This window comes from Pseudomonas sp. TE6288 (assembly GCF_054062095.1).
Genome location: NZ_JBSSEW010000024.1, coordinates 1 through 84,141 on the forward strand (window position 1 = coordinate 1; position 84,141 = coordinate 84,141).

The window sequence follows — 84,141 nt, forward strand, 5'->3', positions numbered from 1 at the left end:
GGGGCCCGTTATCTAGTGTCTTGTGTGATGTTTTTTGGGGGTTGGGGCCCCCCCCCTCGCGGGCAAGCCGGCTCCCACAGGGTTTGGTGTTATCCCTGTGGGAGCCGGCTTGCCGGCAATGGGCCGCGCAGCGGCCCCGGCTATTGAAGAGGTAACACCGTGCACTCCACCGACGTGATCATCCTCGGCGCCGGCGCCGCCGGCCTGATGTGCGCCCTGCTCAGCGCCCAGCGCGGGCGCCGGGTGCTGGTGCTCGACCACGCCAACAAACCGGGCAAGAAGATCCTCATGTCCGGCGGCGGGCGCTGCAACTTCACCAACATGTACACCGAGCCGGCCAACTTCCTCTCGCACAACCCGCACTTCTGCAAGTCGGCATTGGCCCGCTACACCCAGTGGGACTTCATCGAGCTGGTGTGCAAGCACGGCGTGCCGTACCACGAGAAGAAACTCGGCCAGCTGTTCTGCGACAACAAGTCCAGCGACATCCTCGACATGCTCCTGGCCGAGTGCGACCAGGCCGGCGCCGAGCTGCGCATGAACACCAGCATCGACAAGATCGAAAAGACCGAGGCCGGCTACACCCTGCAGACCAGCGCCGGCCCATTCGCCTGCCAGTCGCTGGTGATCGCCACCGGTGGCCTGTCGATCCCGACGCTCGGCGCCAGCGGTTTCGGCTATCAGGTCGCCCGCCAGTTCGGCCACGAACTGCTGCCGACCCGAGCCGGCCTGGTACCGTTCACCATCACCGAGCCCCAGCTCAAGGCACTGTGCACCGAGCTGTCCGGCACCTCGCTGGACTGCATCGCCAGCTGCAATGGCACCAGCTTTCGCGAGAACCTGCTGTTTACCCACCGTGGCCTGAGCGGGCCGGCGATCCTGCAGATCTCATCGTTCTGGGAAGCCGGCGACACCGTCGAAATCAACCTGCTACCTGATCGCGACGCCCTGGAATGGCTGCAAGGCCAACAAGCCGAGCGTCCCAATAGCGAGCTGAAGACCGTGCTGGGCGAGGTGTTCACTCGCAAGCTGGCCAACTTGCTGGCCGAGCAGTGGTTCGAGTCCAAGCCACTGAAGCAATACACCCCTGCGCAGCTGGCGCAAGTCGCCGAAAAATTGGCGGCCTGGCAGGTGGCTCCGGCGGGGACCGAAGGCTATCGCACCGCGGAAGTGACCCTGGGCGGGGTGGATACCCGCGAAGTGTCTTCGAAAACCATGGAATCGCTGAAGAGCCCTGGGCTGTACTTCATCGGCGAAGTGCTGGATGTCAGCGGGCACCTCGGTGGTTTCAACTTCCAGTGGGCCTGGGCTTCGGCCAACGCGGCGGCGCAGTTCGTGTAGAGTAGAATCCATTCAGCAGCACGGAACGCTTCTTGCTGGTTTGTGCTGTGAAGGGTGCGAAACCATCGCGGGGCAAGCCCGCTCTCACGTCAGAACGGTGGGGGCGGGCTTGCCCTGCGATGAGGCCCCAGAGATTCTTTTTCGAATACTGCCCAGCAGGCCATCATGTCATCGAGCTCGTTCCGCCATTCATTGCGTCGCCTGTGGGGCCAAGACAAGTTCAGCTATGCCATCCGCGTGACCATCGCCCTCACCGGCAGCATGGCCTGGTGCTGGTACCAGAACGAGATGAGCCTGCTCATCCCGCTGTTCCTCGGCATCATCGCCAGCGCCCTGGCCGAGACCGACGATGGCTGGCAGGGCCGCCTCAGTGCCCTGCTGGTCACCCTGGGCTGTTTCGCCATTGCCGCGCTGTCGGTCGAGCTGTTGTTCCCCTACCCCTGGGTCTTTGCAATCGCCCTGGCCCTGGCGGCGTTCTCCCTGACCATGCTCGGGGCCCTGGGCGAACGCTATGGGGCGATCGCCTCGGCCACGCTGATCCTGTCGGTCTACACCATGATCGGTGTCGACCAGCGCGGCGGAGAGGTCAGCGATTTCTGGCACGAGCCGTTGCTGCTGGTGACGGGGGCGGCCTGGTACGGACTGCTGTCGGTGTTGTGGCAGGCGCTGTTTTCCAACCAGCCGGTGCAACAGAGCCTGGCCAGGCTGTTCTACGAGCTGGGCAGCTACCTCAAGCTCAAGGCCAGCCTGTTCGAGCCGGTCCGCACCCTCGATGTCGAGGCCACGCGCCTGGAGCTGGCCAAGCAGAATGGCAAGGTAGTGGCCGCACTCAACGCCGCCAAGGAGATCATCCTGCACCGGGTCGGCAACAGCCAGCCCAACTCCAAGGTCAGCCGCTACCTCAAGCTGTACTTCCTGGCCCAGGACATCCATGAGCGGGTCAGCGCCTCGCACTATCCGTACAACGGCCTGACCGAGGCGTTCTTCCACAGCGACGTGATGTTCCGCTGCCAGCGCCTGCTGCGCAAGCAGGGCTCGTCCTGCCAGGAGCTGGCGCGCTCGATCCGCCTGCGCCAGCCGTTCGTGCTGGCCAGCGGCTACCCCGAGGCACTGGAAGACCTCAATGCCTCGCTGGAGCACCTGCGCACCCAGAACAACCCGGCCTGGCGCAGCCTGCTGCGCTCGCTGCGGGCGCTGGCCGCCAACCTGGCCACGCTGGACCGGCTGCTCAGCGCCGCCAGCAACCCGGACAGCCTGGCCGATGCCAGCGACAGCAGCCTGCTCGACCGCTCGCCACGCAACTTCAAGGATGTGTGGAAACGCCTGCGCACCCAGCTGACACCCACCTCGTTGCTGTTCCGCCACGCCCTGCGCCTGTCGCTGGCGTTGTCGGTGGGCTATGGCATGGTTCACCTGATCCACCCGACCCAGGGCTATTGGATCATCCTCACCACGTTGTTCGTCTGCCAGCCCAACTATGGCGCGACCCGGCGCAAACTGGTGCAACGGATCATCGGCACCGCCATCGGCCTGACCGTGGGCTGGGCGCTGTTCGACCTGTTCCCCAACCCGATCGTCCAATCGCTGTTCGCGGTGGTCGCAGGGGTGGTGTTCTTCGTCAACCGCACCACCCGCTACACCCTGGCCACGGCGGCGATCACCCTGATGGTGCTGTTCTGCTTCAACCAGATCGGCGATGGCTACGGGCTGTTCCTGCCACGCCTGTTCGATACCCTGGTCGGCAGCCTGATCGCCATCCTCGCGGTGTTCCTGTTCCTGCCCGACTGGCAGGGACGGCGCTTGAACAAGGTGCTGGCCAACACCCTCGCCTGCGCCAGCGAATACCTGCGCCAGATCATGCAGCAATACGCCCATGGCAAACGTGACGACCTGGCCTACCGCCTGGCCCGGCGCAATGCGCACAATGCCGACGCGGCGCTGTCGACCACCCTGGCCAACATGCTCATGGAGCCAGGACATTTCCGTAAGGAGGCCGACGTCGGCTTCCGCTTCCTGGTGTTGTCACATACCTTGCTGAGCTACCTCTCGGGGCTGGGCGCGCACCGCGACACTGCGCTGCCGGCCGAAGTCCACGAGCAGTTGATCGATGGTGCCGGGCGGAGCCTGGCCAGCAGCCTGGACGAGATCGCCAATGGCCTGGCGGCACGCTTGCCGGTGGCGATCCACAGCGACGCCGAGGAGGCGCTGGCCAACGCGCTGGAGCAGATGCCCGAGGAGCTGGACGAGCATCAGCGCCTGGTGCAGACGCAATTGGCGCTGATCTGCCGGCAGTTGGGGCCGTTGCGGACCTTGGCCGGGCATCTGATCAAGGAAGGTCAACCCGCCTGATTGCCCGCTCCCACACCAAGAGCGGGCTCAGAAACCATGCTGGCGCATCAGGCGGGCGTAACTGCCGTCGGCCTTCATGGTGGCGATGGCCTTTTCGAAACGCGCCACGATCTTCTTGTGCTCCGGGTGCTTGAGGCTTACCAGGATGTGCAGGCTGTTCTCACCCAGCGGCGGGTCGACGAAGGCCACGCCCTCGCGCACCGGCTGCGGCTCGCGCTGCAGGTTGTAGCGCGCCACGTATTCATCCTCCACCGCCAGGTTCACCCGCCCGGCCGCCAGCATGCGCACCGCCGATGAAAAGTTGCGCACCAGCACCTTGTTCAGGCGTTCGTCGCTGTCGAATTCGGGGGAATAGGCGTAGTCGCGCACCACGGCAATGGTGTAAGGGTACAGGTCAGCCTGGCGGGCATAGGCAAAAGCCTCGCCTTCACGCTTGAGCAGGCGGATACGGTTGACCAGGTAGGTCGCGGAGAACTGGCCGATCAGGGTGCGCTCCTGGTTGTACCAGGCATTGATCAGTACATCGTAGCGTCCCTCGCCCACGCCCATCAGCGCCCTGGCCCAGGGCACCTCCTCGAACTCGGTGGCGTAGCCGGCACGGGTCAGCGCCGTGGTGACGATACTGGTGGCCAGGCCGCCACCGGGCATGCTGGTGTCGGTAAAGGGCGGCCAGCTGTCGGCCACCAGCCGCAGCTTGCCATGGGCCAGGGCAGGCCCCGCACACAACAGCCCGAGTAAACCAAGAACGCAAAGCAGTGGCCGCATGCTCAAGTCCTTTCGCAATTGGTAACCCACGCGGAAACGGCGATCTTAACTACTACTGCCCTGGCAGCCTACACAAGGCTGATCGTTGTGGCACGCGACAATACTGTCAAATTGCCTCTATTTTGGCCGGTCTGTGGACAATTTCATCGTTCAGCCGCGCAGGCGTTCGAAGACCCACTGGGCAATCTGCGCATCCTGAACCGCGACACCGGTCAGGTCGGCGAGGGTGACCTCGTGCTGATCCTGACGCCCCGCTTCCTGACCAGCCAGCACCGCGCCCAGCTCCAGCAAGCGGGAAGGTTCGAGCGACCCCGCCTTGAGCGCGTGGGAAACCTCGCCATAGGCTCCGCACTGAGCCTGCGAATCGACGATGATTCGCGACATCGAGGCGACCAGCGCCGCATCCAGCTCCTGCTTGCCGACGCAGTCCGCGCCGACCGCCGTGATATGGGTTCCGGGACGAACCCACTCGCGCCTGAGCAACGGCTCACGCGACGGCGTGGTGGTGACGATCAGGTTGGCCGCCTGCGCGACAGCCTGCGGCTGCTGGACCGTCTGCACGCTGAAGCCCAACGCCCGGGCACGCTCACGGTAGTCCGACAAGCCTTGCTCACTGCGACCCCAGACAACCACCTGGCGACAGCCCGTCAACGCCATCAGGCATTCAAGTTGCAGACGGGCCTGCAGTCCGGTGCCAAGCACGCCGATGGCCTCCACCTCGCGAGGCGCCAGCAGGCGGGCGACAATGCGCCCGGCCAGGGCGGTGCGCACGGCAGTCAGCCATCCCTGGTCGGCCAGCCAGGCCAGCGGTTCACCGGTACGGGCCGACAACACCAGCATCAAGCCGTCATTGCTGGGCAGGCCCTTGCCCGGATTGTCGTAGAAACCACTGGAGACCTTAACCACGAAGGTTTCGCCGCCTTCGAGATAAGCCGACTTGATACAGCAATCGCCATTGGCCTGGCGGAACTGGAAGTTCTGCACCGGTGGAGCCTGCACCTGACCCGCACTGTAGGCCCTGAAACCGTCCACCAGCCGCCGCTCGATCGCGTCGAGGTCGAGGCAGGCCTTGATCGCCTGCAGGTCGTGGATCTTCATGCGAGGGCCTCCAGGTATTTCTCCAGCTGGATGTTGCGCCCACACAACACCACCGCCACTTTCTTGCCCTGGTATTGCCCGGCCAGCTGCTTCATGCCGGCCAGCGCGACGGCGGCGGCGCCTTCGATGATCCAGTGCTCGCAGGCGGCAGCGTCGCGCATGGCTTGCCTGATCTCGTCCTCGCTGACCAGCACGGTTCGCGTCAGCAGGCGCTGGCAGAGGGGCAAGGTGACCGTGTCCGCCTCCACGCCGCCGGCAGTGCCGTCGGACAGGGTGGGTAACTCGTCCATCTCTATGACCTGGCCTTGTTCGATGGAGCGTTGCAAGGTCGGCGCATTGACCGGCCAGCAGCCGATGATTTCCACCGATGGCGCCAGCTTGTACAGTGCGGTGGCGATCCCGGACACCATCCCGCCGCCGCCCACGGCGACGAACACCGCATCCAGGTCCGGCGCCTGCTCGAGCAGTTCCATGCCGATGGTCCCCTGCCCGGCGATGACCTCCAGGTCGTTGTAGGGCGAGACGAACGGCTTGTGTTGGCGCAACGCCGCCTCGCGGGCCAGTTGCTCCGCCCCCAGCGAATCGACCTCCAGAACCTGCACCTGCGCCCTCAGCAGACGCATCGCCTCGATCTTGGCAGGCGAGGCCTCAGCGCTGATATACACTGTCACCGGCACGTTCAGCAGCTGACCGGCTAGGGCAAGCCCTTGCCCATGATTGCCCGAGGAAGCAGCGATAACCCCCCTGCTCCGTTGCGCCTTATCCAGCAGGCGCAGCTTGTTGCTGGCACCGCGGAACTTGAACGATCCGGTCAGCTGGAGGTGTTCGCACTTGAGATGGACGTCGCAGCCAGTCATGGCCGAGAGCGCCAGGCTGCGCGCCAGTGGGGTCACCGGTACCAGCGGGCGCAGGGCCTGATGAGCCTGGAGAATGGATTGGTACAGCTGCTCGAGCGCCAGATCGTCGATAGGCATGGGGCGGAATCTCCTCGGGAAGCGACAGGCAGGCGCCGACGCACAATGGAATAAAAATCCACCGTAGAATATTTTTCCACCAAGTACAAGCCTGGAAACTATGCTTCCCGCGCGAGTTTCACATACTTGTAGACCGTAGCCCTGCCCATGCCGAGGATATTGGCCACGTAGTCGTACGTACTGCCGCCGCGGAAGGCGCCTTCTCCGTGCAGGGCCTCGACCAACTCGCGTTTCTGCTCCCGACTGAGCCCGTCGAGGCTCAAGCCATGCTGCCTGAGCCAGGCATGCAGGAAGGTGTTGATGCGCTCCTGCCAGTCATCACGGAACAGCACATCTGGCTGAGGCAGCAAGCGGCTGGCCTGGAAGAACAGGTCAAGTGCCTGCTTGGCCTGCTCCAGCACCGAGATGTTGAAGTTGATGCACAGCAGCGCCTCGGGTGCCCCGGCCTCATCGACCATGACACTGCTGATCGAACGCACTTTCTGACCGTTCCAGTTGAGTTTCTCGTAGGGCCCCAGCGGCGTCGTGGCGCCGAGCTCGCCCGGCAGGTCCTCCAGCGCCGAGTCGTCGCCCAACTGCCGCCTGGAAATATTGTTGGCGATATGCACGACTGTCTGGTTGCGTAGATCGTGGACCACCACTTCGGCATGGGGGAACAACAGGGTCGCGACACCATCGGCCATGGCGGCGTAATTGCTGAAACGAGCGTCGATGGCCTTGGAAGACATACGGAACATCCTGAAAGAAAGGTGTGGCGTAGAGAGAGGGGTCAAGCTCAGGGATACCCCAGCACATCGCGAATCTGGCGCAGGTGCTGGATGATCCACTGCTTGTCGATCGCCCCCCAGTCACGGATACGGTAATGCCCGGCATGGTTGCGCGCACCGGCCTGCTGCTCGAACTCGCAGATGATGTCCAGGTCGGCCAGGGCGGCGATGGTGTCCTGGGCGGTACGCCGGGGCATGCCGGTGGCCTCAATCAACGCCGGCACACTGGTGGCGGTCTGGCTGTCGATCAGCCAGGCCACGTAAAGGCGGCGGTAGAAGCTGCTGCGGGTCTTGCTCACGTCCGTGGTCATGGGGTGCTTGTCCCTCAGGTGTTGCCCGGCAGTTCCCGATAGGTCAGGTAGACGCGCAGGTCGAATTCAAGTTGATGGTAATCCGGCTCCATGTGCTGACAGAGCTGGTAGAACGCCTTGTTGTGATCGCGCTCCCTCAGGTGCGCCAGCTCATGCACCACGATCATGCGCAGGAACTGCGGCGCTGCCTCGCGGAACAACGAGGCGACGCGGATCTCCTTCTTCGCCTTGAGCTTGCCGCCCTGCACCCGCGATACCGCCGTGTTCAGGCCCAATGCACGGTGGGTGAGGTCCAGGCGGTTGTCGAACAGGACCTTGTCCAGCGGCGGCGCGCTGCGCAGGTACTGCTGCTTGATCTCCTGGGCATAGCCGTACAGGGCCTTGTCGCTCTGCACGTCATGGCGTTCGGGGTAGCGCTGGCGCAGGTAGTCGCCCAGACGATCGCTGGCGATCATCTGGCGCACCTGTTCCTGCAGGTGCGGCGGGTAGGCTTGCAGGTAACGTAGGGCGGTCATGGCAGACGTTCGGAACGAGAAGACGCGAGTTTAGCCAATCACGACGCCCATGGGAAAAACGCTGGGAAATCGCCAGCGGCGTCGGCGGTGAGCGGCCGGGCCACCAGGAACCCCTGCACGTAGGCGCAACCGGCGCCCTTGAGCCATTCGGCCTGGGCCCGGGTCTCGACGCCCTCGGCGATTACCGTGATGTCATAGGCCGCGCACAGGTCGATGACGCTGCGCACCAAGGCGATATCCACCGCCGAGTCCGGCAACCGCGCGACCAGGTGGCGGTCGAGCTTGAGCGTGTCGATAGGCAGGTCGCGCAGCATGCGCAGCGAGCAGTCGCCAGCGCCGAAATCGTCGAGCGCCACGCGAATGCCCAGCTCCCGCAGGCGGTGCACCTGCTTCACCGCCGCGTCGATGTTGTACATCAGCGAGGTTTCGGCAACCTCCACCTCCAATTGGGCGGGTTGCAGTTGATGCTTGTCGATCACCTGGGCCAGTTCATCGACCAACCCGGGCATGGTGAACTGGGCGCGGCTCAGGCTGATGCCCAGCACCAACTGCGAACCAAAGCGATCGCTCCAGGCATTGCGTTGCGCGGCGCCCTTGCGATAGATCCAGCTGGCCAGGCGGTTGATCAGGCGAGCTTCTTCCAGCAACGGAATGAACAGCCCCGGCGGCACGTCGCCGACGCTCGGGTGCTGCCAGCGCAACAACGCCTCGAAGCCGCGCAGCCGGCCATCGGCGAATGCCACCTGGGGTTGGTAGACCAAGCTGAAATCATTTTGCTCGATGGCCGTGCGCACGCTGTCCTCAAGCATCAGCCGTGAGCGAGCGCGGCCATTGAGTTCCTGGTCGTAGAAGCGGTATTGCTGGCGACCAGCCTGCTTGGCCGCGTACATCGCCGCATCGGCCGCGCGCAACAGGCCCTCCACGTTGGCGCCGCAGTCGGGGTAGGTGGCGATGCCGATGCTCACCCCCAGGTTGACCTCGAGCCCATCCACCTGCTGGAAGCTCGACATGCGCTCCAACAGCTTTTCAGCATAGCGGCCGGCCTGTTCGGGATACGGCAGGCCGTCGAACAGCGCGGTGAACTCGTCGCCGCCCATACGCGCCAGCAGCGCCTCGCTGCCCAGGCACTCTTTGAGCTGGTCGGCCACCCAGCGCAGGACCTTGTCGCCGGCCTCATGGCCGAGCAGGTCGTTGATCCGCTTGAAGCCGTCCAGGTCCATGTACATCAGGGCCTTGGCCTTGTCCGAACGCTCGTTGCGCAGCAACGCGCTTTCGGCGGTCTGGTAGAAGCCACGACGGTTGAGCAGCCCGGTCAGCGGGTCGGTCACCGCCTGGTACTCCAATTGCTGGTGCAGGCTGCGCACCACCGACATGTCCAGCACCGTCACCACCATGGCCTTCTGTTCGGCGGGCAGCGGCGCGCATGACAATGCCACCGGCACCAGCTGGCCACCGAGGGTGCGCAGCTGGGCATCATGCACACGGAAGATCTGCCGCCGCAGATAGGCCTGGTAGAAGTCCGACTCGTGCCACAGGTTGGCGCAGGGGAGCTGGATCAGGTCCAGCATGTGCGCGCCTTGCAGTTTGTCCACCGGCGCATCGAGCAGGCGTGAGATGGCCGGGTTGGCGAAGCCGATGCAACCCGTTTCGTCCACCACCAGGATGCCCTCTGCGGCATTTTCCAGGATCGAGGCGTTGAATGCCCGCGCTGACTCCAGTTCACGGGTCAGCCGCTGCAGCATGCGCCTGTTGCGCTGCTGCTCCAGCAGGGCCTGGACCTTGGGCTTGAGGATCTGCGGGTCGAACGGTTTGAACAGGTAGTCCACAGCGCCACTGGCATAACCCTTGAGTACGGCGGCGTCGGACTGCTCGTTGGCGGTCAGGAAAATGATCGGGGTCAAACGCGTGCGTTGGCTGCCGCGCATCAGGCGGGCAACCTCGAAACCGTCCATTTCAGGCATCTGCACGTCGAGCAGGACCAGATCGACCTCGTGCTCGAGCAAGGTGCTCAGGGCTTCCATCCCTGAACTGGCGGTCAATACCTGCCAATCCTGGCGGGACAGCAAGGCCCGCATGCTGATGAGGTTCTCCGGATAGTCGTCTACGACCAACAGAACCGAACTGCTTTCCGGTGTTTGAGAATAAGCGCCATCCATGTTGCTTCTCTTGGTAAGTCCAACTGCGACTTGTTATTGGATCCGATTGTTACTCTAGTCTCGGCCTCCGAAGACGCAATGCAGGTGGATGGCTATAAGCCACTGGAGTTGATGTTAGCCGACTAACGGTATCAGTGCCGGACAGGCGACGCGCGGCCCAGGCCTGAGCGCTCCGCACCAAGCCGCAGGCACAAAAAAGCCCGCATCGCTGCGGGCTCTTTCGTTGAACGGTGCCGGATCAGTTGATCTTGGCCGCCAGTTCACCTTTGGCATAGCGCTGGAACATGCCTTCCAGGGAGATCGGCTTGATCTTCGAGGCGTTGCCGGCGGTGCCGAAGGCTTCGTAACGGGCGATGCACACGTCACGCATGGCCTTGACGGTTTCACCGAAGAACTTGCGCGGGTCGAACTCGCTCGGGTTCTGCGCCATCAGGCGGCGCATGGCGCCAGTGGAGGCCAGGCGCAGGTCGGTGTCGATGTTGACCTTGCGGACACCGTACTTGATGCCTTCGACGATCTCTTCGACCGGCACGCCGTAGGTTTCCTTGATGTCGCCACCGTACTGGTTGATGATCGCCAGCCACTCTTGCGGCACCGAGGACGAGCCGTGCATCACCAGGTGGGTGTTGGGGATGCGCTTGTGGATTTCCTTGATACGGTCGATCGCCAGCACGTCGCCGGTAGGTGGCTTGGTGAACTTGTAGGCGCCGTGGCTGGTACCGATGGCGATGGCCAGGGCGTCCACCTGGGTCTTCTTGACGAAGTCGGCCGCTTCTTCCGGGTCGGTCAGCATCTGGCTGTGATCCAGCACGCCTTCGGCGCCGATACCATCCTCTTCACCGGCCATCCCGGTTTCCAGCGAACCCAGGCAGCCTAGCTCGCCTTCCACCGAAACACCACAGGCGTGCGCCATGGCGACGGTCTGCTGGGTGACACGGACGTTGTACTCGTAGTCAGTCGGGGTCTTGCCGTCTTCACCCAGCGAGCCGTCCATCATCACCGAGCTGAAGCCCAGCTGGATGGAGCGCTGGCACACGTCGGGGCTGGTGCCGTGGTCCTGGTGCATGCACACCGGAATGTGCGGGAACTCTTCGATGGCCGCCAGGATCAGGTGGCGCAGGAACGGCGCACCGGCATATTTGCGAGCGCCAGCGGAAGCCTGGACGATGACCGGAGAGTCGGTCTTGTCGGCGGCTTCCATGATCGCGCGCATCTGCTCGAGGTTGTTGACGTTGAAAGCCGGAACGCCGTAGCCGAACTCGGCGGCGTGGTCCAGCATCTGGCGCATGCTAATGAGTGCCATTGTGTATCTCTCTCCCGACAAGCGTCGTTTGTTTCGTGCAAGCCTGCCGCAGGGGCGGTTGCTGTTCAAGTAGTGTGGGCCACCTGCGCGGCCCGGCCAGTCACGGTGCCTTGCAGCCCCGCCCAATCAGATCGTTGGTCGCCACCCAGTACACCAGGCCTTCTTCACCTTTGGTGTGGAAGGCCAGCATGCCATCGCTGTACAGCGCACCGGAGGCGCCAGGCTCGGCCTTGAGCCGGTAGACCTGGTCGCCGCCACCCAGGCGCACATCGACCGCGTCCTGTTGTGCATCGGCGAAGCGCCACAGCACCTCGGCCTGGCTGTCGCAGACCCAGCGGGTCCAGTTGTCCGCCGGGGCGGGTTGAGCGGGTTGCAGCAACGAACAGCCTGCCAGGGTCGCCAGGGCCAACATGGCCAGAAGCGCTTTCATTCAATTACTCCGCCAGGGGCCGCAATGCGGCCCCAATGTCCAAGACCACGAAAACCGCCCCAGGTTGCCTGCCATCCGATCAAGGGCAGCCCGGCGCCTTGCGCTGGTGTTCGTCGTCGTATTTTTCCAGGCCGTCCGGGCCCAGGCGCTTGTTGATCACCGGTGCCGTCTCGGCCTGCCACTGGGACTGGTAGCAACCGCCCTTGGGCGGCTGCGCCGGGTCGGCCTCGCTGCCCGAGTTGCTGGAGCAGGCGCCCAGCAACACGGCCACGATCATCACAGGCAATTGCTTGACCATCAGGTCGCTCCCTTTGCCAGGCGCCTTCAAAATCAGGCCTTGGCCCGTTCTTCCAGGATTGCCACGGCAGGCAGGACCTTGCCCTCTACGAACTCGAGGAACGCGCCGCCACCGGTAGAAATGTAGGAGATATCGGCGCCAACGCCATATTTGTCGATGGCTGCCAGGGTGTCACCGCCACCGGCGATGGAGAATGCGGCGCTGTCGGCGATGGCCTTGGCCAGCACCTTGGTGCCGTTGCCGAACTGGTCGAACTCGAATACACCGACCGGGCCGTTCCACAGAATGGTCTGCGACGACTTCAGCAACTCGGCGAAGTTGGCAGCGGTCTGCGGACCGATGTCGAGGATCATGTCGTCAGCCGCCACGTCGGCGATCGCTTTAACGGTAGCTTCGGCGCTTTCAGCGAATTCCTTGGCAACCACGACGTCGACCGGCAGCGGTACATTGACCTTGGCGGCAATGGCCTTGGCGGTGTCGACCAGGTCAGCCTCGTACAGCGACTTGCCGACCGGGTGACCGGCTGCGGCGAGGAAGGTGTTGGCGATGCCGCCGCCGACGATCAGCAGGTCGCAGACGCTGCTCAAGCTGTTCAGCACATCCAGTTTGGTGGAAACCTTGGAGCCGGCAACAATGGCCGCCATCGGCTTGGCCGGGGCCTTCAGGGCCTTGCCCAGGGCGTCCAGCTCGGCCGCCAGCAGCGGGCCGGCAGCGGCGACCTTGGCGAACTTGGCAACCCCATGGGTGGAGCCTTCGGCGCGGTGCGCGGTGCCGAACGCGTCCATGACGAACACGTCGCACAGGGCGGCGTACATTTGCGCCAGCTCGTCCGCGTTCTTCTTCTCGCCCTTGTTGAAGCGCACGTTTTCGAATAGCACCAGGTCACCGGCCTGCACCTGAACGCCGTCGAGGTAATCGGCGACCAGCGGTACGTCGCGGCCCAGGGCCTTGCCCAGGTAGTCGGCAACCGGCTTGAGGCTGTTCTCGGCGGAGAACTCGCCTTCGGTCGGGCGCCCCAGGTGCGAGCAGACCATTACCGCCGCGCCCTTCTCCAGGGCCAGCTTGATGGTCGGCAGCGCTGCCAGGATACGCGCATCACTGGCGACCACGCCGTCCTTCACGGGAACGTTGAGGTCTTCGCGGATCAGCACGCGCTTACCTTGCAGGTCGAGGTCGGTCATCTTCAACACGGTCATGAATGCAGTCCTTCAGGGCTGTTTGCTGCGGGTTGGGTGGACGACGTGCAGATAGTGTTCGGCAACGTCGAGCATACGGTTGGCGAACCCCCATTCGTTGTCGAACCAGGCCAGCAGGTTCACCAGGCGAGGGCCTGAGACACGGGTCTGGCTGGCATCGACGATGGCCGAATGCGGGTCATGGTTGAAATCACAGCTGGCGTGGGGCAGCTCGGTGTAGGCCAGCAAGCCTTTGAGCGGGCCATCCAGGGCGGCCTCGCGCAACACCCGGTTGACCTCGGCCGCGCTGGTGTCGCGGGCGGTCTGCAGGGTGATGTCCAGGCACGACACGTTGACGGTCGGCACACGTACCGCTTTGGCCTGGATTCGCCCGGCAAGTTCCGGTAGCAGGCGCTCGATACCGCGCGCCAGGCCAGTAGACACCGGGATCACCGACTGGAACGCCGAGCGCGTGCGGCGCAGGTCTTCGTGGTGATAGGCGTCGATCACCGGCTGGTCGTTCATTGCCGAGTGAATGGTGGTGATCTGTACGTACTCGATGCCAAAGGCCTGGTCCAGCACCCGCAACAGGGGCACGCCGCAGTTGGTGGTGCAGGACGCGTTCGATACCAGCAGTTCGTTGCCCGTCAGACAATCCTGGTTGATGCCGTAGACCACCGTGGCATCGACGTCGACTTCACTGGCCATCGGCTGCGAAAACAGTACCCGCGGCGCACCGGCATCGAGAAAGCGCTGGCCGTCGGCGCGGGTGTTGTAGGCGCCAGAGCACTCCAGCACCAGGTCGACATCCAGGGCCGCCCAGTCGATGCCTTCGGGGGTGGCACTGCGCAGCACTTTCACGCAGTCGCCGTTGATATGCAGACAGTCGCCGTCGACTTTCACCTCACCGGGGAAACGCCCGTGGGTGGAGTCGAAGCGCGTCAGGTATTCCAGGCTGGCCTGGTCGGCCAGGTCGTTCAGCGCGACGATCTCGAAACCGGCCTTTGCCCCTCGCTCGAACAGTGCGCGCAGGACACAGCGGCCGATGCGGCCGTAACCGTTGAGTGCAACTTTGTAGGGACGCGGGTGGGGCATTCGATACTCACGTGCAGGTGCGTTGAACGACCATCGCGGGGCAAGCCCGCTCCCACAAGGCACCGGGATGCCTTGTGGGAGCGGGCTTGCCCCGCGATCAGACGGGAGGCATGGAGCCTCCCGGGTGCATCAGTCTTCCAGCAGCTCTTCAGCGGTGCCCAGGATGTTGTCCAGGGTGAAGCCGAACTCCTCGAACAACGCGGAGGCCGGCGCCGACTCGCCGTAGGTGGTCATGCCGATGACGCGACCTTCGAGGCCGACGTACTTGTACCAGAAGTCGGCATGGGCAGCTTCGATGGCGATGCGCGCGCTGACTTCCAGTGGCAGGACCGACTGCTTGTAGGCTGCGTCCTGGGCATCGAACACGCTGGTGCTCGGCATCGACACGACGCGGACCTTGCGGCCCTCGGCGCTCAGCTTGTCGAACGCCTGGACGGCCAGGCCCACTTCGGAACCGGTGGCGATCAGGATCAGTTCAGGCTCGCCGGCGCAGTCCTTGAGCACGTAACCGCCACGGGCGATATCGGCGATCTGCTGAGCATTGCGATCCTGATGTTGCAGGTTCTGGCGCGAGAAGATCAGCGCCGAAGGGCCGTCCTTGCGCTCCAGGGCGGCTTTCCAGGACACGGCGGACTCGACCGCATCGGCCGGGCGCCAGGTGTCCAGGTTCGGCGTGCTACGCAGGCTGGTCAGTTGCTCGATCGGCTGGTGGGTCGGGCCGTCTTCGCCCAGGCCGATGGAGTCGTGGGTGTAGACGTGGATCACACGCTGCTTCATCAGCGCCGACATGCGCACGGCGTTGCGGGCATATTCCATGAACATCAGGAAGGTCGCGCCATAAGGCACCAGGCCGCCGTGCAGGGCGACGCCGTTCATGATGGCGGTCATGCCGAATTCGCGCACGCCGTAGAACACATAGTTGCCGCTGGCGTCATTGGCCTCGACACCCTTGCAACCTTTCCACAGGGTCAGATTGGAGCCGGCCAGGTCCGCCGAACCACCGAGGAACTCCGGCAGCAGAGGGCCGAAGGCGTTGAGGGTGTTCTGGCTGGCCTTGCGGCTGGCGATGGTTTCGCCCTTGGCGGCGACTTCGTTGATGTAGGCCTGGGCCTTCTCGGAGAAGTCGGCCGGCAGCTCACCTGCGTCACGGCGCTTGAACTCGGCAGCCAGTTCCGGGTAAGCCTTGGCGTAGGCGTCGAAACGCTCGTTCCAGGCAGCTTCGGCCTTGGCGCCAGCGGCTTTGGCGTCCCACTCGGCATAGATGTCGGCCGGGATCTCGAACGGACCGTGGTTCCAGTTCAGTTCCTTGCGGGCCAGGGCGATTTCGTCGTTGCCCAGCGGTGCGCCGTGGCAGTCTTCCTTGCCCTGCTTGTTCGGCGAGCCGAAGCCGATGATGGTCTTGCAGCAGATCAGGGTCGGACGGTCACTCTTGCGAGCGGTGTCGATGGCCATCTTGATCTCGTCGGCGTCGTGACCGTTGACGTTGCGGATCACCTGCCAGTTGTAGGCTTCGAAGCGCGCCGGGGTGTTGTCGGTGAACCAGCCGTGCACTTCGCCGTCGATGGAAATGCCGTTGTCGTCGTAGAAGGCGATCAGTTTGTTCAGGCCCAGGGTGCCGGCCAGCGAGGCGACTTCATGGGAAATGCCTTCCATCATGCAGCCGTCGCCGAGGAACACGTAGGTGTTGTGGTCGACGATGTTGTGGCCTTCACGGTTGAACTGGGCGCCCAGCACCTTTTCCGCCAGGGCGAAGCCCACGGCGTTGGCCAGACCCTGGCCCAGAGGGCCGGTGGTGGTCTCCACGCCAGGGGTGTAGCCGTACTCCGGGTGGCCCGGGGTGCGGCTGTGCAGCTGACGGAAGGCCTTGAGGTCGTCGATGGTGACGTCGTAGCCGGTCAGGTGCAGCAGCGAATAGATGAGCATCGAACCATGACCGTTGGACAGCACGAAGCGGTCACGGTCGGCGAAGCTGGGGTTGCTCGGGTTGTGCTTCAGGTAGTCGCGCCAAAGCACTTCGGCGATATCCGCCATACCCATGGGGGCACCTGGGTGGCCGCTGTTGGCCTTTTGCACGGCATCCATGCTGAGGGCACGAATGGCGTTGGCACGTTCACGACGGCTGGGCATCGCTGAGTCTCCTGGGGCTTGAAAGGGTGGTGAAGCGAAAAAAGACGACCATTTTCGCCCACAGGGGGGGCCGGGGGCAATGACGTATGGTCGCAGTCGGGCTTTTTTCCTGTGTTTGGCCTGCTTTTCAAGAGAAATGCGCCTGCGCAACCACCACCCATCCAGCAATATCAAAACTTTTTGATATTGCTATTGCGACCACAGCCTCCCCTGACTAGACTCCCGCCCCATGAACCTCAATGCGCCCATCACCCCGCAACACAGCGACGAGCTGGCCGCCCTGTGCAAGGCCGGCGGCGACCCGCTGCGCCTGAACGTGCTGCGCGCATTGGCCAACGACTCGTTCGGCGTGCTGGAGCTGGCGCAGATCTTCGACATCGGCCAGTCGGGCATGAGCCACCACCTCAAGGTACTGGCCCAGGCCGACCTGGTGGCGACCCGTCGCGAAGGCAATGCGATCTTCTACCGCCGTGCCCTGCCCGACAGTCAGCGCCTGGGTGGCCGCCTGCATACGGCACTGCTCGAGGAAGCCGACGACCTCGCGCTGCCCGTGGACGTACAGGCGCGTATCGCCCTGGTGCAACAGCGCCGCGCCGCCACCAGCCAGGACTTTTTCCAGCGCGTCGAAGAGAAGTTCCGCGCCCAGCAGGACCTGATCGCCGGCTTGCCGCAGTACCGCGAAAGCCTGCTGGCGCTGCTCGACAAGCTCAGCTTCGGCGTCGGCGCCAGCGCCCTGGAAGTGGGGCCTGGCGACGGCGGATTCCTGCCCGACCTGGCTCGCCGCTTCGACCAGGTCACGGCCATGGACAACAGCCCGACCATGCTCGAACTGGCGCGCCAGGTCTGCGAGCGCAATGCACTGAATAACGTAAACCTGCAGTTGGCCGATGCACTGGGTGCAACGGATGTGGAAGCCGACTGCGTTGTGCTGAACATGGTCCTGCACCATTTCAGCGACCCGGCCCAGGCCTTGCGCCTGCTGGCCAAACGGGTGAAGGCGGGCGGCAGCCTGCTGGTCACCGAGCTGTGCAGCCATGACCAGGGGTGGGCGCGCGAAGCTTGCGGCGACCTGTGGCTTGGCTTCGAGCAGGACGACCTGGCCCGTTGGGCCGACGCGGCAGGGCTGGCCCCCGGGGACAGCCTCTACGTGGGCTTGCGTAACGGTTTTCAGATCCAGGTCCGGCATTTCCAGCGGGCCACTGGCGACATACAACATCGGTAAATTTCAGGAACCCATCGAGATGAGCGAATACTCCCTTTTCACCTCCGAGTCCGTGTCCGAAGGGCATCCGGACAAGATCGCCGACCAGATCTCCGACGCGGTGCTGGACGCCATCATCGCCCAGGACAAGTACGCCCGCGTAGCCTGCGAGACCCTGGTCAAGACCGGTGTCGCCATCATCGCCGGCGAAGTCACCACTTCGGCCTGGGTCGATCTGGAAGACCTGGTGCGTAACGTGATCATCGACATCGGCTACAACAGCTCCGACGTCGGCTTCGACGGCGCCACCTGCGCCGTGATGAACATCATCGGCAAGCAGTCGGTGGACATCGCCCAGGGCGTCGACCGCTCCCGCCCGGAAGACCAGGGCGCCGGCGACCAGGGCCTGATGTTCGGCTACGCCAGCAACGAGACCGACGTGCTGATGCCGGCCCCGATCTGCTTCTCGCACCGCCTGGTCGAGCGCCAGGCCGAGGCGCGCAAGTCCAAGCTGCTGCCTTGGCTGCGCCCGGACGCCAAGTCCCAGGTCACCTGCCGCTATGAAAACGGCAAGGTCGTCGGCATCGACGCGGTCGTGCTGTCGACCCAGCACAACCCCGAGGTCTCGCAGAAAGACCTGCAGGAAGCGGTGATGGAGTTGATCGTCAAGCACACCCTGCCTGCCGAGTTGCTGCACAAGGGTACCCAGTACCACATCAACCCGACCGGCAACTTCATCATCGGTGGCCCGGTGGGCGACTGCGGCCTGACCGGCCGCAAGATCATCGTCGACTCCTACGGTGGCATGGCTCGCCACGGTGGTGGCGCGTTCTCCGGCAAGGACCCGTCCAAGGTCGACCGTTCCGCTGCCTACGCCGGCCGCTACGTGGCCAAGAACATCGTCGCCGCGGGCCTGGCCGAGCGTTGCGAGATCCAGGTGTCCTACGCCATCGGCGTGGCCCAGCCGACCTCCATCTCGATCAACACCTTCGGCACCGGCAAGGTCTCGGACGAGAAGATCGTGCAGCTGGTGCGCGAGTGCTTCGACCTGCGTCCGTACGCCATCACCACCATGCTCGACCTGCTGCACCCGATGTACCAGGAAACCGCTGCCTACGGTCACTTCGGCCGTACCCCGCAGCAGAAGACCGTGGGTGATGACACCTTCACCACCTTCACCTGGGAGCGCACCGACCGCGCCGCCGCCCTGCGCGACGCCGCTGGCCTGTAAGCCTCCTACAGCAGTAAAAGAAAGCCCCTGCCGAGCGATCGGCAGGGGCTTTTTCGTGACATATCGCCTGACAATGCGGCACGTCGCACCAAGCAACTGGCACCTAGGCTGAGGACTCCTTACCGCCTCGCAAGGATGCCGGCCATGCCGCTACTGCCGATACTCATGCTCCTGTCGACTCTCTTCACCAGCGCACAGGCCGGCCAGTGTCCGGATTGGGGCCCATCACAGGCGAATGCCGAAATGGTCCGACTGGGCGAGACCCTGGCCCGCTGGGACGATCACTACCATCGTCAAGGCAAGTCATTGGTGGCGGACGAACTCTATGACCAGAGCCGCCAGCGCCTGCTGCGACTGCAGCGGTGCTTCAACCTGCCAGACGCGGCGCCCGACCCGCTGGCCGGCGCACGTGGCCCTATGCCCCACCCGGTCGCGCACACCGGCGTCGACAAGCTGCCCGACGAACAGGCCATGCGCCGCTGGCTGGCGGGCAAGCGCGATGTCTGGATACAGCCCAAGGTCGATGGCGTCGCGGTTTCCCTGATCTACCAGCAGGGCCGGCTGGTCCGGCTGCTCAGCCGCGGCGATGGCGTCCAGGGCCATGACTGGAGCCGGCATATTCCTTCGCTCGGCGCCTTCACCCGACAGCTGCCGCAACCTGTGGACCTGGTGCTGCAAGGGGAACTTTACAAACGCCTGGAGGGCCATGTGCAGGCTCAGGCAGGCAGCCTTAACGCTCGCGGCAGCGTGGCCGGGCTAATGGCACGCAAGCAGCTGGACACCGCCCTCGGCGCGAGCATCGGCCTGTTCGTCTGGGACTGGCCACACGGGCCGCAAACCCAGGCGGAGCGCCTCGAGCTACTGGCCGCCATGGGCTTTGCCGACAGCCAACGCTACAGCATCCCCATCGCCAGCCCGGAGCAGGCCGCCGAGATGCGCCTGCACTGGTATCGCGCCGCCCTGCCCTTCGCCACCGATGGCGTGATCCTGCGCCAGGGCAGCCGCCCGCCCGCCGAGCGCTGGCAGGCCAAGGCCCCTTACTGGATTGCAGCCTGGAAATACCCCTTCTCCCAAGCCCTGGCCGAAGTGCGCGAAGTGCGCTTTCGCATTGGCCGCACCGGCAAGGTAACCCCCATCCTGCACCTGGCGCCTGTCGAACTGGACGACCGTCGGGTTTCGCAGGTCAGCCTTGGGTCCCTGGCACGCTGGCAGAAACTCGATATACGCCCGGGCGACCAGGTGGCTATCAGCCTTGCCGGCCTCACCATTCCGCGGTTTGACGACGTGGTACATCGCACGGTCGTGCGACAGCCCGTCACCTCACCGACTGCCGGGCAGTATGACGCCCACACCTGCTGGCAGGCTGGTGCTGGCTGCGAAGAGCAATTCATCGCCCGATTGACCTGGTTGAGCGGCAAGCAGGGGCTGGCCCTGCCAGGGATCGGGCCGGGCACCTGGCGCCGACTGGTGGATGTCGGCCTTGTGACCACCCTCGTGGATTGGCTGGAGCTCGATACCCAAGTCCTGGCGGCCGTGCCGGGTCTCGGCGATGCCAGGGCCCGACAGCTTCATGACAGTTTTAGCGCGGCGCGCTTGCGCCCCTTCCTCCAATGGTTGAACGCGCTAGGCGCGCCCTTGCCTCAGGGGATGCCCCTGGAGGCCGACTGGTCGACGCTCGCAACGCGATCGGCTGACGCATGGCAAGCCTTGCCGGGCGTCGGTGGCGCAAGATCGAAACAACTCGAGGTATTTTTTGCAACAGAAGATGTTCAAGCCCTTGCCGAGCAACTGGGCGGGTATCGTATCGCCGGTTTCCAGCTCGCGAACGACTCCGCCGAACAATGACGAGTGTAGGTCAACTCCGAGTTTGCCGTTTAAAGACCCACCAAGGGTTCCTAAATCCGGCAAACCAAGGCAGGATTCCACCAACTTTTGCTGCTCCGCCCCGCTCAGGAGGCTTTTCATGACACGTTTCACCGCTCTTTTCCTGCTGGCAACCCTTGGCCTGGCAACCGGCGCCGCGCAAGCCGCCCAGCCGGATGCAGGCCTGACCGGCTGCGCCGCCAAGCGCAGCGCCATCGAGAACCAGCTGAAGATTGCCCGTGACCATGGCAACAGCAACCAGGCTGCCGGGCTCGAAGAGGCGCTGCGTGGCGTGGACAACTGCACCGAAGCCGGGCTGCGCAAAGAGCGCGAGCAGAAAGTGCTCGATGCCCGCCACGAAGTGAACCAGCGCACCAAGGACCTGGACAAAGCCATGAAGAAAGGTGACGCGGAAAAGATCAACAAGCGCAAGGACAAGCTGGCCGAGGCGAAGAAAGAGCTGCAGGAAGCCGTGGACGAGCTTGAGCGCTGACTTTTTAACAGCCCTTGATGTGGGAACGAACCCGCTCCCACAACAGCCTCCCACGGCTCAGTGATTACGAAACTCGCTATGACAGGCCTTGCACGCCGCCTCGACCCTGTCCATCGGGGCCTTCATCTGCGCTGCGTCCAGCGGCGGGTTGCGGGTCACCGTCACCAGGTCGCCGGTAACGCCCTCCAACTGCCGGGCCAGGTCCTGGAACCGCGCCTGGCGCTCCCAGACATCCGCCCGTGCGCTGCTGTCACCCTCGTCGCGCACCTGCGGGAAGTGCTGCCACGGCTCATGGGCCAAGGTATCCAGCTTCACCGCGCCCTCGGCGAACTTCACGTCATCGAAGGGCAACCGCCCGCGCAGCATGCCACCCATGTCTTCACTGGTCTTGAGCATCTGCTTGAAGATTGCCTTGCGCTGGCCCAGCGGCGAGTTGGGGTCGACGCCGTCACAGGCGGTCAGGGCGAGGGCGGCGAGCAGTACTACGGTCAATCGCTTGAACATCACGGTCTCTTTGGCCAGGCAAACGGGTCGCCAGTATCGCCGCCTGCCGGGCAAAGACCAATAGCCACACAGAAAACAAGGGCGAATGTTCATGTTTCGCCCAGCACAGGACCCACCCGATGAAATCTGCATTGCGCCATCTCGCCTGGGCCCTGCCCGCCCTGGCGCTCCTGGCCGGCTGCAACGGCGGCGAAAGCGCCAAGCCCGCGCCTCATGCCATCGCCACTTATGTACCAGCCACCTGGAAGGACCTGCCCCAGGTCAGCGACGACGACCTGCTGGCCGGCTTCTATGCCTGGCGCAACGGTTGCGAGAAACTCAAGCGCGATCCGGTGTGGGCCGCTACCTGCGAGGCAGCCGGTTCAGCCACGGCGAGCGCTGACCAGGTACGCACCTTCCTCGAGCAGAATCTCCAGGTGTATGGGCTGCGCTCGGCGCAGAACAGCGCCAATGGCCTGATAACCGGGTACTACGAGCCGGTCTACCCCGGCAGCCTGGAACGCACCGAAGCCGCGCATGTACCGGTGTACGGCGTACCCGAGGACATGATCGTGGTCGATCTGGCCAGTGTGTATCCCGAACTCAAGGGCAAGCGCCTGCGCGGGCGCCTCGATGGCCGCGTGCTCAAGCCCTATGACACTGCCGAAGTGATCAACCGCGACGGTGCCAAGGCGCCGGTACTGGCCTGGCTGACCGACCCGATGGACTTGCAGTTCCTGCAGATCCAGGGTTCCGGTCGCATCCAGCTGGAAGGTGGCCGCCAGCTGCGCCTGGGGTATGCCGACCAGAACGGCCACCCCTATCGGCCGATTGGCCGCTGGCTGGTGGACCAGGGCCAACTGCCCAAGGAACAGGTGACCATGGGCAGCATCCACGCCTGGGCCCAGGCCAACCCGCAGCGGGTCCCCGAGTTGCTGGCCAGCAACCCGAGCTACGTGTTCTTCAGCACCCGGCCGGATAGCAACGAAGGTCCGCGCGGCTCGCTCAACGTGCCGCTGACCGCTGGCTACAGCGTGGCCATCGACCGCAAGGTGATCCCGCTGGGCAGCCTGCTGTGGCTGTCCACCACCCGCCCCGACGGCAGCCCGGTGGTGCGCCCCGTGGGAGCTCAAGACACGGGTGGGGCGATTACCGGTGAAGTGCGTGCGGACCTGTTCTGGGGCACCGGTCCTGAGGCCGGTGAACTGGCAGGCAACATGAAACAACAGGGGCAGATATGGATGTTGTGGCCTAAGGGTCAGCCTTTGCCCGAAGTACCGAAGGTCCCCTGAAGGGCGCTATCGCGGGGCATACCCGCTCCCACTGCGGGGGCGAGCTTGCCCCGCGATGCAGTCAGATCGAAACGACAAAGAACGACACGATCAGCGCCATCCCGACGAACCATACCAGCGAACGCAACACTGCCCAGTCCGCCAGGTAGCAAATGATGTAGAGCAACCGGCTGGTGATGTACATCACCCCCAGCACATCTTGGGTCACTTGTTCGGCATTGCCGACGATATCGGCCACCAGCACCGCCGCGGCAAACGCGGGAAACGCCTCGTAGCCGTTCAACTGGGCGGCATGGGCTCGCCGTGGCAGCCCTTCGAGCTTGTCCAGGAACGCACGAGGATCGTGATTGGCACGCAGGCCGAAATACCCGCTGCTGAGTTTGGCGATCAGTGCACACAGCGGCGGCAGGACCAGCGCGACGAGAATGCACCACAGGGCTACGGTCATCTACAGGACTCCTTGTTCATAGAGGTTCGCTTCAGAGCTTCATCACCAGCATGCCGGCCAGTACCAGCCCGCAAGCTAGGAGTCTTGGCCCGCCAAAAGGTTCTTTGAGGTAGCGCATGCCCAACAGCACCACGAGGATCACGCTCAACTCGCGCAACGCTGCCGCTTCGGCCACCGAGCCCAGGTGCATGGCCCAGAGCACCAGAGCGTAGCTGAACAATACGCAGAACCCGACCGCCAGGCCCAGCTTCCATTGGGTGCGCCAGAACAGCATGAACGGCCCTCGTCGGGCCACCATGGCCAGCAACGGGAACGGCCAGGCACTGAGCAAGGTCAGCCATACCAGGTAGTCCCAGGGCTTGCCCCACAGGCGTACGGCCTGACCGTCGAACCAGGTGTAGCAGCCGATGCACAGGCCTATCAGTGCCACCACCGGCAGCATCGACCAGGGCAGGCGGTCGCCGCCGCCACCCTGCCAAAGCAAGCACGCCATGCCACAGGGGATCAGCAAGATGCCGATGATCTGCTGCTGGCTCAACGATTCGCCGGCAAAGGCCAGGGTCAGGCCCAGCACCACCAATGGCGACAGGCCACGCATCAACGGATAGACCAGCCCCAGGTCACCGACCCGATAGGCCTGGATCAGCAGAAAGCGGTACAGCTGCTCGGCCAGCGCCGAGGCCAGCAGCCAGGGCCAGATCTCGGCGGGCGGGAAATCTACGAAGGCTACCGCCAGTATGGCGAAACTCAGTGCCACCACGTCCATGCTGGCGATCACCAGCAGCCGCTCGGCGCTGAACTTGATCAGGGTGTTCCAGGTGGCATGGAGCAGGGCTGCGACCAGTACGAGGGAAGTTGCCAGCACGCCTTGGAATCCTTGTCGTCGTTTGGTGGGGACCACTATATAGCGCCTGGCTAGTTATGGCCTCATCGCAGGGCAAGCCCGCTCCCGCGCCTTCGCCTGACAGGAACCAACTGGAGAAATCCGGTCATAAGGTGTGTCCCGAACGCCGCGCCAGGTCATCAAAGAACTGCCCGAGCCATTCGGGTAATGACTTGGAAGCCACTTACACAGGATTCGGGATGCTTGAATTAGTTGCCGCGTTTATCTGCCTCACCACCCTCCTCACTTATGTGAACTACCGCTTCATCGGCCTGCCGCCGGCCATCGGCGTGATGGTCACCGCATTGCTGTTCTCCCTGATGCTGCAGGGCCTGAGCCTGATCGGCTTCCCTGGCCTGGAAGAACGCGTCGAAGGCCTGATGAACCAGATCGACTTCAACGACCTGCTGATGCACTGGATGCTGTCGTTCCTGCTGTTCGCTGGCGCCTTGCACGTCAACCTCGCCGACCTGCGCAGCTACCGCTGGCCGATCGGCCTGCTGGCCACCCTTGGCGTACTCATCGCCACCGTGGTGATCGGTTACCTGGCGCACTGGGTGTTCGCCCTGTTTGGCTGGAACGTGCCGTTGATCTACTGCCTGCTGTTCGGCGCGCTGATCTCGCCGACCGACCCAATCGCCGTGCTCGGCGCACTGCGTACCGCCAACGCCTCCAAACCGCTGAAGACCACCATCGTCGGTGAGTCGCTGTTCAATGACGGCACGGCGGTCGTGGTGTTCACCGTGCTGCTGGGCATCATCCAGCTGGGCGAGACGCCGAGCGTCGCCGACACCGCCATCCTGTTCGCCCGCGAGGCCCTGGGTGGCATAGCCTTCGGCGGCCTGATCGGCTATGCCACCTACCGCATGATCAAGAGCGTCGAACAATACCAGGTGGAAGTGATGCTGACCCTGGCGCTGGTGATCGGCGGCTCGGCCATGTGCTACGAGCTGCACGTGTCGGCGCCGATCGCCATGGTGGTAGCCGGACTGATCATCGGCAACCTGGGACGCAACCTGGCGATGAACGACATGACCCGCCGCTACATGGACGGCTTCTGGGAACTGATCGACGACATGCTCAATGCCTTGCTGTTCGCGCTGATTGGCCTGGAGCTGTTGCTGCTGCCGTTCAACTGGCTGCACCTGGCGGCCGGTGGCGTGCTGGCGGTGGCGGTGCTGGCTTCGCGGCTGCTGACCGTGGCGCCGGCGATCGTGCTGTTGCGCCGCTGGCGCAGCGTGCCGCAGGGCACCATCCGCGTGCTGACCTGGGGCGGCCTGCGCGGTGGCGTGTCGGTCGCCCTGGCGCTGTCGCTGCCGCAGGGCGCCGAGCGTGACCTGCTGCTGTCGATCACTTACATCGTGGTGCTGTCGTCGATCCTGATTCAGGGCCTGACGGTCGGCAAGGTGGTGCGCAAGGTCAGCACACAACCCGAGTAACAACGTAGAGGCGGACTAGCCCCGCGATATCGTCTGCACAGGCATAGATGTTGATCCTGCCGGCGCCATTGCGGGGCAAGCCCGCTCCCACGCTTGAGCAAACGGGTCTATTCCACCGCGCTGTCCGGGAACTGGTCCTGGATGTACTTGATCTCGGTGCGCCCGTGGGCGGCCGGCAGGCCATCCTCACCCAGGTTGACGAACACCATCTTGTCGACGGTCAGGATCGCCTTGCGGGTGATCTTGTTGCGTACTTCGCACTTGAGGGTGATCGAGGTGCGGCCGAATTCGGTGGCGGTGATGCCCAGCTCGATGATGTCGCCCTGACGCGAGGCACTGACGAAGTTGATCTCGGAAATGTACTTGGTCACCACGCGCTGGTTACCCAGCTGGACGATGGCGTAGATCGCCGCCTCCTCGTCGATCCAGCGCAGCAGGCTGCCGCCGAACAGGGTGCCGTTGGGATTGAGGTCTTCGGGTTTTACCCATTTGCGGGTGTGAAAGTTCATCTGTACTCCTGACCTGCTTGCTGACATGCGCTAATGATGGCAGACCGCTCGGTCACGCTCCATTGAACATCGACTATCGTCTCGATTAATCGACAGAAAGTCTTGGGTGTGTAACACGCCCGCGGCTATAATCTTGCCGTTTCACATGGCCCCCCACAGTGGTGGCCATCCCGCCACCCATCCGAGGGGCGCTGCAGCAGGCTTGGCCTGTCAGGCTCGGTTGGGGCGTTGTCCGCGCAAGCGGACGCTCAACGCACAACGGCGCCCATTCGCACACTACGAATGGAGGCTCTCAATGAGCGCTGTAAACACGCCTGCAGGTTTTTCCGACTTCAAGGTCGCCGACATCTCCCTGGCCGACTGGGGCCGCAAGGAAGTCATCATCGCCGAATCGGAAATGCCCGCGCTGATGGGCCTGCGCCGCAAGTATCAAGCCGAGCAACCGCTCAAGGGCGCGAAGATCATCGGCTGCATCCACATGACCATCCAGACTGCCGTGCTGATCGAGACCCTGGTCGCCCTGGGTGCCGAAGTGCGCTGGTCGTCGTGCAACATCTTCTCCACCCAGGACCAGGCCGCCGCCGCCATCGCTGCCGCCGGCATCCCGGTGTTCGCCTGGAAAGGCGAGACCGAGCAAGAGTACGAGTGGTGCATCGAGCAGACCATCCTCAAGGATGGCCAGCCATGGGACGCCAACATGGTGCTGGACGACGGCGGTGACCTGACCGAGATCCTGCACAAGAAATACCCGGCCATGCTGGACAAGATCCACGGCGTGACCGAAGAGACCACCACCGGCGTGCACCGCCTGCTGGACATGCTGGCCAAAGGCGAGCTGAAAGTCCCGGCGATCAACGTCAACGACTCGGTCACCAAGAGCAAGAACGACAACAAATACGGCTGCCGCCACAGCCTCAACGACGCCATCAAGCGCGGCACCGACCACCTGCTGTCGGGCAAGCAGGCCCTGGTGATCGGCTACGGCGACGTGGGCAAGGGCTCGGCCCAGTCCCTGCGCCAGGAAGGCATGATCGTCAAGGTCACCGAAGTCGACCCGATCTGCGCCATGCAAGCCTGCATGGACGGCTTCGAAGTCGTCTCGCCGTTCAAGGACGGCATCAACACCGGTACCGAAGCCGGCATCAACAAGGACCTGCTCGGCCGCATCGACCTGATCGTCACCACCACCGGTAACGTCAACGTCTGCGACGCCAACATGCTCAAGGCCCTGAAAAAGCGCGCCGTGGTCTGCAACATCGGCCACTTCGACAACGAGATCGACACCGCCTTCATGCGCAAGAACTGGGCATGGGAAGAGGTCAAGCCACAGGTGCACAAGATCCACCGCACCGGCGCCGGCGTGTTCGACCCGCAGAACGACGACTACCTGATCCTGCTGGCCGAAGGCCGCCTGGTAAACCTGGGCAACGCCACCGGCCACCCGAGCCGCATCATGGACGGTTCGTTCGCCAACCAGGTCCTGGCGCAGATCTTCCTGTTCGAGCAGAAGTTCGCCGCGCTGCCTGCCGCGAAGAAGGCCGAGCGCCTGACCGTGGAAGTGCTGCCGAAGAAACTCGACGAAGAAGTGGCCCTGGAAATGGTCCGCGGCTTCGGCGGCGTGGTCACCCAGCTGACCCCGCAGCAGGCCGAATACATCGGTGTGACCGTCGAAGGCCCGTTCAAGCCGGACGCTTACCGCTACTAAGCGGCTGGTTGCCAGTGCCAGGTATCCTTGCCCGGCACTGGCAGGCAACGTTTCGAACCGATGTCCGAGCCAGGCCGGCCCCCACCGTCCTGGCTTTTATTTGCAGGCAGCAGCCCAGGCTCACTGCCGAAGGAACCAGAGATGTCACAAGAACGCCGCTACAGTTTCGAGTTCTTCCCCACCAAGACCGATGCCGGTCACGAAAAGCTGATGGGCGTTGCCCGCCAGCTGGCCAGCTACAACCCGGACTTCTTCTCCTGCACCTATGGTGCCGGTGGCTCGACCCGCGACCGCACGCTCAACACCGTGCTGCAGCTGGAAAATGAGGTGAAAGTCCCCGCCGCCCCGCACCTGTCCTGCGTGGGCGACAGCAAGGACGACCTGCGCGCCCTGCTGGCCGAGTACCAGGCCGCCGGCATCAAGCGCATCGTCGCCCTGCGTGGCGACCTGCCGTCGGGCATGGGCATGGCCAGCGGCGAACTGCGCTACGCCAGCGACCTGGTCGAATTCATCCGCCAGGAAACCGGCAACCACTTCCACCTGGAAGTGGCCGCCTACCCGGAGATGCACCCGCAGGCGCGCAATTTCGAGAGCGACCTGGCCAACTTCGTGCACAAGGTCAAGGCCGGTGCCGACAGCGCCATCACCCAGTATTTCTTCAACGCCGACAGCTACTTTTATTTCGTCGAGCGCGCGCAGAAGCTGGGCGTCGAGATCCCGGTGGTGCCCGGCATCATGCCGATCACCAACTACAGCAAGCTGGCGCGTTTCTCCGACGCCTGCGGCGCCGAGATCCCACGCTGGATCCGCAAGCAGCTGGAAGCCTATGCCGACGACACCGCCAGCATCCAGGCATTCGGCGAGGAAGTGATCACCCGCATGTGCGAACAACTGCTGCAAGGCGGCGCACCGGGCCTGCACTTCTATACCCTCAACCAGGCCGAGCCGAGCCTGGCGATCTGGAACAACCTGAAGCTGCCACGCTGATGGTCGCGAACAAGGCTTTGGCGCAGGTCAAAGCTTTGTTCGTTCGCGCTCGCGCCGCACGCGCCTGCGGCCAGCGTTCACTGGTCTTGCCCGGGCTTGCAGCGTACTCTCACGCCATGCGCACGCTCATCCTCCCTCTCCTGCTGTTGCTGCTCGCCGGCCTGAGCCCGATGGCCCATGCCGAAAGCCTGCGCATCGTCAGCGACGACTGGGCCCCCTACCTCTATCAGGAGAACGGCCAGGCCAAAGGCATCGACTACGAGATCACCAACGAGGTGTTCAAACGCCTCGGTGTCCAGGTGCAGTGGCAGTTCCTGCCCTGGAAGCGCTGCCTGGCCATGGTCGAGCAGGGCCTGGCGGACGCCGTGATGGATATTTTCCAGGTCGACTCGCGCCAGGGCTACCTGGTCTACCCGGACGAACCGATGTCCGAGGTCGAGTTCGTCCTCTACCAAGCGCGTTCACGCCCACACCCGGTCGAGCGCGTCGAGGACCTGGCCGGGCTGACCATCGGCACCTCGCCGGGCTATGTCTACGATGGCACCTTCGCCGAGTCACCGCTGTTCCGCCGCGAGCCCGCGCCCAGCCACGAGGCCAATTTCGGCAAGCTGGCGCTAGGGCGCATCGACCTGCTGGTGACCGACCGCCAAGTCGGCCGCTATGTGAGCCATCGGCTGGGCCTGGAGCAGACCGTTGAAGAGCTGCCCCTGGTGGTCAGCAGCCGCCCGCAGTACCTGGGGCTGGCCCGCAAGCCCGGCCGCGAGGCGTTGGCGCAGGCCTTCAGCGACGAGTTGCGGCGCTTCAAACAGGAGCCCGCCTATGCGGCGATCAGTGCCCGCTACCTCGGCAATAAGGATTTTCCTTTCGCCGTTGAGCAGCAGGAACGCGGCACACGCTGATTGCTCTGTTATACTCGGGCCTTCCCGCCCGGCTCACGCCCGGACGCTCGGCCTCGCAACAGGCATCTCGACCCGCAGCCGCGCACCTTTGGTGCCCGCCCGCCGGCATTCAGGATGCGCAGTGAACGCCCAGCTGGACCGGACGCGATCGCATCCCTCCGATGCCCGTCGCGCCAGGCAGAACACCCCATCGGGCCTAGCCCCCACGAGAACAGGATTGCCCATGTCCTTTGCTTCCCTCGGTCTCTCCGAGGCTCTTGTCCGCGCTATCGAGGCAGCGGGCTATACCCAGCCCACTCCGGTGCAACAGCGGGCCATTCCCGCCGTGTTGCAAGGTCGCGACCTGATGGTCGCCGCCCAGACAGGTACTGGTAAAACCGGCGGCTTCGCGCTCCCTATTCTTGAGCGCCTGTTCCCGGGTGGCCACCCCGACAAATCGCAACGCCATGGCCCGCGCCAACCGCGCGTGCTGGTGCTGACCCCCACCCGCGAGCTGGCAGCGCAGGTGCATGACAGCTTCAAGGTCTACGCCCGCGACCTCAACTTCATCAGCGCCTGCATCTTCGGTGGCGTCGGCATGAACCCGCAGGTCCAGGCCATGGCCAAGGGCGTCGACGTCCTGGTCGCCTGCCCGGGCCGCCTGCTCGACCTGGCCGGCCAAGGCAGCGTCGACCTCTCGCGTGTCGAGATCCTGGTGCTGGACGAAGCCGACCGCATGCTCGACATGGGCTTCATCCACGACGTCAAGAAAGTGCTGGCGCGCCTGCCGGCCAAGCGCCAGAACCTGCTGTTCTCGGCGACCTTCTCCAAGGACATCACCGACCTCGCCGACAAGCTGCTGCACAACCCCGAGCGCATCGAGGTCACGCCGCCGAACACCACCGTCGAGCGTATCGAGCAGCGGGTCTACCGCCTGCCGGCCAGCCACAAGCGCGCCCTGCTGGCGCACCTGATCACCCTGGGCGCCTGGGAACAGGTGCTGGTGTTCACCCGCACCAAGCACGGCGCCAACCGCCTGGCCGAGTACCTCGAGAAGCACGGCCTGACCGCCGCGGCGATCCACGGCAACAAGAGCCAGAACGCCCGCACCAAGGCGCTGGCCGACTTCAAGGCCAACACCGTGCGCGTGCTGGTCGCCACCGACATCGCCGCCCGCGGCCTGGACATCGACCAGTTGCCCCACGTGGTCAACTTCGAGCTGCCCAATGTCGAGGAAGACTACGTTCACCGCATCGGCCGTACGGGCCGTGCCGGTCGCTCCGGTGAAGCCATTTCGATGGTCGCGCCGGATGAAGAAAAGCTGCTCAAGAGCATCGAGCGCGTCACCCGCCAGAAAATTCCGGATGGCGACCTGATGGGCTTTGACGCATCGCAGGTCGAGGCCGAGAAGCCGGAAGTGCGCGAGCGCCAGCCGAACAATGGCCGCGGTGGCCGCAACCAGCAACCTCGCGGCGAAGGCGGCAAGGAAGGCAGTGGCGGGCGCAAGGACAAAGGCAAGGACAAAGGCCGCAACAAGCCTTCGTCCGAGAAGTCCGCGGAAAAGGACAAGTCCGGCGAGAAACAGCAGCAGGGCCAGCAGCGCAAGCCGCGTGACCAGAAGCCACGCCAGCAGCAGAACAACGGCCAGAAAGCCGTGCCTGTCGCCGCCCCCAATCGCGACCCTGAAGAGTTCCTCGACGACGACGTCGACAACTTTGGCAACCGCGCCGACTACGTAAGCCCTTACCAGAACGCCAAGAACCAGGGGCGCAATCGTCGCCCGGGCGGCAACGGGGGCCAAGCCCAAGGGCAAGGCCAGCGCAGTGGTGGCGGCCAGGGGCAAGGCCAGGGCCGTGGCAATGGCCAGCAGCGCCAGGGCCAGGGCTCCGGTGAAAAGCGCCCGCGCAACGGCGGCGGTAGCAATGGTGGCGCCCGACGCGACAACAACGGTGGCCGTGCTCGCCGTGAAGATTCGTCCCGCCAGGAACCGGCCGTGCGCAACCCGCGCGAGTCGCAGAGCGCGCCAGTGATCATCCGCAAGGAATCCAAACTCGACCGTTACCCGACGCCCGAGCAACTGGACGACCTGCCAAGCCGCCCACGCGGTGAGCGCCCGGCGCTGCTGACCCGCAAGGGCTGAGCCCGCAATCGCGGGGCCTGCCCCGCGATGAGGCCATGCAAAGCCAACGAAAACGCCGCCCATTGGGCGGCGTTTTCGTTGCTGGCGAAGCGAATTACTTCTGCTTCACGCCTTCGACGCTGATATCCAGGTCCAGGGTCTGCGAAGTCGGACCTGGGCCCTTGATGCCGAAGTCGTTCAGGTTCAGCGTGGTGGTGGCGTTGAAGCCAGCGCGCTCGCCGCCCCACGGGTCCTTGCCCTCGCCATTGAACACGGCCTTGAAGGTGACGGGCTTGGTCACGCCGTGCAGGGTCAGGTCGCCGGTCACATCGGCAGTCTTGTCACCGGTCGACTTGACGCTGGTGGAGACGAACTTGGCTTCCGGATATTTTTTGACATCCAGGAAGTCCTTGCTGGCGATGTGCTTGTCACGCTCGGCGTGGTTCGACCACAGGCTGGCAGTCTTCAGGTCTACGCTGATCTTGCTGGCCTCGGGCTTCGCACTGTCCCAGGTGAAGTTGCCGTCGAAGTCCTTGAAGGTGCCGTGGATGAAGCTGTAGCCCAGGTGGCTGATCTTCCAGTCGACGAACGCGTGCTGGCCTTCCTTGTCGATCTTGTACTCGGCGGCCATGGCCTGGCCGGCGGAGATCAGGGCGGTACCGAGCGCCAGAGCGGCAAAAGTCTTTTTCAACATCCTTACTTCCTTCCTTTGCAATTGAGGTTGAGAGTCAAGCTTTGCGGCCCAGCATGCGGGTCAGGGTCGCGTCACGGTCGATGAAATGATGTTTCAATGCCGCCAATGCGTGCAGTACGGCAAAAATCACCAGGCCCCAGGCCAGCCAGAGGTGGATCACCCCCGCCAAGTCAGCCTGGTCAGGCAGGTCGCTGACCAGCGCGGGAACGTCGAACAAGCCGAACACCGGAATACCCACGCCGTCGGCGGTGGAAATCAGATAGCCCGCTATCATCACTGCGAACAGGCCCAGGTACAGCGCCAGATGGCCCAGCTTGGCGGCCAGCCGGGTGACCTTGCCATGGTTGGCCGGTGCCGGTGGCGGCGGGCTGACGAAACGCCAGACTACCCGCAACAGCATCAGTGCCAGCAACACCAGGCCGATGCTCTTGTGCAGGTCCGGACCGGACTTGCGCCATGGGTCGTAGTAATCAAGGCCGACCATCCACAAGCCCAGGCCAAACAGCCCGAAGACCGCCAGCGCCACCCCCCAGTGCAGGACGATGCTGATCAGGCCATAGCGATAAGATGAATTGCGCAGTTGCATGTTGGCGTATTTCCCCGTGAAAGCTGTGCACAAGACTAACGCGTAATGCATCGAATAAAAGCGTAAAAAGCAGCTTCTGATTATCGAAAAACCAGATATTAATTCTGAAAGCTTCCTATTAAGGAAACATTAACGATAGACGTTTGGAAGATCCGACGCCATCGCGGGGCAAGCCCGCTCACACAGGGCTCCGCGATGGCGGCTATACCGAGATCAGCCGGCCTTGGCCTGGCTGTTGACCACCGGCTTCTTGGCCGGTTCCGACTTGGCGGTGGCCTTCTTCACCGGCGCCGGTTTGGCTGCAGGCTTGTGGGCCTGCTTGGCCGCAGGCTTGGCGGGGGCCTGCTTGGTGGCCGCCGGCTTCACTGGCTCTTCCTTAGCAACGGGTGTCGGCGCAACCGGCGCGGCTGCCGGTGCAGGCGCAACCTCCTCGGCCTTGGCGATCGGCGCGGCCTTGGCCTCTGGCTTGTCAGAACCGCCAAACAGACGCGAGAAGAAGCCCGGCTTGGCCTGCTCGGCCTTCACGGGCTCCGCCTTGGCCGGAGCCTTGTCGGAAGCGCCGCCGAACAGGTTGGAGAAGAAGCCGCCCTTGTCCTTCGCGGCCGCGACGCCGGCCGCTCCAGTAGCCGCTGCGGCGGCTACCGACGCAGCCTTGGCCGGGTCGAAGGACTTGCCCGCCGCCAGGTCCTGGACCTGCCCCGCGGCACGCTGGCCGCTACGCAGGGCCCCTTCGAGGGTACCTGGGTAAAGCGCATCGGTGTGTTCGCCGGCAAAGGCGATCCGTTGTACCGGGCGCTCCCACAGGCGCCAGTATTTGCTGATCTGCCCCGGGCCGTAGGCCAGGTACGCACCGCCCATGCCGGCGTCGGTGCTGTAGCGACGGATTTCATAACCGGTGAAGGCGCCGCGTGCCTGCGGGTAGAAGGCGTGCAGGCGGATCAGTACCTGGTCGACCATCTGCTTGTCACCAAAAGCCTGGAGCAAGCGGGCGTTATCCCCGGACAGGTTGATCACCACGTTGGCGCCGCCCTTGAGCGCCGGCTCGATCCACAGCATGCCAAGGCCAGTGTTGCTGAAGATTTCCCCGGACATGCGTGCACGGCTTTCCCACACCGGATTCTTGAACTTGAGCATCAGTTGGTCGCGCCAGCCATAGTTGGTGCCCTTCAAGGCGGCCAGGTGCTGCCCGTCCAGGCCCGGTGTCATCTGGATCTTGGCCAGTGCACGCAGCGGTACGGCCATGACCAGATAGTCAGCCTGGTAGCCGACGCCGCCGACCTTGACGGTCACACCGTCTTTGTCCTGAACGATGGCGGTAACCGGCGAACTGGTCTTGATGGTCTTCAGCTGCTTGACGAAGGCCTGGGCCAACACCGGGCTGCCACCGGGCAGGCGCGCGGCGCGCAGGTCACGGTCGCTGACATTGCGGTAGACCCGGCCTTGCTGGGCGAAGTACAGCAGCGACAGGCGCGACGGCTCGTCATAGCGGGTGCGGATCTGCTGGTTGACCAGCTGACGGGCGGTGGCTGGCAGCTGCAGCTTGTCGAGCCAGGTGGACACGTTCATCTGGTCGAGGGCGAACAGGGTGCTGTTTGCCGCGGGATTGAGCGGGTCTTCGATGGAACGGGCCAGGTCGTCGAGGGTTTTCTCGAAGCGTTTGAGCGCCTCGGCAGTGGCTGGCTGCTTGGTCGCCAGATCGGTGGCGCTGAAATATTCACCGTCGATCAGGTAGCCGGGGTTGCGCACGAACTCCGGGGCCGGCAGGGTGGCGACCTTGAACTGCTCCAGATACTGGTTGAGCACCGGCTGGGTCTTGCTGTTGCCGACCCATTCGCTGGTGGCCAGGCCCGAACGCCCGCCCATGCCCGACTTGGCTTCCAGCAGGGTCACCTGCCAGCCCTTGCTCTGCAGCTCGTAGGCCGCGGTCAGGCCCGCCAGGCCACCACCGACGACGATCGCCGTCTTGTCCTTGGCCAGCGCGACGCCGCTGGTCACCCCGATCAATACCAACGCGCACAGGCGCACCCAAGCAGCAGCCATGATGGCGAACTCCGGTTAGAGAAGCGATAGAAGGGACGGGGAGCAATGCCCCGGGAGAGATGCGTTAAGAATACGTCACCTCTGCCCACCCTGCCACCGCAGTGACATCAAGTGCCTTTGGCAACTGGTAATTTTGTCAGTGGCGTTGGGTCGCCGGGGCGTGCAGCCTTGGCTGGCACTCAAGCATCGAGCCGGGGAAGAACAGTGATCTACACCGAAGATTTTGCCAGGTGGACGCCTTCCGCGCCCCTACCCGAGTGCTCCTGGCGCACGCCCACCGGCCTGAACATCGTGTCCAATGGCATTGTCTACAGCGCGCGTTACCAGACCGACGAGGGGCGGATCGGCACGGAATTGATCATCCATGGCCAGTGCGATATCGAGTTCATCTTCGGCCAGACGGTCGATTGCCTGCTGCTTGAAGTGGATGTCACCACGCTCGGCACGGCCGTCTCGACCGCCTACTGGTTGACCCTGCGCGACCTGGACTACACCGAGTTCACGCCCGGGCCCGGCACCCACGGCACCTCCTGGCACGACGTGCCCGGCCCGCTCGACCGCCTGACCCTGTCCACCCTGCCGCAGTGCACCGTGCATATCCGCCAGCTGGAATGGCGCCCGGCCTGGCGACATTGAGCGGTTGTCCTGCCCCCCGGCATTGCTTAGGCTTACGCGGTCAAACCGAGCCGTAACGCCAGGAGAAGTGCCCATGGGCCTCAACGATCAGTGGATGCAGCGCGACCTGAAGGTCCTTTGGCACCCCTGCACCCAGATGAAAGACCACGAACAGCTGCCGCTGATCCCGATCAAGCGCGGCGAGGGCGTGTGGCTGGAGGACTTCGAGGGCAAACGCTACCTGGACGCCGTCAGCTCATGGTGGGTCAACGCTTTTGGCCATGCCAACCCGCGCATCAACCAGCGCATCAAGGACCAGGTCGACCAGCTCGAACATGTGATCCTCGCCGGTTTCAGCCACCAGCCGGTGATCGAGCTGTCCGAACGCCTGGTAGCGATCACCCCCGCCGGCCTGGACCGGGTGTTCTATGGCGACAATGGCTCATCGTGCATCGAAGTGGCGCTGAAGATGAGCTTCCACTACTGGCAGAACACCGGCAAAGCGCAGAAGAAGCGCTTCGTCACCCTGACCAACAGCTATCATGGCGAGACCATCGCCGCGATGTCGGTGGGCGACGTGCCGCTGTTCACCGAAACCTACAAGGCGCTGCTGCTGGACACCATCAAGGTGCCGAGCCCGGACTGCTACCTGCGTCCGGAAGGCATGGGCTGGGAAGAGCACTCGCGGAACATGTTCGCGGCCATGGAGCAGACCCTGGCCGAACACCACGCCAGCATCGCTGCGGTGATCGTCGAACCGCTGATCCAGGGCGCCGGCGGCATGCGCATGTATCACCCGGTGTACCTCAAGCTGCTGCGCGAGGCCTGCGACCGTTACGACGTGCACCTGATCCACGATGAGATCGCCGTCGGCTTCGGCCGCACCGGCACGATGTTCGCCTGCGAGCAGGCCGGCATCACCCCGGACTTCCTGTGCCTGTCCAAGGCCCTGACCGGCGGCTACCTGCCGCTGGCCGCCTGCCTGACCACCGACAAGGTCTACCAGGCGTTCTACGACGACTACCCGACCCTGCGCGCCTTCCTGCACTCGCACAGCTACACCGGCAATCCGCTGGCCTGCGCCGCGGCCCTGGCCACTTTGGACATCTTCGAGCAGGACAACGTGATCGAGGCCAACAAGGCCTTGTCGGCGCGCATGGCCAGCGCCACCGCGCACCTGGCCGACCATGCTCACGTCGCCGAGATCCGCCAGACCGGCATGGTTCTGGCCATCGAGATGGTCCAGGACAAGGCCACCAAGGCTGCCTACCCCTGGCAGGAGCGCCGCGGCCTGAAAGTCTTCGAGCACGCCCTGAGCCGTGGCGCACTGTTGCGCCCGCTGGGCAGCGTGGTGTATTTCCTGCCGCCTTACGTGATTACACCCGAACAGATCGACTTCCTGGCCGAGGTGGCCAGCGAAGGGATCGATATCGCCACCCGCGACAAGGTGAGCGTTGCCGTGCCGGCCGACTTCCATCCGGATTTCCGCGATCCGGGCTAGCCCCAGACCAACCCGAAACCTGTAGGAGCCGGCTCGTCCGCTCCTACAGGATCTGCGTCAGCCTTTTTCCAGAGCAAGCCCATGAGACTCTCCCGCTTCTTCATCGACGCCCCACTGGGCCTTGGCGAGCACGAGCTCCCCGAAGCCCAGGCCCACTACATTGGCCGCGTGCTGCGCATGGCCCCTGGCGACGCCGTGCAGCTGTTCGACGGCAGCGGCCAGGAATACCTCGGCCAACTGCTCGAAGTCGGCAAGAAAACCGTGCGCGTCAGCCTCGACCAGGCACTTCCCGGCCAGGCCGATTCGCCTTTGCATATCCACCTCGGCCAGGGCCTGTCCCGTGGCGAGCGCATGGACTGGGCGATCCAGAAAGCCACCGAGCTAGGGGCCAACGAAATCACCCCGATCGTCAGCGAACGCTGCGAAGTACGCCTGAAGGACGAACGCGCCGACAAGCGCCTGGCCCACTGGCGCCAGGTGGCTGTCAGTGCCTGCGAGCAGTGCGGGCGCTCGACCTTGCCGGTGATCCACCCGCCCGTGACCCTGGCCGAGTGGCTGAAAAGCACCGAAGCCGACCTCAAGCTGGTGCTGCACCCGGTGGCCGAGCCACTGACCAGCCATGCCAAACCGGCCAGGCTGGCCTTCCTGATCGGCCCCGAGGGCGGCCTGAGCGAAGCGGAAGTCGAGCAGGCCAAGGCTGCCGGCTGCCACGCCGCCCGCCTCGGCCCTCGCGTGCTGCGCACCGAAACCGCGCCTGTGGTGGCCCTGTCGGTGGCACAGCAACTGTGGGGCGATTTCTAACGCACGTAGAAAAACACCGCGACGAAGTGCATCAGGCTGCCGGCAATCACGAACAGGTGCCAGATGCCGTGCCAGTGGCGGAATCGGCTGTCAAAAGCGAAGAAGATGATGCCGACGGTGTAGAACACACCGCCGGCCGCCAGCCAGGCGAAACCCGCGGCACCCAGGCTGTGCAGCAGCGGTTTCACCGCCACCAGCACGATCCAGCCCATCAACGCATAGATGACGATCGACAGGATCCGTGCCTCGGAGCGCGGCTTGATCTCCTGCAACATGCCGACCAGCGCCAGCCCCCAGACCACCCCGAACAGGCTCCAGCCCCAGGGGCCGCGCAGGCTGACCAGGCAGAACGGCGTGTAGCTGCCGGCAATCAACAGGTAGATCGACAGGTGGTCGAGCTTGCGCATGACCCGCTTCGCCCGCCCGCGGGTGCTGTGGTAGAGGGTGGAGATGCTGTAGAGCAACAGCAGGGTGAAGCCGTAGATGGAGAAACTGACGATCTTCCAGGGATCGCCCTGCAGGCCCGCCACGACGATCAGCCAGCTCGCGCCGATGCAGGCCAGTACCGCGCCGACCAGGTGGGTCCAGGCGTTGAAGCGTTCACCGTAATACATGCAAGCACAGACCTCCCGCAGCAGTCAGGGTTCCTGAGCCCCGCGACAGGGCCCGCTCAACCATCATCCTAGCCAGCTGCAGATTGCAGATCAGCGTCACGTACCAATCTTTCCAGCCCGGCCAGGTCCGGCACCCGCGCCACCTGCTCGCCCACCTGCACTGCCGCCAGCTCCAGCGCGGCCAGCGGCACGTCAACATAGTTCAACTGGCTGTCGAGCTTGCACGAGCGCGGAATACCCTGCAGCAGCAACGCCAGGAAGCGCAGGCCGGTATCTCCCAATGCGTTGAGCACCACCACCCGTGCCCGCTCGCCGCAAGTGGTCTGCCCGCCACAGGCCGCCTCGAAACCGATCAACGGCAAGCGCTGCTGGCGCCAGTCCACCCAGCCCAGGTGCCAGGCCGGCTCTCCTGGCTCGCAGGCGATGGCACGATGACCAATCAATTCGGCCACCGCCACGTTGGGCAGTACCAGGGTGCGGTCGCCCAGGGGCAACAGCAGGCCGGTGAGGCTGCTGCGCTGGCCGGCGATATGTTCAAGCATGGGGCTGGCTCCAGTGGGCGATGCTCTGCAACAGGACCGACTCCTGGTAGGGCTTGCCGAGGTAATCGTTGACGCCGATGGCCATGGCCCGGTCGCGGTGCTTCTGCCCGGTACGCGAGGTGATCATGATGATCGGCAACTGTGCCAGGCGTTCGTCGCGGCGGATGCGCGTTGCCACCTCGAAGCCGTCCATGCGCGGCATCTCGATGTCCAGCAGCAACACGTCCGGGCGGTGCTCCTCGAGCAGCGCCATGGCATCCACCCCGTCCTTGGCGGTCAGCACGCTCATGCCGTGGCGTTCGAGCAGGCGGCTGGTGACCTTGCGCACGGTCACCGAGTCGTCCACCACCATCACCAGCAATGGCCGCCTGGGCACCGGGCCGGTCAGCAGATGCTGCCCCTGCGCCGCGCCCGGCAGGCGCGCCAGGCGTCGCTGCTGGCCACGCAACTGGCCGAGCAGGTCGAGAATCAGCACCACCCGCCCGTCACCAAGCAGGGTGGCACCGGACAGCCCCGGCACCGCCGCGAACTGCGGGCCCAGGCTCTTGACCACGATCTCGCGGCTGGGCGACAGGCTGTCGACCTGGATCGCGAACGATTGCTCGTGGGAATGGGTGAGCAGCACCGGCAGCGGCACGCTCTGGCCCAGCAGGTTGGGTTGCGTACCCTCCTGCAGCAGCTCGCCGAGGTAACGCAGCGCGTAGTCATGGCCGGCATAGCTGTAGCGTGGCGGGTCGAGTCGGTAGCAGGCCTCGAGCTCCGATGGCGGCACGCGCACGATGCCCTCGATGGTGTTCAGCCCAATAGCGTACTGCTCATCCTCCACGTGCACCATCAGCGCCCGGTTCACCGACACGGTGAACGGCAAGCGGATCAGGAAGCGCGCGCCCTTGCCGGGGCTGGACTCGATGCTCATCGAACCGCCCAGCTGCTTGACCTCTTCATGGACCACGTCCATGCCCAGGCCGCGCCCGGAGATCTGGGTGATCTTCTCGGCAGTGGAAAACCCCGGGCGCAGGATGAACTGCAGGATCTCGTGGTCGCTCAAGCGTGCCTGCGGATCGAGCAGGCCGCGTTTGATCGCCTTGTTGCGCACCGCCTCCAGCGGCACCCCGGCACCGTCGTCGCTCATCTCGATGACGATGTCGGCGCCTTCGTGCAGCAGGTTCAGGTGGATGGTGCCCTGCTCCGGCTTATCGGCCGCCAGGCGCGCCTCGCGGGCTTCCAGGCCATGGTCGACGGCATTGCGCAGCATGTGTTCCAGCGGCGCGACCATGCGCTCGAGCACACTGCGGTCCAGCTCGCCCTCGGCATTGCCGACCACCAGTTCGACCTGTTTGCCCAGTTCGCTCGCCACCTGCCGCACCACCCGTTGCAAACGCGGCACCAGGCGTTCGAACGGTACCATCAAGGTGGCGGTCAGCCCCTCTTGCAACTGGCTGTTGACCCGCGCCTGCTGCTGCAACAGGCTGTGCGCTTCCTGGGCCCGCTGCAGCAGGGTCTCCTTGAGGTCGAGCAGGTCCGAGGTGGACTCGAACAGCGCCCGCGACAATTGCTGCAACTGCGAATGACGGTCCATCTCCAGGGGGTCGAAGTCGTCATAGGCGTCACCCTCGAACTGGTGCCGGCTCGAGATCCGCCCCTGGGTCTCGATATCCAGGCGCAGCAGCTGGTCGCGCATGCGCTCCAGCGTGGTCTCCATCTCGTTGAGAGCGAACTGCGCATCGTTGACCTGCTGCTCGATGCGCCCACGGATCACCGAATGCTCGCCGGCCAGGTTGCCCAGGTCGTCAAGCAGTTCGGCATCGACCTTGACCATGTCCCCGGCCCGCTCGGGCGCGACAGCCGGGGCTTCGGCCGGGGCGGGCTCGGCCTGGGGCTGCCCGGCGGCGCTGTCGGTCAGCGCGGCGCTGGAGAAGTTGCGGATATAGTCGATCAGCGCCGTCGCCGCGTGCAGCGGCTCACCCAGGCGCGCCGCGTCGAGCATGTGCGCCAGGCGGTCATGGCAGTTCTGCAGCAGGCTGAACAAGGCCGGCGTCGACGGCAGCCGCGCGGCCGCCAGCAGCTCGTACAGGAATTCCAGCTCATGGGCCAGGTCGCCGATGGCGGCGATCTCGACCATGCGCGCCCCACCCTTTAGGGTGTGCAGGTCGCGCAACAGGTTCTCCACCTCGACCGTGTTGCGCGGGTCGGCCTGCCAACGCGCCAGGGACTGGGCCGCGCTTTCGAGGATATCGGAGCTCTCTTCGAGGAAAACCTCCAGTAGTTCCTTGTCGCCTTCGCTTTCCTGCGTGTCGTCCTGCGCCTCGGTCGGGCCAGGTGGCGGAGCGTTATGGCGGAAATCGCGCAGCTCGCCCAGCAACGCCACCGCCGACAGCGGTGACTGGCCCTCGCGCAAGCTGCGCAGCATCTCAGCCAGGGCGTCATGGCTGCGTGCGAGCATCTCGAACAGCCCTGGGCTTGCCCCGATCCGCCGGTCCACCAGCCCTTCGTAGAGCAGCGCGAGCTCCTGGGCAAGCACTTCGATGGCGCCAATCGCGGCCATCTGCGCACCGCCCTTGAGGGTCAGAACATCATGTTGCAACGCAGACAGCGGTGACAGGCTTTCGGGATCGTCCTTCCATTGCCGCAGTGCCTGGTCGGCGCCCTCGAGAATATCCGCGGCCTCCTCGAGAAACAGCTCGACGACAGCGGGGTCCGGCAGCTGGCCAGGTTGGGGCAGCACTGTCGCGCCAGCTGCGCCGACCAACCCCAGGGCCGCCGGGTCGAGGGCATCGTCAAGCAAGCCATGCAAGGCGGCCAGGCAATCGGGGCGGGCGGTCGGATCCTGCCCGGCGGCTATTTCGTCGAACAGGTCGAGCAGCGCTTCGTGGGCCTGACGGGCGATGGCAAAGAAACGCGGTGTCACCGCAAGGCTGCCCTCTTCGACCGCGCCATAGAGGTCGAGCAGCCCTTCGCAGACTTCATCCACCTGCCACAGCTCAGCCTGGTGCGCACCATGGCTGAGGGTGGTCATTTCCTCGAGCAGCAGGTGCAGCTCATGATGCTGCGTGGGGTCGGCCTGCCAGTTGGCCAGCCGCGCCTCGGCGTCAAGCAGGATATCCATGCCCAGGGTCAGGAAGGTGGCCGTCAGTTGCGGGTCACGTCTGGCCCGGCGCGACGGGTGCGGCTCGGCCTGGTGCCGGGCGAGCCTGGCATCGACCGTTTGCCCGACCTGCTCGATCAACGCCGCAGCCCCCGGGATGGCAGCCAATGGTGAGCTATCCAACTGGGCCAGCCCCAGGTGGAACAGCGCACGCGCAGCCTCCAGCAGCTCGATCTCGGCCTGCTGTAAAGGCAGGTGGTGACCTTTGTACTCGCGCACCAGGCGGTCGAGCGCGGTGGCCAGTTCCGCCACCGGCATCACGCCGGCCATGGCGGCGCTGCCCTTGAGGGTGTGCAAGGCGCGTTGCAGGCTGTCGCTGACCACTGTGCCTTGGGCACCAGCCACCTGCAGGAAAACATCGAGCCCGGCCAGGTGCCCCTGGGCCTCGTTACGGAAAATCTCCAGCAGCTGCGGATCGAGCCCGTCGATGCTGGCGCTGGCCGGCGTGTCATTGAGCGCCAGTGCGTGCAGATGCCCGGCCAGTTGCTCTATCTCCGCAGTGGGCGGCAATTGGCTGGCGGCGAAGTCGGCGAGCAGGTCGGGCAGGCGCACGAACACTTGCTGCAAGGCCACCAGGCCTTCGGCGCTCAGTGTGATGCGCCCCTCCAGCACCCGGTTGAGCAGGTGCTCGGCGCCCCAGGCGAGTTCTGCCACGGCCTCTGCGTGAACCATCCGCCCGCTGCCCTTGAGCGTATGCAGCGCGCGGCGTACCTCGATCAGTGCCTCGCGCAGGCCGTTGTCGGCACGCCAACGCAGCCACTGGCGCTCGAGTTCAGGCAACAGTTCGCCGGCCTCTTCGAGAAAAACCTCGCGCAACTCGTCATCGACACCGTCCGCCATGCCGGAGCCAGCCAAGGGCCGCTCGAGGCGCGGGCATTGCACGCCCAGGGCGGTCAGGCTGGCGTGGGCCATGTCGATGAAACGCTGGGCATCGGCCAGCGGATCGGCCACCCGCCACTGCAACCAGGCCTCCCCGGCGCACAGGGCATCGGCCAGGTGGGCCAGCTCATCGGGCAGCGGCTCGTCCTCCACATGGACCAACCAGCCCTGCACATACCCCGCGCACCCACCGAACACCTCGGCGGCGGCCGGCAGCATCAGCATCGCCAACGCCCCGCGCACCTGCTGCAGCAAACCGGGCAAGGCCTGCAGGCGCTGACGCGACCAGTCCGACTCCAGGCAGTCGCCGATCAGGTCCTTGGCCTGCTGCAGCACATTGAGCGACTCGTTAAGTACCAGTTGGCGAATCTCGGCAAGGTCAGAACCAGGCAGGTTGCCTGGCGAGGTCTCCTCCAGCGGGCCGACCATGCCGTTGAGGGTCGCCTCGACGTACAACAGCGCCCCGGCGACATCCATCAACAGCGCCTCGTCCACCGCGCCGTCCTTCTCGACCTGCGCCTGCAGCGCCAGCACCTGGTCGATGATTACTCGTCGTGGCTGCTGGAAACCCAGCACTGCCAGGGTATCTGCGACATGGCGCAAGGGTGGCAGCAAGGTTTCCAACGACTCGCGGGGCGGATGCTCGCCACTGACAAAGGGGTCGAGACGGTCCTTGATGCGCATCAGGTCATCGCACAGGGCCATCACCACCGAACGCAGCGCGTCCCGCCCAGGGCCGGCCTGCATGTGCTCACGCCAGCTCCCCAGGGAAAGGTCGAGGTTGGCGAGGTCCGCGGCGCCCGCCAGGCGCTGCCCGAGTTCGCCCAGCAGGCTGCCCTGGGCCAGGGGCTCGGCACCCCGGCAGACCCGCAGCTGGTTGAGCAACGGCATGACCACCAGCGGCAAGTCGTGACGCGCTCCCCGCAGGCGATCCAGGTAAGGCGGCAATTGCTCAAGTCCCCGGAACAGCGCGCCCAGGCAGTCACCGCGAGGGCTCACCTGGCCCTCGGCCATGGCCCGTCCCAGCAGCTCCAGTTCCTCGGCCAGGCGCGTCGCGCCCGGCAATTCGAGCAGGTGCAGGCAACCGTGCACCTGGTGCAGGTTGTCGACGAAGAACGCCAGCATCGACAGGTCGCCTGGCTCCGCCGAGAAACGCTCCAGGGCCTGGCGCGCCTGCGCCAGGCAATCGAGGAGGGGGGCCTTGATCCAGGCCAGGGCCACCGTGTCGTGGCGCTCGCCGGCCGTATTGCCCGGGCCGGCCATGCTCGCCCCGCTCACGACCGCTCCACCGGCTTGGGCAGGGTGAAACCGGATACCGAGCGGCGCATCTCGCTGGCCATGCGTGCCAGGTGGCGGATGCTGTCGGCCGTGGCGCCGGAACCGGCGGAGGTCTGCGCGGTGATCTGCTGGATCACCGCCATGGTGTGGGAAATCTGCCCGGCAGACGACGTCTGCAACTGAGCGGCATCGGAGATGCTGTGAATAAGGTCGGCCATCGTCTGCGACACGCCTTCGATCTCTGCCAGGGCCACGCCGGCGTCCTGGGCCAGGCGCGCGCCGCGCACCACTTCGGCGGTGGTCTGCTCCATGGAGATCACCGCCTCGTTGGTATCGGCCTGGATGGTGCGTACCAACGCCTCGATCTGCCGGGTTGCCGAGGACGAGCGCTCGGCCAGGCGCTGCACCTCGTCGGCGACCACGGCAAAGCCGCGGCCGGCCTCGCCGGCGAGCGATGCCTGGATGGCCGCGTTGAGGGCGAGGATGTTGGTCTGCTCGGCAATGTCGTCGATCAGGCTGACGATATCGCCGATCTCCTGGGAGGACTCACCCAGGCGCTTGATCCGCTTGGCGGTGTCCTGGATCTGCTCGCGGATATTGTCCATGCCGTGGATGGTGTTGTGCACCACCTCGTTGCCCTTGTTGGCGATGGCCACCGAACGCTCGGCCACCTTGGCCGATTCATAGGCATGCGCGGAGACCCGGTCGATCGACTCGACCATGTCGCCCACCGCCTCGGACGCCTCGCTGATCTGCTCGGCCTGGTGCTCGGAGGCCTTGGCCAGTTGACGGGCGGTGTTCTGGGTGTCCTGCACCGCAGCGGCGACCTGCTCGGCACTGTGGTTGATGGTGGCTACCAGGTCGCGCAGCTGGTCGACCGAGAAGTTGATCGAGTCGGCGATGGCTCCGGTGAAGTCCTCTGTCACCGAAACGGTCACGGTCAGGTCGCCGTCGGCCAGTTCCTCGATCTCGTCGAGCAGGCGCATGATCGCCTGCTGGTTGCGCTCGTTCTTTTCCGCGGTCTCGCGGAGCTGGCGGTGGGTGGCGCGCACCATCACCAGGCCGATGAGGATGATCGAGGCCAGTGCCAGCAGGCCGAGTACGTAGCCGCCGACAGTATCGAGGGTACGCCCGCCGGCCAGGTTTTCGAAGCCGTTGGCCAGGTGCGAGGCCTCGTCGAGCAGGGTCTGCGACAGGCTGAAGATGTTACCGGCAGCCTCGCGCACGCGGAACAGTTCGGGCGAAGTCTCGAGGATTTCGTCCACCGAGCCCGAGACGAACTGGAACAGTTCGGCGATCTCGGCCAGCCGCGCCCGGGCATCGGCGTCCTCGACGCGGGTGACCTGGATCGCCGGGTTGCCGGCGAGCATGCCCTCGAGCACCTGGCCGAAGCGGCTGGCGTCGCGGCCGAAGGCATCGGCGGCCTGCACCGAAGTCTCGTCACCGGCGAGCACGGTGTTGACCGAGCCGAGAATGCGCTCGGCCAACAGCAACTGGCGCTGGGCCACGGCCACCTGGTTGGCCGGCGCACCGCTCTGCAGCAGGATTTCCACCACTTTCTCGTATTCGACCTGCAACTGCGGAACGGTCTCGGCCAGGGTGGCCGCGACCTGGTGCAACGACAGCACGGTCTGTTCGCTGGCCAGGATGGTGTCGGTGTTCTTGCGCAGGTTCTCCCAGTCCTGGCGCACCGCGTCCATTTCGTCGCGTACCGTGGCGGGCGCGGCGGGCAGGCCGGTGGTCTTGTCCCCCTCGCGCAGGTAGCTCCAGCGCCGCTCGAAGTCGTTGCGCGCGTCGCTGAGCAGCCTGAACGCCAGCGCCTTGCCCGCCGCCGCCTCGGTGGCGTTCTTGGCAATGCGCTGGGACAGCACGCGCAGCTCGCCGGCATGGCCGATGTACTGCTTGTCGTGGTTGGCCTGGGTGTTGAGGTAGGCGAAGTTGGCGAACAACAGGACGATCGACAGGATCAGCACCACGAACAGCACGGTGATCTGCGCGGTGCTGCGCGGGCGTTGGGCCACGGCGGCGGGCGAGACGCCGGCTGCGGCAACGGTGGGTCCTGGCTTGTTCACGTCGAAAGTCCTCTACAACGCCACATCGAGAAAGCCCGGCGCCTGGGCCAGGGCGAACGGGCTGAAGATCGCCCAATTGCGCTCACGGGGAAAATGGCCCTGCACGAAGGGCGCGGCCGCGCGGATCAACGGTTGCGGCGGCGACAGCTCGAGGCTGCTCAGGGCGAAGTGCTGCAGGCCGACCACTTCGTCCACCAGCAGCCCGGCGAACAGCTCTTCGTGATCCAGCACCAGCACCCGCCGTTGCTTGCCCGCCGCCGCCGGCCCCAGGCCGAAGAATGCACACAGGTCCATCACCGGCAGCAGCCGCCCACGCAGGTTGGCCACTCCGCGCACCCAGGGCTGCACACCCGGCACCCGGCTACCGCGGGGTTCGCGCAACACTTCGGCGACTTCACCCATGGGCGCGACGAACCACTGCCCGGCGACACGAAAGCCGATGCCGCTCCATTGTTGCAGGCGGATGTCCTGCGGTGGCTGGTCGGCCACCAGCAGGCGGCAGCGCCGGTCGATGTCCAGCAGCAGCTCGAAGGCGGTCAGCGATGCGCCCTGGGGCCGGGTGGTCAAGCCTGCAGCACTTCTTTGAGCTTGGCGATCAGCGCGTCTTCTTCCACAGGTTTGGTCAGGAAGTCGCGGGCGCCCTGGCGCTGGGCCCAGATCCGATCGGTTTCCTGGTCCTTGGTGGTGACCACGATCACCGGGATGGCGCTGGTTTCCGGGTCCTTGCTCAACTGGCGGGTGGCCTGGAATCCGTTCATGCCGGGCATGACAATGTCCATCAGCACCGCGTCGGGCTTTTCCTGGCGGGCCAGGGCCACGCCGTCGGCACCGTTGTCGGCCTTGAGCACCCCATAGCCGTGCTTCTCCAGCCATTCGGTCAATCTGTACATCTCTGTCGGCGAGTCGTCGACAATCAGAACTCGGGCCATGCTGTTTCCCCATCAGGAAATAGAGACGCCGCCTTGCGTGGGCGGCGTCAGGGTGCGTGTGGATCCTGCGCGGCGAAACCGGGCACGCAGGCACGGATCGCGTCGAGCAGTTCTTCCTTGCTGAACGGTTTGGTCAGGAACTGGTCGGAGCCGACCACCCGGCCGCGGGCCTTGTCGAACAGGCCGTCGCGGGAAGAGAGCAGGATCACCGGGGTGTCCTTGAACGCGCTGTTGTGCTTGATGATGGCGCAGGTCTGGTAGCCATCGAGGCGCGGCATCAGCACGTCGACGAAGATGACCCGCGGTTTGTGGTCGACGATCTTGGCCAGGGCGTCGAAGCCGTCACTGGCGGTGATCACCTCGCAGCCTGCCTCGCCGAGCAACATCTGCGCGGTGCGGCGGATCGTGCGGGAATCGTCGATCACCATCACCTTCAGGGGTTGTTCCATATAGTTCGCCATCATTTGCTGCTCTGGTCTGAGCGGCAAGCTGCAAGTTACAAGCGTCAAGTAAAAGCAAATGGGTGTGCAGCCCGGCTCTCTTGCAGCTTGTGGCTTGGAGCTTGAAGCTGGATCGAGCCTTTTTAGCACACTCCCGAAGGCCATTCCATCCGCCCGCCCCTTGACCGTGGGCGCGCCCGGCGCCACCCTGAGCCACTTTTCTTTCGTGCCATCGCGGCCTAGGGCCGCCAAGAGGAACTACCCATGAGCGTTCGCCTCGGGATTGTCATGGACCCCATCGCGTCCATCTCCTACAAAAAGGACAGCTCGCTGGCCATGCTGCTGGCCGCCCAGGCCCGCGGCTGGAGCCTGTTCTACATGGAGCAGCGCGATCTGTACCAGGGCCAGGGCAAGGCCCGCGCACGCATGCGCCCGCTCAAGGTGTTCGCCGACCCGGCCCGCTGGTTCGAACTGGGCGAGGAGCAGGACAGCACCCTGGCCGAGCTGGACGTGATCCTGATGCGCAAGGACCCGCCCTTCGACATGGAGTTCGTCTACAGCACCTACCTGCTGGAACAGGCCGAGGCCGAAGGCGTGCTGGTGGTCAACAAGCCGCAGAGCCTGCGCGACTGCAACGAGAAGCTGTTCGCCACGCTGTTCCCGCAGTGCACGCCCCCCACGCTGGTCAGCCGCCGCCCCGACATCATCCGCGAATTCGCCGCCGAGCATGGTGATGTGATTCTCAAACCGCTGGATGGCATGGGTGGCACTTCGATCTTCCGTCACCGGGTCGGCGACCCCAACCTGTCGGTGATCCTCGAGACCCTGACCGCGCTCGGCGCCCAGCAGATCATGGCGCAGGCCTACCTGCCGGCGATCAAGGACGGCGACAAGCGCATCCTGATGATCGACGGCGAGCCGGTGGACTACTGCCTGGCGCGCATCCCGGCCAGCGGCGAGACCCGCGGCAACCTGGCCGCCGGTGGTCGCGGCGAAGCCCGCCCGTTGAGCGAGCGCGATCGCTGGATCGCCGCCCAGGTCGGCCCGACCTTGCGTGAAAAGGGCCTGCTGTTCGTCGGCCTGGACGTGATCGGCGACTACCTCACCGAAATCAACGTCACCAGCCCGACCTGCATCCGCGAGATCGACGCCGCCTTCAACACCAATATCGGCGGGCAATTGATGGACGCCATTGATCGCAAGCTTCAGGCGCGCTGACCGAAGACAGGTGGCAACACCGCGCAGTGGGGTATGATGCCGGTCCTTTTCGACTGAGCTGCTGCCCCGCCTAGGCTCTGTACGAAAAGTCTTGAGACGCAGGTCAGGCAAGGCGAAAACAGCCGAGGAAGCGGAGTGTACTGGAGTACATGAGCATTCCGAGGCTGTTTTCAACGCAGCATGAACAAGTATCAAGGCTTTTGGTACAGAGCCTAGCGGTTGCTGGATACCCGATGACGCTTCCCGCCGACATCCCACCCGACCTGCTGCCACCGCGCGTCCGCCCGGTGGACCGGCTCGGTTTCACCCTGTTCCTGGCCACCCTGGTGCACCTGGCGCTGATCCTGGGCGTGGGTTTCACCGTGGTCAAACCGGCCGAAATCCGACACGCCATGGATATCACCTTGGCCACCTTCAAGAGCGAGAAAGCGCCCGAGAAGGCCGATTTCCAAGCCCAGGACAACCAGCAGGGTAGCGGTACGCTGGACAAGAAAGCGGTGCCCAAGACCACCGAGGTCGCGCCGTTCCAGGACAGCAAGATCAACAAGATCACCCCGCCCCCGGCGGCGAAACCGCAAACACCCCCGGCACCGGCGAAGTCCGTGGTCGCCACCCAGGCGCCGAAGCCGCAGAAAGCCGAGCCCAGGCCCAAGGAGAGCAAGCCGCAACCCAAGCCCGAGGCCAAGGTACCGGACTTCGACAGTTCGCAGCTGTCCAGCCAGATCGCCAGCCTCGAGGCCGAACTGTCCCAGGAACAGCAGCTTTACGCCAAACGCCCGCGCATCCACCGTCTGAATGCCGCCTCGACCCTGCGCGACAAGGGTGCCTGGTACAAGGAAGAGTGGCGCAAGAAGGTCGAGCGCATCGGCAACCTCAACTACCCCGAAGAAGCCCGGCGCCAGCAGATGTACGGCAGCCTGCGGATGATGGTGTCGATCAACCGCGACGGTTCGCTGTACGAGGTGCTGGTGCTGGAGTCCTCCGGCCAGCCCGTGCTGGACCAGGCTGCCCAGCGCATCGTGCGCCTGGCGGCGCCCTTCGCGCCATTCACCGGGGACCTGGCGGAGTTCGACCGCCTGGAGATCATCCGTACCTGGCGCTTTGCCCGGGGTGACCGGCTGTCGAGCAACTGATCGGGTCCGCGTTGCGGCCCATCGCTGGCAAGCCAGCTCCCACAGGGACAGCGCATGGCTTGAGTTCTGCACGATCGGTGGAGGAGCCGGCTTGTCAGCCTCGCCACCTGGCGCCACACTAGCGGACATGAAGACCCTCGCCCCCAGCTACCTCAAGCACCAGTTCCTGATCGCCATGCCGCACATGGCCGATCCGAACTTTGCCCAGACCCTCACCTACATCGTCGAGCACAATGCCCACGGCGCCATGGGCCTGGTGGTCAACCGCCCGCAGGAGCTGAACCTGGCCGACATCCTCGAGCAGTTGCGCCCGGACGATGAGCCGCCCGCCAGCACCCTGCACATCCCGATCTACCAGGGCGGCCCGGTGCAGACCGACCGCGGCTTCGTACTCCACAGCAACGACCGCAGCTACCAGGCCACGGTCGAGCTGGAGGGCCTGTCGCTGTCCACCTCCCAGGACGTGCTGTTCGCCATCGCCGCCGGCGACGGTCCGCGCAAGAGCCTGATCACCCTGGGCTACGCGGGCTGGGAAGCCGGCCAGCTGGAGGCCGAGCTTGCCGACAACGCCTGGCTCAACTGCCCCTTCGACCCCGAGATCATCTTCGGCATGGCCAGCGACATGCGCCTGGGCGCCGCCGCCGCCAGCCTGGGGATCAACCTTAGCCTGCTGACCAGCCAGGCGGGCCACGCCTGATGGCCGAACTGCGCTTGCTGCTTGGCTTCGACTACGGCACCCGGCAGATCGGCGTGGCCGTCGGCCAGGTGATCACCGGCCAGGCCCGAGAACTGTGCACGCTCAAGGCGCAGAACGGCGTGCCGGACTGGAACCAGGTCGAGAAGCTGATCAAGGAATGGAAACCCGACGCCATCGTCGTCGGCCTGCCGCTGAACATGGACGGCACGCCCAGCGAGATGAGCGAACGCGCCGAAAAATTCGCCCGTCGCCTGCACGGCCGCTACAACCTGCCGGTACACACCCACGACGAACGGCTCACCACCTTCGAAGCCAAGGGCGAGCAGATGGCCCGTGGCGGCCGGCATGGCAGCTACCGCGACAATCCGGTCGACGCCATCGCCGCGGCCCTGCTGCTGCAAGGCTGGCTGGAGGCCAACACTTAAATCCGCTTTGCCGCCGGCGGCTTGCCGGCGCCCGCCTTCCGAGGAGCACGCAATGAGCCTACCCAATCCCGCCGACCTGATCCGGCAGATGGCCGTCGACCTTCGCGCCCACCTGGCCCGCCGCACGTTCGCCGAGCCACGCTTCATCGGCATCCGCACCGGCGGCGTGTGGGTGGCCCAGGCCCTGCAGGCCGAGCTCGGCGACCAGAGCCCGCTGGGGACCCTGGACGTTTCCTTCTACCGTGACGATTTCAGCCAGAACGGCCTGCACCCGCAGGTGCGCCCCTCGGAACTGCCTTTCGAAATCGAAGGCCAGCACCTGGTGCTGGTGGACGACGTGCTGATGAGCGGGCGTACCATCCGCGCCGCGCTCAACGAGCTGTTCGACTACGGCCGCCCGGCCAGCGTGACACTGGTGTGCCTGCTCGACCTGGATGCCGGCGAGCTGCCGATCCGCCCGAATGTGCTTGGCGCCACCCTGTCCCTGGCCGCCCATGAACGGGTAAAATTGACCGGACCCACGCCGCTCGCCCTCGAGCGCCAGGACCTCGCTCCCGCATCCGCCCTTTAAGAGTCCCCCGCGATGACGCCATTCGACGCCAAGCGCCCGCTGCAGCTCAATGATCAGGGCCAGCTGCGCCACTTCCTCTCGCTCGACGGTTTGCCCCGCGAACTGCTGACCGAGATCCTCGACACCGCCGACTCGTTCCTCGAAGTCGGCGCCCGGGCCGTGAAGAAAGTCCCGCTGCTGCGCGGCAAGACCGTGTGCAACGTGTTCTTCGAGAACTCCACCCGTACCCGCACCACCTTCGAGCTGGCCGCCCAGCGCCTGTCGGCGGACGTGATCAGCCTGAACGTGTCGACCTCCTCGACCAGCAAGGGCGAGACCCTGTTCGACACCCTGCGCAACCTGGAGGCCATGGCCGCCGACATGTTCGTCGTGCGCCACTCCGACTCCGGCGCCGCCCATTTCATCGCCGAGCACGTGTGCCCGGACGTGGCGGTGATCAACGGCGGTGACGGCCGCCACGCCCACCCGACCCAGGGCATGCTCGACATGCTGACCATCCGTCGGCACAAGGGCAGCTTCGAGAACCTGTCGGTGGCCATCGTCGGCGATATCCTGCACTCGCGCGTGGCCCGCTCCGACATGCTCGCGCTCAAGGCGCTGGGCTGCCCGGACATACGCGTGATCGGCCCGAAGACGCTGATCCCGATCGGCATCGAGCAGTACGGCGTGAAGGTGTACACGGACCTCGCCGAAGGCCTCAAGGATGTCGACGTGGTGATCATGCTGCGCCTGCAGCGTGAGCGAATGGCCGGCGGCCTGCTGCCCAGCGAGGGCGAGTTCTACCGCCTGTTCGGCCTGACCACCGCGCGCCTGGCCGGTGCCAAACCCGACGCCATCGTCATGCACCCGGGCCCGATCAACCGCGGCGTGGAGATCGAGTCGGCAGTGGCCGACGGCCAGCATTCGGTGATCCTCAATCAGGTCACCTACGGCATCGCCGTACGCATGGCAGTACTGTCCATGGCCATGAGCGGGCAGAACGCGCAACGTCAATTCGAGCAGGAGAACGCCCAGTGACCATCAGCATTATCGGCGCCCGGGTCATCGATCCTGCCAGCGGCCTGGACAAGGTCACCGACCTGCACCTCGACGGCGGGCGCATTGCCGCCATCGGCGCGGCTCCAGCCGGCTTCAGCGCCAGCCGCATGATCCAGGCCGATGGCCTGGTCGCCGCCCCAGGCCTGGTCGACCTCGGTGTCTCCCTGCGCGAACCTGGCTACAGCCGCAAAGGCAACATCGCCAGCGAAACCCGCGCCGCGGTCGCCGGTGGCGTCACCAGCCTGTGCTGCCCACCGCAGACCAAGCCAGTATTGGACACCTCGGCCGTCGCCGAACTGATCCTTGACCGCGCCCGCGAAGCGGCCAACAGCAAGGTCTATCCGATCGGTGCCCTGACCAAAGGCCTGGAAGGCGAGCAACTGGCCGAACTGGTGGCCCTGCGCGACACTGGCTGCGTGGCCTTCGGCAACGGCCTGAAAGAGATCCCCAACAACCGCACCCTGGCTCGCGCCCTGGAATACGCCGCCACCTTCGACCTGACCGTGGTGTTCCATTCCCAGGACCGTGACCTGGCCCAGGGCGGCCTCGCCCACGAGGGGCCGATGGCCAGCTTCCTCGGCCTGCCTGGCATCCCGGAAACCGCCGAGACCGTGGCCCTGGCCCGCAACCTGCTGCTGGTCGAGCAGAGCGGCGTACGCGCTCACTTCACACAGATCACCAGCGCCCGTGGCGCCCGGCTGATCGCCCAGGCCCAGCAGTTGGGGCTGCCGGTCACCGCCGATGTGGCGCTGTACCAGCTGATCCTCACCGATGAGGCCCTGCGCGACTTCTCAAGCCTGTACCACGTGCAGCCGCCACTGCGCACCGCCGCCGACCGCGACGGCCTGCGCGAGGCGGTAAAGTCTGGGGTGATCCAGGCAATCTCCAGCCATCACCAGCCCCACGAGCGCGATGCCAAGCTGGCGCCGTTCGGCGCCACCGAGCCAGGCATCAGCAGTGTCGAGCTACTGTTGCCGCTGGCCATGACCCTGGTGGAGGACGGCCTGCTCGACCTGCCGACCTTGTTGGCACGCCTGAGCAGCGGCCCGGCCACGGCCATGCGCCTGCCAGCCGGCGAGCTGAAAGTCGGCGCCGCCGCCGACCTGGTGCTGTTCGACCCGAAAGCCTCGACCGTGGCCGGCGAACACTGGTTCTCCCGCGGCGAGAACTGCCCGTTCATCGGCCACTGCCTGCCGGGCGCGGTGCGTTATACCTTGGTCGATGGGCACGTCTGCCACGAGGCCTGAGTAACGCCATCGCGGGGCAAGCCCGCTCCCACGAAGCCCCCGGGGTCATTGTGTGGAGCAGGCCTGCCAGGCAATGCCTTGAAACAACCATTCATCCCTCTCGGTTGAAATCCTTCCCCCCTCCCCCCATATGAGTCTGCATCAGGCATTTTCGCCCCGCTGCGTGGAGACTCTCCCCTTGACTACCATCGTTTCTGTCCGCCGTAACGGCAAAGTCGTCATGGGCGGCGACGGCCAGGTTTCCCTCGGCAACACCGTGATGAAAGGCAACGCCAAGAAAGTGCGGCGCCTGTACAACGGCCAGGTCATCGCCGGTTTTGCCGGTGCCACCGCCGATGCCTTCACCCTGTTCGAGCGCTTCGAAGCCCAGCTGCAGAAACACTCCGGCCACCTGGTGCGTGCCGCCGTCGAGCTGGCCAAGGAATGGCGTACCGACCGCTCGCTGAGCCGCCTGGAAGCGATGCTGGCCGTGGCCAACAAGGATGCATCCCTGATCATCACCGGCAACGGCGACGTGGTCGAACCCGAGGACGGGCTGATCGCCATGGGTTCCGGCGGTGGCTATGCCCAGGCCGCGGCCCGCGCCCTGCTGAACAAGACCGACCTGTCGGCCCGCGAGATCACCGAGGCCGCCCTGAACATCGCCGGCGACATCTGCGTGTTCACCAACCACAACCTGACCATCGAGGAGCAGGACCTGGCCGAGTGAATCAGTTGTTTTGGCGTCCCGCTCGCAGCGGGACTTTTCCACACTGATCACTGTGCTTGAGGACCCCACACATCATGTCCATGACCCCACGCGAAATCGTCCACGAACTCAACCGCCACATCATCGGCCAGGACGACGCCAAACGCGCCGTCGCCATTGCCCTGCGCAACCGCTGGCGGCGCATGCAGCTCCCCGCCGAGCTGCGTGCCGAAGTCACCCCCAAGAACATCCTGATGATCGGCCCCACCGGCGTGGGCAAGACTGAAATCGCCCGCCGCCTGGCCAAGCTGGCCAACGCACCGTTCATCAAGGTCGAAGCGACCAAGTTCACCGAGGTCGGCTATGTCGGCCGTGACGTCGAATCGATCATCCGCGACCTGGCCGACGCCGCGCTGAAGATGCTGCGCGAGCAGGAGATCGTCCGCGTGCGCCACCGCGCCGAGGACGCCGCCGAGGACCGCATCCTCGACGCCCTGCTGCCACAGGCGCGGGTCAGCAGCTTCAGCGAGGAAGCCCAGCAGAGCAGCAGCGACTCCAACACTCGCCAGCTGTTCCGCAAGCGCCTGCGCGAAGGCCAGCTTGACGACAAGGAAATCGAGATCGAAGTCGCCGAAAGCATGGGTGTCGAGATCGCCGCGCCACCCGGCATGGAAGAGATGACCAACCAGCTGCAAAGCCTGTTCGCCAACATGGGCAAGGGCAAGCGCAAGGCACGCAAGCTCAAGGTCAAGGACGCGCTGAAGATGGTCCGTGACGAAGAAGCCGGCCGCCTGGTCAATGAGGAAGAGCTCAAGGCCAAGGCCCTGGAAGCGGTCGAGCAGCACGGTATCGTGTTCATCGACGAGATCGACAAGGTTGCCAAGCGTGGCAACGTCGGCGGCGCCGATGTTTCCCGTGAAGGCGTGCAGCGCGACCTGCTGCCGCTGATCGAAGGCTGCACCGTCAATACCAAGCTGGGCATGGTCAAGACCGACCACATCCTGTTCATCGCCTCCGGTGCGTTCCACCTGAGCAAGCCGAGCGACCTGGTGCCCGAATTGCAGGGCCGTCTGCCGATCCGTGTCGAGCTCAAGGCGCTGACCCCGGAAGACTTCGAGCGCATCCTCAAGGAGCCGCACGCCTCGCTGACCGAGCAGTACAGCGCCCTGCTCAAGACCGAGGGCCTGAACATCGAGTTCGCCGACGAGGGCCTCAAGCGCCTGGCCGAGATCGCCTACCAGGTCAACGAGAAAACCGAGAACATCGGTGCCCGCCGCCTGCACACCCTGCTCGAGCGCCTGCTCGAAGAGGTGTCGTTCAGCGCCGGCGACCTGGCCAGCGCCCACGACGAGTCGCCGATCCACATCGACGCCGCCTACGTCAACAGCCACCTGGGTGAGCTGGCGCAGAACGAAGACCTGTCGCGCTACATCCTGTAAGACCGCAGGGGGCCGCGTTGCGGCCCCCTTGCACAATGCCTGGAATCACTCGAAGCTTGCAGCTTGAAGCCAAAGAGAGAGTCACCCATGGCCCGCCTCCCCACCGCCATCAACCTGCACAAAGCCTCCAGAACCCTTACCCTCACCTACGCCCCCGGCGAGGTCTACCACCTGCCCGCCGAGTTCCTGCGCGTGCACTCGCCTTCCGCCGAAGTCCAGGGCCACGGCAATCCCATCCTGCAATTCGGCAAGATCAACGTCGGCCTCAGCGGCCTGGAACCGGCTGGTCAATACGCACTGAAACTGACCTTCGACGACGGCCATGACTCAGGATTGTTCACCTGGGAATACCTCGAGCAGCTGTGCCTGCGCCAGGAGCAGCTATGGGCCGACTACCTCGACGAATTGCACAAGGCCGGCAAATCCCGCGACCCGTCCGAATCGGTAGTGAAATTGATGCTCTAGCTCAAGCCCCGCAAGCTTTAGAGCGCATTTTCTAATCTCATCTGCTTGAATACCTGGATGACGGCCAAAGATTGGCTGTCTTGCGCATTACACGAAAGTCGGGTAACCAATGGAGCTGGCAAGTTCCCTGCATCGCCTCCGGGCAGGCAGGGCCAGGCCGGTATGTAGAGGTCGCGAGCGAAAGCAGGTTGTCTTCACACGCAGAAACCCCCGCAGCTCATCATCGGCACGCATCCGGTCGCAGCACCGCTGTTCCTTATCACTGGTCACCCGAGTAGCAGTACCGGGCTGTCACAGCACACCGGTACTCGTCTCAGGACAACGGAGCGTCGTAGATGAGTAACAAGAACAACGATGAGTTGCAGCGGCAGGCCTCGGAAAACACCCTGGGGCTGAACCCGGTCATCGGCATTCGCCGCAAGGATCTACTTACATCGGCACGCACGGTATTACGCCAGGCCATGCGCCAGCCCTTGCACAGCGCCAAGCACGTGGCGCACTTCGGCCTGGAGCTGAAAAACGTCCTGCTGGGCAAGTCGGCCCTGCAACCGGAAGGCGACGACCGTCGCTTCAGCGACCCGGCGTGGAGCAAGAACCCCCTTTATCGCCGCTACCTGCAGACCTACCTGGCCTGGCGCAAGGAACTCAACGACTGGATCAGCGAGAGTGACCTGTCGCCGCAGGACATCAGCCGCGGGCAGTTCGTCATCAACCTGGTGACCGAGGCCATGGCGCCCACCAACACCCTCTCCAACCCGGCCGCGGTCAAACGCTTCTTCGAGACCGGCGGCAAGAGCCTGCTCGACGGGCTGTCCAACCTTGCCAAGGACATCGTCAACAACGGCGGCATGCCCAGCCAGGTGAACATGGAGGCTTTCGAGGTCGGCAAGAATCTGGGCACCAGCGAAGGCGCGGTGGTGTACCGCAACGATGTGCTGGAGCTGATCCAGTACAGCCCCATCACCGAGCAGGTGCACAGCCGCCCGTTGCTGGTGGTGCCACCGCAGATCAACAAGTTCTACGTATTCGACCTGAGCCCGGAAAAGAGCCTGGCGCGCTTCTGCCTGCGCTCACAGCAACAGACCTTCATCGTCAGCTGGCGCAACCCGACCAAGGCCCAGCGCGAGTGGGGCCTGTCCACCTACATCGACGCACTCAAGGAAGCCGTCGACGCGGTGCTGGCGATCACTGGCAGCAAGGACCTGAACATGCTCGGTGCCTGCTCCGGCGGTATCACCTGCACGGCGCTGGTGGGCCACTACGCCGCCCTCGGCGAAAAGAAGGTCAATGCCCTGACCCTGCTGGTGAGCGTGCTCGACACCACTGTCGACACCCAGGTGGCATTGTTCGTCGACGAGCAGACCCTGGAAGCGGCCAAGCGCCACTCCTACCAGTCCGGCGTGCTGGAAGGCAGCGACATGGCCAAGGTGTTCGCCTGGATGCGCCCCAACGACCTGATCTGGAACTACTGGGTCAACAACTACCTGCTCGGCAACGAGCCACCGGTGTTCGACATTCTGTTCTGGAACAACGACACCACCCGACTGCCGGCCGCCTTCCACGGCGACCTGATCGAGATGTTCAAGAACAACCCGCTGATCCGTTCCAACGCCCTCGAAGTGTGCGGCACGGCCATCGACCTGAAGCAGGTCGACTGCGACATCTACAGCGTTGCCGGCACCGCCGACCACATTACCCCGTGGCAGTCGTGCTACCGCTCGGCACACCTGTTCGGCGGCAAGATCGAGTTCGTGCTGTCCAACAGCGGCCATATCCAGAGCATCCTCAACCCCCCGGGCAACCCCAAGGCGCGCTTCATGACGGGCGAAGACCGCCCGGACGACCCGGTGGCCTGGCAGGAGAACGCGGTCAAGCATGCCGACTCCTGGTGGCTGCACTGGCAGGCCTGGCTGGGTGAGCGCGCCGGCGAACTCAAGAAGGCACCTACACGGCTGGGTAACCGCGCCTATACCGCGGGCGAGGCCGCACCGGGAACATACGTGCACGAGCGTTGAGCCGAACCGCCGTGGTGCGCCTGCTGGCGCAGCGCGGCGCTACTTTCACCACAGAGTCACGCGCATGCCGCAACCGTACATCTTCAGGACCGTCGAGCTGGACGACCAGTCCATCCGCACTGCGGTCCGCCCCGGCAAGCCCCACCTGACGCCGCTGCTGATATTCAACGGCATCGGCGCCAACCTCGAGCTGGTGTTTCCATTCATCGAGGCCCTGGACCCGGACCTGGAGGTCATCGCCTTCGACGTGCCCGGGGTGGGCGGCTCGTCCACGCCCCGTCACCCCTACCGTTTTCCCGGCCTGGCCAAGTTGACTGCAAGGATGCTCGACTACCTGGACTACGGCCAGGTCAACGTCATCGGCGTGTCCTGGGGCGGCGCCCTGGCCCAGCAGTTCGCCCACGACTACCCCGAACGCTGCAAGAAACTGGTGCTGGCCGCCACCGCCGCCGGTGCGGTGATGGTACCGGGCAAGCCCAAGGTGTTGTGGATGATGGCCAGCCCACGGCGCTACGTGCAGCCCTCCCATGTGATCCGCATCGCGCCGCTGATCTATGGCGGCGGCTTTCGCCGGGATCCGGACCTGGCCATGCACCATGCCTCGAAGGTGCGTTCGGGCGGCAAGCTGGGCTACTACTGGCAACTGTTCGCCGGGCTCGGCTGGACCAGCATCCACTGGCTGCACAAGATCCACCAGCCCACCCTGGTGCTGGCCGGCGACGACGATCCGCTGATCCCGCTGATCAACATGCGCCTGCTGGCCTGGCGGATTCCCAATGCCCAGCTACACATAATCGATGATGGCCACCTGTTCCTGATCACCCGGGCCGAGGCCGTCGCACCGATCATCATGAAATTCCTCGAGCAAGAACGCCAACGCGCGGTCATGCACCCTCGGCCAGCGGCACGGGGGTAGGAAGGCTTTTTATTGCGTCAGCACGGGCCTTTGCGGGCACTCCCAGGCAGGTGATGCGAACCTGCAGGAGTAGCTTTACCCGCACCAAGGCCAACGCGGAAATGGATCTGACGAAGGGGTGTTGGCATGAAGGACAAACCGGCCAGAGGATCGACACCGGTCCCCGCCACGAGCATGAACGTGCAGAACGCCATTACCGGCCTGCGCGGTCGCGACCTGTTCTCGACCCTGCGCCAGGTCGGCCGGATCGGCCTGCGCAATCCGCTGCACACCGCGCATCACCTGCTGAGCCTGGGCGGCCAGCTGGGGCGCGTGCTTATCGGCGACAGCCCCTACCAGCCCCACCCGCGTGACGCACGCTTCAGCGACCCGACCTGGAGCCAGAACCCGTTCTACCGCCGCGGCCTGCAGGCCTACCTTGCCTGGCAGAAGCAGACGCGCCTGTGGATCGAGGAAAGCAGCCTGGCCGACGACGACCGCGCCCGGGCGCAGTTCCTGTTCAACCTGGTCAGCGACGCCTTCGCCCCCAGCAACTCGCTGCTCAATCCGCTGGCGGTCAAGGAGCTGTTCAACACCGGCGGCCTGAGCCTGCTGCGTGGCGTCAGCCATCTGCTCGACGACCTGCGCCACAACGACGGCTTGCCACGGCAGGTGGACGAACGGGCCTTCGAGGTTGGCGGCAACCTGGCAGCGACCCCGGGCGCCGTGGTGTTTCGCAACGAGCTGCTGGAGTTGATCCAGTACAAGCCCATGAGCGAGAAACAGTACTCCCGGCCGCTGCTGGTGATACCGCCGCAGATCAACAAGTTCTACATCTTCGACCTGAGCCCGACCAACAGCTTCGTCCAGTACATGCTCAAGCAGGGCCTGCAGGTGTTCATGGTCAGCTGGCGCAACCCCGACCCCCGTCACCGTGAGTGGGGCCTGTCCAGCTATGTGCAAGCCCTGGAGGAAGCGCTCAACGCCTGCCGCAGCATCAGCGGCAACCGCGACCCCAACCTCATGGGCGCCTGCGCCGGCGGCCTGACCATGGCCGCGCTGCAGGGCCACTTGCAAGCTAAGAAGCAGCTGCGCAAGGTGCGCAGCGCCACTTACCTGGTGAGCCTGCTCGACAGCCAGTTCGACAGCCCCGCCAGCCTGTTCGCCGACGAACAGACCATCGAGGCGGCCAAGCGCCGCTCCTATCAGCGCGGCGTACTGGACGGCGGCGAGGTGGCACGGATCTTCGCCTGGATGCGCCCCAACGACCTGATCTGGAACTATTGGGTCAACAACTACCTGATGGGCAAGACACCGCCGGCCTTCGACATCCTCTACTGGAACGCCGACAGCACGCGCCTGCCGGCCGCGCTGCACGGCGACCTGCTGGATTTCTTCAAGCTCAACCCGCTGACCTTCCCCGAAGGCCTGGAGGTGTGCGGCACACCGATCGACCTCACGCAGGTCGGGCTGGACAGCTTCACCGTGGCCGGCAGCAACGACCACATCACCCCCTGGGACGCGGTGTACCGTTCGGCCCTGCTGCTCGGCGGCGACCGGCGCTTCATTCTGGCCAACAGCGGTCATATCCAGAGCATCATCAACCCGCCCGGCAACCCAAAGTCCTACTACCTGGAAAACCCCAAGCTCTCCAGCGACCCGCGGGCCTGGTTCCACGACGCCCAACGCCGCGACGGCAGCTGGTGGCCCCTGTGGCTGGAATGGATACTGCAGCGCTCCGGCACGCTCAGGACGCCACGCGACGACCTGGGCAGCACCACTTATCCACCGCTGGGCCCCGCGCCCGGCAGCTACGTACTGGCACGCTGACCGGATGAAGACCCGCGACCGTATCCTCGAATGTGCCTTGCAGCTGTTCAATCGCCAGGGCGAACCGAACGTCTCGACCCTGGAGATCGCCAACGAACTGGGGATCAGCCCAGGCAACCTGTACTACCACTTCCACGGCAAGGAGCCGTTGGTGATCGGCCTGTTCGAACGTTTCGAAGAGCAATTGATGCCACTGCTCGACCCGCCGCTGGACGTACGCCTGAATGCCGAGGACTACTGGCTGTTCCTGCACCTGATCGTCGAACGCATGGCCCAGTACCGTTTCCTGTTCCAGGACCTGTCCAACCTCACCGGGCGCCTGCCCAAGCTGGCGCGGGGCATGCGCAGCCTGATCAACGCTCTCAAGCGCACCCTGGCCGCACTGCTGGCCAGCCTCAAGGCACAGGGCCAGGTGACCAGCGAGACCCAGGCACTGGGGCAGTTGGTGGAACAGATCACCCTGACCCTGATGTGCTCGCTTGATTATCAGCGCGTGCTTGGCCGCGAGGGCGATGTCGGCGTGGTGGTGTACCAGGTGATGATGCTGGTGGCGCCACATCTGCAGGCCCCGGCGCGTATGGCGGCGGAGCAGTTGGCAATGAGGTATCTGGAAGGCTGAAACGATCGCGGGGCAAGCCCGCTCCCCCGAGTCCTGTGCAGGTTTCGTGGGAGCGGGCTTGCCCCGCGAGCAGTACGACCCGATATCAGGCCTGGTTGGCCGCGTTCACCGGTGCCGACGGGGTGCTGCTGGCCGGAGCCGCGCTCGGTGCCGGGGCTGCGGTGGCAGCAGGCGCCGGTGCGACGGACTTGGCTGCGGCAGGCTTGGCCGGCGCCGCTTTCTTCACGGCAGGTTTCTTGGCTGCGGCCGGTTTGGCAGCGGGCTTGGCCGCTACAGGCTTGGCCGCAGCCTTGACCGCAGGCTTGGCCGCCGCGGTCTTCGCCGCAGGTTTTGCCGCAGCGGTCTTGGCCGCAGGCTTGGCGGCCGCCTTGGCCAATGGCTTGGCGGCCGTCTTGCTGGCGCTGGCCTTGGAGATCGGGGTGACCGAGGCACCGGTCAGTTTCTCGATCTGCTTGGTCAGCGAATCGACCTGCTGGTGCAGGGCCTTGATCTCATTGCGGCTGGGCACGCCCAGACGCGAGATGGCGCTGTTCAGACGCTTGTCGAAGGCTTCCTCCAGCTCGCTCCACTTGCCCAGCGCGCGATCCTTCACGCCCGACACTCGCGAGTTGGTCGACGACTTGGCGCTCTCGGCCACGTCTTCGGCGGTTTTCTTCGCCTGTTTCTCGGCCTTCTCGCCGTCCTTCACCAGCGAATCAAACAGCTTCGGACCGTCCTGGTCGACCTTGGAGTAGATACCCAGGCCAGCCAACCAGATCTTGCGGGAGTACTTCTCGATTCCGCCGATCCAGGAGCTGCCTTCTTTCTCGGTGTTCTTCTTGCCAGCCATCCTGCTCTCCTTATGGTTTGTGCGCGACGCGCTCGAGCAGCTCGTGCAGCTGTTCAAGCTTGATGGACAACGCCTCAACGTCATGTTTAGACGGAATGCCGAGGCGATTCAAGGCGCGCCCCACCCGTGCGTCGAAAGCTTTTTCGATCTTGTCCAGCTGGATCTCTACCTTGCCGCGTACGCGACTGACTTCTTCAGCGGCTTCGTCGATCTGGTGGTTGGCAGCATCAAGCTCTTTATCGATGCGCTTCTTGCCACGCTTCTCGACACCTTCGCCGGCCTTGACCAGCTCATGGAAGTAGTCGGAGCCTTCCTGGCCGACCCGCGCATAAGCGCCGATCCCAGCCAACCAGATCTTGCGCGCGTAGCCGCGCACTTCGCCCAGCGTACTCTGGGCGTCGTCCTTTTTCTTCACAGTCACTTTGGCCATGCTCTGTACCTCATGCTCATGAGTGGGAGAACCGCCCATGAAGTTTGGGCTTGAGCATAAGGTAGGGGCAGGATTTAGAATCTTCACCCTAAGATCGCCACACTGATGTATCTACCGCACTGGTTGCAGACCGGCACTCCAGAATTCGGCTCCCTTTTTCCGGAGCCTTCGCCATGCCCCAGCCACCGACCTCGCCAGCGACATCGTTCCGGCAACGGGTAGCGATGCAGTTCGCCCACCGCCCAAGCTTGCGCGAGGTCGTTGCCGCCGCGGGTTTCGACGCACTCGCCGCACGCTATCCGTGGATCCGCAAGAACCACCCAGAACTGCAATCGATAAAAAACCTCAGCATCCTGCCTGGCCAGGATGAAGAACCCGCGGCACAACCAGGCAACCTGGTCGACACCATGCTTGAGCATTTCCTCACGGGCCAGCCCATGGCACTCAAGCCCACGGACCAGTTCAGCCTGAACCCGCCGGCCATCTTTCGTCCTCAGAACGACGCGCCGACCATCGACATTCGCATGGCCGACCTGAACACGGATTACGACGATGTCCTTGCGATTCTCTGCGAGAGATTTCAACAGGCACAGGTCAGTTTCTGGAACAGCCGCGAGGGTGACTCGGATGTGACCCGTCTGCGCTGGATGCAGCAGGTGCTGAAGGCCGCACTGCTCGGCACGCTCGAGCGCCAAGGCCTGGACAGTGACCAGAAGGCCTTGCTGTACGCCATGCTCGCTCAATCGGATACGTCGGCCAACGTGCAGGGTGTGCAAGCCTCACTCGGCAACCCGGGCAGCACGGTTCATCTGGTACTGCCGGACCTGCTCATCACGGGCAAAAAAGAGGCGCGCGACCTGATCTTGTGGTGCAAGCCCTCTGGCACCGTACGTGGCTTCACCGAGCTCGCGGCCTTTGCAGTCGCCCTGCGCGACGAGCTCTCCGAGCGCCATGTGTTCGACACGATGTCCTGGGCCTGCACGGCCCTGGCCGAAGACCCGTTCGGCTATCAGGCCAGGCAACTGCTCAACGCCATGCTGCAACAGATTGACCGCGTGCAACTTGATGCAATCGAACAGACAAGCGATCTGGAAGAGGCCTACAGCCTGCTGAGCGATCCTTCATCGACATTCCCGGCCTCCTTCAAGCTCGAGCAATGGACACCCGCGATCCCCCTCCCTGACTGGCTGGAAAACGCCACGCTGACGGACCGATTCCAGTACCACATGGCGTTGCTGGATCTGTCGGCGCAGCAAATGCTGAAACAGGGTGAGTCATCCCTGGACGGAATCGAAGACTTGCAGCAGTACACGGTTCGCCGCCTACGCGAGCACATGCGCAATGACCACCCGGCCGAGCCGCCTTGCCACCCTGACCAGGTGCAGATCACCGTTTCGCAGGTGGTGCAGGTGTCCTCCGAGGGGCCGGCGAGGCTTGAGTACCTGAAAACCATGAGCCTGACCGAACTGGCCATTTCACGCCTGCCCTTGGGCAGCGGCCAGGTAGCTTCAGCCATCCAACTGGCCGATCAACAGGCGCTGAGCAGCTGGCTGGACCTTGACTACGTCGATGCACTGATCGCTGCCGTGGATGTTGGTGGCCAGTATCCGTCCTTTGTCCACGACCAGTTGCAAAAGGGCAACGACACCGACAAACACCGCCAGCTTTTCGCCGAAGAATGGCGTGCAGCCCTGCTGCTGAGCGCACTACAGGCCAAGATCGGTGGCCAGCTGAGCGAGCGAACCTGGCAGGTCGTTGCAGACTTTTGCCACCGTAAAGCCCACGCCAGCGCATCGCTGAGCCTGGCTCCGCTGTCATTCAACAGCGTCCCGGGTGGCCCGAAGGCCAACCGGGTGCATGGCATGTTCGTCATCCACGCCCCCGCCACAGAGGCCTGGATACTCTACCGGCCCTTGAACGCCGCGCAGGCTGTCAGGCAGTTCGAAAGCCAAGGGCACCTGATGGCAGCAATCCGGACTGAGCAGCGCCTGCAGCAGGACATCCTCGCCTGGCTGGATGACGAAGCCCGCCCCATTTATGCCGATGATGGCTTCACTCATCCGCACTTGCACAGTGGCCTGACTGAACTGGCGCACTTGCTGGGGCCCGGTTCCGAGCTGGCCGCCGAGGCGATCGAACGCCTGAGGGCACCGGCCACTTTGGCCTTCACTCCACCGACCGGCGACCTGGACAGGTCGATGTTTCAGGCCAGGGCCGACGTGCTTCTGTTACTGGCTTCACGCCAGAGCACCTCGAATGCCCAACAACGCTGGGCGATGGTCGTGCAATTCGCCTGGCTGGCATTCAACACGGTCACGCCGCTGCTGCGTGGGCCTGCAGGCTTGCTCGCCTGGCTGGTGACAGCCCTGCTCAGCATCAAGGATGACCTGACAGCCTTGACCCAAGGAAGCAGCGGAGAAAAGGTGCTCGCCACCGCTGACATACTGCTGAACCTGGCCATGCTGCTGGTCCACGGCTCCAGCCCAGCCGACGTCGAACCTGAGCTGGCGCTGCAGCCCAGGCCACGGCGTGGCTGCGGCGCGACCACAAAGCAGCAACCTGAGCAAAAAACCTGGCAAGCCCCCCTCGAGCAACCCAAGCCTGCAGCGCTCAACGTCAGACAATGGGGTCACGATCAGCGGCTCGGCAACTTGCCCCGCGAAGCCCGTGCCGCCCTTGTCACGCTACGCGCCCATGTCAGCCTGAACGAACACAGTGCGCTGGCCAGCAGCCGCATGCGCGGCCTGTACAAGGTGGACGACCGCTACTACGTAAAACTGCAGGATGTCGCCTATGAAGTTGAGGAGAGCTGGAGCGGCATGCGCATCATTGGCCCGGAGGTCAGCCAGAGCGAATGGTCGCAAACCTGGGGGGCGGAGCCTGACGGGTACTACATTGTCGGCCGCGAACGCAGCCGCGGTCCTTGGCTGGAGCGCTGGAATGGCGAATGGATGCTGAACCTGCACATGCCAGGCGGCATGCCAGACGACATGCCAAAAACGGCAAAGGCGTTGATCGATGAAAAAAAGCAGGCCTTCAAGGCAATGCAGGAACGCCGAATGGCGAATGACCAAAAACTCACCAGCACGGAAACGTTCGTCGAGCGCTATCTTGAGCGGGTGAAACCGTATGACGAAGCCCATTTGGCGTTCGAGCAGGCTCTGAACGATTACCCCGGCGTCGCCCCCGACGACCTGCCGGAAGACCTGCAGATACAGCGGCAGGCACTACGGACGCTGCGCAACGAGGCACGGGTGAACCTCGATGTACTGGCACGCACCTTCGAAAAACAGGCCGGGCTGATAAAGGACCAGGTGCAGCTGTACGCCAGTATGAGCGACCCCAAATACGCCAGGTTCGACCCCAAGGCCGCCGCATCCTTTGCCCGTGGCCAGTGGTCGGAACAGTTGCTGACCGCCGACCTGCAACATTTCCGCCGCCTGCTCGAAATGAATGACTACGACACACTCAAAGACCAGTCGCGTCGGCTCCAGCAACTGCCTTTCGGCCAGCAGCAGGCAGCGCTGTATCTGGAGTTCAGCAAGAACGTCGAGGCAACGCTGGGTACCCATAGACGCCTATTCAACGCCAGCCAACGGCTTGACCAGGACCTCAGCGAGGCTCTGGCAGATGGGCAGGTCCAGTTCTCGGGCAAACGCAAGATGCTCGATCGCATCATCACCAGCCGGCGATACTCCACACTGATCGTTCGAGCCCAGATCCTGAGCGACTTGTATCAGTTGGTGGTTAAGCGAGACCAGCTGACCGCGGAAAACTTCGAAACCATCCTGCTCTTGCAAAAGACCTTGCGCAGCAAACAGCTCCATGAAGCGCTGCTGAGCCACGACAGCCTGGCCGCTGCCCGCCTGGAGCCGCAAGCACAGAAGGAGCCGCTGGAGAGCGCGCTGCGCGAATACAAACTGTCACGGAGCAATGCCGAATATTTACTATCAGGGGATATTCCGGCGATGGACAGCAGCAGGCTCAATGAATACATCGCTGAGCTGAACGCACTGATAACGCTGGCCGAGAATGACCTTGCCCATGTTTCTGCCGCCGCGGATACGCAGGAGGCAGTGCTCGAACCGCCCCTGACGCACAAGGTGCGTCCAGTGAGACGCAAAGTGATCCGCACCACCCGCGGCACATCACTGGTCGTCGAACAGGCCGAGGAAGGCAGCGAAGCCGTGCAGGTCGATCCGCTGACAGGACAGACCATTGCGCGCTATCAGCCTGAAGGTGATTGCTGGAAAGCTGTAACGCAAAGCCCGCCGACACCCGACTACGCTCGCCTGCGCCGCACCGGCGCCGACCTTTTAGCTCAGCACAATGCCAGGGTCGCCCACGCCTCCCGCCATCTGAAGGGCCCTAACGACCTGGCAGACCAGCTTGATTTCTACATTCAGGACATGGCCAACACCGCAAAGGATTTGCGTAACGGCCCGGATCAAGGGCATTCACTCGCCACCAGGCTGGATCAGGCGATTGCCGAGGTACAGGCAGAAAAGAAACGGCTCTTGACCATCGCCTACCTTGGCACCCTGCAGCCGGATAGCAAAGCCCTGCGTTTCCTGATGGAGACGGGCGAAATCGAGATCAAGCTGACCCGAAGCCGCAAGAAGCTCAAGGCCAACGATTTTCTGGATGTGTATGACATTTATCGCCTGCAACCCAGGCAGAAGCTCTGGGAAGCGCATTTCCACTACACCACTGCCAATGTCGATGCCCGGCGCTTCGCCAAAGGCCATTTGAAGTTCCCGGACGCCATGAGTCGCGACGAGCGCCTGGAACGTGCATTGGCCCCGGCAGAGCGCAATGAGATCTATAGAGGTGATCTACGCCTGGAGCAGATCGACGACCTGATCCCGTTCCCCGACAACTGACAGCAGCGGGCGTCAGGCCAGCGCCTTGTCCAACGCCCGCTCGATCTCGCCCTTGATGGTGCCGCTCATCATCGACAGCATCATGCCCAGCTTGAGCTCGACGCGGATGGTGTCCTCACCGATATGCACACTGCCGTTGGCGCCGCTGCGTTTCACATCGACACGATCACCGTTCCAGCTGGCCTTGAGGTCGTACTCGCGGGTCAGCTTTTCCACCAGCGCCTGCGCCTTGGCGCGAGCGGCTTCACGGCCGAGGGTGTGTTTGCGTTCGACGCTGATCTGGGTCATGCGGGTGATCCTGGATATGAAGACATAATCGCCATTATGCCCGCCCCCTTTGCATGACACACCCCGCCAAGACAAATCCGCCCGTAGCCCCTAGAATGGCCGTAATTTTTTTCTGGTGAAGCGATATGACCGACCAGCGCAAAGGCGACCACGCCGAACCCACCACCCACTTCGGCTACCAGGACGTTCCCGAGAGCCAGAAGGCGAAGAAAGTCGCCGAGGTCTTCCACTCGGTGGCCGCCAAGTACGACCTGATGAACGACGTGCTCTCCGGCGGCATGCACCGTCTGTGGAAGCGCTTCACCATCGAGCTGTCCGGGGTGCGCAGCGGCAACCGGGTACTGGACATCGCCGGTGGCACCGGCGACCTGGCCGCCAAGTTCTCGCGCCTGGTCGGCCCGACCGGGCAGGTGGTGCTGGCCGATATCAACGAATCGATGCTCAAGGTCGGCCGCGACCGCCTGCTCGACCGCGGCGTGTCCGGCAATATCGAATTCGTCCAGGCCGATGCTGAAAAGCTGCCGTTCCCGGACAACCACTTCGACTGCGTGACCATCGCCTTCGGCCTGCGCAACGTGACGCACAAGGATGCGGCCATCCGCTCCATGCTGCGCGTGCTCAAGCCCGGTGGCCGCCTGTTGATCCTGGAGTTCTCCAAGCCGACCAACAAGCTGATGTCCAAGGCTTACGACGCTTACTCGTTCGCCTTCATGCCGCTGGCCGGCAAGCTCATCACCAACGACTCGGAAAGCTACCGCTACCTGGCCGAATCGATCCGCATGCACCCCGACCAGGAAACGCTCAAGAGCATGATGGTCGAGGCCGGCTTCGACCGCGTCACCTACCACAACATGACCAGCGGCATCGTCGCCGTGCACCGGGGGATCAAGCCCTGATGCTCCTGGCCGGCCTGCTCGCCAGCGTCGAGCACGGGCTCAACCGTGTCCTGCGCCTGGACAGCACCGCCCTCCCGCGCCTCGCGGCGCTGGAAGGCAAGGTAATCGAGATCGACTGCGTGCAGCCGGCCCTGAAGCTGTTCGTGCTGCCCGACGAGGAAGGCCTGATGCTTGCCGCCCATTGGGAAAGCGAGGTCGACTGCACCCTGCGCGCCCCCGCCGGGCGCCTGGCGCAGTTGGCGCTGGCCAAAGACAAGACCGCGGTACTGCACAGCCCCCAGGTCGAGCTGCATGGCGACAGCGCCGTGCTGCTCGACCTGTTCGGCATCCTGCAGGACCTGGAACTGGACTGGGAACACGAGTTGCAGCGTTGGCTGGGGCCGGTGCCCACCGCGCTGATCGCCGGCCACCTGCGCCTGCGCGCGCGCTGGACCCGCCAGGGCCTGGCCCGCTTCGGCGAGAATCTGTCCGAGTACCTGGCCGAGGAATCGCGTACCCTGGTCGGCAAACGCGAAGCCGAAGCGGCATTCAGCGAACTCGATACGCTGAAGGTCGATATCGAACGCCTCGAGGCACGCCTGCGCCGCCTCGCCCACACTCTTGATACCAGCGATAACGCATGAAGCTGCTCGCCGTCCGCCGTCTGTTGCGCATCCAGCGCGTCGTGATCCGCTACCGCCTCGATGACCTGCTGTTCGAACAACCCCTGCTGCCTTGGTGGCTGGCCAGCCTGCGCCTGCTGATGCCGTGGCGCTGGTTGCCGCGCAAGCCCCTGGAGCTGAGCCGCGGCGCACGCCTGCGCCTGGCGCTACAGGACCTGGGGCCGATCTTCATCAAGTTCGGCCAGTTGCTCTCCACCCGCCGCGACCTGCTGCCCACCGACATCGCCGACGAACTGATGCTGCTGCAGGACCGCGTGCCACCCTTCGACCCGCAGCACGCCGTGGCGCTGATCGAAGCACAGCTCGGTGCCAAGGTGGGCGAGGTGTTCAGCCGTTTCGACGTTGAGCCGCTGGCCTCGGCTTCGGTGGCCCAGGTACACGCCGCACGCCTGAAGAGCGGTGAGGAAGTGGTGGTCAAGGTGGTGCGCCCAGGCCTGAAACCGGTCATTGCCCAGGACCTGGCCTGGCTGTTCCTGATCGCCAAGGCTGCCGAGCGCGCCTCGGCCGATGCCCGTCGCCTGCACCCGGTGGAAATCGTCGGCGACTACGAAAAGACCATCTACGACGAACTCGACCTGCTGCGCGAGGCCGCCAATGCCAGCCAGCTGCGGCGCAACTTCGAAGGCTCCGAGCTGATGTACGTACCCCAGGTCTACTGGGACCTGTGCCGGCCCAAGGTGCTGGTGATGGAGCGCATCTATGGCGTGCCGGTCACCGACATGGCGACGCTCGCCGACCAGCGCACCGACATGAAGATGCTGGCCGAGCGCGGCGTCGAGGTGTTCTTCACCCAAGTGTTCCGCGACAGCTTCTTCCATGCCGACATGCACCCCGGCAACATCTTCGTCAGCACGGTCAAGCCGTGGAGCCCGCAATACATCGCCATCGACTGCGGTATCGTCGGCAGCCTCACTGCCGAGGACCAGGACTACCTGGCCCGCAACCTGATCGCCTTCTTCAAGCGCGACTACCGCCGCGTGGCCCAGCTGCATATCGATTCGGGCTGGGTACCGGCGCAGACCAAGGTCAACGAGTTCGAAGCGGCGATCCGCACCGTGTGCGAGCCGATCTTCGAAAAGCCGCTCAAGGACATCTCCTTCGGTCAGGTGCTGATGCGCCTGTTCCAGACGGCCCGACGCTTCAACATGGAGGTCCAGCCACAGCTGGTATTGCTGCAGAAGACCCTGCTCAATATCGAAGGCCTGGGCCGCCAGCTCTACCCCGACCTGGACCTGTGGAGCACCGCCAAGCCCTTCCTCGAACGCTGGATGCGCGAGCGCATGAGCCCGAAAGCGGTAATCGGCAACCTCTACAGCCAGGCCGAGCAACTGCCGCACCTGGCCGACATGACCCGCGACCTGCTCGAACGCCTGTCGCAACCGCACCTGCACGACCCGCAACTGCCCGAGCGCCGCCGCGCCGGCGACAACTGGGCGCTGCGCCTGCTCGGTGCCGGCCTGCTCGGTGGTGGCGCCACCCTGGCGGCCGGTGCGGTCAGCCTCAGCGCCCCGGCCGCCTGGCCCGCGTGGTTGATGCTGGCAGCGGGCCTGTACCTGATCGTGCGCCGATAGCCAGCCGCGTCGCTGGCTGGCACACTAGCGCACAGGGGCCCGGTACGGGAGCGGGCCCGGTTTGGAGTCGACGATGAAAGACTGGCTGGACGAGATCAAGTGGAACAGCGATGGCCTGGTACCGGCGATCGCCCAGGACCACAAGACCGGGCGCGTGCTGATGATGGCCTGGATGAACCGTGAATCCCTCGCCCTGACCGCCGCCGAGCATCGCGCCATCTATTGGTCGCGCTCGCGGGGCAAGCTGTGGCGCAAGGGCGAAGAGTCGGGCCATGTGCAGAAGCTGCACGAAATGCGCCTGGACTGCGACGCCGACGTGATCATCCTGATGGTCGAGCAACTGGGCCATATCGCCTGCCATACCGGCCGCGAAAGCTGCTTCTATCGCGTGTTCGAAGACGGCCAGTGGAAAATCGTCGATCCGGTCCTCAAGGATCCGGACGCCATCTATAGCGCAGGGCATTGACATGAGCGACACGCTAGACCGCCTCGCCGAGGTGCTGGAAGAACGCAAGCACGCGGCGCCCGACAGCAGCTACGTGGCCAGCCTGCATCACAAGGGCCTGAACAAGATCCTCGAGAAGCTCGGCGAAGAGTCCATCGAGACCATCATCGCTGCCAAGGATGCCGCCGTCAGCAAGGATTACAGCGATGTCATCTACGAGACCGCAGACCTGTGGTTTCATAGCCTGGTCATGCTCAGTGCGCTGGGCCAGCATCCACAGGCGGTGCTCGACGAACTGGAGCGCCGCTTCGGCCTTTCCGGCCATGACGAGAAGGCCGCCCGTCAGCCACAGGCCTGACCGCGCGTATTTGTAGGAACGGGCTCACCCCGCGATAGCGCCGGTTCCGGCTGACATACATTTTTCAGGAGTACGAAATGGGTATTTTTGACTGGAAACACTGGATCGTCCTGCTGGTCGTCGTGGTGCTGGTGTTCGGCACCAAGAAACTGAAGAACTTCGGCAGCGACCTGGGCGAATCGATCAAGGGCTTCCGCAAGGCCATGAATGAAGAAGAAGCCAAGCCGGCCGAGCAGGCCCCACCGCCGGCGCAGCCCGTTCCGCCTGTGCAGAACACCGCGCAGCAGGCCCAGGGCCACACCATCGAGGGCCAGGCCCAGCCGGTTCAAGAGCCGCAGCGGAAAGACTGACCCATGTTCGGTATCAGCTTCAGCGAGCTGCTGCTCGTCGGCCTGGTCGCCTTGCTGGTGCTCGGCCCTGAGCGCCTGCCGGGAGCCGCGCGCACTGCCGGGCTGTGGATCGGTCGCCTCAAGCGCAGCTTCAACGCGATCAAGATGGAAGTCGAGCGCGAGATCGGCGCCGATGACATCCGCCGCCAGCTGCACAACGAGCACATCCTGCAGATGGAGCAGGAGGCCAAGCGCATCCTCAACCCCCTGGCGCCACCCGTGCAGCCGCCGGCCAACGCTGAAACGCCTGCCGCACCTGCCACCGATGCCGCCCCCGCGCAGCCGGTCGCAGCACCACCCTCCGAACCGCCACAACCGCCGCGAGCCCCATGAGCGAGAATCCGGAAACCGACCAGCCGATGCCGCTGGTCTCGCACCTGACCGAGCTGCGCACCCGCCTGCTGCGCTGCGTCGCCGCCATTTTCCTGATCTTCGCCGGGCTGTTCTCCTTCGCCCAGCAGATCTACACCCTGGTCTCGGCGCCGCTGCGCGAGCACTTGCCGGCCAACGCGACGATGATCGCCACCGATGTGGCCTCGCCGTTCCTGACGCCGTTCAAGCTGACCATGATCGTCTCGCTGTTCCTGGCAATCCCGTTCATACTCCAACAGATCTGGGGTTTCATTGCCCCCGGCCTGTACCGCCATGAAAAGCGCATCGCCATCCCGCTGTTGGTGTCGAGCATCTTCCTGTTCTACGCCGGCATGGCCTTCGCCTATTTCCTGGTGTTCCCGCTGATCTTCGGCTTCTTCGCCAGCGCCACGCCCGAAGGCGTGTCGATGATGACCGACATTTCCAGCTATCTCGACTTCGTCATGACCCTGTTCTTCGCCTTCGGGGTCGCCTTCGAAATCCCCGTGGCGGTAGTGCTGCTGGTGTGGATTGGCGTGGTCGACGTGCAGTACCTGAAGAAGATCCGCCCGTACGTGATCATCGGCTGCTTCGTGGTCGGCATGATCCTCACCCCGCCGGACATCTTCTCCCAGACCCTGCTGGCCGTGCCGATGTGGATGCTGTTCGAGGTCGGCGTGCTGTGCGGCAGCCTGATCCGCAAGCGCAGCCACACGCACGAAGAAACCGGCAACGACCACAACGACCAGCCGCCTGCGACCCAACCGTGAACCTGTTGCTCCTTGAAGAGGCCGACTTCGTGTCGGCCGACCGCGTTGTCCTGGCTGATCGCCGCTTCACCCACATGCAGGAGATCCACCGCGTGACGGTGGGCGACAGCCTGCGGGTGGGCCGCGTCAACGGCCTGATGGGCAAGGCCGAGGTCGTACGCCTCGAACATCACGAAGCCGAACTGCAGGTGGCCTTCGACCAGCCACCACCGGCCAAGCTGCCGCTGACACTGGTGCTGGCCGTGCCGCGCCCGAAGATGCTGCGCCGGCTGTTCCAGACGGTCGCCACCCTGGGCGTGCCGCGGCTGATCCTGGTCAATAGCTACAAGGTTGAGAAGAGTTTCTGGCAGACCCCGTACCTCTCCCCCGAAAGTATCCGCGAAAACCTGATTCTGGGCCTTGAGCAGGCCCGTGACACAGTGCTGCCTGACGTGATCATCGAAAAGCGCTTCAAGCCCTTCGTCGAGGATCGTTTGCCGGTCATCGCCCAAGGCAGCCTGGGCCTTGTCGCCCATCCCGGCCGCTACCCAGCCTGCCCACGAGCGGTCGATGGCCCGGTCACCCTGGCCATTGGCCCGGAGGGCGGCTGGATCCCCTACGAGGTCGAGTTGCTGGGCAAGGCCGGACTGGCCCCCGTACAACTGGGAGAACGCATTCTGCGGGTAGAAACGGCGGTGACCGCACTGCTCTCGCGAATTTTCTGACAGCCAGTTCAGATCTATCCCATCAAGTTTCCCTGGTGCAAGCCGATGGCCTGTGCAACAAAATAACAATTTGCACTACCAATCGCCGGGGAGTCGATATGTACCGATGGTTTGCCCAATCACTGGGGAATGTGAGCGTCAAACGTAAGCTTGGGATCGGTTTCGGCCTGGTGTTGTTGCTCACCCTCGCCATCACTTTCACGGGCTGGATCGGCCTCGACAGCGTGACCGACCGCGGCGATAAGCTCGGCAACATTTCAGTGATCCACCAGTACACCCAGGACCTGCGTATCGCTCGCCAACACTACGAGCGCAACCGCGACCAGGCCAGCGTGGCGGAGCTGGAGAAGGCCCTGGCCAACCTAGAGCGCCAGGTCCAGCTCATGCTCGAACAGATTGAACTGCCAGCTGATCGACAGCGCCTGGAGCAGCAGCGCGACGCAGTACGCCAATACCAGCAAACCTTCAACGATCTCAAGCAAGCCGACCAGCAGCGCAGCGCCAGTCGCCAGGTGCTGGGCGACAACGCCGACAAGGCTAGCGAACTGATCGGCAAGGTCCAGCAGGGGCTGCTGCAGGGCGGCGATATCCACCAGTACCAGGAAGCGGTTGAAGTCAGCGGCCAATTGCAACAGGCACGCTTCCAGGTCCGCGGCTATACCTACAGTAGCCGTGCCGAATTCCAGCAGACCGCGCTGGCCGCCATCGACCAGGCCTTGCCGGTACTCAGGGCCCTGCCAGCCAAGGTTCCCGCCGAGCATGCCGCCAGCCTCGAAGCCGCCACCAGTGCGCTGGCTGCCTACCGCGACGCGGTAATCCAGGTAGGCAACGCCCAGACTGCCGGCGAACAGGCCCTCACCCAGATGGCAGCCCTAGGTACCGTATTGCTCGATACCAGCCTGCAGATGACCGAATCGCAAACCCAGGTCCGCGACCAGGGCACCCGTCAGGCCAAGAGCCTGCTCGCCGGTGCTACCGTCCTGGCCCTGCTGCTGGGAATACTGGCCGCCGTCGCCATTACCCGGCAGATCACCGTGCCGCTGCGCCAGACCCTGGCGGCCGCCGAACGCGTGGCTGGTGGCGATCTGCGCCAGGACCTCAAGACCAACCGCCGCGACGAGCTGGGCCAATTACAGGCCAACATGCAACGCATGACCCAGAGCCTGCGCGAACTGATCGGCGGCATCGGCGACGGCGTGACGCAGATCGCCAGTGCTGCCGAGGAACTGTCGGCGGTCACCGAGCAGACCAGCGCCGGAGTCAACAACCAGAAAGTCGAGACCGACCAGGTCGCCACCGCCATGAACGAGATGGCCGCCACCGTCCAGGAAGTGGCGCGCAACGCCGAACAAGCCTCGGAGGCCGCGCTGATGGCCGACCAGCAGGCCCGCGAGGGCGACAAGGTGGTCGGCGAAACCATTGCCCAGATCGAGCGTCTGGCCAACGAAGTGGTGAACTCCAGCGAAGCGATGAATCAGCTCAAGGCCGAGAGCGACAAGATCGGCAGCGTGCTCGACGTGATCAAGTCAGTGGCCCAGCAGACCAACCTGCTGGCACTCAATGCCGCCATCGAAGCCGCCCGCGCCGGCGAAGCCGGACGTGGTTTCGCCGTTGTCGCCGACGAGGTGCGCAGCCTGGCGCTGCGCACCCAACAGTCGACCGAGGAGATTGAGGAACTGATCGCCAGCCTGCAGCACGGCACAGAGCGAGTGGCCAACGTGATGGACAGCAGCCGTGCGCTGACCGACAGCAGTGTCGAGCTGACCCGTCGTGCAGGTGGCTCACTAGACACCATCACCCGCACCGTGTCGTCGATCCAGGCGATGAACCAGCAGATCGCCACCGCCGCCGAGCAGCAAAGCGCAGTGGCTGAGGAGATCAACCGTAGCGTGATGAACGTACGCGACATTTCCGACCAGACCTCGGCCGCCAGCGAGGAGACGGCCAGCTCCTGCGTCGAACTGGCGCGCCTGGGCACGCATCTGCAGCAATTGGTGGGACGGTTCAAGCTCTAACGCGCAAGAGCAGCGGTAATCCCTCAAACCGCAAGGAATTTTCCTACACGATTTACAGGCCACGTCCCACGCACTCTGCGTCGATGATCAACAGACCATGCCGGCAATTTGCCGCCATGGTCTTTGTTCATCTGCACGGAGACCTGCCATGTTCGGCTACCTAGACCGCATGCTCGGAAACCTCAAGGTCGGGCGCAAACTCGCCCTTGGGTTCGCCGTGGTACTGCTGCTCACATTGGCCACCACCATCAGCGGCTGGCGTGCCCTCGACGGCGCCATCACTCGCTCGGAACAACTCAGCGAAATAGGGGCGATCAACGACCTGACCAAGGACCTTCGCGCCGAACGCATCACCTACCGGGTCCTCAATGACGACACCAGCAAGACCCGTATCGGTCGAATACTCGACCAGTTGCAGAGCCGTCTGAACCTGCTGTTGCAACGCAGCAGGGTGGACGAGTCGCGCCAGGTGCTGGAGCAGAAATTGCAGCTGCTCCAGCGTCTGCAAGAAGACTTCGGTACCTTACAGCGCACCGTCGACAGTCGCGAAGGGCTGCGCACCGCCATGCGCGAACAGGCGGCCACGCTGGAGAAAGTTATCGACGAACTGCAGACCCAGGCACTGCTGAAAATGCCCGGCGACGGCCAGCAAGGCAATGTGATCGGTCTGATGGATACGCTCAGCCGCCACATCGAGTCCGCCAACCAGCAGAGCCAGGTACCGGCCTACTTCGGCTCCGGGGATGACTTCGCCAAGGTGGGCGACACGGCACTGGACTCTGCGGATACCAGTATGGGACAGCTGTTGCGCTCGATCGCGCCGCTGGATCTGCCACGCGCGCTGATGGAGCGGCCCGAGGGCGAGCTTGGTCGCTACCGGGAAAGCCTGCTGCGCTATCGGAAGGTAGCACTGGAGGTCGAGCAACTGCAGGACAACATGGAGAAGATGGGCGAGGAACTGCGCACCGCCAGCCTTGAACTGGGCGCCCGCAAGATCGAACAGCGCGACAGCGAGGCAGTGGCCGCCCGCTCGCTGCTCACCAGCGTTGCCGTGCTGGCACTACTGGTCGGTCTGCTTGCCGGCTGGTTGATCACCCGACAGATCACCACACCCCTGCAGCAGGTACTGACGCAGGCCACGCGCATCGCCCGTGGCGACCTCAGCCAGATTGACTCGGTCGCACGGCGTGACGAAATGGGCGAACTGCAGAACAGCATGCGCGAGATGACCCTGAGCCTGCGCGAGCTGCTTGGAGGCATCAACGAAGGCGTCGGGCAGCTGTCGAAGTCTGCGGCGCAACTAGCCACCTCGAGCATCGATACCCGTGAACGCATCAGCCAGCAGCGCGAGGAGACCGACCAGGTGGCCACCGCAATGAACCAGATGAGTGCCACGGTACAAGAGGTGGCGCAGAACGCCGAACAGGCTTCGGTGGCGGCGACCACTGCAGACAACCAGGCACAGCTGGGCGACCAGGTAGTGGCCGAAGCCATCGCCCGTATCGAACAATTGGCCGGCCAGATGGATCACTGCCTTGAAGCGATGGGCCACTTATCTGGCGAAAGCCAGCGTATCGGTTCGATTCTCGATGTGATCAAGTCGGTTTCCGAGCAGACCAACCTGCTGGCGCTCAATGCGGCCATCGAGGCGGCGCGGGCGGGTGAGGCGGGTCGTGGTTTCGCCGTGGTGGCCGACGAAGTGCGCGGTCTGGCCCAGCGTACCCAGCAGTCAACCGAGGAAATCGAGCAGCTGATCGATAGCCTGCACCGGGGGACCGACGAAGTCACCGGCCTGCTGGACAACAGCAAGCGCCTGACGGAGCAAAGCGTCGAACTCAGCCGCAAGGCGGGCGACGCGCTCGGCCAGATCACCCAGACGGTATCGACCATCCAAGGCATGAACCAGCAGATCGCCACCGCCAGCGAGCAACAGAGCGTGGTGGCCGAGCAGATCAATCGCAGCGTGATCAATGTACGTGATGTGTCGGACCAGACCAGTGCGGCCAGTGAGCAGACCGCTGCTTCAAGCGGGGAACTGGAGCACTTGGGGCAGCAGTTGAGGGGCATGGTGGGGCGGTTCAGCCTTTAGGCCTTCCGGCCGTGCGTTCAAATCTCCAGCCCCGGGCCTAGGCTTTGGCTTTGCTTTGGCGATCAGAAGGTTCCCCCAAAGCCCACTAGCGACAGCTGCGCCAGCCCAGGCGCCGCCCGTAACTTCGCGACTTCAGGAGGCCGAACGGAGGTCTTGCGGAGGGAGGTGACGGGCATGGATGCCCGTCAAGCGCTGCGCCCCAGGATGGGGCGTTCAGCGCGGTCCTCCCGGGAGCAAGGCCGGAGTGAGGGAACCCGGAGCGAAGCGGAGGGCCGGATGAATGGAGCAGCATTTTTTGGTTCCTTTTTGATGCTTCAAAAAGGGACCCGCCGTAAGGGCGGAAAGGTGACTATGCGTCGACATCGCAAATGAATGCACTTACAACTATAAAAACCGGTGCCGATTGACTTTTACTTTTACTTTTACTTTTACTTTTACTTTTACTTTTACTTTTACTTTCAGAGCGTATGTTTTCAAAGTTGTATGCGCATTCATTTGCGATATCGACGCACACTCACCTTTTCGCCTTTACGGCGACCTTCTTTTGCACGCGGGCAAAAGAAGGCAAAAACCGCTCGCTCCATTCATCCGGCCCCTACGCTTCGCTCCGGGGTCCCCTCACTCCGGGCTCGCTCCGGGAGGACGCGCCGACGGGCCATCCATGGCCTGATCGGCGCTTGACGGGCATCCATGCCCGTCACCTCCCTGCGCAAGCCCTCCGTTCGGCCTCCTGAAGTCGCAATTGGTGGCGCCTGAACTATCGCGCGCTTAGAAGCAAGATCAAGAGCAGATATGTTGGTTTTGTTAGGGCATGTTATGCACAGCGACAAGCATGAATGGAAAGTCGCCTGCCCGGGACTCAGCGCGGGCTCGCTCGACCTGTCATTTTTGCTAGTTTACCGACCTCCGGGGCCTGGACGATACTCCGTGAAGGATTCTCCTTTCATGACCGGAGTTTGGCAGGTGACTAAAAAACACGCGCCCTATACAAAGGACTCCATTTTCGCGTTGGGTAGTCCACCGCATACTCGACGATATGCCCTGGCCCAATCCAAACTTCTGGCGACCGACTTATCCAAATCCATACTGCTGACCGCCCAAGGCGCAGTCCAGCAAAACAACGCCTATTCACCCTATGGTGAACTGCGACCCGGTTGCGCGCGGAACCTGTTGGCTTATAACGGCGAATACATGGAGCAGGCAGGCCTTTATCTGCTGGGACATGGCAACCGTGTTTACAGTCCCAGGCTCATGCGTTTTTTGTCTCCGGATCGGATCGGAGTGTTTTTACAACAAAACTACAATGCCTATGCCTATTGCAACGGCGACCCGGTCAACTATAGCGATCCATCTGGAAACCTTCGGTCCCTTAAGCAACTCGCTCTAGATACAATCCTCACTTCACATGCAGACAGCTCTATAGCTGTCGCAGAGATAGCAAAAAAGAGACTTGACGCTAGAACCACCGAAATCGGCAAACTCTCTAGGAAATTAACATCCATTGAAGACTCAAAAAAGGAACTCGCAGACATACTGTCGATATCGATACAACACCAAACTAAAAAAATAACTAGCCAAACAGCAGGGAAATCACTACAACAACTACTACCCTTTACGGGCATGAACGGGGATGCGCATAGAAAAATTCTCAGCCTCAGCCCAGAAGATATAAACAAACATATCGAAACCATCAAAAATAAAATTTTAGAAGCTAAAAAAATACGCCAAGAAATAGCTGACCTCCAACCCTTGCTGGAGATTGAGGCAATTGTATATCTCGATGCTGTGCGCACCGCGCAAGAGGCTGTGAACGCTATTGATCGTCAGTACTGGAAATCAGGATATGAAAACTACCGCATACGGGAGTAGCCTTGGTTAAAGCTTCACAGGGTTCGTGGGAGCGGTGTTGCACCGCCCCCACACCGTTGCTGCCAGGCGGCCATTACCGGGCATGAGCAGCTGCTCCCCCTACAGCACCTGGCGCAAGAACGCCTGGGCCCGTGGGTCCTTCGGCGCATCGAAGAACGCCTTTGGCGGCGAATCTTCCAATAGCTTGCCGTGATCGAAGAACAGCACACGGTCAGCCACTTCCCGGGCAAAGCCCATCTCGTGAGTCACACAGACCATGGTCATGCCTTCCTGGGCCAGGGTCTTCATCACATCGAGCACTTCACCGACCATTTCCGGGTCGAGCGCCGAGGTCGGCTCATCGAACAACATCACCTTCGGGTCCATCGCCAGGGCGCGGGCGATGGCTACCCGCTGCTGCTGGCCACCGGAAAGGCGCGACGGGTACTCGTTGGCTTTCTGGGCGATACCGACCTTTTCCAGCAACGCCCGGGCCTTGGCTTCCCGATCGGCCTTGTTGCGCTTGCGCACCACCTTCTGCGCCAGGCACAGGTTCTCCAGCACGGTCATGTGCGGGAACAGGTTGAAGTGCTGGAACACCATGCCGACTTCACGGCGGTAGGCGTTGATGTCGGTTTTCGGGTCGTCCAGTTGCACGCCGTTGATGGACACATGGCCCTGGTCGAAATGCTCCAGGCCGTTCAGGCAACGCAGGAAAGTGGACTTGCCCGAGCCGGACGGGCCCAGCACTACCACCACCTCGCCCCTGGCGACCTGGGTGGTGACGTTGTCCACCGCACGCACCACCTGGCCGCGGGTGTCGAAGACTTTCAGCAGGTCACGGACTTCAATCACTTTGCGCAAGCCTCCGCTCGAGCCGGCTGGCGATGTGCGACAGCGGCAGGTTGATCAGCAGGTACAGGCCCGCCACGCAGAACCAGATCTCGAAGGTCGAGAACGAGGTGGTGATGGCCTCGCGGCCGCTCTTGGTCAGTTCGGTGATGGCGATCACCGACACCAGCGAGGTGTCCTTGACCAGGCTGATGAACTGCCCGGCCAGCGGTGGCAGCACGCGCTTGAAGGCCTGGGGCAGGATCACATGGCGCATGGACTGCGCACCGTTCAGGCCCAGCGAGCGCGCCGCCTCGTTCTGGCCCTTGGCGATCGACTGCACGCCGGCGCGGACGATCTCGGCCACGTAGGCGCCGGTGAACAGGGCCAGCGCCGCCACCCCGGCAAACTCGCGGGACAGGTTGAGCACGGTGCCGATGAAGAAGTAGAAGATGAAGATCTGCACCAGCAGCGGCGTGCCGCGCACCAGTTCGACATAGACCGTGGACAGGTCACGCAGGGTGGGGTTGCTCGACAACCGGCAAAGCCCGGCGAACAGGCCGATCACCAGGCCCAGGGCGCCGGATATGACCGAGATCCACAGCGTGGTCCAAAGGCCCCAGGCCAGGGGGCCGGCGGCCCAGTGGCGGGTGACGCCGATGGCATCGCCCTCGGCTACGTCGTCGCCACGGGTCAGCAGAATGCTGTCCTTGGCCACTTCGACGACCTGGGTGTCGCCGCTCTCATCCTTCAGGGTGACCCGGGCGTTGTCGCCGGACACCACGATTTCCTCGACCGTGCCAGGGTTGGCGGCACGCTGGGTTTCCTCGGCCTTGTAGGCGAAGTATTGCGGAACACGGTTCCAGCGCCACTCGTAGGAAATCATCGAGGTGGCCAGGTACAGACTGATCGCCAGGCCCACCAGGACCAGCGCGGTCAGCCCGTGCCAGGGCCACTGTGCTTTCTTGTGTTTGATCACGTGGGGTACTTCCGTAAATGCGAACGCGCAGGGTTTACCTGCGCGTCGAGGTCAGCGCTTGGGTTTGTGGCCCAGGCCTTATTCCATTTCCTTCAGCCAGTCCTTGCTCTTGAACCACTTGTCGTGGATACGATCGTAGGTCCCGTCATGCTTGATCTGGTGCAGGAAGTTGTTGATGTAGTTGATGCTGTCGTAATCGCCCTTCTTCAGGCCGAAGGCCAGTGGCTCGTAGGTGAAGGGCTCTTCCAGGAACACCAGTTTGCCGGCGCCAGCCTTCTCCACCGCCACCACGTTGTAGGGCGAGTCGTAGACGAAGGCGTCGGCCTTGCCATTGACCACGTCCATCACCCCTTCCTGCTCGTTGTCGTAGCCGTGGTACTTGGCCTTGCCGATCAGCTTCTTCGCGACCATCTCGCCGGTGGTGCCAAGCTTGGAGGTGAGGCGATATTTCTCGTTGTTCAGGTCTTTGTACGACTTGATCTCGCCCGCCAGCTCCTTGCGGATCAGCAGGGTCTGGCCGACGACGATGAAGGGCTCGCTGAAGTTCAGGCGCAGGTTGCGCTCCTGAGTCAGGGTCATGCCGCTGCCGATGAAGTCGAACTTGTCGGTCATCAGCGCCGGGATGATGCCGTCGTAGGCGGTGGAGACCATCTCCAGCTTGACGCCCATGGACTTGGCCATGGCCTTGAGGATGTCGACTTCGAAGCCGATGATCTCGCCACGTTTGTTGGTCATTTCGAACGGCATGTAGGTCGGGTCCATGCCCACACGCAGGGTGCCGCGCTTGACCGCGTCATCGATGGCGCCGGCCTGGGCGGTGGCTACCGCGATCAGGGCGGTCGCACCTACCAGCAGTCGCGACAGGTATTTCTTCATCATCACCAAGTCCCCTAGCAAGAAGTACGCAGATTTTTCTTGTAAGCACGGTCCTATAGACCGATGCGTAATGTCGGGACGGATGCTAACGCATGCGAAGGCCGGGACCTAGAGCCGGTGGGGACTTTGTTGGCCAAAAATCGATGAGGGAAAAACAATCGCGGGGCAAGTCGGGCCGCCCCCACCCCCCCCCCCCCCCCCCCGGGTTATGCGGGGGGGGGCCGCCGCGGGCGCCCGCCCTGGGCCCCGCCGTTAGGGGCGGGGGGGGGACCGCCC

At 64.2% G+C, this 84,141-nt stretch carries 75 protein-coding genes, 1 pseudogene and 1 riboswitch; of the genes and pseudogenes, 43 read left to right on the forward strand and 33 right to left on the reverse strand.

What is annotated here, in order from left to right:
- Positions 1–159: 159 nt before the first annotated feature.
- The gene (locus ACVWY1_RS22105; RefSeq protein ID WP_457378770.1) at positions 160–1,341 is read left to right on the forward strand and encodes an NAD(P)/FAD-dependent oxidoreductase; all 1,182 of its coding nucleotides are present in this window, start codon (positions 160–162) and stop codon (positions 1,339–1,341) included.
- A gap of 165 nt (positions 1,342–1,506) precedes the next feature.
- Positions 1,507–3,690 carry a YccS family putative transporter gene (gene yccS, locus ACVWY1_RS22110; RefSeq protein ID WP_102682210.1) on the forward strand — a complete coding sequence of 728 codons (2,184 nt, stop codon included), beginning with the start codon at positions 1,507–1,509 and terminating at the stop codon, positions 3,688–3,690.
- Between the two features lie 27 nt (positions 3,691–3,717).
- On the opposite strand, the gene ACVWY1_RS22115 is transcribed toward yccS, so the two are convergent.
- The 13 genes from ACVWY1_RS22115 to tkt form a co-directional block, all read right to left on the reverse strand.
- Positions 3,718–4,455 carry a substrate-binding periplasmic protein gene (locus ACVWY1_RS22115; RefSeq protein ID WP_139673951.1) on the reverse strand — a complete coding sequence of 246 codons (738 nt, stop codon included), beginning with the start codon at positions 4,453–4,455 and terminating at the stop codon, positions 3,718–3,720.
- Positions 4,456–4,605: 150 nt separating this feature from the next.
- Positions 4,606–5,553 carry an ornithine cyclodeaminase family protein gene (locus ACVWY1_RS22120; protein WP_457378771.1) on the reverse strand — a complete coding sequence of 316 codons (948 nt, stop codon included), beginning with the start codon at positions 5,551–5,553 and terminating at the stop codon, positions 4,606–4,608.
- Positions 5,550–6,527, reverse strand: a complete 978-nt coding sequence (locus ACVWY1_RS22125) for a threonine/serine dehydratase (RefSeq protein ID WP_457378772.1) — start codon at positions 6,525–6,527, stop codon at positions 5,550–5,552. The genes ACVWY1_RS22120 and ACVWY1_RS22125 overlap by 4 nt, the downstream gene beginning before the upstream one ends.
- A 98-nt stretch (positions 6,528–6,625) precedes the next feature.
- The gene (locus tag ACVWY1_RS22130) at positions 6,626–7,255 is read right to left on the reverse strand and encodes a helix-turn-helix transcriptional regulator (RefSeq protein ID WP_110702077.1); all 630 of its coding nucleotides are present in this window, start codon (positions 7,253–7,255) and stop codon (positions 6,626–6,628) included.
- A gap of 47 nt (positions 7,256–7,302) precedes the next feature.
- Complete coding sequence (locus tag ACVWY1_RS22135; RefSeq protein WP_111532549.1) at positions 7,303–7,605, reverse strand: winged helix-turn-helix domain-containing protein; 303 nt, start codon at positions 7,603–7,605, stop codon at positions 7,303–7,305.
- Between the two features lie 14 nt (positions 7,606–7,619).
- Positions 7,620–8,120, reverse strand: a complete 501-nt coding sequence (locus tag ACVWY1_RS22140; protein ID WP_023631708.1) for a M48 metallopeptidase family protein — start codon at positions 8,118–8,120, stop codon at positions 7,620–7,622.
- A gap of 38 nt (positions 8,121–8,158) precedes the next feature.
- Positions 8,159–10,276 carry a putative bifunctional diguanylate cyclase/phosphodiesterase gene (locus ACVWY1_RS22145; RefSeq protein WP_111532548.1) on the reverse strand — a complete coding sequence of 706 codons (2,118 nt, stop codon included), beginning with the start codon at positions 10,274–10,276 and terminating at the stop codon, positions 8,159–8,161.
- A gap of 238 nt (positions 10,277–10,514) precedes the next feature.
- Positions 10,515–11,579, reverse strand: coding sequence for a class II fructose-bisphosphate aldolase (gene fba, locus ACVWY1_RS22150; RefSeq protein ID WP_023631710.1), 1,065 nt, complete (start codon positions 11,577–11,579; stop codon positions 10,515–10,517).
- Between the two features lie 100 nt (positions 11,580–11,679).
- Entirely contained in the window at positions 11,680–12,009 is a 330-nt protein-coding gene (locus ACVWY1_RS22155; protein WP_102682214.1) for an MliC family protein, read from the reverse strand.
- A 79-nt stretch (positions 12,010–12,088) separates the two neighbouring features.
- Complete coding sequence (locus ACVWY1_RS22160) at positions 12,089–12,340, reverse strand: hypothetical protein (protein ID WP_371918102.1); 252 nt, start codon at positions 12,338–12,340, stop codon at positions 12,089–12,091.
- Positions 12,340–13,503 carry a phosphoglycerate kinase gene (locus tag ACVWY1_RS22165; protein WP_457378773.1) on the reverse strand — a complete coding sequence of 388 codons (1,164 nt, stop codon included), beginning with the start codon at positions 13,501–13,503 and terminating at the stop codon, positions 12,340–12,342. Before ACVWY1_RS22165 ends, ACVWY1_RS22160 begins: the two co-directional genes overlap by 1 nt.
- Positions 13,504–13,515: 12 nt before the next feature.
- Positions 13,516–14,577 carry an erythrose-4-phosphate dehydrogenase gene (gene epd, locus ACVWY1_RS22170; RefSeq protein ID WP_139673969.1) on the reverse strand — a complete coding sequence of 354 codons (1,062 nt, stop codon included), beginning with the start codon at positions 14,575–14,577 and terminating at the stop codon, positions 13,516–13,518.
- A gap of 129 nt (positions 14,578–14,706) precedes the next feature.
- A complete protein-coding gene (tkt, locus tag ACVWY1_RS22175) occupies positions 14,707–16,704 on the reverse strand; it encodes a transketolase (protein ID WP_102682217.1) in 1,998 nt (665 codons plus the stop codon).
- Between the two features lie 229 nt (positions 16,705–16,933).
- On the opposite strand from tkt, the gene ACVWY1_RS22180 reads away from it, so the two are divergent.
- The 4 genes from ACVWY1_RS22180 to ACVWY1_RS22195 all read left to right on the forward strand — a co-directional run bounded on the left by ACVWY1_RS22180 (position 16,934) and on the right by ACVWY1_RS22195 (position 21,492).
- Positions 16,934–17,926: an ArsR/SmtB family transcription factor gene (locus ACVWY1_RS22180; protein WP_139673972.1), complete on the forward strand. Its 993-nt coding sequence runs from the start codon at positions 16,934–16,936 to the stop codon at positions 17,924–17,926.
- A 19-nt stretch (positions 17,927–17,945) separates the two neighbouring features.
- A complete protein-coding gene (metK, locus tag ACVWY1_RS22185; RefSeq protein ID WP_038706913.1) occupies positions 17,946–19,136 on the forward strand; it encodes a methionine adenosyltransferase in 1,191 nt (396 codons plus the stop codon).
- A gap of 144 nt (positions 19,137–19,280) precedes the next feature.
- On the forward strand, positions 19,281–20,981 hold the full coding sequence (ligB, locus tag ACVWY1_RS22190; RefSeq protein ID WP_457378774.1) for an NAD-dependent DNA ligase LigB: 1,701 nt from the start codon (positions 19,281–19,283) through the stop codon (positions 20,979–20,981).
- A 118-nt stretch (positions 20,982–21,099) separates the two neighbouring features.
- The gene (locus ACVWY1_RS22195) at positions 21,100–21,492 is read left to right on the forward strand and encodes a DUF1090 domain-containing protein (protein ID WP_102682220.1); all 393 of its coding nucleotides are present in this window, start codon (positions 21,100–21,102) and stop codon (positions 21,490–21,492) included.
- Between the two features lie 57 nt (positions 21,493–21,549).
- Here ACVWY1_RS22195 and ACVWY1_RS22200 read toward each other — a convergent pair whose 3' ends face one another.
- On the reverse strand, positions 21,550–21,996 hold the full coding sequence (locus ACVWY1_RS22200; RefSeq protein ID WP_277502203.1) for a c-type cytochrome: 447 nt from the start codon (positions 21,994–21,996) through the stop codon (positions 21,550–21,552).
- 119 nt (positions 21,997–22,115) lie between these two features.
- Here ACVWY1_RS22200 and mltA point away from each other — a divergent pair, with 119 nt between their 5' ends.
- On the forward strand, positions 22,116–23,267 hold the full coding sequence (gene mltA, locus ACVWY1_RS22205; RefSeq protein WP_277502204.1) for a murein transglycosylase A: 1,152 nt from the start codon (positions 22,116–22,118) through the stop codon (positions 23,265–23,267).
- 61 nt (positions 23,268–23,328) lie between these two features.
- On the opposite strand, the gene ACVWY1_RS22210 is transcribed toward mltA, so the two are convergent.
- Together ACVWY1_RS22210 and ACVWY1_RS22215 are read right to left on the reverse strand one after the other, a co-directional pair.
- Positions 23,329–23,715: an MAPEG family protein gene (locus tag ACVWY1_RS22210; protein ID WP_046853941.1), complete on the reverse strand. Its 387-nt coding sequence runs from the start codon at positions 23,713–23,715 to the stop codon at positions 23,329–23,331.
- 31 nt (positions 23,716–23,746) lie between these two features.
- Positions 23,747–24,580, reverse strand: coding sequence for an EamA family transporter (locus tag ACVWY1_RS22215; RefSeq protein WP_102682223.1), 834 nt, complete (start codon positions 24,578–24,580; stop codon positions 23,747–23,749).
- Between the two features lie 218 nt (positions 24,581–24,798).
- Between ACVWY1_RS22215 and ACVWY1_RS22220 the strand changes: the two genes are divergently transcribed.
- Entirely contained in the window at positions 24,799–26,037 is a 1,239-nt protein-coding gene (locus tag ACVWY1_RS22220) for a cation:proton antiporter (protein WP_102682224.1), read from the forward strand.
- Between the two features lie 107 nt (positions 26,038–26,144).
- On the opposite strand, the gene ACVWY1_RS22225 is transcribed toward ACVWY1_RS22220, so the two are convergent.
- Positions 26,145–26,546 (reverse strand): acyl-CoA thioesterase, encoded by a 402-nt coding sequence (locus ACVWY1_RS22225; protein WP_003257757.1) that lies wholly within the window; start codon positions 26,544–26,546, stop codon positions 26,145–26,147.
- A gap of 177 nt (positions 26,547–26,723) precedes the next feature.
- Positions 26,724–26,820, forward strand: a riboswitch (S-adenosyl-L-homocysteine riboswitch).
- Positions 26,821–26,841: 21 nt separating this feature from the next.
- Here ACVWY1_RS22225 and ahcY point away from each other — a divergent pair.
- The 4 genes from ahcY (at position 26,842) to ACVWY1_RS22245 (ending at position 32,256) form a co-directional block, all read left to right on the forward strand.
- Positions 26,842–28,251 (forward strand): adenosylhomocysteinase, encoded by a 1,410-nt coding sequence (gene ahcY / locus ACVWY1_RS22230; RefSeq protein ID WP_046853939.1) that lies wholly within the window; start codon positions 26,842–26,844, stop codon positions 28,249–28,251.
- A gap of 141 nt (positions 28,252–28,392) precedes the next feature.
- On the forward strand, positions 28,393–29,238 hold the full coding sequence (gene metF / locus ACVWY1_RS22235; protein ID WP_046853938.1) for a methylenetetrahydrofolate reductase [NAD(P)H]: 846 nt from the start codon (positions 28,393–28,395) through the stop codon (positions 29,236–29,238).
- Positions 29,239–29,354: 116 nt separating this feature from the next.
- Positions 29,355–30,137 (forward strand): substrate-binding periplasmic protein, encoded by a 783-nt coding sequence (locus ACVWY1_RS22240; protein ID WP_277502205.1) that lies wholly within the window; start codon positions 29,355–29,357, stop codon positions 30,135–30,137.
- 223 nt (positions 30,138–30,360) lie between these two features.
- Positions 30,361–32,256, forward strand: coding sequence for a DEAD/DEAH box helicase (locus tag ACVWY1_RS22245; protein WP_214500901.1), 1,896 nt, complete (start codon positions 30,361–30,363; stop codon positions 32,254–32,256).
- Positions 32,257–32,350: 94 nt separating this feature from the next.
- Here ACVWY1_RS22245 and ACVWY1_RS22250 read toward each other — a convergent pair whose 3' ends face one another.
- The 3 genes from ACVWY1_RS22250 to ACVWY1_RS22260 all read right to left on the reverse strand — a co-directional run bounded on the left by ACVWY1_RS22250 (position 32,351) and on the right by ACVWY1_RS22260 (position 35,555).
- Positions 32,351–32,929, reverse strand: a complete 579-nt coding sequence (locus tag ACVWY1_RS22250) for a YceI family protein (RefSeq protein WP_023629958.1) — start codon at positions 32,927–32,929, stop codon at positions 32,351–32,353.
- A 34-nt stretch (positions 32,930–32,963) separates the two neighbouring features.
- Complete coding sequence (locus tag ACVWY1_RS22255; protein ID WP_111532545.1) at positions 32,964–33,515, reverse strand: cytochrome b; 552 nt, start codon at positions 33,513–33,515, stop codon at positions 32,964–32,966.
- A 213-nt stretch (positions 33,516–33,728) separates the two neighbouring features.
- Positions 33,729–35,555, reverse strand: coding sequence for a flavin monoamine oxidase family protein (locus ACVWY1_RS22260; RefSeq protein WP_258599738.1), 1,827 nt, complete (start codon positions 35,553–35,555; stop codon positions 33,729–33,731).
- Between the two features lie 204 nt (positions 35,556–35,759).
- On the opposite strand from ACVWY1_RS22260, the gene ACVWY1_RS22265 reads away from it, so the two are divergent.
- The 3 genes from ACVWY1_RS22265 to ACVWY1_RS22275 all read left to right on the forward strand — a co-directional run bounded on the left by ACVWY1_RS22265 (position 35,760) and on the right by ACVWY1_RS22275 (position 38,472).
- Complete coding sequence (locus tag ACVWY1_RS22265) at positions 35,760–36,191, forward strand: hypothetical protein (RefSeq protein WP_110702107.1); 432 nt, start codon at positions 35,760–35,762, stop codon at positions 36,189–36,191.
- Positions 36,192–36,264: 73 nt separating this feature from the next.
- On the forward strand, positions 36,265–37,671 hold the full coding sequence (locus ACVWY1_RS22270) for an adenosylmethionine--8-amino-7-oxononanoate transaminase (RefSeq protein WP_102682228.1): 1,407 nt from the start codon (positions 36,265–36,267) through the stop codon (positions 37,669–37,671).
- Between the two features lie 81 nt (positions 37,672–37,752).
- A complete protein-coding gene (locus ACVWY1_RS22275; RefSeq protein ID WP_110702109.1) occupies positions 37,753–38,472 on the forward strand; it encodes a 16S rRNA (uracil(1498)-N(3))-methyltransferase in 720 nt (239 codons plus the stop codon).
- Here ACVWY1_RS22275 and trhA read toward each other — a convergent pair.
- From trhA to pilG, 7 genes are all read right to left on the reverse strand, one after another.
- Entirely contained in the window at positions 38,469–39,086 is a 618-nt protein-coding gene (trhA, locus tag ACVWY1_RS22280) for a PAQR family membrane homeostasis protein TrhA (protein ID WP_102682230.1), read from the reverse strand. The two genes, ACVWY1_RS22275 and trhA, sit on opposite strands and share 4 nt — an antisense overlap.
- Positions 39,087–39,154: 68 nt before the next feature.
- Complete coding sequence (locus ACVWY1_RS22285) at positions 39,155–39,628, reverse strand: chemotaxis protein CheW (protein WP_023632084.1); 474 nt, start codon at positions 39,626–39,628, stop codon at positions 39,155–39,157.
- On the reverse strand, positions 39,621–44,915 hold the full coding sequence (locus tag ACVWY1_RS22290; RefSeq protein WP_457378779.1) for an Hpt domain-containing protein: 5,295 nt from the start codon (positions 44,913–44,915) through the stop codon (positions 39,621–39,623). The genes ACVWY1_RS22285 and ACVWY1_RS22290 overlap by 8 nt, the downstream gene beginning before the upstream one ends.
- An 11-nt stretch (positions 44,916–44,926) precedes the next feature.
- Positions 44,927–46,951: a methyl-accepting chemotaxis protein gene (locus ACVWY1_RS22295; RefSeq protein WP_102682257.1), complete on the reverse strand. Its 2,025-nt coding sequence runs from the start codon at positions 46,949–46,951 to the stop codon at positions 44,927–44,929.
- A 63-nt stretch (positions 46,952–47,014) separates the two neighbouring features.
- Positions 47,015–47,569: a chemotaxis protein CheW gene (locus tag ACVWY1_RS22300; RefSeq protein ID WP_046853926.1), complete on the reverse strand. Its 555-nt coding sequence runs from the start codon at positions 47,567–47,569 to the stop codon at positions 47,015–47,017.
- Positions 47,566–47,931 (reverse strand): twitching motility response regulator PilH, encoded by a 366-nt coding sequence (gene pilH, locus ACVWY1_RS22305; protein WP_046853925.1) that lies wholly within the window; start codon positions 47,929–47,931, stop codon positions 47,566–47,568. The genes ACVWY1_RS22300 and pilH overlap by 4 nt, the downstream gene beginning before the upstream one ends.
- Before the next feature lie 47 nt (positions 47,932–47,978).
- Positions 47,979–48,380: a twitching motility response regulator PilG gene (gene pilG / locus ACVWY1_RS22310; RefSeq protein WP_102682258.1), complete on the reverse strand. Its 402-nt coding sequence runs from the start codon at positions 48,378–48,380 to the stop codon at positions 47,979–47,981.
- A gap of 255 nt (positions 48,381–48,635) precedes the next feature.
- Here pilG and gshB point away from each other — a divergent pair, with 255 nt between their 5' ends.
- From gshB to ACVWY1_RS22380, 14 genes are all read left to right on the forward strand, one after another.
- A complete protein-coding gene (gene gshB / locus ACVWY1_RS22315; RefSeq protein ID WP_046853923.1) occupies positions 48,636–49,589 on the forward strand; it encodes a glutathione synthase in 954 nt (317 codons plus the stop codon).
- 233 nt (positions 49,590–49,822) lie between these two features.
- Positions 49,823–50,722 carry an energy transducer TonB gene (locus ACVWY1_RS22320; protein WP_102682233.1) on the forward strand — a complete coding sequence of 300 codons (900 nt, stop codon included), beginning with the start codon at positions 49,823–49,825 and terminating at the stop codon, positions 50,720–50,722.
- Between the two features lie 127 nt (positions 50,723–50,849).
- On the forward strand, positions 50,850–51,419 hold the full coding sequence (locus tag ACVWY1_RS22325) for a YqgE/AlgH family protein (protein ID WP_102682234.1): 570 nt from the start codon (positions 50,850–50,852) through the stop codon (positions 51,417–51,419).
- Positions 51,419–51,844 (forward strand): Holliday junction resolvase RuvX, encoded by a 426-nt coding sequence (gene ruvX / locus ACVWY1_RS22330; protein ID WP_028688357.1) that lies wholly within the window; start codon positions 51,419–51,421, stop codon positions 51,842–51,844. Before ACVWY1_RS22325 ends, ruvX begins: the two co-directional genes overlap by 1 nt.
- Before the next feature lie 52 nt (positions 51,845–51,896).
- The gene (pyrR, locus tag ACVWY1_RS22335) at positions 51,897–52,415 is read left to right on the forward strand and encodes a bifunctional pyr operon transcriptional regulator/uracil phosphoribosyltransferase PyrR (RefSeq protein WP_277502206.1); all 519 of its coding nucleotides are present in this window, start codon (positions 51,897–51,899) and stop codon (positions 52,413–52,415) included.
- 12 nt (positions 52,416–52,427) lie between these two features.
- Positions 52,428–53,432, forward strand: coding sequence for an aspartate carbamoyltransferase catalytic subunit (locus ACVWY1_RS22340; RefSeq protein ID WP_102682236.1), 1,005 nt, complete (start codon positions 52,428–52,430; stop codon positions 53,430–53,432).
- Complete coding sequence (locus tag ACVWY1_RS22345) at positions 53,429–54,700, forward strand: dihydroorotase (RefSeq protein WP_102682237.1); 1,272 nt, start codon at positions 53,429–53,431, stop codon at positions 54,698–54,700. Before ACVWY1_RS22340 ends, ACVWY1_RS22345 begins: the two co-directional genes overlap by 4 nt.
- A gap of 178 nt (positions 54,701–54,878) precedes the next feature.
- Positions 54,879–55,409, forward strand: a complete 531-nt coding sequence (gene hslV, locus ACVWY1_RS22350; protein ID WP_011536056.1) for an ATP-dependent protease subunit HslV — start codon at positions 54,879–54,881, stop codon at positions 55,407–55,409.
- A gap of 74 nt (positions 55,410–55,483) precedes the next feature.
- Positions 55,484–56,827, forward strand: coding sequence for an ATP-dependent protease ATPase subunit HslU (hslU, locus tag ACVWY1_RS22355; RefSeq protein WP_102682238.1), 1,344 nt, complete (start codon positions 55,484–55,486; stop codon positions 56,825–56,827).
- A gap of 87 nt (positions 56,828–56,914) precedes the next feature.
- Complete coding sequence (locus ACVWY1_RS22360) at positions 56,915–57,292, forward strand: gamma-butyrobetaine hydroxylase-like domain-containing protein (protein ID WP_102682239.1); 378 nt, start codon at positions 56,915–56,917, stop codon at positions 57,290–57,292.
- A 335-nt stretch (positions 57,293–57,627) separates the two neighbouring features.
- Positions 57,628–59,307 (forward strand): class II poly(R)-hydroxyalkanoic acid synthase, encoded by a 1,680-nt coding sequence (gene phaC / locus ACVWY1_RS22365; protein WP_046853916.1) that lies wholly within the window; start codon positions 57,628–57,630, stop codon positions 59,305–59,307.
- Between the two features lie 64 nt (positions 59,308–59,371).
- Positions 59,372–60,223, forward strand: a complete 852-nt coding sequence (gene phaZ, locus ACVWY1_RS22370; protein ID WP_038706927.1) for a poly(3-hydroxyalkanoate) depolymerase — start codon at positions 59,372–59,374, stop codon at positions 60,221–60,223.
- 126 nt (positions 60,224–60,349) lie between these two features.
- Positions 60,350–62,032 carry a class II poly(R)-hydroxyalkanoic acid synthase gene (gene phaC / locus ACVWY1_RS22375; RefSeq protein WP_102682240.1) on the forward strand — a complete coding sequence of 561 codons (1,683 nt, stop codon included), beginning with the start codon at positions 60,350–60,352 and terminating at the stop codon, positions 62,030–62,032.
- Between the two features lie 4 nt (positions 62,033–62,036).
- The gene (locus ACVWY1_RS22380; protein WP_277502208.1) at positions 62,037–62,651 is read left to right on the forward strand and encodes a TetR/AcrR family transcriptional regulator; all 615 of its coding nucleotides are present in this window, start codon (positions 62,037–62,039) and stop codon (positions 62,649–62,651) included.
- 85 nt (positions 62,652–62,736) lie between these two features.
- Here ACVWY1_RS22380 and ACVWY1_RS22385 read toward each other — a convergent pair whose 3' ends face one another.
- Entirely contained in the window at positions 62,737–63,480 is a 744-nt protein-coding gene (locus tag ACVWY1_RS22385; RefSeq protein ID WP_277502209.1) for a phasin family protein, read from the reverse strand.
- Positions 63,481–63,490: 10 nt separating this feature from the next.
- The gene (locus ACVWY1_RS22390; protein WP_139674012.1) at positions 63,491–63,910 is read right to left on the reverse strand and encodes a phasin family protein; all 420 of its coding nucleotides are present in this window, start codon (positions 63,908–63,910) and stop codon (positions 63,491–63,493) included.
- Positions 63,911–64,083: 173 nt separating this feature from the next.
- Here ACVWY1_RS22390 and ACVWY1_RS22395 point away from each other — a divergent pair, with 173 nt between their 5' ends.
- Positions 64,084–68,793 carry a hypothetical protein gene (locus tag ACVWY1_RS22395; protein ID WP_457378775.1) on the forward strand — a complete coding sequence of 1,570 codons (4,710 nt, stop codon included), beginning with the start codon at positions 64,084–64,086 and terminating at the stop codon, positions 68,791–68,793.
- Between the two features lie 12 nt (positions 68,794–68,805).
- Here the strand turns inward: ACVWY1_RS22395 and ACVWY1_RS22400 are convergent, their stop codons facing one another.
- The gene (locus ACVWY1_RS22400) at positions 68,806–69,081 is read right to left on the reverse strand and encodes a polyhydroxyalkanoic acid system family protein (protein ID WP_277502211.1); all 276 of its coding nucleotides are present in this window, start codon (positions 69,079–69,081) and stop codon (positions 68,806–68,808) included.
- A 125-nt stretch (positions 69,082–69,206) separates the two neighbouring features.
- Here ACVWY1_RS22400 and ubiE point away from each other — a divergent pair, with 125 nt between their 5' ends.
- The 13 genes and pseudogenes from ubiE (at position 69,207) to ACVWY1_RS22465 (ending at position 81,200) form a co-directional block, all read left to right on the forward strand.
- Positions 69,207–69,977: a bifunctional demethylmenaquinone methyltransferase/2-methoxy-6-polyprenyl-1,4-benzoquinol methylase UbiE gene (gene ubiE, locus ACVWY1_RS22405; protein ID WP_023632556.1), complete on the forward strand. Its 771-nt coding sequence runs from the start codon at positions 69,207–69,209 to the stop codon at positions 69,975–69,977.
- Positions 69,977–70,600, forward strand: coding sequence for a ubiquinone biosynthesis accessory factor UbiJ (locus ACVWY1_RS22410; RefSeq protein WP_110702134.1), 624 nt, complete (start codon positions 69,977–69,979; stop codon positions 70,598–70,600). Before ubiE ends, ACVWY1_RS22410 begins: the two co-directional genes overlap by 1 nt.
- Positions 70,597–72,210, forward strand: a complete 1,614-nt coding sequence (gene ubiB / locus ACVWY1_RS22415) for a ubiquinone biosynthesis regulatory protein kinase UbiB (protein ID WP_102682247.1) — start codon at positions 70,597–70,599, stop codon at positions 72,208–72,210. Before ACVWY1_RS22410 ends, ubiB begins: the two co-directional genes overlap by 4 nt.
- A gap of 73 nt (positions 72,211–72,283) precedes the next feature.
- Positions 72,284–72,676 carry a phosphoribosyl-AMP cyclohydrolase gene (hisI, locus tag ACVWY1_RS22420; RefSeq protein ID WP_023632585.1) on the forward strand — a complete coding sequence of 131 codons (393 nt, stop codon included), beginning with the start codon at positions 72,284–72,286 and terminating at the stop codon, positions 72,674–72,676.
- 1 nt (position 72,677) lies between these two features.
- The gene (locus tag ACVWY1_RS22425) at positions 72,678–73,013 is read left to right on the forward strand and encodes a phosphoribosyl-ATP diphosphatase (protein ID WP_023632586.1); all 336 of its coding nucleotides are present in this window, start codon (positions 72,678–72,680) and stop codon (positions 73,011–73,013) included.
- A gap of 77 nt (positions 73,014–73,090) precedes the next feature.
- Positions 73,091–73,363, forward strand: a complete 273-nt coding sequence (locus tag ACVWY1_RS22430) for a twin-arginine translocase TatA/TatE family subunit (RefSeq protein WP_102682249.1) — start codon at positions 73,091–73,093, stop codon at positions 73,361–73,363.
- Between the two features lie 3 nt (positions 73,364–73,366).
- Entirely contained in the window at positions 73,367–73,735 is a 369-nt protein-coding gene (gene tatB, locus ACVWY1_RS22435; protein ID WP_277502213.1) for a Sec-independent protein translocase protein TatB, read from the forward strand.
- Positions 73,732–74,523 (forward strand): twin-arginine translocase subunit TatC, encoded by a 792-nt coding sequence (gene tatC / locus ACVWY1_RS22440; RefSeq protein WP_139674032.1) that lies wholly within the window; start codon positions 73,732–73,734, stop codon positions 74,521–74,523. The genes tatB and tatC overlap by 4 nt, the downstream gene beginning before the upstream one ends.
- Positions 74,520–75,227 carry a 16S rRNA (uracil(1498)-N(3))-methyltransferase gene (locus tag ACVWY1_RS22445; RefSeq protein WP_457378776.1) on the forward strand — a complete coding sequence of 236 codons (708 nt, stop codon included), beginning with the start codon at positions 74,520–74,522 and terminating at the stop codon, positions 75,225–75,227. The genes tatC and ACVWY1_RS22445 overlap by 4 nt, the downstream gene beginning before the upstream one ends.
- Positions 75,228–75,325: 98 nt before the next feature.
- Positions 75,326–77,242, forward strand: coding sequence for a HAMP domain-containing methyl-accepting chemotaxis protein (locus ACVWY1_RS22450; RefSeq protein WP_277505507.1), 1,917 nt, complete (start codon positions 75,326–75,328; stop codon positions 77,240–77,242).
- Positions 77,243–77,411: 169 nt separating this feature from the next.
- Positions 77,412–78,476, forward strand: a pseudogene (locus ACVWY1_RS22455) (methyl-accepting chemotaxis protein); the annotation flags it as partial.
- Positions 78,468–79,331, forward strand: coding sequence for a methyl-accepting chemotaxis protein (locus ACVWY1_RS22460; protein ID WP_431197014.1), 864 nt, complete (start codon positions 78,468–78,470; stop codon positions 79,329–79,331). The pseudogene ACVWY1_RS22455 and the gene ACVWY1_RS22460, both read left to right, overlap by 9 nt.
- 945 nt (positions 79,332–80,276) lie before the next feature.
- Entirely contained in the window at positions 80,277–81,200 is a 924-nt protein-coding gene (locus ACVWY1_RS22465; RefSeq protein ID WP_457378777.1) for an RHS repeat-associated core domain-containing protein, read from the forward strand.
- A gap of 99 nt (positions 81,201–81,299) precedes the next feature.
- Here the strand turns inward: ACVWY1_RS22465 and ACVWY1_RS22470 are convergent, their stop codons facing one another.
- From ACVWY1_RS22470 to ACVWY1_RS22480, 3 genes are all read right to left on the reverse strand, one after another.
- Complete coding sequence (locus ACVWY1_RS22470) at positions 81,300–82,034, reverse strand: amino acid ABC transporter ATP-binding protein (protein WP_457378780.1); 735 nt, start codon at positions 82,032–82,034, stop codon at positions 81,300–81,302.
- Positions 82,027–82,989 carry an amino acid ABC transporter permease gene (locus ACVWY1_RS22475; protein ID WP_457378778.1) on the reverse strand — a complete coding sequence of 321 codons (963 nt, stop codon included), beginning with the start codon at positions 82,987–82,989 and terminating at the stop codon, positions 82,027–82,029. Before ACVWY1_RS22475 ends, ACVWY1_RS22470 begins: the two co-directional genes overlap by 8 nt.
- Positions 82,990–83,067: 78 nt before the next feature.
- On the reverse strand, positions 83,068–83,865 hold the full coding sequence (locus ACVWY1_RS22480; protein WP_173862488.1) for a transporter substrate-binding domain-containing protein: 798 nt from the start codon (positions 83,863–83,865) through the stop codon (positions 83,068–83,070).
- Between the last annotated feature and the right edge of the window lie 276 nt (positions 83,866–84,141).

What these genes read in the sequence shown, in the direction of transcription:
- yccS (WP_102682210.1), top strand. Translation starts at nt 1,507, where the DNA reads ATGTCATCGAGCTCGTTCCGCCATTCATTGCGTCGCCTGTGGGGCCAA.
- ACVWY1_RS22115 (WP_139673951.1), bottom strand. Translation starts at nt 4,455, where the DNA reads ATGCGGCCACTGCTTTGCGTTCTTGGTTTACTCGGGCTGTTGTGTGCG.
- ACVWY1_RS22120 (WP_457378771.1), bottom strand. Translation starts at nt 5,553, where the DNA reads ATGAAGATCCACGACCTGCAGGCGATCAAGGCCTGCCTCGACCTCGAC.
- ACVWY1_RS22125 (WP_457378772.1), bottom strand. Translation starts at nt 6,527, where the DNA reads ATGCCTATCGACGATCTGGCGCTCGAGCAGCTGTACCAATCCATTCTC.
- ACVWY1_RS22130 (WP_110702077.1), bottom strand. Translation starts at nt 7,255, where the DNA reads ATGTCTTCCAAGGCCATCGACGCTCGTTTCAGCAATTACGCCGCCATG.
- ACVWY1_RS22135 (WP_111532549.1), bottom strand. Translation starts at nt 7,605, where the DNA reads ATGACCACGGACGTGAGCAAGACCCGCAGCAGCTTCTACCGCCGCCTT.
- ACVWY1_RS22140 (WP_023631708.1), bottom strand. Translation starts at nt 8,120, where the DNA reads ATGACCGCCCTACGTTACCTGCAAGCCTACCCGCCGCACCTGCAGGAA.
- ACVWY1_RS22145 (WP_111532548.1), bottom strand. Translation starts at nt 10,276, where the DNA reads ATGGATGGCGCTTATTCTCAAACACCGGAAAGCAGTTCGGTTCTGTTG.
- fba (WP_023631710.1), bottom strand. Translation starts at nt 11,579, where the DNA reads ATGGCACTCATTAGCATGCGCCAGATGCTGGACCACGCCGCCGAGTTC.
- ACVWY1_RS22155 (WP_102682214.1), bottom strand. Translation starts at nt 12,009, where the DNA reads ATGAAAGCGCTTCTGGCCATGTTGGCCCTGGCGACCCTGGCAGGCTGT.
- ACVWY1_RS22165 (WP_457378773.1), bottom strand. Translation starts at nt 13,503, where the DNA reads ATGACCGTGTTGAAGATGACCGACCTCGACCTGCAAGGTAAGCGCGTG.
- epd (WP_139673969.1), bottom strand. Translation starts at nt 14,577, where the DNA reads ATGCCCCACCCGCGTCCCTACAAAGTTGCACTCAACGGTTACGGCCGC.
- tkt (WP_102682217.1), bottom strand. Translation starts at nt 16,704, where the DNA reads ATGCCCAGCCGTCGTGAACGTGCCAACGCCATTCGTGCCCTCAGCATG.
- ACVWY1_RS22180 (WP_139673972.1), top strand. Translation starts at nt 16,934, where the DNA reads ATGAACCTCAATGCGCCCATCACCCCGCAACACAGCGACGAGCTGGCC.
- metK (WP_038706913.1), top strand. Translation starts at nt 17,946, where the DNA reads ATGAGCGAATACTCCCTTTTCACCTCCGAGTCCGTGTCCGAAGGGCAT.
- ligB (WP_457378774.1), top strand. Translation starts at nt 19,281, where the DNA reads ATGCCGCTACTGCCGATACTCATGCTCCTGTCGACTCTCTTCACCAGC.
- ACVWY1_RS22195 (WP_102682220.1), top strand. Translation starts at nt 21,100, where the DNA reads ATGACACGTTTCACCGCTCTTTTCCTGCTGGCAACCCTTGGCCTGGCA.
- ACVWY1_RS22200 (WP_277502203.1), bottom strand. Translation starts at nt 21,996, where the DNA reads ATGTTCAAGCGATTGACCGTAGTACTGCTCGCCGCCCTCGCCCTGACC.
- mltA (WP_277502204.1), top strand. Translation starts at nt 22,116, where the DNA reads ATGAAATCTGCATTGCGCCATCTCGCCTGGGCCCTGCCCGCCCTGGCG.
- ACVWY1_RS22210 (WP_046853941.1), bottom strand. Translation starts at nt 23,715, where the DNA reads ATGACCGTAGCCCTGTGGTGCATTCTCGTCGCGCTGGTCCTGCCGCCG.
- ACVWY1_RS22220 (WP_102682224.1), top strand. Translation starts at nt 24,799, where the DNA reads ATGCTTGAATTAGTTGCCGCGTTTATCTGCCTCACCACCCTCCTCACT.
- ACVWY1_RS22225 (WP_003257757.1), bottom strand. Translation starts at nt 26,546, where the DNA reads ATGAACTTTCACACCCGCAAATGGGTAAAACCCGAAGACCTCAATCCC.
- ahcY (WP_046853939.1), top strand. Translation starts at nt 26,842, where the DNA reads ATGAGCGCTGTAAACACGCCTGCAGGTTTTTCCGACTTCAAGGTCGCC.
- metF (WP_046853938.1), top strand. Translation starts at nt 28,393, where the DNA reads ATGTCACAAGAACGCCGCTACAGTTTCGAGTTCTTCCCCACCAAGACC.
- ACVWY1_RS22240 (WP_277502205.1), top strand. Translation starts at nt 29,355, where the DNA reads ATGCGCACGCTCATCCTCCCTCTCCTGCTGTTGCTGCTCGCCGGCCTG.
- ACVWY1_RS22245 (WP_214500901.1), top strand. Translation starts at nt 30,361, where the DNA reads ATGTCCTTTGCTTCCCTCGGTCTCTCCGAGGCTCTTGTCCGCGCTATC.
- ACVWY1_RS22250 (WP_023629958.1), bottom strand. Translation starts at nt 32,929, where the DNA reads ATGTTGAAAAAGACTTTTGCCGCTCTGGCGCTCGGTACCGCCCTGATC.
- ACVWY1_RS22255 (WP_111532545.1), bottom strand. Translation starts at nt 33,515, where the DNA reads ATGCAACTGCGCAATTCATCTTATCGCTATGGCCTGATCAGCATCGTC.
- ACVWY1_RS22260 (WP_258599738.1), bottom strand. Translation starts at nt 35,555, where the DNA reads ATGGCTGCTGCTTGGGTGCGCCTGTGCGCGTTGGTATTGATCGGGGTG.
- ACVWY1_RS22270 (WP_102682228.1), top strand. Translation starts at nt 36,265, where the DNA reads ATGGGCCTCAACGATCAGTGGATGCAGCGCGACCTGAAGGTCCTTTGG.
- ACVWY1_RS22275 (WP_110702109.1), top strand. Translation starts at nt 37,753, where the DNA reads ATGAGACTCTCCCGCTTCTTCATCGACGCCCCACTGGGCCTTGGCGAG.
- trhA (WP_102682230.1), bottom strand. Translation starts at nt 39,086, where the DNA reads ATGTATTACGGTGAACGCTTCAACGCCTGGACCCACCTGGTCGGCGCG.
- ACVWY1_RS22285 (WP_023632084.1), bottom strand. Translation starts at nt 39,628, where the DNA reads ATGCTTGAACATATCGCCGGCCAGCGCAGCAGCCTCACCGGCCTGCTG.
- ACVWY1_RS22290 (WP_457378779.1), bottom strand. Translation starts at nt 44,915, where the DNA reads ATGGCCGGCCCGGGCAATACGGCCGGCGAGCGCCACGACACGGTGGCC.
- pilH (WP_046853925.1), bottom strand. Translation starts at nt 47,931, where the DNA reads ATGGCCCGAGTTCTGATTGTCGACGACTCGCCGACAGAGATGTACAGA.
- pilG (WP_102682258.1), bottom strand. Translation starts at nt 48,380, where the DNA reads ATGGAACAACCCCTGAAGGTGATGGTGATCGACGATTCCCGCACGATC.
- gshB (WP_046853923.1), top strand. Translation starts at nt 48,636, where the DNA reads ATGAGCGTTCGCCTCGGGATTGTCATGGACCCCATCGCGTCCATCTCC.
- ACVWY1_RS22320 (WP_102682233.1), top strand. Translation starts at nt 49,823, where the DNA reads ATGACGCTTCCCGCCGACATCCCACCCGACCTGCTGCCACCGCGCGTC.
- ACVWY1_RS22325 (WP_102682234.1), top strand. Translation starts at nt 50,850, where the DNA reads ATGAAGACCCTCGCCCCCAGCTACCTCAAGCACCAGTTCCTGATCGCC.
- ruvX (WP_028688357.1), top strand. Translation starts at nt 51,419, where the DNA reads ATGGCCGAACTGCGCTTGCTGCTTGGCTTCGACTACGGCACCCGGCAG.
- pyrR (WP_277502206.1), top strand. Translation starts at nt 51,897, where the DNA reads ATGAGCCTACCCAATCCCGCCGACCTGATCCGGCAGATGGCCGTCGAC.
- ACVWY1_RS22340 (WP_102682236.1), top strand. Translation starts at nt 52,428, where the DNA reads ATGACGCCATTCGACGCCAAGCGCCCGCTGCAGCTCAATGATCAGGGC.
- hslU (WP_102682238.1), top strand. Translation starts at nt 55,484, where the DNA reads ATGTCCATGACCCCACGCGAAATCGTCCACGAACTCAACCGCCACATC.
- ACVWY1_RS22360 (WP_102682239.1), top strand. Translation starts at nt 56,915, where the DNA reads ATGGCCCGCCTCCCCACCGCCATCAACCTGCACAAAGCCTCCAGAACC.
- phaC (WP_046853916.1), top strand. Translation starts at nt 57,628, where the DNA reads ATGAGTAACAAGAACAACGATGAGTTGCAGCGGCAGGCCTCGGAAAAC.
- phaZ (WP_038706927.1), top strand. Translation starts at nt 59,372, where the DNA reads ATGCCGCAACCGTACATCTTCAGGACCGTCGAGCTGGACGACCAGTCC.
- phaC (WP_102682240.1), top strand. Translation starts at nt 60,350, where the DNA reads ATGAAGGACAAACCGGCCAGAGGATCGACACCGGTCCCCGCCACGAGC.
- ACVWY1_RS22380 (WP_277502208.1), top strand. Translation starts at nt 62,037, where the DNA reads ATGAAGACCCGCGACCGTATCCTCGAATGTGCCTTGCAGCTGTTCAAT.
- ACVWY1_RS22385 (WP_277502209.1), bottom strand. Translation starts at nt 63,480, where the DNA reads ATGGCTGGCAAGAAGAACACCGAGAAAGAAGGCAGCTCCTGGATCGGC.
- ACVWY1_RS22390 (WP_139674012.1), bottom strand. Translation starts at nt 63,910, where the DNA reads ATGGCCAAAGTGACTGTGAAGAAAAAGGACGACGCCCAGAGTACGCTG.
- ACVWY1_RS22395 (WP_457378775.1), top strand. Translation starts at nt 64,084, where the DNA reads ATGCCCCAGCCACCGACCTCGCCAGCGACATCGTTCCGGCAACGGGTA.
- ACVWY1_RS22400 (WP_277502211.1), bottom strand. Translation starts at nt 69,081, where the DNA reads ATGACCCAGATCAGCGTCGAACGCAAACACACCCTCGGCCGTGAAGCC.
- ubiE (WP_023632556.1), top strand. Translation starts at nt 69,207, where the DNA reads ATGACCGACCAGCGCAAAGGCGACCACGCCGAACCCACCACCCACTTC.
- ACVWY1_RS22410 (WP_110702134.1), top strand. Translation starts at nt 69,977, where the DNA reads ATGCTCCTGGCCGGCCTGCTCGCCAGCGTCGAGCACGGGCTCAACCGT.
- ubiB (WP_102682247.1), top strand. Translation starts at nt 70,597, where the DNA reads ATGAAGCTGCTCGCCGTCCGCCGTCTGTTGCGCATCCAGCGCGTCGTG.
- hisI (WP_023632585.1), top strand. Translation starts at nt 72,284, where the DNA reads ATGAAAGACTGGCTGGACGAGATCAAGTGGAACAGCGATGGCCTGGTA.
- ACVWY1_RS22425 (WP_023632586.1), top strand. Translation starts at nt 72,678, where the DNA reads ATGAGCGACACGCTAGACCGCCTCGCCGAGGTGCTGGAAGAACGCAAG.
- ACVWY1_RS22430 (WP_102682249.1), top strand. Translation starts at nt 73,091, where the DNA reads ATGGGTATTTTTGACTGGAAACACTGGATCGTCCTGCTGGTCGTCGTG.
- tatB (WP_277502213.1), top strand. Translation starts at nt 73,367, where the DNA reads ATGTTCGGTATCAGCTTCAGCGAGCTGCTGCTCGTCGGCCTGGTCGCC.
- tatC (WP_139674032.1), top strand. Translation starts at nt 73,732, where the DNA reads ATGAGCGAGAATCCGGAAACCGACCAGCCGATGCCGCTGGTCTCGCAC.
- ACVWY1_RS22450 (WP_277505507.1), top strand. Translation starts at nt 75,326, where the DNA reads ATGTACCGATGGTTTGCCCAATCACTGGGGAATGTGAGCGTCAAACGT.
- ACVWY1_RS22460 (WP_431197014.1), top strand. Translation starts at nt 78,468, where the DNA reads ATGACCCTGAGCCTGCGCGAGCTGCTTGGAGGCATCAACGAAGGCGTC.
- ACVWY1_RS22465 (WP_457378777.1), top strand. Translation starts at nt 80,277, where the DNA reads ATGACCGGAGTTTGGCAGGTGACTAAAAAACACGCGCCCTATACAAAG.
- ACVWY1_RS22480 (WP_173862488.1), bottom strand. Translation starts at nt 83,865, where the DNA reads ATGAAGAAATACCTGTCGCGACTGCTGGTAGGTGCGACCGCCCTGATC.